Origin of the sequence: Streptomyces sp. Ru62, assembly GCF_002920615.1 — a bacterium.
Classification (GTDB): domain Bacteria; phylum Actinomycetota; class Actinomycetes; order Streptomycetales; family Streptomycetaceae; genus Streptomyces.
The window spans coordinates 1-115,343 of sequence record NZ_PQSU01000016.1; the positions used below are offsets into that span (position 1 = coordinate 1).

Below are 115,343 nucleotides of genomic sequence, written 5' to 3' on the forward strand. Positions count from 1 at the left end.
GCACCCTCTCGACGCGTCCACCCCACCACGCCCCTTCGCCCCCAGCACCCGGCGCCCCCGCATCCCCGCTCAGGCGCCGGACCGCGAAGATCGTCGTGTCGTCCTCCAGGCAGCCACCGCTGTGGCGCAGCACACCGTCGCGGACCCGGCGGACCAGGCGGCGCGGCTCCGTGCGACGGGGGTCCGCGCGGACCGCGCGGGACACCTCGCGGGCCAGCTCGTAGAACTCGCCGGGCTCGTCGCGGGCCTCGGTCACCCCGTCGGTGACCAGCAGCAGCGTCTCGTCGGCGGCCAGCCGCACCCGGTGCACGGGCGGCGGCCCGCCCGCGAGGTCACCGAGGCCGAGCGGCAGCCCGTCGCCACTGGGCAGCTCCCGGACCCCGCGCGGGCCGACGGCGAGCGGGGGTTCGTGGCCGAAGTTCGTGACGTCGATCGCGTCCGTGGTGCCCTCGGGGAAGGCGATGAGCACGGCGGTGGCGAAGCGGTCGCCGTCGTCCCGGCCGAGCGCGGCGGTGTGGGCGCGCTGCCGCCGCATCCGGGTCTCCAGGCGCTCGGCGACGGTCCGGAGGTCCTTCTCGTGGTACCCCGCCTCGCGGAACGTACCGAGCAGCGCCGCCGCGGCCTCCACCGCGCCCAGCCCCTTGCCCTGCACGTCACCGACGAGCACCCGGGTGCCGTGCGGACCGGGCTGGATGTCGTAGAAGTCGCCGCCCACCCGGGCGTCGACGTCGGCGGCCAGATACACGCCCGCGTGCTCCAGCCCGGCCCAGCACGGCGGCAGCGGACGCAGCACGGTGCGCCGGGTGGTCTCGGCGATGTCCCGCATGTGCCCGGCGTGCCGCTCCTGACGCACGCGCACGACCGCGGCCAGGGTGGCCAGGGCGCCGCCGAGGGCGACGAGGAGGAAGTCGCCGAATCCGGCCTGGTACTGGTCGGGCCAGGCGTTGTCCACGAGGACGTACGTCACCACGGACAGCACGCCGTAGGCCGCAGTCGTCCACACCCCGCAGATCGCGGCGGCGATGCCCGGGACCAGCACGATCCAGGTGATGATCCGGAACTTCTCGCCGGTGTTGAAGTCCAGCACGATGACACCGACGAGCAGCAGCAGGGGCGGCAGCCACGCGACGCCCGCCCCGCGGATCCGTAGCAGCGGGCGGCGCCGCCGCCCGTACTCCGTCTCCGTCACGGCGGCCGGCCCTCCATGTCCTTCAGCGAACCACGGGCGAGAACGGCGCGCATCCGGGCACCCGTCTCCCTCCTGGCCGACTTGCCAGGTCGTGCGCCCCGGTGTGCGCTGGACACGGGGGCGAGGAGAGAGAGGAGTGCCCTCATGGCTCAAGCGGCACCCACGCCCGGCGGAATGTCCCGGCCCGGACGCACGCCCGTGGCGGAGCGGCGGTCGTCCGACGTGGTCCGGCGCTCACCCGACGTCTTCGACGCGCGCACCCACGCGATGGGGCGGCTGGCCGTCCCGGTGGTGCTGGGGCTGATCTACGGCTACTGGGTGGCGGCCAACGACCGCGTCGGCGGCCCGATCACCGGCTCGAACCTGCTGCTCGGCTTCCTCAGCGCGCTGGTGTTCGCGGTGCTGTGCGCGGCCCTGCTGATCCTGTCCCCCCGTATGCCGCGGGAGGTGCACGCGCTGCTGTGGACGGCGTTCGTCGGCTGCGCGTTCGGCTTCCTCTACAACCAGCGGGGCAGCTTCATCCCCACCCAGAGCGGCAGCCAGAGCGGCGACGTGCCGCGGGCGGTGCTGATGTCGCTGCTGGTGTCGGCGGCCACCTTCGCCGCGTTCTTCTACCACTACTACACGCGGGAGGACGCGTTCGGACGCCGGATCCGCTGAGGACGCGTTCGGACGCCGGGCCGGGTGCCGGATCCGCCGGCGAGGCCGCGTCCCGGGCGGGTGTGCGTGGGCCCCGGCCGGTCGGCCGGGGCCCACGCACTCCCCTGTCTCCCCAGTGGCCCGCATCAGCCACTTCCTTCTCCCCAGCACCAGGAAACACCCGTTCGGGTGAAGCCTCCACCGGAGAGCGCCCGAACGCAGTCCTCCCGCTCGCGCCCCGGCCCCGCCGGCCCTTGCCTGGAAGCGTGCCCCCACGCATCAGGAGCGCCCTGTCGGCCGTACTGATCACCCTGTCCTGCCTCCTCGTGCCGTTCGGCGCGCTGGCGGCCTGGGCGGCGTACGGGCTCACCGACACGGGCCGGTACGTCACCACGATGGCGCCGCTCGCCGCCGACCCGGCCGTGCGGGAGGCCGTCGTGGACACGGTCGGCGACGGCATCCTGCGCGCGGTGGACGAGCATCTGGACATGCGCCCGGTACGCGGCTCGGTCCGGCCGTTCGTGCACGACGCGGTGCGCTCCTTCACCCAGACCCGCGCCTTCCGGCTGGCCTGGGACACCGGCAACCGGATCACCCACGACGCCGTCCTGCGCGCCCTGCGCGGGGAGGACGAGCGCGCCGTCACCGTCGACCTGGCTCCCGTCACCGCCCAGGTCAAACTCCAGCTCACCCGTGATCACGTGCCGCTCGCCGCGCACATCCCGGTGGAGCACACCGAGGTGCCCGTGCTCCCGGCGGACCGGCTGCCCACGCTGCGGAAGGGGTACCACGTGCTGGAAGTCGCCGGCTTCTGGCTGCCGGTGGCGGCCGTGGTCTTCGCCGTCGGCGGGATCGCGCTCGCCGTCCACCGGCGCCGGGCCGTCACGGCGACCGCCCTGGGCACGGCCCTGGGCGGCGCCCTGCTGGTCATCGCCCTGGACGTCGGCCGTGGCCTGACCCTGGCCGGCCTGCCCGCCGGTGTCCCCCACCCGGCGGCGGGCGCCGTCTACGACGCCCTGACCGGCACCCTGCGCACGACCGCCTGGCTGCTGCTGGGCCTCGGCCTGGCGGTCGCCCTCGCCGTCCGGCTCACCCGCCGCCTCCGACTGCCCCGCCGCACGCCACGCCGGCAAGCACCCCCGGCACCCGCCCCACCGCCCCGGGCCCGGACCTGACCCCACCCGGCACCCACCCCGGTCCCACGCGCCACCACGTCAAACCCCCGCCGGCCCCCGGCCCCCCTCACCATCCGGCTCACCACCCCACGCCACGCCGGCAAGCACCCCCGGCACCCGCCCCAACCGCTCCCCCCTCCCCCCACACACCGAGCCCCACCCGCCGACCGCCCGTCGCCCACGCCCGCCCGACACCCCGCGCACGACCCCAGACCACTGCCGGCCCCCGGCCCACAACTGACCGGCCCCCGCGCACAGCCGTCAAACCCCTGCCGGCCCCGTCCCACTCTCACACCCCGGCCGCCCCGCCCCGCGCGACCTCGGCGAGCGTCTCCAGTGCCCGTCCCAACCGCCCCTCCGACACCGACCCGAGTCCGAGCCTGACCGCGTCCGGTGTCCGGTTGGGGTCGACGCTGAAGGCCGTGCCCGGGGTGACGGCGATGCCGTGTGACCGTGCCGCCGCCGTGAAGGTGTCCGCCCGCCAGGGCGCGGGCAGCTCCCACCAGGCGAAGTAGGCGGCCGGGTCGGACCGTACGGTGAACCCGGCCAGTCTCTCGGCGACCAGCCGCTGCCGGCGCCGCGCGTCCTGCCGTTTGGCGGCCACCAGCCGGTCCACGGTGCCGTCCCCGAGCCAGCGCACGGCCGCCTCCAGCGCGAAGGAGCCCGCGCTCCACCCGCCGGAGCGGACGGCCCGCGCCACCGCCTCCACGCGGTCCTCCGGTACGACGGCGTAGCCGACGGTGAGTCCGGGAGCGACCCGCTTGGACAGGCTGTCGACGAGGTGAACCAGACCGGGCGCGAGCGCGGCGAGCGGGGGCGTGCCGCCGGTGTCCAGGAAGGCCCAGATCCGGTCCTCCACCACCGGCGTCCCCAGCCTGTGGACACAGTCGGCCAGCTCCCGCAGCCGCCCGGCGCCGATCGTGCGCGAGGTCGGGTTGTGCAGGGCCGGCTGGAGGTAGAGCGCGGACAGCGGCGCGCCGCGGTGGGCGGCGGCCACCGCCTCCGGCAGCGGCCCCTCCGCGTCCGCGGCGAGCGGCACGAGGACCAGCCCGAGGCGCGCCGCGATCTCCTTGACCAGCGGATACGTCAATGGTTCCACCCCGACCCGGCCGCCGGGCCGGACCAGCGCGGCGAGGGTGGCGGCGATGGCCTGGCGGGCGTTGCCGGTGAACAGGATCCGCTCCGGCCCGGCCCGCAGCCCGCTCCCGGCGAGCAGGGCGGCGACCGCCTCCCGGGCCGCCGGGGTGCCCGCCGCCGGGGCCGGCCGCAGCGCCAGGCCGAGCGCGTCCGGCCGCAGCAGCGAGGTCAGGGCCGGCGCCAGCAGCTCGGCCTGGCCGGGCACGGAGGGGTAGTTCAGCTCCAGGTTGACCAGCGGGGCGCCGGCCGCCTCGGTCAGGGCGATCCCGGGCTGCCCGCCCGGCGCGGTCGCCCGCACGAACGTGCCGCGGCCGACCTCGCCCACCACCAGTCCCCGGCGCACGAGTTCGGCGTACACCCGACCGGCCGTCGACGGCGCGATGCCCCGGCGGCGCGCGAACACCCGCTGAGGCGGCAGCCGTTGGCCGGGCCGCAGCCGTCCGGCGGTGATGTCGGCGGCGATCCGGTCGGCGATGCGCCGGTAGTCGTCCACAACTCCCCCTGTCCCCGCACCCGTTGGATTGCACCGAGGGCAAAGATCTTATTGCACCGAGTGACGACGGCACCCTAGGGTCGTTGCCATGCCCTCCTTCCTCGCATTCGAGGACAAAGACCCCGGAACCTCCTCCCGGGTCCCCCTCGTCCTCGTCCACGGCCACCCCTTCGACCGCACGATGTGGCGGCCGCAGCTCACCGAGTTCGCCGCGACCCGCCGGGTCATCGCCCCCGACCTGCGCGGCTACGGCGCCTCCCCCGTCACCCCCGGCAAGGTCCCGCTCGCCCGTCACGCCCAGGACATCGCGGACCTCCTGGACCACCTGGGCGTGGACACCTTCGTCCTCGCCGGCCTGTCCATGGGCGGCCAGATCGCCATGGAGTGCGCCGCCCGCTTCGGCGACCGGATCCGGGGCCTCGTCCTCGCCGACACCTTCCCCGAGGCCGAGACTCCCGAGGGCCGACGGGGCCGCGAGGCCATGGCCGGCCGGCTGCTCGCCGAGGGCATGCGCGGCTACGCCGACGAGGTGCTGGAGAAGATGGTCGCCCCCTACGCCGACCCCGAGGTCAAGACCCATGTGCACCGCATGATGACGGCCACCTCCCCGGAGGGTGCCGCCGCCGCGCTGCGCGGCCGGGCCGAACGCCCCGACTACCGCGCCCTGCTGACGACGCTGCCCGTACCCGCCCTCGTCCTCGTCGGCGCCGACGACACCTACACCCCGGTCGCCGGCGCCGAGGCGATGCACGCGTCCCTCCCCGACTCCGTCCTGCACGTCATCGAGGGCGCCGCCCACCTGCCCAACCTGGAACGCCCCGAGGAGTTCAACCGCGCGCTGGCGGAATTCCTGGCGCGGCTGGACGGCTGAAACGTAGGCTCGCTCGCGTGACCCAGCGCTCCGGCCGCGGGCCCGGCGCCTGGTGCGCCGGGCTGCTGCTCGCCGGGGTGAGCGTGGTCGTCGGCTGCCGGGTCGCCGACACCGACGGCATCACCCCCGTACCGCAACTGCTCGCCTTCCTGCCCTGGCTGCTCGCCCCCACCGGCTTCGCGCTGCTGTGCGCGCTGGCCGCCCGTTGGTGGCCGGGCCTGGTCTGGGGGGTCGCCGTCCTCGGCCTGCTCGCCTGGTACCTGGAGCCGTACGGCAAGACCGCCGAGCCAAGCGGGCCACCCCTCGCCCGGCTCCGCGTGCTCACCGCGAACGTCGAGTCCGGCCGCGGCACGCCCGCGCTGGTCGCGGTCCTGCGCGACCGGCGGCCGGACGTGGTCTTCGTCCAGGAGTGCGAGTCCGGCTGCCGGGCCGCCCTGGAAGGGGACTTCGCGAGCGTCTACCCGCACCGCCGGGCCGTCGAGGAGGACGGCTCCAAGGGCTCCCTCATCCTGAGCCGCTTCCCGCTCGGCCCCGCCGCGGGCGTCCGCGGCACGCTGGGCATGCCCGGCGCCGTGGCCGACGTACGCGGACACGCCGTACGCCTCCAGCTCGCCCACACCGTGCCGCCGCTGCCGGACCGGGTGGGCCCGTGGCGCCGCGAACTGGCCCGGCTCCGCGCCTTCGCCGCCGCCCACGACGACGGCCCCCTGATCCTCGCCGGGGACTTCAACGCCTCCCAGGACCACGCGGCCTTCCGGCGCGTCCTCGACACCGGCCTCAGCGACGCCGCCCGCCTCACCGGGCACGACCGCGCCCCGAGCTGGCCCGCCCGCACCGCCTCCGTCATCGGCGTCCAGATCGACCACGTGCTGGTGTCCCGGGACTTCACCGCGAGCGGCGCCCTCTTCCTGCGCGTGTCCGGCACCGACCACCGCGCCCTCGTCGTGGACCTCACCCTGCACGGGCGGGACCGAACAGTGCGCTGGCAGGCCCGAACCCTGCACGGGCGGGCCTGACCCGAATGGATCAACCCGGTGATAATGGGCGCATGTCCCGAGAGTTCCCCATCAGCCTCACCCCTCCCGACTGGCTGGTGCGGAACCTCAAACCCCAGCAGGCCCCCGTCAACGGGGCCGCCGTGGCCCGCGCCGCCCTCGCCATGGCCCTCCCGCTGGCGCTCGGCCTCGCCGCCGGCCGCCCGGCGTACGGCGCCCTCGCCTCCATGGGCGCCCTGTCCGGCGTCATCGGCGACACCGCCGACGCCTACCGCATGCGCGTCCTCAACATCGCCGTACCGCAGCTCTTCGGCGCGGTCGGCGTGACCCTGGGCACCCTGGTGTACGGGCACGGCTGGTACGCGGTGGCCGCGGTCACCGGCGTCGCCCTGGTCTCCGGCATGATCTCCACGATCGGCGCGGTCGCCTCGGTCTCCGGCCTGCTCCTGCTGCTGAACTGCGTGGTGGGCGCGGGGCTCCCGCTTCCCTCCCCCTGGTGGCTCGCCCCGACCCTGCTGACCGGCGGCGGCCTCCTCGTCCTCGGCCTCGGGCTGCTGGCCTGGCCACTGCGCGCGGGCGTGCCCGAACGCGCCGCGGTCGCCGCCACCTACCGCACGGTCGCCACCCTCCTCACCACCGCGGGCACCGACCGCACCGAGGAGTACGAGGAGGCCCGCCGCACCGTCACCCACTCCCTCAACGAGTCGTACGACCTGATCCTGGCCCGGCGCGCCCGCCACCACGGCCGCAGCCCGGACCTCACCCGCCTCCTCGCCCAGCTCAACGCGATCACCCCGGTGATCGAGGCGGCCCCCGCGGCCCACCTGGCGGCCCGCCCGCTCCCCCCGGAGATCCCGGAAGCCTTCCACCACCTGGCCGATGCCGTCGCCACCGGGGCGAGCACCCTCCCGCCCCTGAACCTCCCCGTCCCCACCACGGAAACCGCCCGGGCGGTGGACCACGCCCTGCGCCATGCCGCCGAGGTCGTCACCGCCCCCGACGTGGACCCCCGGGGCATCGACGACCGCCTCGGCCGGCCGGCCGCCCTCGGCGTCCGCACCGCCCGCGCGGCCCGCAACGTCGTCCTGTCCGCCAACTCCTGGCGCTACGGCGTACGGCTCGCCGTCTGCATCGGCATCGCGCAGGCCCTGGTCTCGCTGATCCCCGTCCCGCGCTCCAACTGGGTCGCCCTGACCATCACCTTCGTCCTCAAGCCCGACTTCGGCTCGGTCTTCTCCCGCGCCCTGCTGCGCGCCCTCGGCACGGTGGCCGGTCTGCTGATCGCGGCGGTGGTGCTGGCCGAGGTCCCGCTCGGCTGGTGGGACGTCCCCGTCCTCTTCCTCCTGGCCCCCCTGATCCCGGCCCTCACCCCCCGGGGCTACGGCTACCAGACCGCCGCCATCACCCCGGTGATCCTCATCCTGTCCGACGTCCTCAACCACCAGGGCACGGCGCTCCTGCTGCCCCGGCTGGCCGACTCCCTCCTGGGCTGCGCCGTCGCCCTGACCGCCGGTTACCTCCTGTGGCCCGAGAGCTGGCACACCCGGGTCGGCGACCGCCTCGCCGACGCGGTGGCCGACACGGCGGCGTACGTCGAGGCCGCCTTCGGCCCGCATGCCGACCCGCCCGCCCGGGCCCGCATGCGCCGCCGCCTCTACCGCGACCTGTCCGTCATCCGGACGGAATTCCAGCGGGCCCTGACCGAACCACCGCCGACCGGCCGACGCGCCGCCGCGTGGTGGCCGCTGGTCGTCGCCGTGGAACGGATCGTGGACGCCACGACGGCCGCCCGCGTCCGCGTCCGCCACGGGGCGGCGGCGCCCTCCTCGGCCGAGGTCGCCCAGGTCACCCTGCAACTGCGGGAACTGTCGGAGGGCGTACGGAACGCGGAGACCCTCATCGCCGTCCGCACCGACCTGACCGGCCCGGCGGGCAGCGTGCTGGAACCCCTGCGCCAGGAGGTCGCCGCGGCCCGCTCGATCGCGTCCCCGCGCTGAGCGCCCCCGTAATCCGGGGCCGCTAACCTTACGTGTCCGTCCTGGCCAGGGATTGACGGCTACACCTCACGAAGGGTTGCGCACATGGGCATTCTCACTCTCCTGCGGAACGCATTCGGCCGCTCACGCAAAGCACGAGCCACCGAGCCGGAGGGTGCGACCGAGACCCCCGCGCACACCCCCTCGGTCCCGGAACCCCGCCGCACTCCCGCCGAGGAACACGAACCGGCGGCAGCGGCTGAGCAACACGAACTGGTGCCGGCCGCCGAGGAACACGACCTGGTGGCAGCGGCCTTCGACAAGGTGAAAACCACCCCGGCCCAGCCGACGGACAACCCCGAGGAACCGACTCAGCCCACGGCCGCGGAGAAGCCCGAGGAACCGACTCCGGCCGGCACGGAGGAGCCGGCCCCGCCGAAGGCCGAGGAGGAGAAGGCCGAGGTGGAAAAGGCGGAAGAGCCCGCCTCCGCCCGGACCGAGGACGAGGTTGAGGAGAAGGTCGCACCGTCGGCCCTGACGGAGGCCGAGCCGAAGGCCGAGGAGACGACCGAGGAGACGACCGAGGCCGAGTCCGAGCCGGAGACCACCGAGGAGCCCGAGCCCCAGCCGGAGCCGGAAGCGGAACAGACGACCGGCTCCGCTGCCGAGGCAGAAGCGGAAGCGGAGGTTGCGGCTCAGGCGGAGGCGGACGTGGAAGCGGAGGCCCACGAAGCCGCCGCGGCGCCCACCGCCCCGCAGGCCGCCGACGGCGAGGACGCCCCACAGGGGCCACCCGCAGCCGACGACGAAATCCGCACGGGTGGTACGGGTGGGAACACGGACGCCGAAGGCGAAGCCGAGGCGGACACGGCCCCGGCGCCACAGGCAACCCGCGAAGCCGACGCGGACACGCCCCCGGCACCGCAGGCAACCCGCGAAGCCGACGCGGACACGCCCCCGGCACCGCAGGCAACCCGCGAAGCCGACGCGGACACGCCCCCGGCACCGCAGGCAACCCGCGAAGCCGAGGCGAACACGCCCCCGGCACCGCAGGCAACCCGCGAAGCCGAGGCGGACACGGCCCCGGCGCCACAGGCAACCCGCGAAGCCGACGCGGGTGACCAGGCCAAGCCCGCCAACACCCTCGCCAGGATCAAGTCCCGCACCCCCTCCCTCACCACCGCCTACAAGGCCGCCACCACCACCCTCAAGAAGACCGGCCTCACCGGCACCCGCGCCAAGGTCTACCTCGTCCTCGACCGCTCCGCGAGCATGCGGCCGTACTACAAGGACGGCTCCGCCCAGGCCCTCGCCGACCAGACCCTCGCCCTCGCCGCCCACCTCGACCCCGAGGCCACGGTCCACGTCGTCTTCTTCTCCACGGAGGTCGACGGCACCACCGACCTCACCCTCACCCCGGACCACGAGACGAAGATCGACGACGTCCACGCCGGCCTCGGCCGCATGGGCCGTACCAGCTACCACGCCGCCGTACAGGCCGTCGTGGCGCACTACGAGAAGAACGCCACCCCCGGCACCCCCGCCCTGGTCGTGTTCCAGACCGACGGCGCCCCGGACGCCAAGACCCCCGCCACCCAGTCCCTCACCGAGACGGCGACCAGCCACCCCGCCGTCTTCTTCTCCTTCGTCGCCTTCGGTGACCACGACAACAAGGCCTTCGACTACCTCCGCAAGCTGAAGACCGGCAACACGTCCTTCTTCCACGCGGGGCCGGCCCCGCGCGAGCTCACCGACACGGAGCTCTACGAGGGCGTACTGGCCACCTGGCGTCCGTGATCCCACCCGGGGGGTGGACACCCGTCCACCCCCCGAAACGCATGTGAGTCGATCTTCGGCGGGCCAGTAGGATTTCGACTTATGGCGGCCACTGGATCCGAGAAGCAGGGTGGCAAGGCGTACTACGTCTCCACCCCCATCTACTACGTCAACGACGCTCCTCACCTGGGCCACGCCTACACGACCGTCGCAGGCGACGTGCTCACCCGCTGGCACCGTCAGCGCGGCGAGAAGGTGTGGTACCTCACCGGCACGGACGAGCACGGTCAGAAGATCATGCGCACGGCCGAGGCGAACGGGGTCACGCCCCAGCAGTGGGCGGACAAGCTCGTCACCGAGGCCTGGAAGCCTCTCTGGGAGCACCTGGAGATCGCGAACGACGACTTCATCCGCACCACGCAGAAGCGGCACACCGACCGCGTCCAGGAATTCGTCCAGGACCTGTACGACAAGGGCGAGATCTACAAGGGCGGCTACGAGGGCCCGTACTGCGTCGGCTGCGAGGAGTACAAGCTCCCCGGTGAACTGCTCGACGGCGAGGGCGAGTACGCGGGCCAGAAGCTGTGCCCGATCCACAAGAAGCCGGTGGAGATCCTCAGCGAGGAGAACTACTTCTTCAAGCTGAGCGAGTACACCGACAGGCTCCTCGCCCACTACGAGGCCAACCCGGACTTCATCCAGCCCGAGTCCGCGCGCAACGAGGTCGTGAACTTCGTGCGCCAGGGCCTTCAGGACCTCTCCATCTCCCGCTCGACCTTCGACTGGGGCATCCCGATCCCCTGGGACGACAAGCACGTGATCTACGTGTGGGTCGACGCGCTGCTGAACTACGCCACGGCGGTCGGCTACAACGAGAACCAGGAGAAGTTCGAGGCCACCTTCCCCGCCGACGTCCACCTGGTCGGCAAGGACATCCTCCGCTTCCACGCGGTGATCTGGCCCGCCATGCTGATGGCCCAGGGTCTCCCGCTCCCCGGCAAGATCGCGGCCAACGGCTGGCTGATGGTCGGCGGCGAGAAGATGTCGAAGTCGAACCTGACCGGCATCAAGCCGCAGGACCTCACCTCGCACTTCGGCGTGGACGCCTACCGCTGGTACTTCCTGCGGGCCATCGCCTTCGGCCAGGACGGCTCCTTCTCCTGGGAGGACTTCTCCGCCCGGTACACCTCCGAGCTGGCCAACGACTTCGGCAACCTCGCCTCCCGCGTGGCCGCCATGGTCGGCAAGTACTTCGGTGGCACGCTGCCGGAGTCGGCCGCCGACGGGGAGGCGGAGAAGGCGGTCCACGACGGTCTGGCCAAGGCCGTGGCCGAGGCGGACCGCCGCATCGGCGAGCAGCTGGACTTCCAGGGCGGCATCCTGGCCGTCTTCGACTTCGTCAAGCAGGTCAACGGCTACATCACGGAGCAGGAGCCGTGGAAGGTGGCCAAGGACGAGTCCGAGGAGGGCAGGGCCCGCCTCGCGACGATCCTCTACACGGCCGCGGAAGCCCTCCGTGCCGTGGCCGTGCTGCTGAACCCGGTCATGCCGGAGACCTCCCAGAAGCTCTGGGACTCCCTCGGCGCGGAGGCCGGCCTCGGCGCCCTGGCCGAGCAGCGGGTCCAGGAGGCGGGCGAGTGGGGCAAGCTGCCGGCGGGCTCCACGATCACCAAGGGCGCGGTCCTCTTCCCGCGTCTGGAGGAGAAGCCGGCCGTCTGACCCGTGACGTGAGCGGCAAGGGCCCGGGGAGCGTGCGCTCCCCAGGCCCTTCCGTCGTGAACCGAGAGGTCAGTTCCCGGACGCGTACGTCACGAAGTCCCCCCATGCCTCCCGGACCTTGTTGACGTCCTCCTTCATCGCCGAGAGCAGCCCACCCGCCCCCAACACCTCGTCCGCCCTGTCCAGGTACTCCGGCCGGGGAATCCGCTTCCCGGCCTCGATCTTGTAGACGAGGTCCTCGCCGTATCCCACGGCCTTCCCGAAGTCTCCGGCCCGCATCCCCACCGCCACGCCCCACTCGTCGTCCGGGTCCACCTCCCACCCCGACTCGTCAGCCTCGGTCCTCAGCTGCCGGAGCTCGCCGTCCACCGCCATGCGCGCGCCCCTCCGTCGTGCCGCCTCGTGCCAGCCACGCCCTACCCGTACGCGACGCTAGAACAAGCCCGGACACCACCGGACCACGACAGGACGGTCACCGGGACCTGACCGCCCGCGCCCCGGTCCGACCTGCGCTCCCTATGCACTACCCACTGGGGAGAAAGGACCCCGCCAAGCCCCACCCCTCCCTCCCGCCGGGCAAACTCACTCCCGCGAGTGAATATGCCAAGTGGGCTGGATTCGCGACCGGTTGGCTGCCCTGGGCTCGGCGCCAGCAGCACACAGGCATCCCCAGACATGGGACGGCCCTCGCCGGGACTGGCATTCCCAGTGCGAGGGCCTGACCACCGAGGAAGTAAGGCCCTTCCCGATGGACACCGAAAACCCTAGCGCGCCGAAGCCCGTTCAGTCCCGTATCCGGGGCAAGAACCACCCCGAAGGGCACCGGCCCGCCGGCGTCACGCACGACCACGTCCGCCACACCGAGAACTTCACGGTGATCGGCAACGACCTGGCCCAGCACCCCGAGCTGTCCCTGCTCGCCATCGGACTGGCCTGCTACATCCAGTCGGTCCGGCCGGGCACCGCCGTGGACATCAAGACCCTCGCCGCCCGCTTCCCCGAGGGCCCGACCCGTATCGCCACCGCCCTGCGGGAGCTGGAAGCGCACGGCTACCTGCGCCGCACCCGCGAGCGCACGCCCACCGGCCGGATCGTCACCCGCACGGTCTCCTGCAACCGGCCCGGCCACCACGCCGCCCGGGAGACGACCGCCCGCAGGTCGGCCACCCCGCGCACGTCCCCCGACGAGCCCGCGCCACGTAAACGCCGCCTGCCCGCGGTGCCCCAGCCGTCGTTCCCCGCCGCCGTCCTGCTCCGGACAGCCCTCGACGTCCTCGCCGGCCTGCGCCGCCACGACCCCCGCCTGCTGCTGTCCGTCACCGACGCCGAGCACCTCGCCCCCGGCGTGGCGGCCTGGCTGGAACGCGACCTCACCCCCGCCGCCGTACGGCACGCCCTGACCGCGAACCTGCCGGACGAGCCCCTGATCCGCCCGGCCGCCCTCCTGGCCCACCGCCTGGCCGCCCAGCTGCCGCCCCTGCCGCCGCTCCGGCCAGCGACTGCACCAGCCCCGCAGCCCCGGCATCCCCTCCAGACCTGCGACGGCTGTGACCGCGCCTTCCGGGCGCCTGAACCGGGCCGGTGCCGCGACTGCCGGTCCGATCCGCCTCCCGGAGGCCGCCTAGCATGAGAGCGACGATCCTTGCCCCTGGGCACAGACGACGAGGAGCGAGCGCCATGACCATCGCCCCGGACAACGCGCGGCAGGGCGCCTCCCACCTGTACCGGGCCATGCGCGACTTCGTGGAGTCCACCGACGGCACCCTCCCCGGCAAGTTCGAGATCACCAAAGAAGGAATCGTCCTCGACCTGATGTCGCCTGTGCGGCCGCACGAGCTCACCGCGCTCCGTCTCCGGAAACGCCTGGAGAAGGTCATGCCCGAGGAGATCGTGGCCCACACGGGCGAGCCCGACGTCGAGATGGAGCCGGAAGGCATCATGCGCCGCCCGGACATCATGGTGATCGCCGAGGCGGACATGGAGGGAGAGGGGGCCTTCGACCCCCGTACCGTCATCGCCGCCGTCGAGATCGTCTCGCGGTCCAACCCGGACAACGACTGGGTCACCAAGTTGCGCGACTACCCCCTGATCGGCATCCCGGTCTACGCGATCTTCGACCCTCGCACCGGAACCGGCGCCGTCCTCACCGACATCCACGCCACCCCCGACGGCCCCCGCTACGCCACCCGCAAGGACTTCGTCTACGGCGAGGACGTCACCATCGGCGACTGGACCATCTCCACCGAGGGCCTGCCCCGCTACGAGGCAGGAGGCGACGGGCAGCGGTAGGGCGGTAGGACCGACTCGGAGACGGCCCGCCGCCCCGTCCTGTCCGGGAAACAGTTGCCACTCGTCGCGCATGAGCGGCCGGAAGCCGGAAAGATCTTCGTGTGGACATCCCCGAACCCCATCACCGGCTTCTCGCGGACGTCGTCGCCGTGGGCGGCCCGTACGGTCTGGTCCTGGCCGGCGGCTACGCCCTCCAGGCGCACGGACTGCTCCGCCGCCCGCACGCCAACCTGGACTTCGCCACCGAGAGCGCCGAGGCCGTGGAGCACATCGCCGGTGCCGTAGCCGCGGCCCTGGAGGCGCGGGGGCGGCGGGTGCGGGCCGGCGCGATCACCGCGCGCACCGCACAGCTGACGGTCACGGACCCGCCGACCGGCGAGCCGTGCGCGCTCGCGCTGCACAAGGAGGCGTTCTGGCAGCCGCCGGAACTGACCGGGTACGGCCCGGCGCTCTCCCTGGCGGACGCCGTCGGCACGAAGATCCGTGCCCTGTACGACCGGGGCGCCGCCGTCGATCTCATCGACGCGCAGGCCGCGGCGGCCCGGTTCTCCCTGCCCGCCCTGGAGGAACTGGGCCGCCGGCACGCCCATGACCCGTTCGACCTGCCGACCCTCCAGTCCCGGCTGACGGGCACGGACTTCTACTCCGACCGGGACTTCCTCCGCCACGGCCTGGACGACGCCGCCGTCGCCGCCCTGCGCGCCTGGGCCCAGCACTGGTCCGACGACATCGCCGAGCGGCTGCTGGAGGAGGGCGCGTCCCCGGACACCGAGACCGACGAACAGGGCGAGTGAGCCGGGGCAGGGACGCAACCGGTCACCGGGCCCGGAGACGGCCGTGCGCGCCGATCCGTCCGGAGCGGGTCAGGACGGATCGGTGCGCACGGCCGGACGTGTGTCCGGTCGCCTACTTGGGCTGCGGCTTGCGGATGGTCAGGTGCAGCTCGCGCAGGCGGGACTCGTCCAGCTCGGTCGGGGCGCCCATCATCAGGTCCTGGGCGTTGCCGTTGAGCGGGAAGGCGATCGTCTCGCGGATGTTGGGCTCGTCCGCGAGGAGCATGACGATCCGGTCCACACCCGGGGCGATACCACCGTGCGGCGGGGCGCCGAAGCGGAACGCGCGCAGCATGCCCGCGAACTTCTCCTCGACGGTCTCCCGGTCGTAGCCGGCGATCTCGAATGCCTTGAGCATGATCTCCGGGTCATGGTTCCGGATCGCGCCGGAGGACAACTCGACGCCGTTGCAGACGATGTCGTACTGCCAGCCCAGGACGTCCAGCGGGTCCTGCGTCTGGAGGGCCTCCAGGCCGCCCTGCGGCATCGAGAAGGGGTTGTGGGAGAAGTCGATCCCGCCGGTCTCCTCGTCCTTCTCGTACATCGGGAAGTCGACGATCCAGCAGAAGCGGAACACGCCCTCCTCGAAGTGGCCCGCACGCTTGGCCGCCTCCACACGGACCGCGCCCATGATCTTCGAGACCTCGTCGTACTCACCGGCGCCGAAGAAGACGGCGTGGCCGGGGGCCAGGGAGAGGCGCTTGGTCAGCTCGGCGACGTTCGCCTCGGTGAGGAACTTCGCGATCGGGCCGGAGAGCGAGCCGTCCTCGGCCACGCGCACCCAGGCCAGGCCCTTGGCGCCCTGCTCGACGGCGTACTCACCGAGCTGGTCGAAGAACTTGCGGGGCTGTGCGGAGACGTCCGGCACCGGCAGCGCGCGCACGTGCTTGCCCGCGAAGGCCTTGAACTCCGAGCCCTCGAAGACGTCGGTGATGTCCACCAGCTCCAGCTTGGCGCGCAGGTCCGGCTTGTCCGAGCCGTACTTCAGCATCGCCTCGCGGAACGGGATGCGCGGGAACGGAGAGGTGACGTGACGGCCGCCCCCGAACTCCTCGAACAGCTCCGTCATGAGCTTCTCGATCGGCTGGAAGACGTCCTCCTGCTCGACGAAGCTCATCTCCACGTCGAGCTGGTAGAACTCGCCGGGCGAGCGGTCGGCGCGGGCATCCTCGTCGCGGAAGCAGGGCGCGATCTGGAAGTAGCGGTCGAAGCCGGAGATCATCAGCAGCTGCTTGAACTGCTGCGGGGCCTGCGGCAGCGCGTAGAACTTGCCCGGGTGCACACGGGAGGGGACCACGTAGTCGCGGGCGCCCTCGGGGGAGGTGGCGGACAGGATCGGCGTCGCCATCTCGTTGAAGCCCATCGCCGCCATCTTCTGGCGGATCGCGGAGATCACGGCCGTACGCAGCATGATGTTGCGGTGCATGCGCTCGCGGCGCAGGTCCAGGAAGCGGTACTCCAGGCGCCGCTCCTCGTTGACCCCGTCCTCGGTGTTGATGGTGAAGGGCAGGGGCTGCGCCGCGCCGAGCAGCTCGACCTCGGTGACCTCGACCTCGATCTCACCGGTGGGCAGGTCGGGGTTCACGTTCTCGGTTCCACGTGAAACAACGCGGCCGTCGACACGGACCGAGGACTCCTTGGAGATCGTGTCCAGGGCCTCGTACGCCGGGGTGCCCGGGCGCGCGACGAGCTGCGTGATGCCGTAGTGGTCACGGAGATCGATGAAGAGGATGCCGCCCAGGTCGCGCCGATTGTGCAGCCAGCCACTCAGCCGGACGTCGGTGCCGACGTCAGAGGCGCGGAGCTGGCCGCAGGTGTGGGACCTGTACCGATGCATCGTCGTTCATCCAGTCTTTGCGGATCGGGTGTCGCCAGGCGGGTACGGCCTAGGCCATCCCAAGGGTACCGGGCACCCCAAGATCGGCTCCCCACCATTACCGTCCGTACCGCTCGCCCGCCTACGGTGGCAGGCTTCGCTCACCTCTCCATAAAGTGGGGCAATGCGTACAGGTGAGCCGTTGCCGTCCGTGGAGGACGTCCTCGCCGCCCTCGCGACCGGGCTCTGGCACTGGGACACGGACACCGGGCTGGTCACCGTGGACGCGGAGGCGGCGCGGCTGCTCGGCCTGCCGGCGGAGCCGGCCACCCTGACGGAGGCGCAGACCCGGGCCCGATTCCATCCCGTCGACTGGAACGAGATCACCGGTGTGGTGCGGCTGGCCGTCGCGGAGGGCACCCTCGCCGAGGTGCGCATCCGGATCATGGACGGGGACGGCAACATCGTGCGGGTCGTCCGCAGCCGGTCGAAGCCGTCCTTCGACCCCGAGCGGCACACGTACGAGCTGATCGGCACCCTCCAGGAGGTGACCGAGCCGACCCCGGGCACGGCGGCCGGCCGCAGCGCGGTCACCGGGGACTGGCGGCGCTCCCGGGAGGCGTTCCTGCTCGACGCGGGCCGGGCGCTCGCCGAGGCCCGGTCCACGGCGGAGGTGCTGCGGGTCGCGGGCGCCCTGTCGATGCCGGGATTCTCGCCGGACGGGCTCGTGGTGTTCGGCGTCGAGGGCGACCGGCTGACGATCACCGGGCAGCACGGGCACACCCCCGCCGACATGGGCCCCTTCTCGAACATGCCGCTGGCCACCGACTATCCGGCGGCCGAGGTCGTGCGCACGGGCCGCGCGGTGTACCTGTCCTCGCCCGAGGCCTACCGGGACCGCTACCCGGCGACCTGGCCGCTCGCCCGGCACCTCGGGCGCCGCTCCTGGGCGTTCCTGCCGCTGACGGCGGGCGGGCGCACGATGGGCGCCTGGATGGCCGCCTTCACCTACCCGGTGGCGTTCACCCCGGACGAGCGCGCGGTCCTGACGACGGTCGCCCGGATGCTCGCCCAGGCGCTGTCCCGGGCCGGTGCCGCCGAGTCCGCGCGGGAGCTGACGGAGGGCCTCCAGCGCTCCATGCTGCCCTCGCTCGGCCCCGAGATCCCCGGGATGCGGGTGGCCGCCAGGTACATCCCGACCGGCGGCGGACTCCAGGTCGGCGGCGACTGGTACGACATGATCCCGCTGCCCTCCGGCCGCTTCGCCCTGGTCATCGGGGACGTCCAGGGCCATGACGTGCGCGCGGCCGGCCTGATGGGCCAGCTGCGGATCGCGCTGCGCGCCTACGCCTCCGAGGGGCACCGTCCGGACGCGGTCCTCTCCCGCGCCTCACGCTTCCTGCACGGCCTCACCGATGAGGCCGGGGAGGACGCGCTGGCCGACCTCCGCTTCGCGACCTGCCTGTACGTGGAGGCCGACCCGCCGACCGGCCGGCTGGAGATCGCCCGCGCCGGGCACCCGGACCCGGTGATCCGGATGGCGGACGGCACGGTGATGACGCGGCCGACGGCGGGCGGGCTGCCGCTGGGCCTCGACCCGGACGCCGACTACCCGACCACCCGGTTCACGCTGGAACCCGGCGAGACGCTGATGCTGTGCACCGACGGCCTGATCGAGACCGGCGGGCACGACATGGAGAGCGGCTGGCGCCGGCTGCGGGCGATCCTGGAGGACCACCAGGGCGACCTGGAGTCCCTGGCCGACGCGCTGGTGCAGGGCGTGCACGGGCCGTCCTCGCATCACACCACCGGTCCGCTGGCCGACCGCCGCGAGGACGACATCGCGCTGCTGCTGCTGGGCCGGCCGGGAGAGGGCCGCGGGCGCGGCGACACCGTCGCGGTACGGCCGGTGGTGCGGCGCACGCTGCTGTCGGTGGCGCAGGACGAGCCGGAGCGGATCGCCGAGGCCCGCCAGCACCTGCGCGGGCTGCTGCACGACTGGGCGTCGGCCGAGCAGGTGGACTCGGCGGTGCTGCTGGTCTCGGAGATGGTCACCAACGTGCTGGTGCACACGGACGCCGACGCGCTGCTGCTCGCCGAGGTCATGGGCGAGGGCCCCGGGCGGCGGCTGCGGGTGGAGGTCTTTGACACCGGTGACGACCTCCCGCACAAGCGCCGCCCCGGCGAACTGGCCTCCTCAGGGCGGGGCCTGATGCTGATCGAACTCCTCGCGGACGGCTGGGGGGTGGACCCACGGGGCGAGGGCAAGAGCATCTGGTTCGAGCTCTACGAACCGGGGGGCTCGGGGGCCGGCGCGTCGGAGGAGGTGGCCTGACGCCCCCGCAGCTCCTGGACGGCCCCGAAGGCCGCAGCGGTCAGCGGGACGGCGAGGAGCATGCCGAGGATGCCCGCGACGGAGGCGCCCGCGGTGATCGTCAGCATCACCACGGCCGGGTGCATCTGCACGGTCCGGCTCTGGATCACCGGTTGCAGCACGTGTCCCTCCAGCACCTGCACCGCGAGCACCACCCCGAGCACCCACAGCGCGATGACGAAGCCCCGGTCGGCGAGGGCGACCAGCACGGCCACCGCGCCGGAGAGGAAGGCGCCGAGGTAGGGGATGTAGGCGCCGACGAAGACGAGCGCGCCGAGCCCGATCGCACCGGGCACCCGGAGGATCAGCAGGCCGACGGTGATGCACAGGGCGTCGATGAGCGCGATGAAGGTCGTGCCGCGCATGAACCCCTCCACCGCGGCGAAGGACCGCCGGGCGATGGCCTCCAGGAGCTCGGCACTGCCGCCGGGCGCGAGCGAGCGCAGGCCGGCCACGGCGCGGTGGGAGTCGCGCAGGAAGAAGAAGACGAGCAGCAGGGCGAGCACGGCCATGGCGATGGACTCGGCGACGACGCTGACGCCGCTGATGACGTTGGACGCGGCGGTGCTGCCGAACTTGCCCAGCCATTCCCGGGCGTTGGCGGCGAGGTCGTCCAGACTCGTCCCCGCGGCACCGAAGTGCCGTGCGACCCCCTTGGCCGCGGTCCGCAGCGAGGCGAGAATCTCCGCGCCGGTGTCGACGAGCGCGGCGACCACGATGTACACGGCGCCGCCGACGACGGCCACCACGGCGACACAGGTGAGCCCGGCCGCCACCGACGCCTGCACCCCCGCCCGCACCAGCTGCCGGTACAACGGCCCGAGCAGCGCGGTCCCGAGCAGGGCGAGCAGCACCGGCGTGACGGCCGTACGGAACTCCGCGCACAGCCGCACCCCGACCCACCCGACCCCGGCGGCGAGCAGCAGCACGACACACCAGGCGGCGAACCGGCGGACGGCGACAGGGAGGAACTGCACGCGTCCAGCGGATCACGCGGCGCCGCTACTGTCCTGCGAGCGGGTCCGGGCGGGTGAGAAAACGCCGACCCCGGCCGACGTACGGCCGGGGTCGTGAGGGGGAGTCGGCGGCGCCCGGCGGGTCGTCCGCGGGCCGGCGCCGTCACCGGGGAGCGGTCAGATGCCGCCCTCGGACATCCCGTGGACCGCCGGGACGCTGCCGAGCCGGCCCTTCTGGAAGTCCTCGAAGGCCTGCATCAGTTCTTCCTTGGTGTTCATGACGAACGGGCCGTAGTGGGCCATCGGCTCCCGGATGGGCTGTCCGCCGAGGAGGACGACCTCCAGGTCCGGGGTGTGCGAGTCCTGCTTCTCGTCCGCGCGGACGGTGAGCGAGGAGCCGGCGCCGAAGACGGCCGTCTGGCCCAGGTGGATCGGGCGGCGCTCCGCACCGACGCTGCCGCGGCCCGCGAGGACGTACGCCAGACCGTTGAAGTCCTCCCGCCACGGCAGGGTGATCTCCGCGCCGGGGGCGAGGGTGGCGTGGATCATCGTGATCGGGGTGTGGGTGATGCCGGGGCCCTGGTGGCCGTCCAGCTCGCCGGCGATGACACGCAGCAGCGCACCGCCGTCGGGGGTGGTGAGGAGCTGGACGTTGCCGCCGCGGATGTCCTGGTAGCGCGGGGCCATCATCTTGTCCTTGGCCGGGAGGTTCACCCACAGCTGGAGCCCGTGGAAGAGGCCGCCGGACACGACGAGGGACTCCGGCGGGGCCTCGATGTGCAGCAGGCCCGAGCCGGCGGTCATCCACTGGGTGTCGCCGTTGGTGATGGTGCCGCCGCCACCGTTGCTGTCCTGGTGGTCGAAGACGCCGTCGATGATGTAGGTGACGGTCTCGAAGCCGCGGTGCGGGTGCCAGGGGGTGCCCTTGGGCTCGCCCGGCGCGTACTCCACCTCGCCCATCTGGTCCATCATGATGAACGGGTCGAGGTGGCGGTAGTTGATCCCCGCGAACGCCCGGCGCACCGGGAAGCCCTCGCCCTCGTAACCGCTCGGAGCGGTCGTGACGGTGAGCACACGGCGTGCCACGGCGTCGGCGGGAGCGGTCACACGGGGCAGCGTCAACGGGTTCTCGACGGTCACTGCAGGCATGGTGGGTACCTCCTTGGTACGCCCACTTTAGTTGAGCGTTGAACTTCTTGCCACCCAGAACAGAGAAAGCCCGGAGGGCATTCCCTCCGGGCTCCCGGTGCGCGGGTGCGCGGATCGACCGCCGCTCGCGCGGCAACGGCGCCTAGCCGTACATGCGGCGCATCGCGAAGTCGACCATCTGCTCGACCGCCTTCGCGTCGAAGACCATCCGGTGCTCGCCCTCCATGTCGAGGACGAAGCCGTAGCCGGTCGGCAGCAGGTCGATCACCTCGGCGCCGGTGATGACGAAGTACTTGGACTCCTTGCCGGCGTACCGGCGCAGCTCCTTCAGCGAGGTGAACATCGGGATCACCGGCTGCTGGGTGTTGTGCAGCGCCAGGAAACCCGGCGTGTCACCGCGCGGGCAGTACACCTTCGACGTGGCGAAGATCTGCTGGAAGTCCTCGGCGGACATCTGGCCGGTCGTGAAGGCGCGCACCGCGTCCGCGAGCGAGGGCGGCGACGGCTCGGGGTACAGCGGCGGCTGCTGCCCGTATCCGCCGACACCACCCGGCATCTGCTGCTGCGACGAGGCGTACTGCTGCTGGGCAGCGCCCCCGTCCATGGGCTGGCCGTATCCGTACATGGGGAGAAGCGTACCGAGCCGCCCCGCCCCCCGAACGGCCTACGGAGCCGAAACCTCACGGGTCAGCCGGGAGGTCCAGGGACACCAGTGGAGCCCGGGCAGGAAGGCGCCGCCCGCCTCGTCCAGATGGTCCTCCACGTAGGGGAGGGTGGCGTCGCAGACCTCGATGGCGACGTCGAAGAAGTCGACGGTGCCCGGGTCGTAGTGGAACGACCACCTCGGGTTGTACGGCGCCTGGCGCTTGACGATCCGTCCGATGACGTGGGGGCGTTCGTCCGTCACACCGCTGAGCAGGTCCCGGGCGTGCCGGATCCTGGCCGGGTCGTCGATCCGGACGATCGCCCGCTCGTGGGTGATGTCGGTGAACTCGAAATAGGCCGGGTCCGCGGCCTGAGAGGGGTGGGCGAGCCCGACGGTGAGCATCGCCGCCGCCACCGGCCCGCCGAGCCTGGTCAGGAGTCGTCGCATGAGTGCCTCCGCGCACGAGAAGCGATCGGTCAGTCACTCAATGTAGCGATCCGGTTACGCGACGCACCCTGAACGGAGGCATGGATTCACCCTGTCGGCCGAGGCGCGCAGGGTCACCCGCGGCGCACTTGAGACGCGTCACAGATGACCGGTTCGGGGTTGCTTCTTATTACCGACGGGTAGCATCATCGGAGCTACTTGTTGGTACGTGAACTAGGTGCGAGGAGCAAGTGCCTCGCCGATCCCTCAACGGAGCCGTCGCCATGGGGCACTACAAGTCGAATCTCCGCGACATCGAGTTCAACCTCTTCGAAGTACTGGGGCGCGACAAGGTGTACGGCACCGGCCCGTTCGAGGAGATGGACGTCGAGACCGCCAAGAGCGTCCTGGAGGAGCTGACCCGCCTCTCCGAGAACGAGCTGGCCGAGTCCTTCGCCGACGCCGACCGCAACCCGCCCGTCTTCGACCCGGAGACCAACACCGCGCCCGTCCCGGCGTCCTTCAAGAAGAGCTACCAGGCCTTCATGGACTCCGAGTACTGGCGGCTCGGCCTGCCCGAGGAGATCGGCGGCACCACCTCGCCGCGCTCCCTGATCTGGGCCTACGCCGAGCTGATCCTGGGCGCCAACCCGGCCGTGTGGATGTACTCCTCCGGCCCCGCGTTCGCCGGCATCCTCTTCGAGGAGGGCAACGAGGTCCAGAAGCACATCGCCAAGATCGCCGTCGAGAAGCAGTGGGGCTCGACGATGGTCCTCACCGAGCCGGACGCCGGCTCGGACGTGGGCGCCGGCCGCACCAAGGCCGTGCAGCAGGAGGACGGCTCCTGGCACATCGAGGGCGTGAAGCGCTTCATCACCTCCGGTGAGCACGACATGTCGGAGAACATCCTCCACTACGTGCTCGCGCGTCCCGAGGGCGCCGGCCCCGGCACCAAGGGCCTGTCCCTCTTCCTCGTCCCGAAGTACCTCTTCGACTTCGAGACCGGCGAGCTGGGCGAGCGCAACGGCGTCTACGCCACCAACGTCGAGCACAAGATGGGCCTGAAGGCCTCCAACACGTGCGAGATGACCTTCGGCGACAAGCACCCCGCCAAGGGCTGGCTGATCGGCGACAAGCACGACGGCATCCGCCAGATGTTCCGCATCATCGAGTTCGCCCGCATGATGGTCGGCACGAAGGCGATCTCCACGCTCTCCACCGGCTACCTGAACGCGCTGGAGTACGCCAAGGAGCGCGTCCAGGGCCCGGACCTGGCCAACTTCATGGACAAGACCGCGCCCAAGGTCACCATCACCCACCACCCCGACGTGCGCCGCTCGCTGATGACGCAGAAGGCGTACGCGGAGGGCATGCGCGCCCTGGTGATGTACACCGCCTCGGTCCAGGACGCCATCCAGATCAAGGAGGCGAACGGCGAGGACGCCTCCACCGAGCACGCCCTGAACGACCTGCTCCTGCCGATCGTCAAGGGCTACGGCTCCGAGAAGGCCTACGAGCTGCTCGCCCAGTCGCTGCAGACCTTCGGCGGCTCCGGCTTCCTCCAGGAGTACCCGATCGAGCAGTACATCCGGGACTCCAAGATCGACACCCTGTACGAGGGCACCACGGCGATCCAGGGCCAGGACTTCTTCTTCCGGAAGATCGTCCGCAACCAGGGCGCCGCGCTGAACTCCCTCGCCGAGGACATCAAGAAGTTCCTGGCGCTCGGCACCGGCGGCGAGGAGCTGTCCGGCGCCCGTGAGCACCTGGCCAAGGCGGCCGTGGAGCTGGAGGCGATCGTCGGCCTGATGCTGACCGACCTCGCCGCCACCGAGCAGGACACCAAGAACATCTACAAGGTCGGCCTGAACACCACCCGCCTGCTCATGGCCTCCGGTGACGTCGTCGTCGGCTACCTGCTGCTGAAGGGCGCCGCGATCGCCGCCGAGAAGCTGGCCACGGCCTCGGCGAAGGACAAGGCGTTCTACACGGGCAAGATCGCCGCGGCGAAGTTCTTCGCGGCGAACGTCCTGCCGGGCGTCACCCTCGCCCGCAAGGTCGCCGCGGGCGTCGAGCTGGACCTGATGGAGCTGGACGAAGCGGCGTTCTGACCGGCCCGTCCGGACGTTCCGGACGACCCCGTCGATTCCTCGCACGGGCCCGCTCCTTACCGGGAGCGGGCCCGTGCACGTCGTTAAGGTGAATCCATGAGCGCACCATCCCGCCCGTCACCCGCCGCCGCCCCTCCAGGGAGCGCTTCGCGCGCTCCTCTCACCTTCGACCGCGGCCACACCGACGACCTGATGTCCTTCCTGGCGGCGAGCCCGACGCCGTACCACGCCGTGGCGAACACCGCCGAACGGCTGGAGAAGGCGGGTTTCCGGCAGGTCGCGGAGACGGACGCCTGGGACGGGACGTACGGCGGCAAGTACGTGCTGCGCGGCGGCGCGATCGTGGCCTGGTACGTGCCCGAGGGCGCCGAGCCGCACACCCCCTTCCACATCGTCGGCGCGCACACCGACTCCCCGAACCTCAGGGTCAAGCCGCGCCCGGACAGCGGGGCGCACGGCTGGCGCCAGGTCGCCGTCGAGATCTACGGCGGCCCGCTGCTGAACTCCTGGCTGGACCGGGACCTCGGTCTGGCCGGCCGGCTGAGCCTGCGCGACGGCTCCTCGGTCCTGGTCGACGTGGACCGGCCGCTGCTGCGGGTGCCGCAGCTCGCCATCCACCTGGACCGCTCGGTCAGCTCGGAGGGGCTCAAGCTCGACAAGCAACGGCACCTCCAGCCGGTGTGGGGCCTCGGCAACGAGGTGCTGGACGGCGAACTCATCGCCTTCCTGGAGCAGGAGGCCGGGCTGACGGCGGGCTCGGTGACCGGCTGGGACCTGATGACGTATCCGGTGGAGCCGCCCGCCTACCTCGGCCGGGACCGCGAGCTGGTCGCCGGCCCGCGGATGGACAACCTGCTGTCCGTGCACGCCGGTGTCGCCGCCCTCGTCGCCGCGGCGACCTCCGGCGCCGCGCTCACCCGCATCCCGGTACTGGCCGCCTTCGACCACGAGGAGAACGGCTCCCAGTCGGACACCGGCGCGGACGGCCCGCTGCTCGGCACCGTCCTGGAGCGCTCCGTCCTCGCGCGCGGCGGGTCGTTCGAGGACCGGGCCCGCGCCTTCGCCGGAACGGTCTGTCTGTCCTCCGACACGGGCCACGCCGTGCACCCCAACTACGCCGAGCGGCACGACCCGACGCACCACCCGCGGGTCAACGGCGGCCCGATCCTGAAGGTCAACGTCAACAACCGCTACGCCACGGACGGTTCGGGCCGCGCGGTGTTCGCCGCGGCCTGCGAGAAGGCGAACGTCCCCTTCCAGAGCTTCGTCTCCAACAACTCCATGCCGTGCGGCACCACCATCGGCCCGATCACCGCGGCCCGGCACGGCATCCGCACGGTCGACATCGGCGTGGCGATCCTCTCCATGCACAGCGTCCGTGAACTGTGCGGCGCCGACGACCCGTTCCTGCTGGCGAACGCGCTGACCGCCTTCCTGGAGGGCTAGTCGGGGCCTCGCCGGGTACCCGGAGGGCACCGGAGATTCCGGAACCGGAAGGGGAGGCGAGGTCTCATGGGTCTCGGCGGATGCATCATCCTCATCGCCGTGGGGGCCATTCTGACGTTCGCGACCGACTGGCACATGCAGGGCGTCAACCTCACCGTCGTCGGCCTGATCCTGATGGCCGTGGGCCTGATCGGCGTGGCGACGTTCAGCGGAATAGCCCGCCGCCGCCGCGTGGTGGTCCCGCCGACGACCCCGGTGGTGGAGGAAGAACCCCGCCACCACCGCGTCGACGGCTACTCCGACGGCTACGGCGTCTGACGGCTGAACCCACCTGCGCCTGAAGGTGGGTTCAGCCGTTTCCCGGCAAGGTGCCCGCCGGCCGCGCCGCTCAGCCCCGCCCGGGGACGGTGTCGTCCATCCCGGCCAGCACCAGCGGCAGGCGGTCCGCCCCGCTCTCCGTGAGGCGGACCGGGACGCCCCAGTCCTGCTGGTGGACGTGGCAGGCCGGGTATGCGTTGGCCGGGTCGTCGTCGCAGGACGCCGCCATCGCGGAGACGTGCAGGACGCCCTCCGTGACGGCCGGGTTCAGTTCCAGTTCACGGGACAGGTCGGTGTCCGCTCCCTCGCCCTTGAGCAGCAGCTCGGGCGGGGTGGCGGAGACCAGCAGCCGGGTCGAGGGGCCGTAGCGCGTGTCGAGCTTCTGGCCGGCCGGGGCCTGGAAGATCACGTCCAGGCGCAGCCCGCCGGGGACGACCTCGGTCGCGGCACGCTGGGTGCGGTGGGCGACCGACTCCACCCGCACCGCCTCCTCCGGCAGCCGCAGCCGGGTCAGCCGGTGCCGGGCCGACTCCACGACCACGATGTCCTCACCGACCAGGACGGCGTCGCTGGGCTCGCGCAGGTCGGTGGCGAGCGTGGTGACCTCGCCGGTCGCCGGGTCGTAGCGGCGCAGGGCGTGGTTGTAGGTGTCGGCGACGGCGACCGAGCCGTCCGGCAGGGCGGTGACGCCCAGCGGGTGCTGGAGCAGGGCCTGGCCGGCGTCGCCGTCCCGGTGGCCGAAGTCGAACAGACCGGTGCCGACGGCGGTGTGCACCTGCCCGTCGAGGGCGACCCAGCGCAGCGCGCTCGTCTCGGAGTCGGCGAGCCAGAGCCGGTCGGCGGTGGCCGCGAGACCGGAGGGCTGCGCGAACCAGGCCTCGGCCGCGGGCCCGTCCACCAGGCCCTCGTTGGTGGTGCCGGCCGCCACGGCGACCGTGCCGTCGGCCGGGTCGTACGTCCACAGCTGGTGGACGCCCGCCATCGCGATCCACACCCTGCCGCCGAAGACCGCCACGTCCCACGGAGAGGAGAGGTCCACCTCGCGGGCCGGGCCGGAGGTCGCCGAGCCCTGCCACCACTGCTTGCCGGTGCCCGCCAGGGTGGTCACCTCGCCCGTGGCCGGGTCCAGGCGGCGCAGGGCGTGGTTGACGGTGTCGGCAACCACCACCGAGCCGTCGTCGAGGAGGGCGAGGCCCTGCGGCTCGTTGAAGGACGCCTCCCCCGGACCGCCGTCGGCGAATCCGCGCGTACCGGAGCCGATGCGCCGTACGACGGTCTCGGCGTCCTCGGCCAGCTCCACCAGCTGGTGCCGGGTGGTGTCGCTGACCAGGAAGGTGCCGGACGGCAGCAGCAGCGCCTTGCCCGGGAAGCGCAGCACCGTCGGCTCCGGTTCCGGTGCGACGTACGGCCCGTCACCGCGGCGCAGGGTGCCCTTGGCCCCGTGCTCCGCCTCCAGCTCGGTCACCAGCCGCTCGATGGCGTGCACATGCCCCTCGCCCGCGTGCTGCGCGACGACGTACCCCTCGGGGTCGATCACCACGAGCGTCGGCCAGGCGCGCACCGCGTACTGCTTCCAGGTGGCCAGCTCGGGGTCGTCCAGGACCGGGTGGGCCACGCCGTAGCGCTCCACGGCGTCCACGACCGCCTGGTGCTCCGCCTCGTGCACGAACTTCGGCGAGTGCACCCCGATCACCACGAGGGTGTCCCGGTGCTTCTCCTCCAGCTCGCGCAGCTCGTCCAGGACGTGCAGGCAGTTGATGCAGCAGAAGGTCCAGAAGTCCAGGACGACTATGCGTCCGCGCAGGTCGGCGAGGGTGTACTGCTGGTCTCCCGTGTTCAGCCAGCCGCCCTTGCCGATCAGCTCGGGGGCGCGGACTCGGGCGCGTCGGGGTGCGGAGTCGGTCATGGCTCCAAGGGTGCCACCTGACGCCGGCAGCCGTTCCGGCGCCTGTGGACAACCCGGTCCCGGTGGACAACGCGGGCCGCGGTGCGGCTCGCCCCTGACCGGCGCGGCCGTCAGTCCTGGTGGACCACGTTCCGGCCGGTGCCGCCGGAGAGCGTGTCCCGGCCCGGGCCGCCGGAGAGCCGGTCGTTCCCGCTGTTGCCGTACAGCTTGTCGTTGCCGCTGTTGCCGTACAGGACGTCGTCGCCCTTGCCGCCGTACAGGGTGTCGTCGCCGGTACCGCCGGTGATCGTGTCGTTGCCGTCGTCACCGGCCAGGTACTGCGCACCGGCGCCGCCGTGCAGCGTGTCGTCGCCCTTGCCGCCCTGCACGATGTTGTCGCCGCCGCTCGCGTCGGCCGTGTCGTTCCCGTCGCCGCCCCAGGCCAGGCCCTCCTTGCCGACCGTGAGCCGGTCATTGCCCGCGTCGCCCGAGACGTAGGCGCCGTCGAGGCGGCCGGAGCCGGTCGCCTTGTCGTTGCCGGAGCCCAGGGAGATCTGGGCGTAGTAGTAGATCTGGTCGGTGGCGTTCTTGTACGCGAGGGTGTCGTCGCGGTCGCCGAGGTTCACGATCAGGGCGGCGTACGGGTCCCGGCCGTCGAGGCTGGTGACCGTGCAGGAGACCTTCGTGCGGTCCGCGCCGTCCGGGTGGGCGCAGCCGTGGCCGGGCTTGATCGTGACGGTGTCGTCGATCACGTAGGTGATGCCGGTGCGGTCGGCGGTGAGCGACGCGGTGACGGTGGCCTTGTTGATCTGGCCGGGGGCGGCCTTGTAGGTGAGCTGCCAGTCGTACTGGTTGACCTCGGCGGTGGCGGGCGAGGTGGCCGCCACCGCGGTGCCGGACAGGGCGAACGGCACGGCCAGGGCGGCGGCCGTGCCGACGGCCAGGGCGAGCGCGCGGACGGGTCGGCGGTGGGTGCGAGCGGACATGGTGAGCCTCCGAGAGGAACGGGCGGGCTGTTCGGCCGGCTTCCGCCGGCTCCCGCACCGTTCGACCCGGGGGTGGTCCTACTGGTTGGGCAACACCGTTGGAACGACCGGAAGTTCATCCACGGAACACCTGGTGTCCCGGTGGTTTCCGGCGTCCCGTCAGGAGAGCGCGTGACCCGTGGTCGCGTCCACATGGCCGGGAACGTCCTCGTGCCGGTCGCCGACGGTCAGTGTCCCGGTGGGCTCGAAGAGCAGGATCTCGGTGGGCACGGGCGCGTACGGCTTGTGTTCGGTGCCGCGCGGGACGGTGAACACCGACCCCTTGGGCAGGACCACCGTGCGTTCGCCGGCCGGCTCGCGCAGGCCGATGTGCAGTTCGCCGGAGAGGACCAGGAAGAACTCGTCGGTGTGTTCGTGCGCGTGCCAGAGGTGTTCGCCCTCCACCTTCGCCACGCGGACGTCGTAGTCGTTGACGGCGGTGACGATGCGGGGACTCCACTGCTCGGAGAAGGAGGCGAGGGCCGCGTCCAGGGAGATCGGTTCCATGCGCTCATCGTGGGGGGTGACGGAGCGCCGCACGAGTGCTAGGAATCGCATATGCCGCAAGGATCCTCTCACCGTGTCGTGCTGGTGGTCGACGAGAACTCCAACCCCTTCGAGATGAGCTGTGCCATCGAGGTCTTCGGGCTGCCACGGCCCGAGCTGGGGCGGGACCTGTACGACTTCCGGCTGTGCGCGGCCGAGCCGCACACCCGGATGCGGGACGGTTTCTTCACGCTCGGTGGTGTCGCCGGTCTGGAGGCCGCCGAGGAGGCCGACACGCTGATCGTGCCGAACCGCCCGGACACCGAGGTCCCGCGCGCCAAGCGCGTCCTGGACGTCGTACGCCGGGCACACGCGCGTGGCGCGCGCCTCGTCGGCTTCTGCTCGGGCGCGTTCACGATCGCGGAGGCCGGGCTGCTGGACGGGCGCCGTGCGGCCTGTCACTGGATGTGGGCAAAGGCCTTCCGGTCCCGCTTCCCCGAGGTCCGACTGGAACCGGACGTGCTCTTCGTGGACGACGGCGACATCCTCACCGCCTCCGGCAGTGCCTCCGCGCTCGACCTCGGCCTGCACCTGGTCCGCCGGGACCACGGCGCGGAGATCGCCAACCACGTCTCCCGGCGGCTCGTCTTCGCCGCGCACCGGGACGGCGGGCAGCGGCAGTTCGTGGAGCGGCCGGTGCCCGACGTGCCCGACGAGTCCCTCGGCCCGCTGCTGGCGTGGGCGCAGGAACGGCTGGGCGAGCCGTTGACGGTCGCCGACCTGGCGTCCCGCGCGGCGGTCAGCCCCGCCACGCTGCACCGGCGCTTCCGCAGCCAGCTGGGCACGACCCCGCTGGCCTGGCTCACCGCGGAGCGGGTGGCCCTGGCGTGCCGGCTGATCGAACGGGGTGAGGAGCGGCTGGACGTCGTGGCGGCGCGCAGCGGCCTGGGGACGGCGGCCAATCTGCGGGCGCGGCTGCGGCGGGAGACGGGGCTGAGCCCCTCGGAGTACCGCAGGCGGTTCGGTGCGGTGCCCGCAGTGGGTACGGCCGGTGGGACGCACCGGTCACAGGACCGGGTCAGGGCGGCGGGGACGGGTCCGGTTCCGCGGTCGCCCGCGATCTGACCTGCTCGCCCCAGGCGTCCGACAGCGCCTTCGGGACCTTCGCCGTCAGGCCCCCCTCCTCGGTGAAGGCGAGCCCCCGGACGTACGCGCTGCTGCCGCAGCCGTCGGTCCAGTGGGTGAGCCGTGCGTCGACGGAGGTGTCGATGACCGGCCGTTGCTCACCCTCGCGGGTGACCCGGAAGCGGATCGGGCCGGAGGCGGGGCCGACGTCACGCGGCAGCGGGAGGCTCACGTCCGTGATCCGCTCCCGGCGCAGTGTGCCCTCCGCGCACTCGCCCCGCGCGCACAGCTCGTAGGAGCCGCCGGTGAGATCACCGTATCCCCGGTGGTCGAACAGCACGCCGACGCCGGAGACGACGTCATAGCCGGCGCACGGCTCCCCGTACGAACACCCGGAGCCGGCCGCGAGCAGGGCGGCCCCGACGGTCAGCAGACCTGCCCGCCTGATCGGTCTCACCACTTCTGGTCCCCTCCGCGGCCCTTCGGGCCGACCTGACGAACCGGCACAGCCTGTGACGATCGGCACGCGCCGGGGAAGCATGACCCGTATGAGATTCCTCGTGCGCGACCGGATCCTCGGCATCGGTGACGACTGGTGGATCGAGGACGAACAGGGCCGGAAGGTGTTCCTCGTCGACGGCAAGGCGATGCGCCTGCGGGACACCTTCGAGCTGAAGGACACCGAGGGCCGGGTCCTGATCGACATCCACCAGAAGATGTTCGCCCTGCGCGACACCATGCTGATCGAACGCGACGGCGAGCCCCTGGCCAGGATCCGGCGCAAGCGGCTGTCCCTGCTGCGCAACCACTACCGGGTCTCCCTGGTGGACGGCACCGAACTCGACGTCAGCGGAAAGATCCTGGACCGCGAGTTCGCCGTCGAGTACGACGGCGAACTCCTCGCCGTCATCTCCCGCCGCTGGCTGAGCATCCGCGACACGTACGGCGTGGACGTCGTACGGGAGGACGCCGACCCGGCGCTGCTGATCGCGGTGGCGGTGTGCGTGATCCACCTCGCCGAGAAGGAGGGGGAGGAGGACTGACGGGGCTAGCTCGGGCGCCGGGGCGGTTCCAGACCCAGCACCCGGTCCTTGAGCGCCGGGAACTGTTCGCGGGTCGCGGCGACCTTCGCCGGGTCCAGGTCGACCGTGAGGACCTCTTCTCCGGGGCCGGCCTCGGCGAGCACCTCACCCCACGGATCCACCACGATCGAGTGACCCGCCTGCGGAACTCCGGCGTGGGTCCCGGCCGTTCCACAGGCGAGCACGAACGCCTGGTTCTCCACCGCCCGCGCCTTGGCCAGCAGCGTCCAGTGCGCGCGTCGCCGCTCGGGCCAGCCCGCCGGGATCACCAGCGTCTCGGCACCGGCGTCGACCAGACCGCGGAAGAGTTCGGGGAAACGGAGGTCGTAGCAGGTGGCCAGGCCGAGCGTCGTCTCCGGCAGCCGGGCCGTCACCAGGTCCCGGCCCGCGCCCATCAGCACCGCCTCGCCCTTGTCGAAGCCGAAGCGGTGGATCTTGCGGTAGGCCGCGACCAGGTCACCGGAGGGGGAGAAGAGGAGAGACGTGTTGTAGAGGGTCCCGTCAGGGTCCCGCTCGGGAAGGGAGCCGGCGTGCAGCCACACACCCGCGTCGCTCGCCGCCTTGGCCATCGCTTCGTACGTCGGCCCTTCGAGCGGCTCGGCCGCACGGCCGAACTCCTCGAAGGCGAAGGCGCCGGTGGTCCACAGTTCGGGCAGGACGACGAGGTCGGCGCCGCTCTGCTCCCGCACCAGCGCGGCCACGCGCCGGCGCCGGGAGTCGACCGGTTCGCCCTCGTCCACGGAGATCTGGATCAGCGAGGCGCGCACACTACCACCGTCCTGGCATTCGAGTCGTCCACACGGGCCTACGATCGTCACACGAAAGCACTGCCGGGGTGCCTTTCAGCAGCGTAACTTAGCCTCTCAAGACACCCGCCGAAGTGCAGCCGCCGCCCGCTGGCCATGCCGCCACAACCTGCCCGTGTACCGACCGCCGAGGGGTCCTGTTCCGTGAGTCTGCATCCCACCCTCCAGCCCTACGCCGACGCCTGGACCCACTCCATCGAAGCGATATCCGAGATGGTGCAGTCGCTCGTCGAGGGCGAGTGGAACCGGCGGACACCCTGCCCCGGCTGGTCGGTGCGGGACATCGTGTCCCATGTGATCGGCCTGGACTGCGAGATGCTCGGCGACCCGCGCCCCATCCACTCCCTGCCGCGCGACCTGTTCCACGTCACCACCGAGCACCAGCGCTACATGGAGATGCAGGTCGACGTCCGCCGCCACCACACGGCACCGGAGATGACGGCCGAGCTGGAGTACACGGTCATCCGCCGCAACCGCCAGCTGCGGAACGAGGCCCGGGACCCCGGTACCAAGGTGCGCGGGCCGCTGGGCACTGAGATCACCCTGGAACAGGCCTACCGCGCCCGGGCGTTCGACGTGTGGGTGCACGAGCAGGACCTGCGCGCGGCCCTCGGCCGCCCCGGCAACCTGGACTCGCCGGGCGCCCACGTCACCCGGGACGTCCTGCTGGAGGCGCTGCCCAAGGTCGTGGCGCACGACGCGAAAGCCCCGCGCAGCTCGGCGATCGTGTTCGACGTGCACGGCCCGGTCGAGTTCCTGCGCACGGTCCGCGTCGACATCCAGGGCCGCGGCACCGTGGAGACCGCCCCCGCCCTCGGCCCCGCGGCCACCCTCAGCCTCGACTGGGAGACCTATGTCCGCCTGGCCTGCGGCCGGGTGAGCCCCGAGGCGGTGGCGGACCGGGTCAAGACGGAGGGCGACCAGGACCTGGCGGCGGCCATCCTGCGCCACTTCGCGGTGACGCCGTGACGGCACCCGGCGGACCTCCCGGCCCACCGCAGGCGGGTGGGCACGCGGGAGGACACTCGGCTCACGCCGCGGGCACGTGCACCGTCTCCACCCGGCTGGCGACCAGCCGCTCCCGCTCCCGCCTGGCCGCCCGCCCCCGCAGCCGCAGGATCTGACCGATCCCGAGGGCCTGGAGCACGAACACGGCGCTGAACGCCACGGTGTAGTCGTCCCCGGTCGCGTCCAGCAGCACGCCGATCGCGAAGAGCGTCGTCATGGAGGCGATGAAGCCACCCATGTTGGTGATGCCGGACGCCGTGCCCTGTCGCTCGGGCGGGTTGGCCGGCCGGGCGAAGTCGAAGCCGAGCATCGAAGCCGGTCCGCACGCGCCGAGCACCGCGCACAGCACCAGCAGGAGCCACATCGGCGCGTGCTCCCCGGGGTAGGCCAGGGTCGCCGCCCACAGCAGCGCGGTGGCGGCCACCGTGCCCAGCGCCAGCGGCAGCCGCGCCGCGTGGTGCCGGGCGACGATCTGGCCGTAGACCAGGCCGATCACCATGTTGGACAGCACGACGAGAGTGAGCAGTTCGCCGGCCGTGGCACGGCTGAGGCCCTGCGCCTCGACCAGGAACGGCAGGCCCCACAGCAGCAGGAACACCATCGCCGGGAACTGGGTGGTGAAGTGCACCCACAGGCCCAGGCGGGTGCCGGGCTCCCGCCAGGACGCGGCGATCTGCCGACGGACGTAGGCCGCGCCCCGGTGCGCGGACGGCTCCGGCTCCTGCCCCTCGGGGTGGTCCTTCAGGAACAGCAGGGTGAGCACGAGGACGACCGCGCCCGCCAGCGCGCTGCCCGCGAACGCCGGGGTCCAGCCGATGCCGTGCAGCAGCCGGGACAGGACCAGGGTGGAGACCAGGTTGCCCGCCATGCCGACCAGGCCCGCGAGCTGTGCCACCAGCGGCCCGCGCCGGGCCGGGAACCAGCGGGTGCCGAGCCGCAGCACGCTGATGAAGGTCATCGCGTCGCCGCAGCCCAGCAGTGCCCGGGAGGCGAGCGCGGTGCCGTACGAGGGGGAGAAGGCGAAGCCCAGCTGTCCGGCGGTGAAGAGCACCGCACCGATGCTCAGCACCTTCTTGGTGCCGAGGTGGTCCACGAGCAGGCCGACGGGTATCTGCATGCCCGCGTAGACCAGCAGCTGGAGGATGGAGAACGTGGAGAGCGCGGAGGCGCCCACGTGGAAGCGGTCGGCCGCGTCTAGGCCGGCCACCCCCAGCGACGTACGGAAGATGACGGCGACGAAGTAGACGGCCACGCCTATGGACCACACGGCGACGGCCCGGCGCCCGCCCGGCGGATCGCCCGGAAGGGTGGCGCTGCGGCCCGGGAGGCTCATCGGACCTCACCCCGTGCCAGGTGCGAGAACCAGCCCACGTGCCGGTGCACGATTCCGACGGCCGCCTCCGCGTCGCCGGCGCGCAGCGCGTCCAGGATCTCCTCGTGCTCGGCGAGCGTCTTGGCGATCCGGTCGGGGTGGGAGTGCATGACGGCGACGCCCATCCGCAGCTGCCGGTCGCGCAACTGGTCGTAGAGCCGGGCGAGGATCTCGTTGCCCCCGCTGCGCACGATCTCGGCGTGGAAGCAGCGGTCGGTGACCGCGGCGGCGGCCAGGTCACCGGCGGCGGCCTGCGCCTTCTGCTGCTCCAGCAGCTCGGCCAGCCGCTCCAGCAGGCCCGGCGGCGCGGGTACGGCCTTGCGGGCCGCGTGCTCCTCGACCAGCAGCCGGGTCTCCACCACGTCGGCGATCTCCTGCGCGGAGACCGGCAGGACCAGGGCGCCCTTCTTCGGGTAGAGCCGGATGAGGCCCTCGACCTCCAGCCGCAGCAGCGCCTCCCGGACGGGCGTGCGCGAGACCCCGACGGCCTCGGCCAGCTCCCCCTCGGTGAGCAGGGTGCCGCCCTCGTAGCGGCGGTCGAGCACACCCTGCTTGACGTGGGTGTACACGCGGTCGGCGGCGGGTGGCTGCTTGAGGGACTGCGGGGCGGACTGCTCGACGGCCGTGTTCATGCCCACAGCATAGATACAACACGTACGCAAGGGCGGGACCGTCCATCATGCGGACGTGACGAACGCCTCTCGCAGCGCCCGCACAACCTTCTGTGCTACTTACGTGTCACACCTATGCGGCCCCCTCCCGCTTGCCACCTCAACTCGGCCGCAATCCAGGGGCATTCAAGACATTCGAGGTACATCACTTTGATTACCGGCATCAAGGGCATCCGCCTCCGCAGAGCAACTGCCGTCGCCGTCACGTCCGGCGCGCTGCTCGCGACCGGTGCCCTCACCGCAGCGCCCGCGCAGGCCGTCACCACGCCGTCGATCGTGGCCAAGGGCGGGTTCGTGATGAACAACGCGAACAGCTCGACGCTGTACGGAAAGGCGGCGGACACCAGGCGCTCCACCGGCTCCACCACCAAGATCATGACCGCCAAGGTCGTGCTCGCGCAGTCGAACCTGAACCTCGACGCCAAGGTCACGATCCAGAAGGCGTACAGCGACTACGTCGTCAAGAACAACGCCTCCCAGGCCCACCTGATCGTCGGCGACAAGGTGACGGTCCGCCAGCTCCTGTACGGCCTGATGCTGCCGTCCGGCTGCGACGCCGCCTACGCGCTCGCCGACAAGTTCGGCTCCGGCTCCACGCGGGCCGCGCGGGTGAAGTCCTTCATCGGCAAGATGAACACCGCCGCCAAGAACCTGGGTCTGAAGAACACCCACTTCGACTCGTTCGACGGCATCGGCAACGGCTCCAACTACTCGACGCCGCGCGACCTGACGAAGATCGCCAGCAGCGCGATGAAGAACTCCACGTTCCGCACGATCGTCAAGACGAAGTCGTACACCGCGAAGACGATCACCAAGACGGGCAGCACCCGCACGATGAACCCGTGGAAGAACACCAACGGGCTCCTCAGCAGCTACAGCGGCACCATCGGCGTGAAGACCGGTTCCGGCCCGGAGGCCAAGTACTGCCTGGTCTTCGCCGCGACCCGGAACGGCAAGACCGTCATCGGCACCGTCCTCGCCTCCTCCTCCATCACCCAGCGCGAGGCGGACGCGAAGAAGCTCCTGAACTACGGCTTCGCCAGGCTCGGCTGACGCACCGACGACAAGGGCCCGCCGCACCCCGTGCGGCGGGCCCTTCGCCGTGCGCCGGCGAGTTGTCGGGCGGTCAGGCCCAGGTGATCAGCCGCTTCGGCTGCTCCAGGATCGCCGCGACGTCCGCGAGCACCTTCGAGCCCAGCTCGCCGTCCACCAGGCGGTGGTCGAAGCTCAGGGCCAGGGTGGTGACCTGACGCGGCTTCACCTTGCCCTTGTGGACCCATGGCTGGAGCTTGATCGCACCGACCGCGAGGATCGCCGACTCGCCCGGGTTGAGGATCGGGGTGCCCGTGTCGACGCCGAAGACGCCGACGTTGGTGATGGTCACCGTGCCGCCCTGCATCGCCGCGGGGGAGGTCTTGCCCTCGCGGGCGGTGGACACCAGCTCGCCCAGCGCCTGGGCCAGCTGCGGGAGCGTCTTGTCCTGGGCGTCCTTGATGTTCGGGACGATCAGGCCGCGCGGGGTGGCCGCGGCGATGCCCAGGTTGACGTAGTGCTTGCGCACGATCTCCTGGTTCGCCTCGTCCCAGGACGCGTTGATGTCCGGGTTGCGCTTGATGGCGACCAGCAGGGCCTTGGCGATCAGCAGCAGCGGGTTGACCCGCAGGCCCTGCATCTCCTTGTCCTGCTTCAGCTCCTCGACCAGCTTCATCGTGCGGGTCACGTCCACCGTCACGAACTCGGTGACGTGCGGCGCGGTGAACGCCGAGCCCACCATCGCCTGCGCGGTGGCCTTGCGGACGCCCTTGACCGGGATGCGGGTCTCCCGCGCGGTGTCGTACGACGCCACGGGCGCCGGGGCCGCGGGAGCGGCGGGCGCCGCCGTGACCGGGGCGGCCGGCTCGGCCGTGCGGGGCGCGGCCGCCGCGTGGACGTCCTCACGCGTGATGATGCCGTCCGGGCCGGACGGGGTGATCGCGGCCAGGTCGACGCCCAGGTCCTTGGCCAGCTTGCGCACCGGGGGCTTGGCCAGCGGGCGGGACTTCTCGGCGATCGCCCCGCCGTGGCCGTTCAGCTCCGCCTGGACCGCCTGTGCCGGCGCCGGGACGGTGACCTCGGGGCCCTTGCGCGGGCGGCGCCGGGTGGAGGAGGTCGCCACGCCGTACCCGACGAGGACCGGCTGGCGGCCCTCCGGCTTGGGCTCGGGCTCCTTGGCCGGCGCCTCCGGCTGCCCGGCGGGGGCCTCCGGCGCGGCGGCACCGGCCAGGGCCACCGCGATGATGGGCGTGCCCACGTCCACCGTGGTGCCCTCGGGGAAGTGCAGTTCGCGGACCACGCCGTCGTAGGGGATGGGCAGTTCGACGGCCGCCTTCGCCGTCTCCACCTCGCAGACCACCTGACCGTCCGTCACCGTGTCGCCCGGCTGGACGTACCACTTGAGGATCTCGGCCTCGGTGAGTCCCTCGCCCACGTCGGGCATCTTGAACTCGCGTACGGACGCTTCCGTCATCGTCGTCACGACCCTCTCCTCAGTACGCCAGCGAGCGGTCGACGGCGTCGAGCACACGGTCCAGGTCCGGCAGGTACTCCTCTTCCAGGCGCGCCGGCGGATACGGGGCGTGGTAGCCGCCGACCCTGAGGACCGGTGCCTCCAGGTGGTAGAAGCAGCGCTCGGTGATCCGGGCGGCGATCTCCGCGCCGGAGCCGAAGAAGACCGGTGCCTCGTGCACCACGACCAGGCGGCGGGTCTTCTCCACCGAGGCCTGGACGGAGTCGAAGTCGAGGGGGCTGACCGAGCGCAGGTCCAGGACCTCCAGGGACTTGCCCTCCTCGGCCGCCGCGTCCGCCGCCTCCTGGCACAGCTTCACCATGGGGCCGTAGGCCGCCAGGGTCAGGTCGGTGCCCTCGCGGACCACGCGCGCCTTGTGCAGCGGGGCGGGGATCGCCTCGAAGTCGACCTCGGCCTTGTCCCAGTAGCGCCGCTTGGGCTCGAAGTAGATCACCGGGTCGTCACTCTGGATGGCCTGCTGCATCATCCAGTACGCGTCCGACGCGTTGGACGGGGAGACCACCTTCAGGCCGGCCACGTGCGCGAACAGTGCTTCCGGGGACTCCGAGTGGTGCTCGACCGCGCCGATGCCGCCGCCGTAGGGGATGCGGACCACGACCGGCAGCTTGACCTTGCCCAGCGAGCGGGCGTGCATCTTGGCCAGCTGGGTGACGATCTGGTCGTAGGCCGGGAAGACGAAGCCGTCGAACTGGATCTCCACCACCGGGCGGTAGCCACGCAGGGCCAGGCCGATCGCGGTGCCGACGATGCCGGACTCGGCGAGGGGGGTGTCGATGACCCGGCTCTCGCCGAAGTCCTTCTGCAGTCCGTCCGTCACCCGGAAGACGCCGCCGAGCTTGCCGACGTCCTCACCCATGATCAGCACCTTGGGGTCGGCGTCCAGGGCACGGCGCAGCGACTCGTTGATGGCCTTGGCCATCGCCATCTTCTCGGCCATGTCAGTGACCCCCTTCATCGGCGAACGACGCCTGGTAGGCGGCGAACTGGGCGCGCTCCTCGTCGACGAGCGCGTGCCCGTCCGCGTACGCGTTCTCGAAGATGGCGAAACGGTCCGGGTCGGGCATCGCGCGGACCGCTTCGCGCACTCGTCTGCCCAACGCCTCGGACTCGGTCTCGAGTTCCGCGAAAAATCCCTCGTCCACGTGGTTCGAGGCCTCCAGATACCGGCGGAGCCGCAGGATCGGGTCCTTCGCCTCCCAGGCCAGCCGCTCCTCGTCGCCCCGGTAGCGGGTGGGGTCGTCGGAGGTGGTGTGGGCGCCCATGCGGTAGGTGAACGCCTCCACCAGGGTGGGGCCCTCGCCGTTGCGGGCGCGCTCCAGCGCCCACTTGGTGACGGCGAGGCAGGCCAGGACGTCGTTGCCGTCGACGCGGACGCCCGGGAAGCCGTAGCCCTGCGCCCGCTGGTAGAGCGGGACGCGGGTCTGCTTCTCGGTGGGTTCGGAGATCGCCCACTGGTTGTTCTGGCAGAAGAACACCACGGGGGCGTTGTAGACCGCGGAGAAGGTGAACGACTCGGCGACGTCGCCCTGGCTGGAGGCGCCGTCACCGAAGTAGGCGATGACCGCCGAGTCCGCGCCGTCCTTGGCCACGCCCATCGCGTAGCCGGTGGCGTGCAGCGTCTGGGAGCCGATGACGATCGTGTACAGGTGGAAGTTGTTGCTGTTCGGGTCCCAGCCGCCGTTGTTCACGCCGCGGAACATGCCGAGCAGGTTGGTCGGGTCGACGCCGCGGCACCAGGCGACGCCGTGCTCCCGGTAGGTCGGGAAGACGTAGTCGTCCTCGCGGGTGGCCCGGCCGGAGCCGATCTGGGCGGCCTCCTGGCCCAGCAGGGAGGCCCACAGGCCCAGTTCGCCCTGGCGCTGCAGGGCGGTGGCCTCGGCGTCGAAGCGGCGGGTGAGCACCATGTCGCGGTACAGGCCGCGCAGCTCTTCGGGGGTGATGCCGGCGACGTAGGCGTCGTACTCGGCGTTCTTGACCCGCTTGCCCTCCGGCGTCAGGAGCTGCACGAGCTCCGGCTCGGTGCTCTTCCTGGCGGTGCTGCGGGTGGTGCGCTTGGTGCCGGTGGCTCCGGTCGCGGCGCCGGTGGTGCCGGTCTTGCCGCCGGTGGTGCCGGCCTTGCCTGCGGCGGTGCGTCGCGGCTTGCGCGCGGCACTGCTCTCCACGGTCACGTGTGCTCCTCCGTCGTTCCGGCCCCCGGGGTTGCCGGTAGGCCAGTGCGGCTCACCTGTTTCGACCACCGGGCACGGGGTGGGTGCCACTCGGCCGGGAACAGGCGTGACAGGTGCCCCGGCGAGCGCCCTGCAACCATCACGTTACCCAGTGCCCCACATTTCTGTGAAACCCCGTTTGACCTGCGATTTTGCTTGGATTTCCAAGTAAATCGAGGTGATGTGGAAGCGCGCTGGTCACAGCCTTGCGGCAGTCCGGAGCACCCGCACGTTATCCCGCGCACCCAGGTCACGGGAAGAGTTTCATGTGAGACCGGCCTCGCACACGAAGAAGGAAAAGTCGCGGTATTTCTACTGCATTCGGATGAGGCCGTGGGGCGCGTACGGACGAGGACCTCGCCGTGGCTCGCGCCGAGCGAGAAAAGCCCATCTCGTGACCGAAAGCGACCATCGACGACTGGCTGTGACAAGCCCCAGCTCACACGGGCTGCGCGTGCCCTAGCATCTGGCGCGTGCCGCGCTCATGTGTACCACCCCCCGTGCCCCACGCACTCCCCCTGGGCGCCCTGCTCCGCCTGTACGCCGCGGGGACCGCCCTCACCTGTGAGCCGGTCGACCAGGGCCTGCTCAACCGCGGCTACCGGCTGTGCACCACGAGCGGCCGTTACTTCCTCAAGCACCACTTCGACCCGGACACCGCCGACCCGGCCGCCATCGAACGCCGGCACCTGGCCACCCAGCGCCTCGCCGACCTCGGCGTCCCGGTCGCCGTACCGCTCGCGCACCGCGAGGGCCGCACGGTCGCCGTCGTCGGCGGCCACGCCTACGCCCTGCACCCCTGGATCGACGGCAGGCACCGGCACGGCGGCCAGCTCACCCGCGGCCAGAGTGCGCGCCTGGGGGCGCTCCTGGGCGCCGTGCACGCCTGCCTGGAGCGTGTGATGCCCCCCAAGGGGCGCACGCGCCCGGCGACGAGCCCCCACCCGGTGGAGAGCGCGGACCCGGCCGACACCTTCGCCCTCATCGACGACCTGCTCGCCCATGTGCGCCGGCACCGCCCCGCCGACGCCTTCGACGAACTCGCCCGGCACCGGCTGCTGGAGCGCCGCGCCCTCCTGGAACAGCACGCGGACCGGCGCCCGCCGCGCGGCGGTTCGGTGGGCTGGGTGCACGGCGACTTCCACCCGTTCAACCTGCTCTACAAGGACGACGCCCCGGCCGCCATCGTGGACTGGGACCGGCTCGGTGTGCAGCCGCGCGCGGAGGAGGCCGTACGCGCCGCCGTGATCTTCTTCGTGGCGCCCGGCGGGACCCTGGACCTGCCGAAAGTGCGTGCCTACGCGCGCGCGTACCGGCGCGCGGCCGGCGCCACGCCCTCGGAGCTGTCCGCGGCCGTGCACCGCGTGTGGTGGGAGCGGCTGAACGACTTCTGGATGCTGCGCTGGCACTACGAGCGCGGCGACACGCGCGCGGACACCCAGTTCCCGGCCGCGTCGGCCCTCGCGGTGTGGTGGACCCGCGAGTACGACGCGGTGTGCGACGCGTTCGTGCAGTAGGCGCCGGGCATCAGGTCCCCTGCGGGCGGGGCGCCCCGCGCGAGCCGTACGCCCCGCGCGGGCAATGAGACGCGTGCGGGCGGGGCGCGTTCGTGCGGCGGGCCGGCGGCGTCACCTCAGGGGGACGCCGTCCCGGCCGCCGTGGGTGTCCTTCAACCGGTGGTGGTGCCGGTGCTGCCGTCCGTCGCGGTGCCCGCGTCCGTGCCACCGGCGTCACCGGTGCCCGCGTCCGTGCCACCGGCGTCACCCGTGCCCGCGTCCGTGCCACCGGCGTCGCCGGTGCCCGCGTCCGTGCCGCCGTTCGTCGGGTTCGTGGGCTGCGACTGCGAGGTCTGCGGATGCGACGGCTCGGTGCTCGGGGTGGAACTGGCCGTCCTCGACGGGGTGTACGACGGGGTGGTCGCCGGCGGCCAGCCGGAGCCCGTGCCCGTGTCCGAGCCGCTGTTCGTCTCGGGGTCCGAGGGCTGGTCGGTGTTGTCGTCGGACGGGGTCGGGGTGGGCGATTCGTGCTCCGTGCTCTTGGAGTGCGTCTTGGTCGGCTGGACGTCGGTGTCGTTGCCGCCGCTGCCGCCGCCCGCGCCCTTCACCGCCAGCGCCACGCCCGCCGCGATCGCGATGACCGCGAACACGGCGAGGAGCCACAGCTTGCCGCGTCCGCCGCCCTTGTTGCCGTGTCCCTCGAAACCGCCGTCGTCGCCGCTGCCGTAGCCCGCGGGCAGGATCGGCTGCGGGATCTGCGTGGTGCCCGAGGCGTCCGCCGGGTGGGGCATGACGGTCGTCCCGGCGAAGCCTGCCGCCGGGGTCTGCCGGCCGTCGTGCGTCTCCACCGGGCCGGTGTTCCAGGTGCCGGTGTGCCCGCCCTGGTCGTAGAGCATCTGCAGGCTGTACTGGACGAGCCCGCGCATCTCCTCCGCCGTCTGGAACCGGTCGTCGGGCTCCTTGGCGAGCGAGCGCATGACCAGGCCGTCCAGCTCCGGCGGGCAGGTCCCGACGGAGACCTGCGACGGCGGCACCGGCATGTCCTGGACGTGCTGGTAGACCACCGACAGCGGGGTCTCGCCCGTGAACGGGGGCCGCAGCGCGAGGAGTTCGTACAGCAGGCAGCCGGTGGCGTACAGGTCGGAGCGGTGGTCGACGGCCTTGCCGAGCGCCTGCTCCGGGGAGAGGTACTGCGGGGTGCCCATGACCATGCCGGTCTGCGTCATCGTCGTCGACGCGCCGTGCAGGGCGCGGGCGATGCCGAAGTCCATCACCTTGACGGCACCGCTGTCGGTGATGATGACGTTCGCCGGCTTGATGTCTCGGTGGACGATGCCGTGCTGGTGCGAGTAGGCGAGCGCCTCCAGCACCCCGGAGACGATGATCAGGGCCTGCTCGGGGCCCGGCGCCTCGGCGTTCATCAGCAGGTCGCGGATGGTGCGGCCCTCGACCAGCTCCATCACGATGTACGGCACGGACTGGCCGCCCACCATGTCCTCGCCGGAGTCGTACACGGCGACGATCGCGTGGTGGTTGAGACCGGCGACCGACTGTGCCTCGCGGGTGAAGCGGGCCTTGGAGACCGGGTCCTCGGCCAGGTCCGCGCGGAGCAGCTTGACCGCGACCGTCCGGCCCAGGCGGACGTCCTCGGCGGCGAACACCTCGGCCATGCCGCCCCGGCCCAGCCGGTGCGTGAGCCGGTACCGGCCGTCGCCGACGAGCCCGCCGTTGCCCCACAGCTCCGGCGCGTCCGACATGCCGCCGCCAGTCGCCTCGGGGTCGGACGGGCCCTGAGAGCGCTGCGTCTGTGCCATCAGTCCTCGCCGTCGTTTCTGCCCGCGGTGCGCGCGGTGTTGTTACGGTCTCCGTCCGCCACGCTACAGCCTCCGCGGGGGCCACCGGTTCGGAACGGCAACCGGGACCGACCCGAGACGGACCGGTCATGAAACCTCTAGCACGCGCTGTCGTGCAAATTCTGTGCGCCGGCCGTACGCCCGCTGTAACGCTTGCGCGACGCTTCTTGCGCGTACGGTCACGGAACGGGCACCGAGCTTGACGTGTCCGGGCCCTCGGGCAGACTTGGCCGGGAATGACACATTCGATCAAGGCCTGTCCGCCGGCTGACGGCGCCGCACGGCCGGTGGGGGACGCGGAGAGATGAGCCAGGACGGCGCACACGGCCGGTACGCGGGGCAGGCGCTGGCCGGGGGCCGCTACCAGCTGCGCGACTTGCTGGGCGAGGGCGGCATGGCCTCCGTGCACCTCGCGTACGACGCCGTGCTGGACCGCCAGGTCGCCATCAAGACGCTCCACACCGAACTCGGCCGGGAACAGGCCTTCCGTGAGCGCTTCCGCCGCGAGGCGCAGGCCGTGGCCAAGCTCACGCACACCAACATCGTCTCCGTCTTCGACACGGGCGAGGACGAGTTGAACGGCATGGCGACGCCGTACATCGTCATGGAGTACGTCGAGGGCCGGCCGCTGGGCTCCGTGCTGGAGGAGGACATCCGGCAGTACGGCGCGATGCCCGCGGACAAGGCCCTGAAGGTCACCGCCGATGTGCTCGCGGCCCTGGAGATCAGCCACGAGAAGGGGCTGGTCCACCGCGACATCAAACCGGGCAACGTGATGGTGACCAAGCGTGGCGTGGTCAAGGTCATGGACTTCGGCATCGCCCGCGCCATGCAGTCCGGCGTCACCTCGATGACCCAGACCGGCATGGTCGTCGGCACCCCGCAGTACCTCTCGCCGGAACAGGCCCTCGGCCGCGGCGTGGACGCCCGCTCCGACCTGTACTCGGTCGGCATCATGCTGTTCCAGCTGGTCACCGGGCGGCTGCCGTTCGACGCGGACTCCCCGCTGGCCATCGCGTACGCGCATGTGCAGGAGGAGCCGGTGGCGCCCTCCTCGGTCAACCGCGCGCTGCCGCCCGCCGTGGACGCGCTGGTCGCCCGCGCGCTGCGGAAGAACCCGAACGAGCGCTTCCCGACCGCCGAGTCCATGCGCGACGAGTGCCTGCGGATCGCGGCCTCCCTCCAGGCGGCCCCGCCGAGCATCGTGCCGGGCGCCGGTCCGACGCAGAGCGGCTCGGGCGTCGGCTCCGCGGTGTTCCCGCCGGTCGACCGGACGGCCCCGGCCCCGCACGGGCAGGTACAGACGCCGTACCAGCCGGCCCCCGCACCGGTTGCGAACCCGTACGGCCAGCCGACGCCCGCCCCGGGTTACGGCTACCCGCAGCAGGGCGGTTACCAGACGCACCCCGTGGGCTACGGCCCGCAGGGCGCCGCCCCGACCCCGCCGCCGTACACGATGGCGCCGCAGCAGGCGGGCCGGCCCGGCGGCGGCCGGAACCGGCGGCCGGTGGTCGTCGGTTCGGTCGCGGTGGCGGCCGTCGTGGCCGTCGGGCTGATCGTCGCGCTCACGCTGAGGCACACCGGCGACGACACCAGGGGCGGCAGCGGCGGATCGAGCGCCTCCGCGTCCGCGTCCCACCGGGCGGGCTACCGCCCCCCGGACACCACCCGGCGGATCGACACGACCAAGTGCACCGATCCGCAGGAGTCCTACAGCGATCCGGACAAGATCGAGCTGCCCGACTTCCGGTACAAGGACATCGGCTCCGTGAAGGAGTGCCTCCAGGCCGCGGGCTGGAAGTGGGACATCAAGCACGAGGACGACAACACCTGGGGGGAGGGGACCGTCCTCAACCAGTTCCCCGAACAGGGCACCGACGTCGACCAGGACGACGTGGGCACCATCGAGCTGAGGGTGTCGACGGGCAACCCACCGCAGTGAACCGCCCCCGGCGGTCCGGGGTACGGGTCGGGCCCGGCGGTCGTCCGCCGGGCCCTCGGTGTGTCCGGCCGAGTCGGGGGGCTTACAGGTAGGGCCCGCCCGAGCGGCCGCCGGTGTGCTGGTCGTCGCCGCCCTCGTGGCCGGTCATGCCGGGCGGGAGCGCGCGGCGCATCTGCTCCAACTGGGCGCGGGCGGCCATCTGCTGGGCGAACAGCGTCGTCTGGATCCCGTGGAAGAGGCCCTCCAGCCAGCCCACCAGCTGTGCCTGCGCGATCCGCAGTTCCGCGTCACTCGGGGTGACGTCGTCGGTGAACGGCAGGGAGAGCCGTTCCAGTTCCTCGACCAGTTCGGGGGCCAGGCCGTCCTCCAGCTCCTTCACCGAGCTGGCGTGGATCTCCTTGAGTCGCACCCGGCTGGCCTCGTCGAGGGGAGCCGCCCGCACCTCCTCCAGGAGCTGCTTGATCATGCTGCCGATCCGCATGACCTTGGCCGGCTGTTCCACCTGCTCCGTCACCGGGGTCTCGCGGGAGTCATCGTGCCCGTCGCCACCGCCGAGCGCCATCCCGTCCTGACCCACGACAAGGATCTGGGGGTTCCCCGGCGACCGTTCGTTCCTCGGCATCTCCATGCCGCCATTCTCTCGCACGCCACCACCTCATCACCGTGGTGCCCCCTTGTGGGGCTGATCCACCGTTTAGACCCGACGGCCCAATCCGGAATGCCTTCTTTGCCATGGAATGTGAGGCTGGTTCCCGTCGGTTTTCCATCGGTCACGGCACCTGGGCCCCGGGAGGTCACCGACGTGACTGCACGCCCACGACTCACGCTGCGCTGTCTCCGGCTGCTGGTCGTCGTCGCGGCGACGGCGCTGCCGGCGCACGGCACCGCCGTCGCGTACGGCGCCACGGCCGTCCTCGCCGCGGAACCGGACACCGCCCGCCCGTCCGCCACCGGACACCGGGAGCAGGCTGGAACGCGGCAGGGAACCAGAGAGGGCGCGGCCCAGGAGCACGCGCCTGCGCTGACGGCCGTCCCGGCACACGCGCCCCCCGAGGACACGGCTCCGGAGCACGCCGCCCCGGACCGCGGACGCCCGGACCAGGGTCCCCCCGACGAGGCGTCCGCGGAGGAAGCGTCCTCGGACGAGACGTCCCCGGAGGAGACCTCCGACGAGGCGTCCCCGGACGAGACCTCCTCGCAGGAGGCGTTTCCCGCCCGTCCGATGCCGTCCGACTCCGCCTCGGCGTCGGTCCGCCCCTATCGCCCCCTCGCCTCCGTGGAGCCGTCCCGGGCGGGCAGCCGGGCCGGTGAGGGGCGGATGCGGCCGGGGCGGCCGGACGGGCCCGAGATCGAGGACGAGGACGACGACCCCCCTCCCGCCACGCCTGCCGCCCAGCCGGAGGAGCCTGAGGAGCCGGAGACGGCGGAGGTGCCGAGCATCTCCCCGTCGCCCCTGGAGACCGGCCCGGACCCCACCGGTTCCCCGCGGGGGCCCGGCGCCGAGCAGGCGGCCCCACCGGGCGAGGCCCCCACGGAGCCGGTCCTCCGGATCCTCCCGCTCGGCAGCGGTCTGGTCCTCATCGGCCTGGGCCTGGGGCTGGCCCTCCTCGGCCTGAGACTCCGCAAGAGCTGACCGCCAGGGACGGCCGGGGACCTCCCTGGACGGCCCGGAACGGACCGGCACGCCGACCGGAGAAGCGGACCGGAGCGAAGCGGACCCGAACCGGACCGGAGCGGACCCACACCGGACCGGACCGGGCCTCGCGGCACCGCACCGCACCGCCTCCCGCTACGGCGCGACCAGCAGCACCTTGCCGATGTGGCCGCTCGCCTCCACCAGCCGGTGCGCCTCGGCCGCCTCCGGCATCGGCAGCTCGCGGTCCACGACCGGGCGGACGTGCCCGCCGGCGAGCAACGGCCACACGTGCTCGCGTACGGCGGCGACGATGGCGGCCTTCTCCTCCAGCGGGCGGGCGCGCAGCGAGGTCGCGCTGATCGCGGCCCGCTTGCTGAGCAGCGTGCCGATGTTCAGCTCGCCCTTCACACCGCCCTGCATGCCGATGATCGCGAGGCGTCCGTTGACGGCGAGCGCCTGGACATTGCGGTCCAGGTACTTCGCGCCCATGTTGTCGAGGATGACATCGGCGCCCGCACCGTCGGTCGCCTGCTTGATCTCGGCGACGAAGTCCTGCTCGCGGTAGTTGATCAGTACGTCCGCGCCCAGTTCGGCGCACCGGTCGAGCTTCTCCTTCGTGCCGGCGGTCACCGCGACCCTGGCGCCGACGGCCTTGGCGAGCTGGATCGCCATGGTGCCGATGCCGCTGGAACCGCCGTGGACCAGCAGCGTCTCGCCCGGACGCAGATGGGCGACCATGAACACGTTGGACCAGACCGTGCAGACGACCTCGGGCAGTGCTGCGGCGCGCGTGAGGTCCACGCCCTCGGGCACGGGCAGCAGCTGCCCGGCCGGTACGGCGACCTTCTCGGCGTAGCCGCCACCCGCGAGCAGCGCGCACACCCGGTCACCGACAGCCCAGCCGGAGACACCGGCGCCGAGCGCGGCGATCGTGCCGGAGCACTCCAGACCGGGGTAGGGGGAGGCGCCGGGCGGCGGGTTGTAGAAGCCCTGGCGCTGCAGGATGTCGGCACGGTTGACGGCGCTGGCCACCACCTCGACCAGCACCTCGCCCTCGCCGGGCACCGGATCGGGGACCTCGTCCCACACCAGAGCCTCGGGACCACCAGGTTCGGGAATCGTGATCGCATGCATGCCGGTGACGCTACTCCCCCGGCGACCGGTCACCCGGGTGGCAGGGGGCGGGTGTCCGGGGCGACCCGGATTGCGGGGGTGGCGCGGACGATGGTGATGAGCCGGTCCGTCAGCTGGAGGGTGCCGACGGACGGATCGTCGTAGCCGAGCACCCGGTGTCCGCGCAGGACGCTCACCACCAGGTCGTCCGTCTCGCGCGGCGTCTTGCCGACCTCCCCGCGGACCACCGGCCGTTCGACGAGGTCCAGCCCGCTGCCCTGCTGGATGAGGTCCTCCATGACCATGCCGGCCGCGGGGCTGAGCACCGACAGGCCGAGCAGGCGGCCGGCCGCGCCGGAGCTGGTGATGACGGCGTCGGCGCCGGACTGCTTGAGCAGCGGGGCGTTCTCCTCCTCGCGCACCGCGGCGACGATCTTGGCGGTGCGGTTGAGCTGGCGGGCGGTCAGCGTGACGAGGACGGAGGTGTCGTCGCGCTGCGGCGCGACGATGATCTGCCGGGCCTTGTGCACCTCGGCCCGTTTGAGCACGTCACTGCGGGTGGCGTCGCCTATGACGCCCGCGTAGCCCTCGGCGGTGGCCGTGTCGATCACCTTGGAGCTGGGGTCGACCACGACCACCTGCTCCTTCTTCAGCCCGGTCGCGCAGACGGTCTGGATGGCCGACCGGCCCTTCGTGCCGAAGCCGATGACGACGGTGTGGTCGCGCAAGGTGGACCTCCAGCGGTTGAGGCGCCATTCCTCACGGGTGCGTTCGGTGAGGACCTCCAGCGTGGTGCCGACCAGGATGATCAGGAACAGCACGCGCAGGGGCGTGATGACGAGGATGTTGGTGAGCCGGGCGCTGTCGCTGACCGGGGTGATGTCGCCGTATCCGGTGGTGGAGAGGGTGACGGTCGCGTAGTAGAACGCGTCGAGCAGATCGACGGGGCCATCGGAGCTGTCGCGGTAGCCCTCGCGATCGGCGTAGACGACCAGCGCGGTGGCGACCAGCACCACCAGGGCCATGACGAGCCGTTTGACGACCTGGCGGATCGGACGCTCCACCACTTTCCTCGGGAGTTTCACCCGATGGGTCACCAGGTGTTCGCCCGCATGGCGGGCGATGGCGTCATGGCCCGGAAGTTTCACGTGAAACACACCCCGATCCCGGCGCTCGCCCAGGGCAGATCCAGCAGCTCGGCCTCCTCGCCCTGCCGGGCCCCGCCCGGCGGTACGACGGCCAGCGCGTCGGCGGCGGCGACACCCCGGAGCATGGCGGGACCGTTGTAGTGCAACGGCATGGCGTGGTCACCGCGCAGCACCACGGGGATGAGCCGGGTGTCGTGCGGGTGCCCGTGCACCGCCTCCCGGAGCGGCAGTGTGTACGGCTCGGGGGCGGGGTGGGCGGCGAGGGTCCGTAGCAGCGGTTCGGCGAGGGTGAGCAGGCCGGAGACGGCCGCGAGGGGGTTGCCGGGCAGGCCGACGAGGTGCTGGTGGTCCTTGGTGCGGGCCAGCAGCATGGGATGGCCGGGGCGCACCTTGACGCCATCCACGAGGAGTTCGGCGCCGACCCGTTCCAGGACCGGGTGGACGTGGTCGACGGGTCCGGCCGCCGTGCCGCCCGTGGTGACGATCAGGTCGGCGGCGGAGCGGGTGACCGCCTTCTGCAGGGCCTTGGCGTCGTCACCGATCCGGCGCACGGCGATGACGTCGGCGCCGAGCGCGCGCAGCCAGGGCGGCAGCATGGGGCCGAGGGCGTCCCGGATCAGCCCGTCGTGCGGCAGGCCCTCGGTGAGCAACTCGTCACCCAGGACGAGGACTTCGGCGCGGGGGCGGGGGACGACGGTGACCGTGTCGTAGCCGGCCGCCGCGGCGAGGCCCAGGACGGCCGGGGTGACCAGGGTGCCGACGGGCAGCAACTGGTCGCCGCTGCGGCACTCCTGGCCGCGCGGGCGGATGTCCTGACCGTGGAGCATCTCGTGGGTGGTGTGCAGGCGGCCCTGGGCGTCGATCCGGCCGTGCTCGGTGCGCAGGACGGCGGTGGTGTCGGCGGGGATGCGCGCACCGGTGGCGATGCGGACCGCCTCGCCGTCGGTGAGGGGTTCGGGCTGCGTGTGCCCGGCGAGCACGCCCTCCTCGCGCACCTGCCAGGGTCCGGGCCCGGCGACCGCCCAGCCGTCCATCGCCGAGGTGTCGAAGGAGGGCAGGTCGGTGAGCGCGTCGAGGGGCGCGGCCAGGGCCAGCCCGAGGGCGTCGCCGAGCGGCACGGAGACGGGGGCGCGGCGGGCACGGGAGCGCGCGGCACGCGCGGCGGCCTCCCGTGCCTGGGGCCAGGGGGTGGCCCGGTGCCGTTCTGCGGGCCGCGCACCGGGCGACTGGGCGGCCGGGGCGGACGCCTGGCCCGCACCGCCGTCCGTGCTGTCGTCCCGGGGCTCCCTGTGGGCATCCCTCACGAGCGCCAGAGCCTCCTCGACGTCGAGGTCGTCGGTGTCGTCGGCGGACGCCTCGGCCCGGGTGCCGGGCGCGGTCATCCGGCGTCCGGGGCGCTCGGGCCCCCGTTCCTCGCGTCCGCGCTGCTCCCACCGTTCTCTTCCTCCCAGCGCAGCGCCAGCGCGGCGGCCTTGCGCGCGGCCTCGGCGACGGCCTCGGGGCCGCCCTTGCCCTGGGCGGCGGCGTAGCCGACGAGGAAGGTGGTCAGCGGGGCGGCGGGCCGGGCCACGCCGTGCGCGGCGTCCCGGGCCAGATCGAGCAGGACGCCGGTGTCGACGTCCAGTTCGATGCCCAACTCGTCCTTGACTGCGGAGATCCATTCATCCAACACGGACCCATGCTCCCTGATGCGTGCCCTGGCCGTCGCGATGTCGTCCCAGGTGTCGCAGTCGAAGGAGGCGAGCGGGTCCGGGACGCGGGTGAGGCGCAGGGCACCGGTCAGCCGGCGCAGGGGCAGCCCGCCGAGGCCGCCGTGCGTGGCGGCGAGGGCGGTCAGCTCGCGGCGCAGGGCAGGGGTGCGGTAGGCGGCCACGAGCGGCTGGTCACGACCGTCGGCGTCGGTGAGCAGCGCGCCGTCCGCCCCGGTCTCCTGAAGGGCGGTCAACAGCCGCCGGAGCGTGGACCGTTCGAGAAAGGGCAGGTCGGCGGAGAGGACGACGGTGTGCCCGGCGGTGGTGAGCCGCATGCCGGCCTCCAGCGCGGCGACCGGTCCGCCGCCGGGTGGCTCCTCGCGCGCCCAGCGCACCGGGTGTGCGGTGGGCCGGGGCGCGGCCACGACGACGGTCGTACCGGCGTCCGCGCAGGCCGCGAGCACCCGGTCGAGCAGCGCGCGGCCCCCGACCCGGAGCCCTGGCTTGTCGGCCCCGCCGAGCCGCCGGGCGGCACCGCCGGCCAGCACGACGGCGTCGTACGGCGCGGGGGACCCGGGATCGGGGGTCCCGGGCGCGGCGGAAGCGGTGTCGGTCACCCTCCGAGTATGTCCTGCCGGTTCCTCCTTCCGAACCTGTGTCTCAGAGGTGGCTGGGTCTCACAGGGTGCGCAGCAGCACCGCCGGCTGTTCCACGCAGTCCGCCACGTACCGCAGGAAGCCGCCCGCCGTGCCGCCGTCGCACACCCGGTGGTCGAAGGTGAGCGAGAGCTGGACGACCTGGCGGACGGCCAGCTCGCCCTCGTGCACCCATGGCTTGGGGACGATGCGGCCGACGCCGAGCATGGCCGCCTCGGGGTGGTTGATGATCGGGGTGGAGCCGTCGACGCCGAAGACGCCGTAGTTGTTGAGCGTGAAGGTGCCGCCGGTGAGTTCCCCGGGGGTCAGCGTCCCGGTGCGCGCCGCCTCGGTGAGCCGGGCGAACTCCGCGGTCAGGGATTCGGCGTCACGCGCGTGGGCGTCCCGGACGACCGGCACGACCAGGCCGCGTTCCGTCTGCGCGGCGAACCCGAGGTGCACCTGGTCGAGCCGGACCACCTCGCGGGCCTCGGTGTCGACGAAGGAGTTCAGCTCGGGGAACCGGCCGAGGCCGGCCGTGCAGATGCGGGCGAGCAGGGCGAGGAGGGAGATCTTCGGGCCGCCGGCCGCGTTCATCGCGGCGCGGGCACGCATGAGTTCCGTCGCGTCGGCGTCGACCCAGCAGGTCGCGTCCGGGATCTCCCGGCGGCTACGGGAGAGCTTGTCGGCGACGGCGCCGCGCACGCCCTTGAGCGGGATCCGGGTGCCGCCCTGCGCGACGGGCGCCGCGGGGGGCCGTACGACCGGCTCCTCGGCCGTGCGGACCGGTGCCGCCCCTGCCCGCAGCGCGTTCTCGACGTCCGCCCGCAGGATGAGCCCGTCCGGCCCCGACCCGGCCAGCCGCCTCAGGTCGACGCCGTTGTCGCGGGCGAGCTTGCGCACGAGGGGGGAGATCACGGGGACCGGGCCCTCGGTGGGAGCGGCGGTGGGTGTGGTCGGCACAGCGGTGGGCGAGGCGGGTGCCGCCACCGCCGGTGCCACGCGCGCGGGGGCGTGGGCGTCGGCCCGGGCGGTCCCGCGCCGGGCGGCCCGCCCGTTGACCGGGGCTCCGGTCGGCGCCGCCTGACCGTCGCCGTCGGCCCCGCGCCGGACGCTCTGTCCGTCGACCGCGGCCGTGCCCGCCCGCACCCGGCGCCGGCGTGCCGCCGGGGCCTGGGTGCCGTAACCCACCAGCACGTTGCCGGAGCCCTCCGGCTCCGGTGCCCGTTCGCCCACGGCCACCGTCAGGAGCGGGGCGCCGACGGGCAGTTCGGTGCCCTCCTCGCCGAAGCGGGCGGTGACCACGCCGCCGTACGGGCAGGGCACCTCGACCATCGCCTTGGCCGTCTCGACCTCGACCACCGGCTGGTCCACGGCGACCACGTCACCGACCTGCACCAGCCAGCGGACGATCTCCGCCTCGGTGAGCCCTTCACCGAGGTCGGGCAGCTTGAACTCCAGCACCTGAGCCATCAGCCCTCGGCCTCCCACTGCAGCCGGGCCACGGCGTCCAGAATGCGGTCGACGCCGGGCAGGTGGTGCCGCTCCAGCATGGGCGGCGGGTACGGGATGTCGAACCCGGCCACGCGCAGCACCGGCGCCTCCAGGTGGTGGAAGCAGCGTTCGGTGACGCGGGCCGCGATCTCGCCGCCCGGTCCGCCGAACCCGGTGGACTCGTGGACGACGACGGCGCGCCCGGTGCGCCGGACGGACGCGCAGACCGTCTCGTCGTCGAACGGCACCAGGGAGCGCAGATCGACGACCTCCAGGTCCCAGCCCTCGGCCTGGGCGGCCTCGGCGGCCTCCATGCAGACCGGCAGCGAGGGGCCGTAGGTGATGAGCGTGGCGCTGCGGCCGGTCCGGCGGACCACGGCCCGGCCGATGGGCTCGACGTCCGTCGGCTGCTCGGGGTTCCAGCTGTCCTTGGACCAGTACAGCCGCTTGGGCTCCAGGAAGACGACCGGGTCGTCGGAGGCGATGGCCCGGCGCAGCAGCCCGTAGGCGTCGGCGACGGTGGCGGGGGTGACGACGTGGAGCCCGGGCGTCGCCATGTAGTAGGCCTCGGAGGAGTCGCTGTGGTGCTCGACGCCGCCGATGCCGCCGCCGTAGGGGATGCGGACGGTGATCGGCAGGGGCATCCTGCCGCGCGTGCGGTTGCGCATCCGGGAGACATGGCTGACGAGCTGCTCGAACGCCGGGTAGGCGAAGGCGTCGAACTGCATCTCCACCACGGGCCTGAGGCCGTACATGGCCATGCCGACGGCGGTGCCGAGGATGCCGGCCTCGGCGAGGGGGGTGTCGGTGCAGCGGTCCTCGCCGAACTCCTTGGCGAGCCCGTCGGTGACGCGGAAGACCCCGCCGAGGGTGCCGACGTCCTCGCCCATGACGTGCACGGTCGGGTCGGCGGCCATCGCGTCGCGCATCGCGCGCGTGAGGGCCTGTGCCATGGTGGCGGGCTTGACGGCGACGGTGGTCATCGGGCGCCGCCTTCCGGGGCGCCGGGCTCGCCGTGCTGCTCCTGCTCGGCCTCCAGCTCGGCCCGCAGCAGGGCGCGCTGCTCGCGCAGTTGGGAGGTGGTCTCGGCGTAGACGTGGTCGAAGAGGTCCATCGGGTCGAGCTCGGGGTCCTGGTTCATGCGTTCGCGCAGGGAGGCGGCCATCGTCTCGGCGTCCTGGCGGGCCGCCTCGATGCCGGCGTCGTCCAGCAGTCCGCGCGTGGTCAGTTCGCGCTCCAGCAGCTCGATGGGATCGTGGGCGCACCAGGCCGCGACCTCGGCCTCACCCCGGTAGCGGGTGGCGTCGTCGGCGTTGGTGTGGGCGTCGACGCGGTACGTCACCGCCTCCACCAGGGTCGGGCCGCCGCCCGCGCGCGCGTGCCGTACGGCGTCGCTGAGGACCTCGTGCACGGCCGCGGCGTCGTTGCCGTCGACCAGCCGGCCCGGCATGCCGTACCCGACGGCCTTGTGGGCCAGGGAGGGCGCGGCGGTCTGCTTGGCGAGCGGTACGGAGATGGCGAAGCCGTTGTTCTGCACGAGGAAGACGACCGGTGCCTGCCAGACGGCGGCGAAGTTCAGCGCCTCGTGGAAGTCGCCCTCGCTGGTGCCGCCGTCGCCGACCATGGCCAGCGCGACCACGTCGTCACCCTTGAGGCGGGCGGCGTGGGCGAGGCCGACGGCGTGCGGGAGCTGGGTGGCGAGCGGGGTGCTCAGCGGGGCCACCCGGTGGGCGTAGGGGTCGTAGCCGCTGTGCCAGTCGCCGCGCAGCAGGGTGAGCGCCTCGGCGGGTTCCACGCCCCGGGCGACGACGGCGAGCGTGTCGCGGTAGCTGGGGAAGAGCCAGTCGCGCTCGTCCAGGGCCAGGGCGGCGGCGATCTCGCAGGCCTCCTGGCCGGTGCTGGACGGGTAGACGGCGAGCCGGCCCTGCTTGGTGAGGGCGGTGGCCTGTGTGTTGTACCGGCGCCCGCGCACCAGCTCGGTGTACAGCCGGCGCAGCAGTCCGGGGTCGGCCTTGCCGGCCGCCTCGGTGCCGAGGACGCGGTAGGGCTCGGCGTCGGGCAGCAGCGGCGCGGCGTCCATCCGGGGCTGCCAGGCGGGCGGCGGCGATGGCCGGTACGCGCCCCGCTGCTCCAGAACCGTCATGACGGCACCTCCTCGTGGGGGTGGCTACGGGAGGCGCGTCGCCTGTGACTCGCCTCACCAACCGATTGTTCGGTCGTCGGCACATTTTGGCTACAGGTGCCTCCAGGCTGTGGACAAACGGTTCTCCACAGCCTGGAATGACAGCAGGACGTCCATGGCGAGGAAGCGGGGGGACATGGGAGCTGAACAAATGGCCGCCGGGCCGCAGGACGGCGCCGTGCCGCCGCCGCGCCCGCTGGACGCCATCGACCAGGACATCCTGAAGATCCTCCAGGCGGACGGCCGGGCCTCGATACGGTCCGTCGCCGAACGCGTCCACGTCTCGCGCGCCAATGCCTACGCGCGTATCAACCGGCTCGTCGAGGACGGGGTGATCCGGGGCTTCAGCGCGCGCGTGGACCACGAACGGGCGGGACACGGCACATCGGCGTACATCACGCTGAAGATCGTCCAGAACAGCTGGCGCACGGTCCGCGAGCAGCTCAGGCAGCTGCCCGGCGCCTCCCACATCGCTCTGGTGGGCGGCGACTTCGATGTGCTGCTGCTGGTGCACACACCCGACAACCGGGCGCTGCGCGAGCTGGTGCTGACCCGGCTCCAGGCGATCCCCGAGGTGCTCAGCACCCGCACGCTGCTGGTGTTCGAGGAGGAGGACCTGGAGCCGGAGGGCTGAGGTCAGTCCTGGCGCAGCCCCGAGAAGACCAGCCGGACGACGGCGTCGGCCACCTCCTGCCCGCTCGCGCCCCGCGCGTCCGGCCGGTACCACTCCACGATCGAGTTGATCATCCCGAAGACCAGCCGGGTGGCCAGGCGGACCTCCACGTCGCCGCGTACGTCCCCGTCGGCCGCCGCCGCCTTCAGCAGCTCGGCGACCCGGTGGTCGAAGTCGCGGCGCCGCTCCAGCGCCCAGCGCTCGGTCTCGGTGTTGCCGCGCACGCGCAGCAGCAGCGTCACATAGGGCAGCTCGGCTATGAGCACCTCGACCATGCGGCGTACGACGTGCTCCAGCCGTCCGGCCGGACGCCCCGCGCGCGCGTGCTCCTCCTCCAGGATGGCGAACAGGCCGTCCAGGGCGCGGCTGACGGCCCGGCGCAGCAGCTCCTCCTTGCCGCTGACGTGGTGGTATATCGACGACTTGGAGATGCCGGCCGCCTTGGACAGGTGCTCCATGGAGGTGCCGTCGTAGCCGCGCTCGTTGAAGACGCGTACGGCGACGGAGAGCAGCGTCTCGGGCGTGTAGGTGTCGCGCTTGGCCGTGGTCATGAGGTGCCCTCCCGCTTGTCGGTGGCATACGCGTGGCGGTACAGCGCGAGGGAGGGCGCGTAGCGTCCGGAGGGGTCGCGCTCGTGCATCTCGTCCAGGACGTCGAAGGCGAAGTCGCGGCCGAGCCTGCGGTCCCACTCGAAGGGCCCGAGCGGGTAGTTGACGCCGAGGCGCATCGCGGTGTCGATGTCCTCCTCGGTGGCCACGCCCTTGGCGACGGCGTCGTGGGCGAGGTCGATGATCCGGGCGACCGTGCGGGCCACGATCATGCCGGGGACGTCGCCGATGACGCTGACCTCCTTGCCGAGCGCCTGGAACAGGCCGGTGGCCTCGGCGAGGGTCCGCGGCGAGGTGTCCTGGGCGGCGGACAGGGCGATGCGCGTGGCCGTGCGGTAGTCCAGCGCGAGGTCGAAGTAGACGACGTCCCGGAACTCGGCCGAGGTCTGGCCGTCGGCGAGGACGAGCTGGCCGCCGCTGGGCAGCACCAGGCGGGTGCCGTGGTCCTCGTCCTCGTCGCGGACCGGGATGCCCGCCTCGCGGATCATGGTCAGCAGTTCGGCGGCAGGACCGAGACCGCCCTCGGCGATGACGTAGGCGGGCGGCTGTTCCTTGTCGGCGGTGTGCGGCTCGGGCCGCTCGGCGCCGTCGGCGTAGTCGTACCAGCCCCGTCCGCTCTTGCGGCCGAGCCGTCCGGACTCCACCAGGCGGCGCTGGGCGAGCGAGGGCGTGAAGCGCGCGTCCTGGAAGAAGGACTGCCACACCGAGTGGGTGACGGACTCGTTGACGTCCTGGCCGATCAGGTCGGTCAGCTCGAACGCGCCCATCCTGAAGCCGCCGCACTCGCGCAGCACCGCGTCGATGGTGGCGGGGTCGGCGGCCTGTGCCTCGTGGACGGCGAACGCCTCGGCGTAGAACGGCCGGGCGATGCGGTTGACGATGAAGCCGGGGGTGTCCGCGCAGGCCACCGGCGTCTTGCCCCAGGCGCGGGCGGTCTCGTACGCGCGCGTGGCCGACGTGACGTCGGTGGCGAACCCGGAGACCACCTCGACCAGCGGCAGCAGCGGTGCCGGGTTGAAGAAGTGCAGGCCGACGAAGCGGCCGGGGTGGCGCAGGGTGCCGCCGACGGCCGTCACCGACAGCGAGGAGGTGTTGGTGGCGAGCAGGCAGTCCTCGGCGACGATCTCCTCCAGCTCGCCGAAGAGCCGCTGCTTGACGTCCAGCCGCTCCAGGACGGCCTCCACGACCAGCCCGCAGTCGGCCAGTTCCGCGAGGCTGTCCACGGGCTCCAGGCGGGCGCGGGCCGCGTCGCGGCCGGCTTCCGTGAGCCGGTTCTTGGCCACGAGCCGGTCGAGGCGGGCGCCGATCGCCACGGCCGCGTCCCGGGCCCGCCCGGGTGCTGCGTCGTAGAGCCGCACGGGGTGCCCGGCGACCAGCGCGACCTGGGCGATTCCCTGGCCCATGGTGCCGGTTCCGACGACGGCCACGGGGCTGCTGAGGTCGAGTGCTGTCATGTGCGCGATCCTCCCGCACGGGGTTTTCCACAGATGCGGCGGACCCCCTTGTACCGACCGATCGTTCGGTTACTCTAGCTCTGACCGCCCCATCCCGCTGCTCTTTCTGCCAGGTCCGAACTCGACGACGAGTTCTCCAGACGAGGAGTTGGTCCCGCATGGCCGCCGAACTGACCGCGCCGGAGCTGATCGAAAAGCACCGGCCCACGCTCGACCAGGCCCTGGAGGCCATCCGCACCCGCGCGTACTGGTCCCCGCACCCCGAACACCCCAAGGCCTACGGAGAGAACGGCAGCCTGGACGCCGCGGCAGGCAAGGCCGCCTTCGACGCCGTGCTGGGCACCCGCCTCGACCTCGGCCAGCCCGGCACGGACGACTGGGTGGGCGGCGAGGTCTCGCCGTACGGCATCGAGCTGGGCGTGACGTACCCGCACGCGGACGTCGACGTGCTGCTCCCGGCCATGCGGGCCGGGCAGCGGGCCTGGCGGGACGCGGGCCCGGAGGTCCGGGCCGTGGTCTGTCTGGAGATCCTCAAGCGGATCAGCGACCGGACGCACGAGTTCGCGCACGCCGTCATGCACACCAGCGGGCAGGCCTTCATGATGGCGTTCCAGGCGGGCGGCCCGCACGCCCAGGACCGCGGCCTGGAGGCGGTGGCGTACGCGTACGCGGAGCAGGTCCGCACCCCGGAATCGGCGGAGTGGACCAAGCCGCAGGGCAAGCGCGACCCGCTGGCCCTCACCAAGCGGTTCACCGCGGTCCCGCGCGGCATCGGCCTGGTCATCGGCTGCAACACCTTCCCGACCTGGAACGGCTACCCGGGCCTGTTCGCCTCCCTGGCCACCGGCAACGCGGTCCTGGTCAAGCCGCACCCGCGCGCGGTGCTGCCGCTCGCGCTGACCGTGCAGGTCGCCCGGGAGGTGCTGGCCGGGGCGGGCTTCGACCCGAACCTGGTGGCGCTGGCCGCGGAGCGCCCCGGCGAGGGCATCGCGAAGACCCTCGCCACCCGCCCCGAGATCAAGATCATCGACTACACGGGGTCGACGTCCTTCGGCGACTGGCTGGAGGCCAACGCCCGCCAGGCGCAGGTCTACACGGAGAAGGCGGGCGTCAACACGGTGCTCGTGCACTCCACGGACGACTACAAGGGCATGCTGTCCAACCTGGCGTTCTCACTGTCCCTGTACAGCGGCCAGATGTGCACCACCCCGCAGAACCTGCTCATCCCCCGCGACGGCATCACCACCGACCAGGGCCCCAAGTCGTTCGACGAGGTCACCGCCGACCTCGCCCGCGCGGTCGACGGGCTGCTCGGTGACGACGCGCGGGCGAACGCGCTGCTGGGCGCGATCGTCAACCCGGACGTCAAGGCCCGCCTGGAGGCCGCGGCCGGCCTCGGCGAGGTCGCCCTCGCCTCCCGCGAGGTCACCAACCCGGAGTTCCCGGGCGCGGTGGTCCGCACCCCGGTCGTCGTCAAGCTGGACGGCGCCAAGCCGGACGACGAGGCCGCCTACATGAGCGAGTGCTTCGGCCCGGTCTCCTTCGCCGTCGCCGTCGACTCGGTGACGGACGCGGTGGAGCTGCTGCGCCGCACGGTCCGTGAGAAGGGCGCGATGACGGTCGGCGCGTACACCACGGACCCCGGGACCGAGCGCGCCGTCGAGGAGGTCTGCCTGGAGGAGGCGGCCCAGCTCTCCCTCAACCTGACCGGCGGGGTCTACGTCAACCAGACGGCCGCGTTCTCCGACTTCCACGGCTCGGGCGGCAACCCGGCGGCCAACGCGGCCCTCACCGACGGCGCGTTCGTGGCCAACCGCTTCCGGGTGGTGGAGGTCCGCCGGGAGGTCTAGACCCTGGGCGCGGCTCCGGTCGCGCTCCAGTGGTACAGCGTCATCGCCACGCTGGTGGCCAGGTTGTAGCTGGAGACCTGCGGGCGCATCGGGAGGCGCAGCAGGTGGTCGGCCCGGGCGCGGAGTTCCGGCGACAGGCCGGAGCGTTCCGAGCCGAAGGCCAGCACGGCGTCGTCGGGCAGCTCGGTACCGCGGATGTCATCGCCCTCCGGGTCGAGGGCGAACAGCGGCCCGGCGGGCAGCTCGTCGACGCCGAGACGCTCGACGGCGGTCGCGAAGTGCAGGCCCGCGCCGCCGCGCACCACGGTGGGATGCCAGGGGTCGAGCGTGCCCGTGGTGACCACACCGGTCGCCCCGAAACCGGCGGCCAGCCGGATGACGGCACCGGCGTTGCCCAGGTTGCGGGGGTTGTCCAGCACCACGACGGGCGCGGTGCGGGGCGTGCGGGCGAGCGCGCGCAGGTTGGCCTCCCGGGACGGCCGTACCGCGAGGGCGGCCACTCCGGTCGGATGGGGCCGCGGGACGAGGGAGGCGTACGCCGGCTCTGGCACCTCCGCCAGGAGGGCCTCCAGGGTGTCGCGCACGTCCCCGGCCAGCTCCTCAGCGAGGGCGAGCGCGGCCCGCCGGTCGGTGGTGACCGCGACCGGCACCTCGGCCCCGAAGCGCAGCGCGTGCTTCAGGGCGTGAAAACCGTCGAGCAGCACGGCTGTGTCCGCGTGCTCGCGCCAGCGGCTCAGCGGCTCGCTCATGCGGTGAACCCTACGTGGTCCGCCGTGCTCTCCTCGGGTGAGCGCGGCGCGGGGACCGTACCGCCGCCGCGCCGGGCGAACCGGCCCCGTGCGCGTGCCGCCAGGCCGCCCAGCCGGCGCAGGAAGGACGTCGGCAGGAAGACCGAGTCGGCGGCGATCATCGCCAGTGAGAAGAACGGCAGTCCGAGGACGACCGCGATCACCGCGTGCTCGGTCATCATCAGCACCAGCAGGACGTTCTTGACCCGCCGGTTGAACAGGGTGAACGGGAAGGCGACCTGCACCATGACGGTTCCGTAGGCCACGATCATCATGATCGTGCCGCTGGACGACATCAGGTCGGCGAGGCCGGGCCAGGGCGAGAAGTAGTCCAGGTGGAGCGGGTAGTAGACGGCGGTTCCGTCCTGCCAGCGCGATCCCTGCACCTTGTACCAGCCGGCCGTGGCGTAGATCAGACAAGCCTCCGCCATGATCACGACCAGGGCGCCGTTGTGCAGGATGTTGGCGATGACGTCCAGCAGCATCCGGGGCTGCCGCCAGGTCTCCCGGCGTCCGACGGCCCACCACAGGCCGAGTCCCGCCCATGCCGTCCACAGCAGCGCCTCGATCAGCCAGCCGTTGTCGAACCGGCCGGTCACCGTCGCCGTGCCCAGCGCCAGGCCGAGCACCACCCACAGCACCGGTCCCACCCGGTCGGCAGGCACCCGCTCGCCCCGCGCGCGTGCCGCCGCGCCGTGGGCCGCGCGCCGCGCGTCGAGGGACCACACCTGTCCGCAGCGCGTGAACACCAGGTAGATGGCCATCAGGTGCAGGACGTTGTCGCCGCCGTCGCCGATGAACACGCTGCGGTTCTGCAGCGACAGCACGCCCACCATGAACAGCACGGACGCGGTCCGGGTGCGCCAGCCGAGCACCAGGGCCGCGCTGGCGAGGATGGCCAGCGTGTAGCAGCACTCGAACCAGAGCTGTCCGTCGGACCACAGCAGCGCAGTGAAGGCGTGGTTGCCGGCGGTCAGCTGCCGGGCGAGGTTCCAGCCCCACGGTCCGGCGGGGCCGTACAGCTCCTGGCGATGGGGGAACTCGCGCAGCAGGAACAGCAGCCAGGTCCCGGCGAAGCCGATCCGGATCACGGCGCTCTGGTAGGGCCCGAGGGCCGCCTCGGTGACCCGGGCGACACCGCGCGACAGCGTCAGGGAGAGACGGTTCACCGCACACCTCCGGCGGCCTCGTCGGCGGTCACGGACCACCAGGGCAGCAGGCGGTAGACGGGCTTGTCGGAGATCCGCTCACTACTCCATGGCGGCGGCTGCACATTGGTGGTGCTGGAACGGACCTGCACGCGCCGTATCACGCCTTCCCGGCTCGTCGGATCGTCCCGGTACAGCCGCATCACGACGATCCGGCGCAGGTACTGCTCGGACAGGGAGCCGCGCAGGCCGACGGGACGGTTGTCGGCGGCGTGCGTGGCGGTGAAGAAGTCCCAGGCCCGGCGCAGCTCGTTCTGCTGGGTGTGGCTGGGCGCCAGGTTGCCGTCGATGGCGGCGCCGTCCAGGGCGGACAGGTCGGTCCACCCGGTGGTGCGCAGGCCGCCGTCCCGCATCCGCACCTCGGCGCGGACCTGTACGGCGATGTTCTGCTGCAACGGGTTCGGGGCGAACAGCTTCCAGTTCTGCTCGAACTCCGGGTACACCCACTCCTCTATCGCCTTGCCGTGCTGCTTCGTCACGGTGTTGGCGGGCGCGAGGCTGAGGAAGACCATCAGCAGGTGCACACAGGCGGCCACGGCGACGACGGCGAGCGCCAGCGCGGCACCGACCTGGTAGCCGGGGGAGAGCGCGGCTACGCCGGTGCGGGGCCTGGGCGCCTCGGCGGGCGGGGGCGGCTGCGCGGAGTCTTCCGGGAGACGCGTCCCGGCCGGCCCGTCCGGGCCCTGCGGGCCCCGCGAGCCCTCGTCGTACGCGTCCATTCCGTCCCGTCCCCCGTTTCGGCTCATGCGGCTGGTCAGTTCGTTCGGCCCGTGCGGCCCGGTCGTCCGGCCCAGCGGTCGGCTGAGCGGGGCGGCGCGGGAGCGCAACGCCGGTCCCGGGCGTCACATGGTTCACAGCGCCGCTTCTCGGCGCTCGCACGGAACGGTACTCAGCCCCGGGCCCCGGGCGCAGCCCCGGGTACGGGCGACCGTGGTGGTCCTCGCCACGCGGTACGGCTCCTGCCACGGACGGCGGTACGACCTGCCGTGCCTTGTCCGTCCTTGTCCACAGGCTGTGGGCGCAGTTTTCCACAGCGGTTGACACCCACCGCGGCCCGGCACACCATGGACTACGCACGGACCGAACGATCGGTCGGGACACTGGCAGGGATGCAGGACCGGACAGAGTTCAGGCAGTCCGGGACGTGAGGGCCGGACAGTGTTCACCACAGTCCGGGACGTGAGGACCGGACAGAGTTCACCGCAGAGCCCGAGGTCAGGGGGACCGCATGGCGACAGCAGCCGCGCAGCGCACGGCCCGCACCGAGGCGGACGGCACACCGGACACCGCCGACACGGCGGCCTACCAGCGCGCCTTCGACGCGGCCGTGGCCGCCGACGAACGCATCGAACCCCGCGACTGGATGCCCGACGCCTACCGCGCGACCTTGGTCCGGCAGATCGCCCAGCACGCGCACTCCGAGATCATCGGCATGCAGCCGGAGGCCAACTGGATCACCCGCGCGCCCTCCCTGCGCCGCAAGGCGATCCTGATGGCCAAGGTCCAGGACGAGGCCGGCCACGGCCTGTACCTGTACAGCGCGGCCGAAACCCTCGGCACCGGTCGCGACGAGCTGCTCGACAAACTGCACAGCGGCCGCCAGAAGTACTCCTCGATCTTCAACTACCCCACCCTGACCTGGGCCGACGTCGGCGCGATCGGCTGGCTGGTGGACGGCGCCGCGATCACCAACCAGGTCCCCCTGTGCCGCTGCTCCTACGGCCCGTACGCCCGCGCGATGGTGCGGATCTGCAAGGAGGAGTCGTTCCACCAGCGCCAGGGCTACGAACTGCTGCTGGCCCTCAGCAAGGGCACCCCCGAGCAGCACGCCATGGCCCAGGACGCCGTGAATCGCTGGTGGTGGCCGTCACTGATGATGTTCGGCCCGCCCGACGACGAGTCCCAGCACTCCGCGCAGTCGATGGAGTGGAAGATCAAGCGCCACTCCAACGACGAGCTGCGCCAGCGCTTCGTGGACATCTGCGTCCCGCAGGCCGAGTCCCTGGGCCTCACCCTCCCCGACCCGGAGCTGCGGTGGAACGAGGAGCGGGGGCACTACGACTTCGGTCCGATCGACTGGACGGAGTTCTGGGAGGTCCTCAAGGGCAACGGTCCCTGCAACGAACAGCGGATCACCCAGCGCAGGCGCGCCCACGACGAGGGCGCGTGGGTACGGGAAGCGGCCGCGGCCTACGCGGCCAAGCACACCGGCGGCACCGGTGAGACAGGAGTGACGCGGGCATGAGCACCACCGACTGGCCCCTGTGGGAGGTCTTCGTGCGCTCCCGGCGCGGCCTCTCCCACACCCACGCCGGCAGCCTGCACGCGCCCGACGCCGAACTGGCCCTGCGCAACGCCCGCGATCTGTACACCCGGCGCGGCGAGGGCGTCTCCATCTGGGTCGTCCCCGCCGCCGCGATCACCGCGTCGTCGCCGGACGAGAAGGACCCGTTCTTCGAGCCGGCCGCCGACAAGCCCTACCGGCACCCGACCTTCTACGAGATCCCGGAAGGGGTGAAGCACCTGTGACCGCCACCGGCCCCGCGGCCCGCCCCGACACCGGCCCCGCCACCGTCCCGGTGACCGCCGCGCTCGCCCTGGGTGACGACGCCCTGGTGCTCTCCCACCGCCTGGGGGAGTGGGCCGGGCACGCCCCTGTCCTGGAGGAGGAGGTCGCCCTCGCCAACATCGCGCTGGACCTGCTCGGCCAGGCCCGGGTGCTGCTGTCCCTGGCCGGCGACGAGGACGAGCTGGCCTATCTCCGCGAGGAACGCGCCTTCCGTAACCTCCAGTTGGTCGAGCAGCCGAACGGCGACTTCGCGCACACCATCGCCCGCCAGCTGTACTTCTCCACCTACCAGCAGCTCCTCTACAGCGAACTCGCCACCGGCGACGGCCCGTTCGCGCCACTGGCCGCGAAGGCGGTGAAGGAGGTCGCCTACCACCGCGACCACGCCGAGCAGTGGACGCTGCGGCTCGGTGACGGCACCGAGACGAGCCATGAGCGGATGCGGCGGGCCTGCGACGCCCTGTGGCGGTTCACCGGCGAGATGCTCCAGCCGGTGGAGGGCCTGACCGCCGACTGGGCCCGGCTGGAGGAGCGCTGGCTGGAGTCCGTCACCGACGTTCTCTGCCGGGCCGGCCTCCCGGTCCCGGAGGGCCCGCGCACCGGAGCCTGGTCCGCGGGCGCCGGCCGGCAGGGCCTGCACACCGAACCGTTCGGCCGGATGCTCGCCGAGATGCAGCACCTGCACCGCAGCCACCCGGGGGCGTCATGGTGACCGCCACCGCCCTGGAGGAGCGGCTGCTGGAGCTGGCCGGCGCGGTGCCCGACCCCGAACTGCCCGTCCTCACCCTGCGCGAGCTCGGCGTGCTCCGCGCGCTGCGTGTCCACGGCGGCGACAGCGGCGACGCGGTGGAGGTCGACCTGACCCCCACCTACACCGGCTGCCCGGCCATCGAGGCGATGAGCCTCGACATAGAGCGGGTGCTGCGCGCCCACGGCATGCGCGAGGTCACCGTCCGCACGGTGCTCAGCCCCGCCTGGTCCACCGACGACATCACCCCCGAAGGGCGCGAGAAGCTCCGGGAGTTCGGCATCGCACCGCCGCGTGTGCGCCACGGGGACGGCCCGGTGCCGCTGACCCTCGGCCCGACCCGCACGCACGCCCCGCATGCCCCGCACGCCCCGCACGCCGACCGAGACCTGCACGGCACGGACACCGCGACCGAACCGGTCCGCTGCCCGCACTGCGGGTCGGCCGAGACCGAGCTGCTGAGCCGGTTCTCCTCCACCGCCTGCAAGGCACTGCGCCGCTGCCTGGCCTGCCGTGAACCGTTCGACCACTTCAAGGAGTTGTGATGGCCCGCTTCCACCCGCTCCCGGTGGCCGCGGTCGACCGGATCACCGACGACTCCGTCGCCCTGACCTTCTCCGTCCCGCCCGGGCTGCGTGAGGAGTACCGGCACGCGCCCGGCCAGCATCTCGCGCTGCGCCGCCGGGTCGACGGCACGGAGATCCGGCGCACCTACTCGATCTGCTCCCCCGCCCCCGACCCGGACGGCGAAGGCCCGGACAGCCTGCGGGTGGGGGTGCGGCTGGTCGAGGGCGGGGCCTTCTCGGCGTACGCGCTGAAGGAGATCAACGTCGGGGACGAGCTGGAGGTGATGACCCCGGCGGGCCGCTTCACGCTGGAACCGGCGCCGGGACTGTACGCCGCGGTCGTCGGCGGCAGCGGCATCACCCCGGTGCTGTCCATCGTCGCCACGCTGCTGGCGCGCGAGCCGGCCGCCCGGTTCTGTCTGATACGCGGCGACCGCACGGCCGCCTCGACGATGTTCCTGGAGGAGGTCGCCGACCTGAAGGACCGCTACCCGGAGCGGCTCCAGCTGGTGACCGTGCTCTCCCGGGAGGAGCAGCAGGCGGGCCTGCCGTCCGGCCGCCTCGACCGGGAGCGGCTCACCGGGCTGCTGCCCGCGCTGCTGCCGGTCGGTGAGGTGGCGGGCTGGTTCCTGTGCGGGCCGTACGGGCTGGTGCGGGGCGCGGAGCAGGCGCTGCGTGAACTGGGCGTGGCCCGGGACCGGATCCACCAGGAGATCTTCCACGTGGACGCGGGTTCGGCCCCGGCGGCCACGGCTGCGGCGCCCGCGCACAGCACCGTCACCGCACGGCTCGACGGTCGCGGCGGCACCTGGCCGGTGCGGGAGGGCGAGTCGCTGCTGGAGACGGTGCTGCGCAACCGGCCCGACGCGCCCTACGCCTGCAAGGGCGGGGTGTGCGGGACCTGCCGGGCCTTCCTGGTCGCGGGCGAGGTGCGCATGGACCGCAACTTCGCGCTGGAGACCGAGGAGACGGAGGCCGGGTACGTGCTGGCCTGCCAGTCGCATCCGCTGACGGAAAGAGTGGAGCTGGACTTCGACCGCTGACGCGTCCGTTCCCTTCTCCTGGAACCGCTGCACGCTGCACGCTGCACGGCTGCACCACTATCACGCCTGAGGAGAGCCTGGGCGACCTGCGCCACCCGTCCCCTCGGCTGACCGGCGCCCGGGAGGCCGGCGCCCGGAGGCCGGGGGCCGGGAGGCCGGAGGCCAGCGCCCGGGAGGCCGGGGGCCGGGAGCCGTGCACCGGGGCCGGGAAGGGCCCCGGGGCTACAGGACGAAGCCCGGCTTGCCGTCGTCGGTGAGGACCGGGCGGCCGGCGGCCTGCCAGTGCTGCATGCCACCGTCGACGTTCACCGCGTCGACGCCCTGCTGGACCAGGTACATGGTGACCTGGGCGGAGCGGGCGCCCGAGCGGCAGATGACGTGGACGCGTCCGTCCTGCGGGACGGCCTCGGTCAGCTCGCCGTAGCGGGCCACGAACTCGCTGAGGGGAATGTGCAGGGCTCCCCCGGCGTGGCCCGCCTGCCACTCGTCGTCCTCGCGGACGTCCAGCAGGAAGTCGCCGTCCTTGAGGTCCGTGACCTGGACCGTGGGCACACCAGCTCCGAAATTCATGGCTCCGACGCTACCCGAAGCGAGAAGCGGTTCAGTCCTGCCCCAGCAGGGCGGCCAGTTCCGCCTCCCGCTGGGCGATGTCGGAGCGCAGCCGGTCGGCGATCTCGTCGAGCAGCCCGTCGGGGTCGTCCGGTGCCAGGCGGAGCATGCCGGCGATCGCGCCCTCCTCCAGTTCGCGAGCGACGAGGGTGAGCAGCTCCTTGCGCTGGGCGAGCCATTCGAGGCGGGCGTACAGCTCCTCCGCTGGGCTCGGGCGGCGCTCGGGCGGTACCGGTCCGGCGGCCCACTCCTCGGCCAGCTCCCTGAGCAGGTCCTCGTCGCCGCGGGCGTAGGCGGCGTTGACCCGGCTGAGGAACTCCTCGCGCCGCTTCTGCTCCGCTTCCTCCTGGGCCAGGTCGGGGTGGGCCTTGCGGGCCAGCTCGCGGTAGAGCTTGCGGGCCTCCTCGCTGGGCCGCACCCGCTGCGGGGGCCGTACCGGCTGGTCGGTGAGCATGGCGACGGCCTCCGGGAACAGGCCGTCACCGTCCATCCAGCCGTGCAGCAGTTCCTCCACGCCCGGGATCGGCATCACCTGGGCCCGGGCCTCCGCGGCGCGGCGGATGTCCTCGGGGTCGCCGGTACGGGCGGCCCTCGCCTCGGCGATCTCCGCGTCCAGCTCCTCGATACGGCTGTAGAGCGGGCCGAGTCGCTGTTCGTGGAGGCGGGCGAAGTTCTCGACCTCGACGCGGAAGGTCTCCACGGCGATCTCGTACTCGATCAACGCCTGCTCGGCGGCCCGTACGGCCTGTTCGAGCCGTTCCTCGGGGCGGGGGGCCTGGGACTGGCCGGCTTCCGGGGTTGTCACCCGCCCAGCGTAGCCGTTGCCCCGGCCCGGCCCGGGTGCGGTTCCCACGCTCCCCGCACACCACCCCGGGGACCCCGGGAAGCCGTCCCGTCCCCGCCCGGGAACCCACCCACGAGAGCGCCGGAACCGCGCTCTAGACCCCCAGCTCCGCCTCGATCCGCCCCGCCCTGATCCCCGCGACCAACTCGGCGTGGTCCGCCTCCGTGCGGTCGGCGTAGACGACGGCGAAGTCGGCGATCGCCTCGTCCAGCTCCTCGTTCTTGCCGCAGTAGCCGGCGATCAGCCGGGGGTCGGCGCTGTGGGAGTGGGCGCGGGCCAGCAGGGCGCCGGTCATGCGGCCGTAGTCGTCGATCTGGTCGGCGGCGAGGGCGGCCGGGTCGACGCTGCCCTTGCGGTTGCGGAACTGCCGCACCTGGTACGGGCGCCCCTCGACGGTGGTCCAGCCCAGCAGGGTGTCGCTGACGACCTGCATCCGCTTCTGCCCGAGGACCACGCGGCGCCCCTCGTGGGGCACCGTGGGCGCCTCGAAGCCGGCCGTGACCAGGTGCGGGACGAGCGCGGAGGGACGGGCCTCCTTCACCTGGAGGACCAGGGGCTCGCCACGGTGGTCGAGGAGCAGGACGACGTACGACCGGGTGCCGACGCTGCCGGTGCCGACCACCCGGAAGGCGACGTCGTGCACGGCGTGCCGGGCGAGCAGCGGGTGGCGGTCCTCACCGAGGGTGTCGACGTACGACTCCAGGGACGCGGCGACCGCGGCGGCCTCCGCGTCCGGGACGCGGCGCAGCACCGGCGGCGCGGGCACGAACCGGCGTCCGCCGTCCGGCACCGACTCGGTCGACTTCGCGGCGAACCGGCCGCTGGTGTTGGCCCGGGCCTTCTCCGAGACCCGCTGGAGCGTGCCGAGCAGGTCGTGGGCGTCGGTGTGGGAGACCAGTTCCTCGTCCGCGATGGCGTTCCAGGCGTCGAGCACGGGCAGCTTGGCGAGCAGCCGCATGGTGCGGCGGTAGGCGCCGGCCGCGTCCTGGGCCGCGGCGCGGCAGGTGTCCTCGTCGGCGCCCGCCTCGCGGCCGGCGAGCACCAGTGAGGCCGCGAGCCGCTTGAGGTCCCACTCCCAGGTGCCGTGCACGGTCTCGTCGAAGTCGTTGAGGTCGATGACGAGGTCGCCGCGGGCGTCGCCGTACAGCCCGAAGTTCGCCGCGTGCGCGTCACCGCAGATCTGGGTGCCGATCCTCGTGGTGGGGGTGCGCGCGAGGTCGTACGCCATGAGTCCGGCGGAGCCGCGCAGGAAGGCGAAGGGGGTGGCCGCCATCCGGCCCACGCGCAGCGGGGTCAGTTCGGCGATGCGGCCGGCGTTGGACTCCGCCACCGCGCCCACCGCGTCGGGGCGGGCGGCGTCCAGGTCCAGTGTGCGGTGGGCGGAGCGCGGCACGCCCGCCCGGAGCGCCTTGCCCTCCTGCTTCGGCGAGCCCTGCGGCGGCCATGCGGCGAACCCGCGCACCCGGGGCAGACGGTGTGTGCCCCGGTCCGCCGCGTCCGTCACTTCCACATCGGTTCCGGTCACCGCGACCGCCTCCCCCGCACGGCCCGCCCCCCTGCGAACAGGCGACGGTACGAACATCAACTCGGGGAGACGGTACAACCGGTGGCCGAAAAGCGTCAGACCCTGTGGAGGACTCCCCGGGGCCCAGCCCCTGAAGACCCTTCTGCGACCCGCCATCCGAGTGTCAGCGCCTCTTCGGCGCCGAAGCAGGTGAGCAGCCGCCATGCCGACGCCGACCAGGCGAACACCGCGTCCTGCCCGAACTCCCGGCCCAGCGCCCGCGCTTCGTCGTCACTCAGGCCGACGACCGCCACGCTCTCCTCGGTGTGCCGGCCCTCCGGGTCCCCGCCGACAGCGGGCCACCACACAAGCCCCCGCCGGCGCAGCAGGCCGAGCAGTTCCCGATGCGCGCGGTGGTTGTGCTGTGCCGAGGCGCGGGTGCCCCGGGGGTTGTGGGCCGTGACCACGTGGAGGGTCTCCCCGTGCGGGACGGGAAACCGGCCGGCTGCCACTCCGGGCGGTGCCGGGGTGATGCGGACCGGTCCTCCGGGCAACTCCACGTCCACCACGGCCTGCTGGTAGAGACTCCACTGGGGCGTTCGCGTGATCGGGATGCCGGCGGTCATGGGGGTCTCCGTTCGAGAGGGACCCCCTTACCCGCCGGGCAGGGAGATCCGCGCTTACCCCCACGGGACCGTGGGGGCCCGGTCTTCCCTGGAGGGCACCTTGCGCGGTGAGCGAGGTTGCCAGCCGACGCTCGTCCAGGGGCGCGATCGGCTTCGTGACCGAGGCGGATCCTGACACAGGGGCCGGCGGGAAGTCCAGCTCCCGGAAGGCGAGGCCACCTCCCCGCCTGCACCTCCCCGCCCGCACTCCCCGCCTCCTCGCGAAGAACCGGCCACGGACCCGGCGTTCGGATCCGCGGCCGGCCGCTCCCGACGGCCCGTCGCTGCCGTCACATCCGCGTCACATCTGCCGTCACCTGCGCGATCGGATCTGCCGTCACATGACGGCCTTGTACCCCTTCCATCCCGTGGCGATCTTCACGCGGCCCCCGAACGAGCCCTTGCCGTTGCCGTTGTAGCGCCAGACGGTGCCCGCGGTGTCACGGGCCACGAGGTCCGCGCGGCCGTCGCCGGTGAAGTCGCCCGCGCCGACGACCGCGTTGTAGGAGGCGCCCCAGTCCGCGAACACCTTGACGCGGGCCTTGAAGCCGCCCGTGCTCGTGGTGTTGGCGTCGTACCGCCACAGCTCGTTGGACTTGTCCTGGACGAGGAGGTCGCCGCGGCCGTCGCCGTTGAGGTCACCGGCGCCGACGATCTTCTTGTAGCCGGTCCAGTGGGAGGCGATCTTCGTGCGGGCGGAGAGCTTGCCGTTCGCCGCGCCCTTGAAGAGGTAGACGTCCCCGGTCGAGGACTGGCGGCCGATCAGGTCGGGCCGGCCGTCGCCGTTGACGTCGCCGGGTGAGGTCAGGACGTCGTACGCGTTCCAGCCGGAGGTGCCGAGCGAGGTGTACGGCGTGGCGGGCGTCGGGGCCTTGCCGCAGGCCGGGCGGTAGGCCCGCAGGGCGCCGCCGGTGCGGACCAGCACGTCGTTGCAGTGGTCGCCGTTCAGGTCGCCGAACGGCACGATCCGGGCGGTGGTCGGCCAGCCGGAACCGGAGACCGTGCCGCCCAGGGTTCCCGTACCGGTGCCGCGCCGGACGGTGAGGGTACCGGAGGAGCTGAGGGTGAGGACGTCACCGATCCCGTCGTTGCCGGCGTAGTCGCGCGGTGCCGCCGTTCCCGCGGTCACCTTGACGTCACCGGAGAGGGTGAGCGCGGCGCCCTGGCCGTCGGCGGGCCGGGCGGTGAGGGTCCAGGTGTAGGCGCCGTTGATGACGAGGCGGCCCGCGGTGTCCCTGCCGTCCCAGGCGGCCGTCAGCAGGCCCCGGGCCGCGCCGCCGGAGAGCGTACGGACGGTGGCGCCGGACGCCTTCCGGCGGACGGTCACCTTCCAGTCGGCGGCGGGCCTGGACAGCCACCAGGTGCCGGACCAGTTCGCGGAGCCCGCGGTGACCGTGGCGTCGACGGCCGTGAGCGGGGACGCCGGGACGCCGGCCGGTACGACGTGCACGCGCTGGTCCCGGTCGGCGTAGGCGACACCGCCGCCGAAGCGGTCCACGGTCCAACTGGTCCCGGCTCCGGTGTTCTCCGGGCCGAGGTCGGTCCAGTCGGCCAGCTCACGGCTCGGCAGGTCCGTGTGACTGCCGCCGGACGGCAGCCCGTTGTGCAGGTCGAGCAGCCTCAGCCCGCTGTCCGACTGGGTGCCGGGAACCCGCTCGACCAGGTATCCGTCCCCGAGCAGGACCCGGCCGTCCGGGGCGGTGGAGGTGCGCTTGGTCGACCGGTCGTACAGCCCCGCGCCGTGCGGGTCGCCCCAGCTGTCCCGGCAGACCCAGTAGACGAAGCGGCCCACGGCCTGGAGGTCGGAGGGGGTGCAGCCGTTGCGGGTGGTGAAGGACTCGACGGCGGTCCCCGCGGGGAGCCTGGTGGCCGTGACCTTCCCGCCGCTCGCCGCGCCGCTCCACAGGGTGTTCCCCCACACGGCCGCGGCGACCCGGTCGCGCTTGAGCAGGACCTTGCCGGCCCCGGCGGTGGCGAACTCACCGATGTACTGCTTGCCGGAGGAGGCGCCCTCGACGACGGCGTACCGCCCGGAGAGGTCCGTGAGCTCCGGGGAGTCGTCGCCGGTGTCGAGGGTCGGGCCCCAGTCGGCGGCGCCGTTGGTGCGGAGCATGGTCAGGCCGGACTCGGTGGCGTCGCGGCGGCCGTGCCGGCCGGTGCCGTCGGCGAACATCCGGATGCAGCGGGGCGTGGTCTCGTCGCAGAACCCGTCCCAGCCGCTGACCAGGCCGTCCACGGTGGTCCGTGCGGCACTCGGGGTGCCGCTCGTGGTGAGCCAGGTGCTGCGGTAGGCGCCGAGGATCGTGTACGGCTGGTAGAGCGTGCTGTTGTCGGCCGTGGTGAGGATGCCGCTGCCCAGGGAGAGTCCGTGGACCTGCGCGGGCATCGGCTGTACGGCGGTCAGGCGGCTGCGGGTGACCGAGCCGTCGGCGCCCTCGGCGACCCGGTACACGCCCCAGTCGAGGTCACCCTGGTCCACGTACTCCGCGGCGCCCGCCACCAGGACGGAGCCGTCCGGGGCCTGGACGAGTTGGTGGGCGGCCGGGTCCATGACCTTGGTCAGGGCCGTGTCCGAGCCGTCGGACGTGAGGGCGAACAGGGGCTGGCCCCGGTACTTGTCGTCGCCCGGCGACATCGGCTCGACGCCCAGCAGTACCGAGCCGGCGACGCCGTAGGAGGCCTCGTACGTCAGCGAACTCGTCTCCAGGGTGCGGGGCGTCGCGGCCGGGTCGGCCCGGTCGAGCAGGTCCGCCTTGCCGCGTCCGGTGCGCAGCCGCAGCACCGAGCCGGGGCTCAGCCGGAAACCGGTCACCTCCCAGGCCTCCTGCGGATCGGGCCGGTCGGGCAGCGCCGCCGCCGCGCCGGTGGCGAGGTCGACGATGCTCCAGTGCCTGCCGTCCTCCGTCTCGTAGCGCAGGATGACGGACCGTGCGTCGCCGTCCTCCACGCGGATGTCGTGGGCGCCGCCGGGCAGTCCCGTCACCGGCGTCCGGCGGACCTCGCCGTCGGCGGCCCTCAGGAGCTGGTAGGCGTCGGGGTTGCCGGCGAGGTCGCTCGTGCTGGTGAGCACGGTGTCGCCGAACGTGCCCTCGTACGTGTGGCCCTCGGGCACCGGCACCACGACGGTGCCGCCCGCCGTTCCCGCGCCCTTGACGAGCGTGACCTGGGCGTCCTCCTCCGAGTAGAGGGCGACGGTGTCCGATCCGTCGCCGTAGTGGCCGGGTTCGAAGGAGACGTCCCCGCGGTAGGAGCCGTTGTCGATGTCGTACTGGAGCGGGACCGGCATGCGCTGGTCCAGCGCGGTGGTGGCGCCGGTGGCGTAGTCCGTCCACAGGTACCGGTCGTCGCCCTCCTGCACCCACAGGAAGCCGCTGGTCCCGGCGTTGAGGATCCAGGTGAAGCGCGGGACGGCCCGCGCGGCGGCGGGCAGGACGAGTTCTCCCGCGGCGACCGTGGGCGCGGCCGGCACCGCCGTCGCGGGTGTGGCCATCAGGGGCAGGCCGAGGCCGAGCGCCGCCGCGAGGACGGCCGCGGTGCGTCGTGCCGGGCGTGATGCGGGCTGGGGTCTGTGCCGGTGCGTACCGAGCCGGGCCACCGTTCCTCCAGAGAGCAGGGGAGGCATGGGCGGAGGTACGGCAACGCTCTGGCATCCCCTCCGGCCCCCCGGCCGCTCCCCCCACGCGCGCGTGCGGAGAAGGCTAACAGCATGGACATGACGCTCTCGGCGGGTTTCCCGAGGAGGAGCGGCGCCTGACCCCGGGCCCTGCCCGTGACTTAGTTCACAGACGGGCCCCGGCACACCGACGCCGGACTGTGCGATCCCCCACAACTGCGAGTACAACGAGAAACGGGCCCCTGCCGTGACTTCCGTCACCGGCAGAGACCCGTCTCATCGGTTTCTCTGTGCGCGAGGGGGGAGTTGAACCCCCACGCCCTTGCGGGCACTGGAACCTGAATCCAGCGCGTCTGCCTATTCCGCCACCCGCGCATTGGGTGTGCCTTCCGGCTCCGGCCCTTTCGGCCCGGCCCCTTCCGACACCCAGAACATTAGCACGTCGTACGGGGTGGATTCACATCGCTTCCCGCCCGGCCCCCACCCCCGGCGCGCGCGGCACACGCCTCAACGAGGCGCCCACCGAACGCCGCACGTATCAAGGAGGCGCGCTTCTCGTATCAACCTCGTACCGGTCCGGGCCGTCTGCCCGGGAGGCGGACCGGCTCCACAGCCGGGTGCGGGACACTGGACTTCGCCCGCCTCTACGATCCATGGCAGCAGGACACGCACCCGGGAGTTCGAAGGGGAGCCGCTGGGGGAACCGGCTGATTGGCGGGCGCGTAGATACGATCAGTGAGCAGTACCGGCAGTACCCGGCAAGGCAGCCGCCCGACAGCGACCGAGCGGCGGCCGAGGCGGCGGCACAGGACAGGCAAGACGACGGCAGGGACGGAGGAGGTGCCCCATGGGAGTCCTGAAGAAGTTCGAGCAGCGTCTCGAAGGTCTGGTGAACGGCACCTTCGCCAAGGTCTTCAAGTCCGAGGTCCAGCCCGTGGAGATCGCCGGAGCGCTCCAGCGGGAGTGCGACAACAACGCCACCATCTGGAACCGTGACCGGACCGTCGTGCCCAACGACTTCATCGTGGAGCTGAGCGCGCCGGACTACGAGCGCCTCAGCCCCTACTCCGGGCAGCTCGGCGACGAGCTGGCCGGCATGGTGCGCGACTACGCCAAGCAGCAGCGCTACACCTTCATGGGGCCGATCAAGGTCAACCTGGAGAAGGCCGACGACCTGGACACCGGTCTGTACCGGGTGCGCTCGCGCACCCTCGCCTCCTCCAGCAACCAGCAAGGGGCACCGCAGGCTCCCGGCGCACCGGCGGCCGGCCGCCCCGCGGCGGGCGCCCCCGGCGGCTACGGCTACCCGCCGGCCGCCCCGCCCGCCGGCGCGCCCCCGATGCCCTCCGCACCGCCGCCCGGCACCCGCCCCGGCGGGTACGGCTACCCGCAGCCCGCCACGCAGCGGCCGGCCGCGGCCCCGATGAGCGGCGCGCGCACCCGCTACTGGATCGAGATCAACGGCACCCGCCACCAGATCTCCCGCCCGACGCTGGTGCTGGGCCGCAGCACCGACGCCGACGTGCGGATCGACGACCCCGGCGTGTCCCGCCGGCACTGCGAGATCCGGACCGGAACGCCCTCGACGATCCAGGATCTCGGCTCCACCAACGGCATCGTGGTGGACGGGCAGCACACCACCCGCGCTACGCTCCGCGACGGCTCGCGGATCGTCGTGGGCAGCACCACCGTTATCTATAGGCAAGCCGAAGGGTGAAGCGGGGGCAATGTCAGAGCTGACCCTCACGGTCATGCGGCTGGGTTTCCTGGCCGTACTGTGGCTGTTCGTGATCGTGGCCGTGCAGGTCATCCGGAGCGACCTGTTCGGTACGCGCGTCACCCAGCGCGGATCGCGTAGGGAGGCGGCACGGCCGCAGCAGCCGGGCCGGCAGCAGACCCGGCAGCAGGCCACGCCCCCGCCGCAGCGCGCCCAGCAGGGCGGCGGCGGCCGGCGTGGCCGCAACGCCCCCACCAAGCTGGTCGTGACCGAGGGCACACTCACCGGCACCACCGTCGCGCTGCAGGGCCAGACGATCACCCTGGGCCGGGCGCACGACTCCACGATCGTGCTGGACGACGACTACGCCTCCAGCCGCCATGCCAGGATCTACCCGGACCGTGACGGCCAGTGGATCATCGAGGATCTCGGTTCCACCAACGGCACCTACCTGGACCGGTCCCGGCTGACGACCCCCACACCGATCCCGCTGGGCGCGCCGATCCGCATCGGCAAGACCGCAATCGAGCTGCGGAAGTAGTGCTACGTCATGAATGAGCGCGAGCGGAGCGAGCACGCAGCGGCAGGCCGCCACCCGGTCTCCGGCGCGCTCCCGACCGGAGGGTGGGCAGTGTGGCTCGACACGACCGGCTGCATTCGGAGCCGACGGGCGAGGTGCGCATGAGTCTGTCACTGCGCTTCGCCGCCGGATCGCACAAGGGCATGATCCGGGAGGGCAACGAGGACTCCGGTTACGCCGGTCCGCGCCTGCTCGCCATCGCCGACGGCATGGGCGGCCAGGCGGCGGGCGAGGTCGCCTCCTCCGAGGTGATCTCCACCCTGGTCACGCTCGACGACGACGTGCCCGGCTCCGACATCCTCACCTCCCTGGGCGTCGCCGTGCAGCGCGCCAACGACCAGCTGCGCGCCATGGTCGAGGAGGACCCCCAGCTCGAAGGCATGGGGACGACCCTCACCGCGCTGCTGTGGACCGGCCAGCGGCTCGGTCTCGTGCACGTCGGCGACTCGCGCGCGTACCTGCTGCGTGACGGTGTGCTCACCCAGATCACCCAGGACCACACCTGGGTGCAGCGGCTCGTCGACGAGGGCCGGATCACCGAGGAAGAGGCCACCACCCATCCGCAGCGCTCGCTGCTGATGCGCGCCCTCGGCAGCGGCGACCATGTCGAGCCCGACCTGTCGATCCGCGAGGTCCGGGCCGGCGACCGCTATCTGATCTGCTCCGACGGCCTGTCCGGGGTGGTCTCCCACCAGACGATGGAGGAGACCCTCGCCAGCTACCAGGGCCCGCAGGAGACCGTGCAGGAGCTCATCCAGCTCGCGCTGCGCGGCGGCGGCCCCGACAACATCACGGTCATCGTCGCCGACGTGCTCGACCTGGACACCGGTGACACCCTCGCCGGGCAGCTCTCCGACCAGCCCGTCGTGGTCGGCGCCGTCGCCGAGAACCAGCACCACCTGCACGACAACGGCATCATGCAGACCCCGGCGGGCCGCGCCTCCCACCTGGGCCGTCAGGGCCAGGGGCACGGCGGCGGCGAGTTCGGCCCGCCCGGCTCCGGTGACACCACCGGCTACATCCCGGCCGACGGCTTCGGCGACTACGCCGACGACGACTTCACCAAGCCGCGCAAGCGGCGCAGATGGCTGAAGACCTCGCTCTACGGCGTCCTCGCCCTCGCCGTCGTCGGCGGCGGCCTGTACGGCGGCTACCGCTGGACGCAGACCCAGTACTACGTCGGCGCCAAGGACGAGCACGTCGCGCTGTACCGCGGGATCAGCCAGGACCTGGCCTGGGTGTCGCTGTCGAAGGTGGAGAAGGACCACCCCGAGATCGAACTCAAGTACCTGCCGCCGTACCAGCAGAAGCAGGTGAAGGCGACGATCGCGGAGGGTGGCCTGGAGGCGGCCCGGACGAAGGTCCAGGAGCTGGCCGTGCAGGCCTCCGCCTGCCGCAAGCAGGCCGAGCGCCAGACGGCCGAGCGCGCGCGGGACAACGCCAAGGGCGGCCAGGACAAGACCGGCGGCACCGGCACGTCCACCGGCGCCACCACGCAGACCGCCTTCGTCAAGGCCTCCCCGACGCCGAACACGACCCCGAACCCGTCGGCCTCGAAGACGTCCCCGACGTCCCCTTCGAAGTCTCCGTCCACGACCCCGTCCGCGACCCCCAGCCCCGGCCCGACTCTCTCGGAGGACGAGCAGAAGGTCGTCTCGCTGTGCGGTAAGCAGTAGGCAAGCCGTGAGAGGCCCTGTCACACGATGAGCAGTACTACGAACTCGCCGACGCACCACACGTCCACGATCGGCGCGATCGGCGCGCCGAGCCGCCGCAACACCGAGCTGGCCCTGCTGGTCTTCGCCGTCGCCATCCCCGTGTTCGCCTATGCGAACGTGGGCCTGGCCATCGACGGCCAGGTCCCCGCGGGACTGCTGAGCTACGGCCTCGGGCTCGGTCTGCTGGCCGCCGTCGCCCATCTCGTCGTACGGAAGTTCGCCCCGTACGCCGACCCGCTGCTGCTGCCGCTCGCCACCCTGCTCAACGGGCTCGGGCTGGTGTGCATCTGGCGGCTGGACCAGTCCAAGCTGCTCCAGCAGATCCATGTCGCGGGCGGCAAGGCGACCAACCAGCTGATCTACACGGCGATGGGCATCGCGCTGTTCGTGGCGGTGCTGGTCTTCCTCAAGGACCACCGCACGCTCCAGCGCTACACCTACATCTCCATGGTGGCCGCGCTGTTCCTGCTGCTCCTGCCGCTGGTCCCGGGCCTGGGCGCGGACGTGTACGGCGCCAAGATCTGGATCTCGATCGGCAGCTTCACCATCCAGCCCGGTGAGTTCGCCAAGATCGTGCTGGCGGTGTTCTTCGCCGGTTACCTGATGGTCAAGCGCGACGCGCTCGCGCTCGCCAGCCGCCGCTTCATGGGCCTGTACCTGCCGCGCGGCCGCGACCTGGGCCCGATCCTCGTCGTCTGGGCGATCTCGATCCTCATCCTGGTCTTCGAGACCGACCTCGGTACGTCGCTGCTGTTCTTCGGCATGTTCGTGATCATGCTGTACGTCGCCACCGAGCGGACCAGCTGGATCGTCTTCGGTCTGCTGATGTCCGCCGCCGGCGCCATCGGCGTGGCCAGCTTCGAGCCGCACATCAAGGTCCGTGTGCAGGCCTGGCTCGACCCGATGCGCGAGTACACGCTCAGCCGCACCCCCGGTGTCGCCGGTGTCCACTCCGACCAGCTCCAGCAGGCCCTGTGGGCGTTCGGCTCCGGCGGCACCCTCGGCACCGGCTGGGGCCAGGGCCACTCCGAGCTGATCCGGTTCGCCGCCAACTCCGACTTCATCCTCGCCACCTTCGGCGAGGAACTGGGTCTGGCCGGCATCATGGCGATCCTGCTGATCTACGGTCTGATCGTGGAGCGCGGTGTGCGCACCGCCCTCGCCGCCCGCGACCCGTTCGGCAAGCTGCTCGCCATCGGCCTGTCCGGCGCGTTCGCGCTCCAGGTCTTCGTCGTGTCCGGCGGTGTGATGGGCCTCATCCCGCTGACCGGTATGACGATGCCGTTCCTCGCCTACGGTGGTTCGTCGGTCATCGCCAACTGGGCGCTGATCGGCGTGCTGATCCGCATCAGCGACACCGCCCGCCGCCCGGCGCCCGCACCCGCCGCCAACCCCGACGCCGAGATGACCCAGGTGGTCCGCCCGTCATGAACAAACCCCTGCGCCGGATCGCGATCTTCTGCGGCCTCCTCGTCCTCACCCTGCTGCTGCGGGACAACTACCTGCAGTACGTCAGGGCCGACAAGCTCAAGGACGACCCGAACAACCGCCGCGTCACCATCGCCCGCTACGCCACTCCGCGCGGCGACATCATCGTCGACGGCGACCCCATCACCGGGTCCGCGCTGACCAGCAAGACCGGTCTGAACGACCTGAAGTACAAGCGGACGTACAAGAACGGCGCCATGTGGGCGCCGGTCACCGGCTACGCCTCGCAGGCCTTCGGCGCCACCCAGCTGGAGTCCATCGAGGACGGCATCCTCACCGGCGACGACGACCGGCTGTTCTTCCGTAAGACGCTGGACATGATCACCGGCAAGGAGCAGCAGGGCGGCAACGTCGTCACCACGCTCAACGCCGCCGCGCAGAAGGCGGCGTACGACGGTCTGAAGCAGCGCGGCGGCAAGGGCGCGGTCGTCGCCCTGGACCCCTCGACCGGCAAGATACTGGCGCTGGCCTCCTACCCGTCGTACGACCCCTCGTCGTTCGCGGGCAACACCAACGACGACGCCGCGGCCTGGAAGAAGCTCCAGAAGAAGTACAACCCCAACGACCCGATGCTGAACCGGGCGCTGCGCGAGACCTACCCGCCGGGCTCCACCTTCAAGGTGGTCACGGCCGCCGCGGCGCTGGAGAACGGCAAGTACACCTCGGCCGACGAGAAGACCGACTCGCCGCTGCCGTGGACCATGCCGGGCACCACGACCGAGCTGAAGAACGAGGGCAACATCCCGTGCGAGAACGCGACCATGCGGGTCGCGCTCCAGTACTCCTGCAACACCGTCTTCGGCAAGATCGGTTCGGACCTCGGCAACGACAAGATGCTCGCGGAGGCGAAGAAGTTCGGCTTCGACGCCGAGCAGTTCACCCCGGTCCGCTCCAGCGCCTCGGTGTTCTCGGACGACATGAACCAGTCGCAGACCGCGCTGTCCTCCATCGGCCAGTACAACACCGCCGCCACCCCGCTCCAGATGGCCATGGTCGCCTCCGCGGTCGCCAACGACGGCAAGCTGATGAAGCCGTACATGGTCGACTCGCTCCAGTCCTCCAACCTGGACCCGGTCGCCACGACCAAGCCGGAGGAGCTGAGCCGGCCGCTGTCGCCGAAGAACGCGCAGATCCTCCAGGACATGATGCAGACGGTGGTCGAGAAGGGCACCGGTACGCGCGCGAAGATCGACGGTGTGACGGTCGGCGGCAAGACCGGTACCGCCCAGCACGGTGTCGAGAACAGCGAGAACCCGTACGCCTGGTTCATCTCCTACGCCAAGCTCAGCGACGGCAGCTCGCCGGTCGCCGTGGCCGTGGTGATCGAGGACGAGAGCGCCAACCGCGACGACATCTCCGGTGGCGGCCTGGCCGCGCCGATCGCGAAGAACGTCATGGAGGCGGTCATCGACTCCAAGAAGTGACCGTTGCCGGCCACCGGGAGTGAGGCCGCTCACAGCTCCTTCACATCGCCGCACGTTGCGATACCGGTCCTGTATCGGGTTACGGGCTTGGCCAGGTCACACAGAACGAGCCGGGTACGGTAGGCCCGGACGGCAGCCTCCGGCCGCGCACAGGGGTGCGCGGCCGAGACCGACGGAGAGGGCTGGTAGGTAGCTATGGAAGAGCCGCGTCGCCTCGGCGGCCGGTACGAGCTGGGCCAGGTGCTCGGCCGCGGTGGCATGGCGGAGGTCTACCTCGCGCATGACACCCGGCTCGGCCGCACCGTGGCGGTGAAGACGCTGCGCGCGGACCTCGCGCGCGATCCGTCCTTCCAGGCCCGGTTCCGCCGGGAGGCCCAGTCGGCCGCCTCGCTCAACCATCCCGCGATCGTCGCGGTCTACGACACGGGCGAGGACTACATCGACGGGGTCTCCATCCCGTACATCGTGATGGAGTACGTCGACGGTTCCACGCTCCGCGAGCTGCTGCACTCCGGCCGCAAGCTGCTGCCCGAGCGCGCCATGGAGATGACCATCGGCATCCTCCAGGGCCTGGAGTACGCGCACCGCAGCGGCATCGTCCACCGCGACATCAAGCCGGCCAACGTCATGCTGACCCGCAACGGCCAGGTCAAGGTGATGGACTTCGGCATCGCCCGCGCCATGGGCGACGCCGGCATGACCATGACGCAGACCGCGGCGGTCATCGGCACCGCCCAGTACCTCTCGCCGGAGCAGGCGAAGGGCGAGCAGGTCGACGCCCGGTCGGACCTCTACTCGACCGGCTGCCTCCTCTACGAACTGCTGACGGTACGGCCGCCCTTCGTGGGCGACTCCCCGGTGGCCGTGGCCTACCAGCACGTCCGGGAGGAACCGCAGCCCCCGTCGGTCTTCGACCCCGAGATCACGCCCGAGATGGACGCGATCGTCCTCAAGGCGCTGGTCAAGGACCCCAACTACCGCTACCAGTCGGCCGACGAGATGCGCGCCGACATCGAGGCGTGCCTGGACGGCCAGCCGGTCGCGGCCACGGCCGCGATGGGCGCGGTCGGCTACGGCGGCTACCCCGACGACCAGGCGACGACCGCCCTGCGCTCGGAGCCCGGCGCGGCGGCGACCACCATGCTCCCGCCGATGAACCCCGACGACGGCGGCTACGGCTACGACGAGCGCCCGGACCGCCGCCGCCAGCAGAAGAAGTCCAACAGCTCCACGATCCTGCTGGTGGTCGCGGGCCTGCTGGTCCTGGTCGGCGCGATCCTCATCGGCATGTACGCGTTCGGCGGCGACGGCAAGGGCGACGGCAAGGTGCCCGTGCCGTCGTTCGTGGGCCAGCCGGAGAAGACGGCCCGCAAGATGGCCGAGAACGTCGACCTCAAGGTGGCCGTCACCAAGAAGGCCTGCGAGAACCAGGCCACGGGCAACGTGTGCTCCCAGGACCCGCAGCCGGACGAGAAGGTCGAGAAGAACAGCACGGTCAACCTGGTGGTCTCCACGGGCGCGCCCAAGGTCACCGTGCCGGACGTGCGCGGCATCCAGTTCGACCAGGCCGAGGCCCAGCTCAAGGAGAAGGGCTTCCAGGTCGAGAAGAAGACCCAGGTGTCGACCCAGACGCCCGATGTCGTCATCACCCAGGACCCCGAGGGCGGCACCAGCAAGGAGAAGGGCACCACGATCACCCTCACGGTCGCCAAGGCCGAGGAGAAGATCACCGTCCCCGACGTCACCGGCAAGTCCTGCGACGAGGCGAAGGCCGAACTCCAGGCGAAGGGGCTGGCGCCGACCTGCAACGACACCCCGGTCACGGACCCCGCCCAGGACGGCAAGGTCCAGAACACCAACCCGCCGGCGGGCCAGCAGGTCTCCAAGAACACCCCCGTCGCGATCAACGTGGGCAAGGCGCAGGAGCAGCAGAAGACGCAGATCCCGGACGTCCGTGGCCGCACGGTCGCCGTGGCCCGGCAGATGCTGAACGCCGCGGGCTTCACGAACATCCAGTTCGCCCAGGGCAGTGACGGAAGCGACACCGCGTTCGTCATCGCCCAGGACCCGAAGCAGAACGAGAAGGTCGACGACCCGGCCTCCACCACGATCACCCTCACGACCACCGGCCTCAACGGCAACAACAACGGTGGCAACGGCAACAACAACGGCGGCGGCTTCTTCGGCGGCGTAGGCGGCTGACGCACCCCGCACACACGTGGGCCCCTGCCGGGACATCCCGGCAGGGGCCCACGCGCACGCTCAGCGCAGTTCCCTCGGCGGAGTGCGGTCGGCGTCCACCTTCTCCACCCGGACCAGTTCCCCCCACACCACGTACCGGTAGCGGGAGGTGTAGACGGGGGTGCAGGTCGTCAGGGTGATGTAGTGGCCCGGCTTCTTCCTGCCGGACTCCTTCGGGACGGCGGAGAGGACCTTGACGTTGTACTTCGAGGTCTCGGGGAGGACCGAGTAGACCTTGTAGACGTACCAGTCGTCCCGTGTCTCGAAGACGATCGGGTCGCCCTTCCTCAGCTTGTCGATGTTGTGGAACTTCGCGCCGTGCCCGTCCCGGTGGGCGGCGACGGAGAAGTTGCCCGTCTTGCCGGTGGTGGGGAGCGTGGCCTTGACGGGGTCGGTGTAGTAGCCGGCCACACCGTCGTCGAGGACGTCCGTGCCCGTGCCCTTCTCGACCAGCACCTCGCCGTTGCGCATCGCCGGCACGTGCAGGAACCCGATGCCGTCCTTGGTGTCGAGCGCCCCGGGACCGGAGTGCTGCTGCTCGGCCCAGTGCTCGCGCACCTTGTCGGCCTGCCGGTCCGCCTTGCGGTCCGCTATCACGTTCGTCCACCACAGCGAGTAGACGACGAACAGGCCGAGCAGCACGCCCGCCGTGATGAGGAGTTCCCCGAAGACGCTGACCGCCAGCGCGATCCGGCCGGGGCGCCGGCGCCGAGCCGGTTCCGGATCCGGTTCGGACGCGTCCGTGGTCTCTTCGGTCTCGTCGGCGGTCGCTGCCACTGTGTCCTCTGCTCTTGGTCGATGAGCCCTACTCGATGAGCGCGTCCGGCTTGCCCTTGCTGCGCGGCCGTTCCTGGACCATCTTGCCCCAGACGATCAACCGGTACTTGCTGGTGAACTCCGGCGTGCAGGTGGTGAGGGTGATGTAGCGGCCGGGCCGGGTGAAGCCGGAGCCCGGCGGGACCGGGTTCAGCACGCTGGTGTTGGACGGCGGGGTCACCGGGAGCATCGAGGTCACCTTGTACACGAAGTAGGTGTCCTGCGTCTCGACCACGACCGCGTCCCCGGCCTTGAGCCGGTTGATGTACCGGAACGGCTCACCGTGCGTGTTGCGGTGCGCGGCGAGGCCGAAGTTGCCGGTCCTCGCCTCGGGCATCGCCGTCTTCAGCGGGGCCTCGCCGTAGTGCCCGACCATGCCCTTGTCGAGCACCTTCTTGTTGCTGACGCCCTCCGCGATGGGCGCGACCACGTCCAGCTTCGGGATGTGCAGGATGGCGAAGCCCTGCCCCGGCTCGAAGACGCCCGGATTGCGCTTGCCGTTGGCCCAGTCGTCCTGGAGCTGGTGCGTCTCGCTGCCGGCCTGCGCGTGCGCGCGGACGTTGGTCCACCACAGCTGGTAGGTGACGAACAGCAGCATCAGGACGCCGGTGGTGATGAAGACCTCGCCGATCGCCCGGCTCGCGACGGTCGCCGGGCTCGGCTTGCGCAGCCGGGCCTGCCGCCGGGCCTCCACCCGGCTCAGGGGCCGCTGGGGATCCCGCTCCGTGGACGGAGCCGCCGGCCCACGGCCGTCCCTGACCCCGCCGTGCCGTCCTCCACGCCGCTTGGCGGCCTTTCTCCGGGCCGCACGGCCTCCGGGTGTGCCCGGATTGGCCGAAGCGGCGGAGGAGGCTCCAGAGGCCCTTGCGACCGCCCCCGCGACCGCCCCTGCGGCGTCGCTCCGCGCGCCGTACCCCGCCGGCCGCGGAATGCGCAGCGCCATCGTCTCCTCGTCGACGCGCGGCAGGGACGCCATGCGGTCCTCAGCGGCGGACGGCGGCGCCGTGAGGTCCTCCTCGGTCAGCCGGGGCATCGGAGCCGTCGGCGGATCCTGCCGCCGCCCGCCGTACGGCCGCGCGCCACGGGAGGTCTCGTACGGCCGCGCACCGCCGGAGGACGCGTACGGCCTCTCGCCGTCGTACAGGTCCTCGCGCTCGGGGCGCAGCGCGGTCACGCCGTGGCCCTGCCCACCACCGGGGCGAGCCCCGCCGATCTCGCCACGGCACCGTGGTCGCCGCACTCCGCCAGCCAGTTGGCCAGCATCCGGTGTCCGTGCTCGGTCAGCACCGACTCGGGGTGGAACTGCACACCCTCCACCGGGAGTTCGCGGTGGCGCAGGCCCATGATGATGCCGTCGTGCGTGCGGGCGGTCACCTCCAGCTCGGCCGGGACCGTGGCCGGTTCGGCGGCCAGGGAGTGGTAGCGGGTCGCCGTGAAGGGGGAGGGCAGGCCCGCGAAGACGCCCTTGCCCTCGTGCTCGACCAGTGACGTCTTGCCGTGCAGCAGCTCGGGCGCCCGGTCGACCACACCGCCGTACGCCACCTGCATCGACTGCATGCCGAGGCACACGCCGAAGACCGGCACCCCGGTGGCCGCGCAGTGCCGGACCATGTCCACGCACACGCCCGCCTCCTCGGGGGTCCCCGGTCCTGGCGAGAGGAGCACGCCGTCGAAGCCGTCCTGGGCGTGCGAGGTCGACACCTCGTCGTTGCGCAGGACCTCACACTCCGCGCCCAGCTGGTACAGGTACTGGACGAGGTTGAAGACGAAGCTGTCGTAGTTGTCGACGACGAGAATCCGCGTACTCACTGGTTGTCCACCGTCACATCGTTGAAGGGCAGCAGCGGTTCGGCCCACGGGAAGACGTACTGGAACAGGACGTAGACCACGGCCAGGATCAGTACGAGGGAGATCAAGGCCCTCACCCACGCGTTGCCCGGCAGATGCCGCCAGATCCAGCCGTACATGCCGTCCCCTGCCGTCCCTTCCGTATCCGCTACGGCACCAGACCCACGCCGTACGTCACCAGACTAACGGCGCGGAGCCCCCGGTTCGCCTGCCTCCACAGGCTGTGTGTACCCGGACATACGGGCAACAGGGTCGATCACCTCGACATCGGGCGGCACTGTTTCGCAGGGACCTTTGTCGATCCGATACGTGTACGAGGGGTCGGGTCCGCTGACGATCACCCGCACGAGTGACTCCCGGACGGACGTCTACCGCACTGGCTTCGCGTAGTGCAGATCCACGGTGCCGGAGTACCCGGGAAGAGTCACCGTCCCGTCGTCGGTGACCTTCCAGCCGAGGCCGTAGACGTTGACGTAGACCATGTAGGTCTGGATCGCCTTGCTCGCGGCGAGCGCCTGCTTCAGCCGGTCCGGGTCCCCGACGGCGGTGATCTTGTACGGCGGTGAGTAGACGCGGCCCTGGAGGATCAGGGTGTTGCCGACGCAGCGGACCGCGCTGGTGGAGATCAGCCGCTGGTCCATGACCTTGATGCCCCGGGCGCCGCCCTGCCACAGCGCGTTCACCACGGCCTGGAGGTCCTGCTGGTGGATGACCAGGTAGTCGGGCTGCGGCTCGGGGTAGCCGGGGAGCTTGGCGGTGGCGCCCGGCGGGGCGTCGTTCAGGGTGACGGTGACGGCCCGGCCGGTCAGCTTCTGGGTGCCCGCGCTCTTCTCCAGCCGGCCGAGGTTCTCGTCCTCGGCCTTGGTGCTGCCGTCGTCGCTCTCGGCCAGCGACTCCACGCTGTCGCGCAGGGTCGCGTTGGACTCGTCCAGCTCCTTGTTCTTGCGGCTGCGCTGCTGGATCAGGTCGGACAGCTTCAGCAGGGAGCCGTCCTGACGGATGTCGGTGCCCTTGGCGGTGTCGAAGCTGGTGAAGAAGATCAGCCCGGCGAGCGCGAAGACGGCCGCCGTGAGGATCCGCACGGGCCGCACACGCGGTCGGCGGACGGGGCCCGAACCCGTTGATCCCGTCCCGGGGGAGTCGGCAGAATTGCTCAACGTACCCTTATCTCCTTCGGCGCCACGGAAGCACTACGCTAACGGACGCCCGGGGGAGCACACAGAGTCGTCATGTTGGCCCCTTGTACGCTGCCCCGAGCCCGACCCAGTTACCTGCGCGGCCACGCAGCGCATCGACAGGAGAGACCCTCGTGCCGAAGTCACGTATCCGCAAGAAGGCCGACTACACGCCGCCGGCGGCGAAGCAGGCGCAGGCCATCAAGCTCACCAACCGCGCGTGGGTCGCGCCCGTGATGCTGGCCATGTTCCTGATCGGCCTGGCCTGGATCGTCGTCTTCTACGTGACCGACGGCTCGCTGCCGGTCGACAGCCTGGACAACTGGAACATCGTCGTCGGCTTCGGGTTCATCGCCGCCGGATTCGGTGTCTCCACGCAGTGGAAATAGCTCTGCCCAGGGCTATCCGCCGAGTTATCCACAGGCCAGGGGTGCTGTCCACAATCCCCTGGGGAAAAGAAACTACGATCTGTGGATAACTCATCGGGCGTTGACGCCGGTGTGACTGGCCCACCGATCCCCATACATCTGTTCGCCCCCTGTCCGACCTGCGGAAACACATCCGAGCGACAGGGGGCACACCTGTGTCCGCACGGTATGCACAAGATCCGCCACGCCCTGTGGACAACGGTTCGGTATCAGGTGAGCTGAGCGGTCCTGACCAGGGCCAGCGCCACCGACAGCAGCAGGACGACGGCACAGGTGCCGTACTGCACCAGGGTCCGCTTCTCACGCGGGGCGTGGACCATCGCGTACCCGGTGACGACACCGGCGACGAGGCCGCCGATGTGCGCCTGCCAGGCGATGTTCGCCCAGGTGAAGGTGATGATGAGGTTGATCACCAGCAGGGCGATGAGCGGGCGCATGTCGTAGTTCAGCCGACGCATCAGTACGCCCGTCGCGCCGAAGAGGCCGAAGATCGCTCCCGAGGCGCCGAGGGAGGGCTGGTTGGGTGCGGCGATCAGATAGGTCAGGGCGCTGCCGGCGAGACCCGAGACGACATAAAGGGCGAGGTAGCGGGCGCGGCCGAGGGCGGCCTCCAGGGGGCCGCCGATCCACCACAGGCTGAGCATGTTGAAGAGGATGTGGGCGTAGCCGCCGTGCAGGAACATCGCGGTCAGCAGGCGGTAGTACTGGCCCTCGGCAACGCCCTGCACGCCGTCGAGCAGGGGGGCGTAGGCCTGTCCGATCAGCTCGAACCGGTTGGTGAAACGGTCACCGACGGAGACCTGCACCAGGAACACCGCGAGGTTGATCCCGATCAGGATCTTGGTGAGCAGGCGGGGGTCGGCCGTGACCGTGCCCCCGGCGACCGTGCGCGGCCGGGACGCCGCCGGCGCGTGCCCCGTGCCCGAGCCCTCGCGGACGCACTCCGGGCACTGGAAGCCGACCGAGGCGCTGATCATGCACTCCGGGCAGATGGGCCGGTCGCAGCGGGTGCAGCGCACGCCGGTCTCGCGGTCCGGGTGCCGGTAGCACACGGGCACGCTCCGGGCGGCGTCCTGCGCGCTCCCTGCGGCCTGGTCCATCGGATCCCCTTGCTCGTCGTGTCCGTCCTGACGGTACTGTCCTGCTCCGTCCATCCTTACGGACGAGCGGCGCGTTTGGTTCCCCTCAGTCCTCGCGCGTCTCCACCACCACCGTCTCGATGACGACGTCGGCCAGCGGGCGGTCGTTGCGTCCGGTCGGCACGTTCGCGATGGCGTCGACCACCTTCTGGGAGGCCGGGTCGGTGACCTCGCCGAAGATGGTGCGCTTGCCGTTCAACCAGGTGCTCGGGGTGACGGTGATGAAGAACTGCGAGCCGTTCGTCCCCGGGCCGGCGTTGGCCATGGCCATCAGATAGGGCGTGTCGAAGGCCAGGTCCGGACGGCACTCGTCCTCGAAGCCGTAGCCGGGCCCGCCGAGGCCGTTGCCCAGGGGATCACCGCCCTGGATCATGAACCCGCTGATGACGCAGTGGAAGACCGTGCCGTCGTAGAGCGGGTTCCTGGTCTTCTCGCCGGTGCCCGGGTGTGTCCATTCGCGTTCGCCGCGGGCGAGCTCGACGAAGTTTCTGACCGTGACGGGAGCGTGGAGGGGGAAGAGCCGCACCTCGATGTCGCCGAGGGTGGTCTTCAGGGTGGCATACAGCTGCTCGGCCACGATCCGCCTTCCGTCATCGTCCGCCGCGACACCTTCGATCCTTCCACGGTCCCGTCCGCGCGTCGCCGGGCGGCCGTGACTTGTGCCGGGTGGGCGGCGCGCGCCGGTGATTCGTGGCAGTGTCGACCGCAAGCCCCCTGTTGCCCTGGATGAGGCGGGAGGGAGCGATGGGCACCCATATGCGCGCCCGCACATGCCACACCGGCCGCGGGCAGGCATGATCCGTAAAAGGGTGGAAAGTCGAAATACCGTACGCCACCGAGGAGGAGGAACCCGTGACCCGCATCGACAGCGTGCGCGCCGCGACCGGCTCGGCGAAGGACAGCGTGCTGCACGCCGCGGAAGTGGTGGCGCCCTACGCCGACACGGCCAAGGAGCGTGCCGCGTACTACGCGCAGGAGGCACGCGTACGGCTGGCGCCCGTGGTGTCGCAGGCCGCCGAACAGGCCCGCGTGCAGTACGACGCCCGGCTCGCCCCACGCCTGGAGCAGGCCCGCACGCATGTGCCGCCGAAGGTGGACCTGGCCGCGCAGGAAGCCGCCGTCCGCACCCGCAAGGCGGCCCGGCAGGCCGCCGCCTACTCACGTCCCAGGATCGAGCACGCCGTGGCCGCGACCGCTCCGGTCCGCGACGAGGCGGCCGCGCGCGGTGCGGCCGCGCTGGCCGCGCTGCGCGGTCAGGTCTCGGCCCGGGACATCCAGAAGCTGGCCCGGCGGAACGCCCGCCGGTCCCGCGCCGGCCGCACCCTGAAGGCGGTGGCGGTGCTGACCGCTCTGGCGGGCGGTGCCTTCGCGGCCTGGAAGTGGTGGGACAAGCAGGCCAACCCCGACTGGCTGGTCGAGCCACCCGCGGCGACGGAGGTCCCCGACGAGGGGCGCATCACGTCCGTGGACGGCAGCGACGCCCAGAGCCTGGACCCCGAGGTCCAGGCGAAGCAGGCGGAGGACGACGCCGCGGACCGCGACGACGAGGTCTGAGAGCGAGGCATACATCGGCACACACCATCGGACCCTCCGGCCATGAGCGATCGGGCCGGAGGGTCCTTCGTACGCGCGAAATGCCCCCTGATACTGCGTCTCCGCAGATCAGGGGGCATTTCTCGGGGTGGAGCCTAGGGGAGTCGAACCCCTGACATCCGCCATGCAAAGACGGCGCTCTACCAACTGAGCTAAGGCCCCGGGAAGGAGCGACCGGCCGGAGGAATCACGTCCGGCGGGCGCCGCAGACCAGAGTACCGGGTCACCCCCCGTATCCCGCAAAAAGATTGGGGGTCCCCGTGGATGACCACTCTCCGTAAGATGCTCGACGTGGTTCGCGACAGCGAACCGCGGTTTTCAGGGGAAGCGATGGGGAGACGCAATGGACGCCGCACAGCAGGAAGCCACCGCCAGAGCGCGGGAGCTGCAGCGGAACTGGTACGGGGAGCCGTTGGGGGCGCTCTTCCGTAAGCTCATCGACGATCTCGGGCTGAACCAGGCCCGGCTGGCGGCGGTCCTGGGCCTGTCCGCGCCGATGCTCTCGCAGCTGATGAGCGGCCAGCGCGCGAAGATCGGCAATCCGGCGGTGGTCCAGCGGGTGCAGCTGTTGCAGGAACTGGCGTCCCAGGTCGCGGACGGCAGCGTCAGCGCCGCCGAGGCGACCGAGCGGATGGACGAGATCAAGAAGTCGCAGGGGGGCTCCGTGCTCAGCAACACCACGCACACCACGAACAGTTCGGGCGCGCCCACGGTCAAGCGGGTGGTGCGCGAGATCCAGTCGCTGCTCCGCTCGGTGGCCGCCGCGGGTGACATCATCGACGCCGCCAACACCCTCGCCCCGAGCCACCCCGAACTCGCGGAGTTCCTCCGCGTCTACGGCGCCGGCCGCACCTCCGACGCCGTCGCGCACTACCAGTCCCACCAGAACTGACCGCGGGGCCGGTTCGGGACAGGGGGTCCGGGCCGGCCGGACGCGGGGTGCGCAGGGCAGGGGCGTGGGGGGCTTCGTCGGACCAGGGGAGGAGCGGCGGCTGCCATGGGTGAGGTCTTCGCCGGCCGGTACGAGCTGGCCGACCCGATCGGACGCGGTGGTGTGGGCGCCGTGTGGCGTGCCTGGGACCATCGCCGCCGGCGGTACGTGGCCGCCAAGGTCCTCCAGCAGCGCGACGCCCACTCCCTGCTCCGCTTCGTGCGCGAGCAGGCGCTGCGCATCGACCATCCGCACGTCCTCGCCCCGGCGAGCTGGGCCGCCGACGACGACAAGGTGCTGTTCACCATGGACCTGGTCGCGGGCGGCTCCCTGGTCCACCTGGTCGGCGACTACGGCCCCCTCCCGCCGGCGTTCGTGTGCACGCTGCTGGACCAGTTGCTGTCCGGGCTCGCCGCCGTGCACGCCGAGGACGTCGTCCACCGGGACATCAAGCCCGCCAACGTGCTCCTCGAAGCAACCGGCACCGGCCGGCCCCGGCTGCGGCTGTCCGACTTCGGGATCGCCATGCGGCTCGGCGAACCCCGGTTGACGGAGACCAACCTCGTGGTGGGGACGCCCGGTTACCTCGCCCCCGAGCAGATGCTGGGCGCCGAGCCCGACTTCCCGGCCGACCTGTTCGCCGTCGGCCTGGTCGCCCTGTACCTCCTCGAAGGCGCCAGGCCCGATGCCAGGGCGCTGGTGCAGTACTTCCTCGAACACGGAACACCCGGCCCGCCCAAGGGCGTTCCGGAACCGCTCTGGCAGGTCGTCGCCTCCCTGCTCCAGCCCGATCCCGTGGACCGGTTCCGCACCGCCACGGGGGCGCGCAAGGCGCTCGCCGCCGCCGCCGAACTCCTGCCGGAGCCGGGCCCCGACGACGAACTCATCGAGATCTTCGACCAACTCGGCCCGCTCCCGCCCGGGTACGGCCCCGACGGCCCGCTCCGGCAGGCTTCCGGTGTGGCGTCGGACCTGGTTCCGGGCCGGGTGGACGACTCCGGTACGGCGGCAGATCCCGTGGCGAGCAAGGCCGTTGAGCGCGCCGACGGCGGGTCGGCCCGGCCCGTTGCGGCCTCGGCGGTGGAGTCGCGTTCGACACCCACCCCCACCGGTTCCCTCTCGGACACGGGAAGCTTCCGCCTGCCGCCGCCCCGGCAGGTCCCGGTCCACCCGGCCCCGCCCCCCGCCCCCGGGCCGGCCCCGGCTCCAGCTCCGGACCCCCGTATCGACACCGCCACCGCCGCCTACACCACCCGCGACCCACAGGCCCCACCGCTCACACCGGCTCTCCCAAGCCCCACCGGTGACCCACACGCCCCACCGCCCACACCGGCTCCCCGGAGCCCCACCCGCGGCCGCGGGCGCCGGGCCCGGCGTGCGGCCCGGCCTCCCGGCCCCCCGGCCAGGGCCGCGATCCCGCTCCTGCTGCTGGCGCTCGCCTGCTACGCCATCGGCTTCTGGGCGCTGGCCCGGCTGTGAGCCCGCCGGGCCGCCGCCGTCCACCCGCCGAGCACCAGCAGCAGCACGGTTCCCGTGCCGATTCCGCCGACGGCGACCAGCCGCATCACCGGATCGCCGGTCCCGTCCCCGGTGTTCCCGGTCAGCGCTTCCTCCCGGTCCTCGTCGGTGACCGTGAAGACGTCGTCCGGCACGGCCCGGCCGGCGTACGCGGGCCCCGCCTGCGCCCGTCCGACCACCCGGACCCGCAGGGTCACCCCGAACGGGCCCTGCCCGAAGGTGCCGGCCAGCCGCGTGCTGAGGTGCAGGACCAGGTAGTACTCGCCGGCGAAGCGGACGGAGGTCACCCGGGCAGGCACGGCGTACCGGTTGGGGTACTCCACCGGTGGCAGCGGTGCGAGGGCGGCTGACTTCGGGGCGCCGGTGTAGCCGAGGGAGGCGTCGTCGACGTAGCCGCGGACGGGGTTGTGGAGGGAGAGGTTCAAGGCGCCGCCGACGTAGCCGTGACCCGGCGCGCCGTCCAGGTCCGCGGAGGCGTGCAGTCGCCGGCCCCAGTCCAGCGGCACCTTGTAGAACCGGGTCTCGCCGGGGCTGAGACGGGTGCGCCAGATCCCTTGGCCCAGCGGGCGCGCCGTGGCGAAACCGGTGCCGCCGGAGCGGTCCCGGGCGGTGCCGGTGAGGGGCTCCGGCGTGGCGGAGTCCCAGGTCCGCGGCGCGGTGGTGGGCCCCGCCTCGGCGAGGACGGGTTCGGTGGCGGGCGCGATCTCCAGGTCCCACGGCTCGGGCGCGGCCGCCGCGCCGGAGCCCTCGGCGTCGAGGCGTTCCACGAGCAGGTAGTACGTCCCCCCGCCCTGGCACAGCGCCTTGCCGGCCTCGCGCTGGGCCAGGGCCGTGACCGGGCGGGGGCTGAGCCCGGCGCCGATGAGGGCGGAGGCGTAGAAGCAGGAGGCGCCGTTCGCGTCCCGGAGCGAGACGCGGATGCCGTCTGTGGCGGAGACGGTGGCGTCCGCCGGTGGTACGGCGGTGACGGGCACGTACGCCGTGTCCGCGGCGGTCAGGCGGAGGCGGTAGTAGAGCCTGCCGTTGCGGGGCAGCGAGCTGCGGTAGGTGTGGCCGGGGTCGAGCAGGACGGCGTCCGTGGTGCCCTTGGTGCCCGCGACGGTCCGGGCGCCGGGGGTGAAGGTGTACGACCCCGGGCGCGCGTCGGCGGCGGCCGCGGCACCGGCCGGCAGAGCGGGGGCAGGGTCCGGCGCAACGAAGGCCGCGGCGAGTCCCAGCAGCACGATCACGGCACCCCGGGCGACGGCGGCCCTTCGCCGCACCCACGTCCGCGCCGGACCCGCCGCCGGCCACCCGGCCGCTCCCGCCCCGGTCGCCGTACCGCCCCCTCGGCCCCGCACGCGCCACACCCCCCAGTCGTCGGACGGCCGCACCGGACCGGTGGACCGCAGGCCCATCCTGCCCCGGCCGCCGCTGCGCCATCCGGGCAACGCGTACGCCCGTCCGAAACGCCCGGCACCGTCCGGCACCTCCCTCCCCGCCCGTCTACCGCACCCGCCGGGACCCCGCAACACGAGTCAGGGGTCCGCGCGACACGGCCGGAGAACGCGAAACCCCGACCGCGCAGGCGGCCGGGGTCGGTACAGATCGGGTATCGGGACTCACGAACCCGTGGGCACGGAGTCAGTCGCCTCCGTCCACAGATCCTGCTCGGCGCGATCCGCCTGGATCTGGCGGTACACGAGGAGCCCGCCGATGGCGGCCAGTGCGACCAGGAGCAGCTTCTTCACCGCGCGACCTCGTCTTTCCTTGACGTAGGGGACCTCTGGCGCCCGACTATACACACCGACCGATATCGATCGGTGACCTGCGTCGGGGCCCAACTCCCGCCTCGGACAGCGGCAGAGGTTCCTCGCCCCCGTGCACCCGTCCGGGTGGTGTTGATCTGAACATCGACGCGCCACGGGCGTCGGTCCACCACTTCCCGCCCCACATACACATCATGAGGAAAGTACGCAAATCGCCCAACCCGAAAGTGAGGGGCCATGACCGCCCAGAACAAGGTCATGAAGCTGTGGACCGCCATCGTCACCGCCTTCCTCGCGCTGTGCACGGCGCTCGGACTCGTCTCCGCCACCACCACGACCGCCGCCGCGGCCGCACCCCGGACCGAGACCCCGAGCACCGACACCGGCACCGCGCACCGCACCATCCCGACGATCCCGGCGATGCGCCACCGGGCCTGGTCCCATGCCAGGGCCCTGCCCCCCACGATGAAGCAGCGGATCCGGGCCGAGGCCCACGGCAAGACCCCGGGCTGCCGGCACCGCGCCCTCGACGGGACACAGACGGAATCGCAGCCGTGGGTACCGGAGCAGACGGACACCAGGTCCCACGACCGGCACCTCTCGGACTCCCTCGACTGCTGATCCCTCCCCCACCGCTGTACCGCAACGTCTCGACCGCACGGCGACTTGCGTACGCACCAGTCGACACGAACAGACCCCCGGCCGGGTTCGGCCGGGGGTCTCGCGCTTTTCCCCGGTGGGTCATCCTCGTACGGCAACGACCCGCACCCCACGGAAAGGTGGTGAGCGCTGCCGTGAACCGGCGCGTCACCGTAGTCACCGCTGTCCACGGCCCGTCCGCCCGGTTCCTGGCGGACGCGTACACGTCGCTGTGCGCGCAGCGGCTGCCCGCCGGCTGGGAGTGGGAGTGGGTCGTCCAGGAGGACGGCACGACGGACGCGGTCCGCCCCCATGTCCCGGACGACGCCCGTGTGAGCTTCCGCCAGGGCCGGCCGGGCGGGCCCGGAGTCGCCCGGACGATCGCGCTGGCGCGGGCCCGGGGCGCGTACGTCAAGGTGCTGGACGCCGACGACCGGCTCATGCCGGGCGCGCTCGCCCGCGACCTGGCCGTGCTGGAGGCGGACCACACCGTCGGCTGGACGACGTGCCGCGTCCTGGACCTGCTGCCCGACGGCTCCACGGCCGCCTTCCCCGGCGATCCCGACGAGGGCCCCATCGAGCGCGGCACCGTCCTCGACCACTGGAAGCGGAACGACTTCCTGGCCCCGGTCCACCCGGCGAGCCTGTGCGTCCGGCGGGAGCTGCTCACCGCGCTGGGCGGCTGGATGGCGCTTCCGGCCTCGGAGGACACCGGCCTGCTGCTGGCGCTGGACGCGGTGAGCCGCGGCTGGTTCTCGGCGGAGCCCGGTCTGCTGTACCGCAAGTGGGAGGGCCAGGTCACGGGGCAGGCGGCCCATGTCGACCCCGCCGAGCGGGCGGCCCGCATGGCCGTCGCGGAGGCCCGGGCGCGCGCGCTCACCGCCTTCGGCTGGACCTTTCCACCGGCTCCTTCCGCCGCTGGCTGAGGACGGCCGTGCTACTCGTGCTGCTCGGTGAGGACGATCGCCTGCGAGGGGCACTTCTCGGCGGCCTCCAGGACCGTCTCCCGGACCCGCGGGTCCCCGACCGCGTCCGCTCCGCCGGCCCGTACGACGCCGTACCCGTCCTCGAACGCGAACACGGCCGGCGCCCGGTGCGCGCACTCGGCGGAGCCGTAGCACAGGGAACGGTCGACGGAGACCTTCATCTGTCCTCCAGTCCTGGGCGATGGCCTTCAGGCGGTCTTCACGACGTCACTGCCCGGCCGCGCGCCTCTTGAACCGGGCCGCCCGGCCACCGGGGGCGGGTTCCCGCCCGCCCGGCACCGGTCCCTCCCCTCGTGGGGACCGGTGCCGAACGGTGCGGGACTGTCGACCCGCGCCAAGTCGGCGGGGCGGCGCGGGTCGAAGAACGGGAACGGTTCGCGGGGCTGTGCGCGGGTCGGCGCGGCGCGATGCGAGGCGGCCGACTTTGACCGAGAACGTTCGGTGCCATGGGCTGTCTCTCCGAGCGCTGAGCCGGTGGCCTGTCCGGACGGTGTGTGACGGGTCCGCTACCGGGTTCGGATCCTGCCACCTGTCACCGCCGCAGAGGAGGTTCCGGTCTCCGGTCCGGCCCTTAACCGCAGGTCAGGCGTATAAGGTGAGTTTTCCGGTCCGGACGTCACACGCGGAGGAAAGTAAGGGGTGGGACCTTGAGTTCCGACTCAGGGGCACGCACAGCCTTCGCCGAACGCCTCGCGCTGCTGTACAAGGAGGCCGGAAACCCTCCCCTCAAGAGCGTCTCGGAAGCGGTCGTACGGCTCCAGCGGATCGATGAGCGCGGCCGGCCGGTACGGGTGTCCGCGCAGCGGATCAGCGACTGGCGCCGGGCCAGGAACGTACCGGCCCAGTTCGCCGCCCTCGCGGCGGTCCTGCAGATCCTGATCCCGGAGGCACGGCGGCTGCGTCCCGCCCCGGTCTCCGCCGGCCTGTACGACCTCGCCCACTGGCAGCGGCTGTGGGAGCTGGCCGTGGCCGGACCGGCCGGCGACCGGCCCGCGCCGCCCTCGGAGGAGAACCGGCGGCCACCGGCCCAGGCCCCGCCCGTCGCCGGTGGCGTGTGTCCGTACCGGGGGCTGGCGCCGTACCGGCGGGAGGACGCCCGGTGGTTCTTCGGCCGGGAACGGAGCACGAAGGCCCTCGTCGCCCAGCTCCGCGCGGCCGAGCGGTCCGGCGGGCTGGTCATGCTGGTCGGCGCCTCGGGAGCCGGAAAGTCCTCCCTGCTGAACGCCGGCCTGATCCCGGCGATCCGGGACGGGGCCCTGAGCGCGGGGGCGCAGGGCGGGCTCCCCCCGCCTCCGCACCCGGTCGACCGCTACGACCACCCCGGCGACCGTTCCACCGATCACCCCACCGACCACCCCGCCGACGGCTCTTCCGATCACCCCACACCCGACCACCCGGCCGACCCCTTGGACCCCGTCCTCCAGTTCGTCCCCGGTGCCGATCCGCTGGGTGAGCTGGTCCGCCGTGTCCCCGATCTCGCCGCCGTCGCCGCAGAGGCCCGCAGGGCCGAGCGGGAGGCGGCGCGGAACCCGGCGCTGCCGGGCTGCGACGCCCCGCACATCGCCCGGGCCGTGCGCGAGGCGGTCGCCGCCTGGGCGGACCGCGCCACGGGCCCCGACGACCGGCCGGTCGTCATCGTGGACCAGTTCGAGGAGGCGTTCACCCTCTGCGCCGACGAAGCCGACCGGCGCGTCTTCATCCACTTCCTGCACGCCGCCTGCACCCCGCCCGCCGGCGCCGCCGGACCCGCGCCCGTCCGGGTCGTCCTCGGTATCCGCGCCGACTTCTACGAGCAGTGCCTCGGCTACCCGGAACTGTCCGACGCGCTCCAGCACCGGCACATGGTGCTCGGCCCGCTGACCAGCACCGAACTGCGCGAGGCGGTGACCGGTCCGGCCAAGGCGGTGGGGCTGGAGCTGGAGCCGGGCCTCGCCGAGCTGATCGTGCGCGAGGTGAGCGCCGACGGCCCGCGCGGCGCGCACGACGCGGGCGTGCTCCCGCTGCTCTCCCACGCCCTGCTGGCCACCTGGCAGCGCCGGAAGGCCGGCCGGCTGACCCTGGCCGGGTACCGCGCGGCGGGCGGCATCCAGGGCGCGGTCGCGGCGACCGCCGAGCGCGCCTGGTCCGGGCTGGACCCGGCGGCCCGTGCCGCCGCCCGGCTCCTCCTGCTGCGGCTGGTCCGGCTGGGCGAGGACACCCAGGCCACACGCCGGCGCGGCACCCGGCGGCAGCTGGCGGAGGAGTCGTCGGACCCCGGCAAGACGGAGGAGTCGCTGGAGGCCCTGGTGCGGGCCCGGCTGGTGACGCTGGACGCGGACACCGTGGAGATCACCCACGAGGCGCTGCTGCACGCCTGGCCCCGGCTGCGGCACTGGATCGACGAGGGCCGGGGCGACCATCTGCTGCGCCAGCGGCTGGAGGAGGACGGCCGGGCCTGGGAGGACTCGGGCCGGGACAGCTCGCTGCTGTACCGGGGGTCGCGACTGGAGCAGGCCCGCGCCTGGGCCCGGTCGGCCGGGGACACGTACCTGACCCGGAGCGCGGTGGAGTTCCTGGCCGCCTCGGTGCGGCTGCGCAAGCGCTCGGTGTGGCTGAGCCGGGCCGCGGTGGCGGCGCTGGTGGCGCTGGCCGTGCTGGCGGCCGGTACGGCGGTGATCGCCTGGAAGCAGCGGGACGACGCCGTGTTCGAGCAGGTGCTCGCCGAGGCCGACCGTGTCCAGCACACCGATCCGTCCCTGGCCGCCCAGCTCGACCTGGTCGCGCACCAGCTCCGCCCCGGCGACGAGGGCACGTACAGCCGCCTGATCTCCATCGTGAACGCGCCGCTGGCCACCCCGCTGTCCGGCCACGCCGGCGCCGTCTACCTCACCTCCTTCAGCCCGGACGGCAACACGCTGGCGACGGCCGGCTACGACCGCACGGTCCGGCTGTGGGACGTGACCGACCCGAACCACCCGGCCCCGCTCGGCAGGCCCCTCACCGGCCACACCAGCTGGGTCAGCAGTGCCGTCCTCAGCCCGGACGGCCGCACCCTGGCCAGCGCCGGCGACGACGGCACGGTCCGGCTGTGGGACGTGACCGACCCCGCGCACGCCCGCCCCCTGGGCAGGCCGCTCACCGGCCACCAGGGCACGATCTACCTGGTCGCCTTCAGTCCCGACGGGCGCACCGTGGCCACGGCCGGCGAGGACCGTACCGTGCGGCTGTGGGACGTCACCGACCCGCGCCGGCCCGGCACCCTCGCGACCCTGCGCGGGCACAGCGCCGCGGTGCGCTGTGTGGCGTTCGGCCCGGACGGGCGGACGCTCGCGACGGGCGGCGACGACGACACGATCCGGCTGTGGGACGTCTCCGCGCCGCGCCGGCCCGAGCCGGTCAGGACGCTGCGGGGGCACACGGACCTCGTGCACTCGGTGGCCTTCAGCCCCGACGGGCGCACCCTGGCCAGCGGCAGCGCGGACGACACCATCCGGCTGTGGGACGTGACCGACCCCGCCCGCGCCGCGGCGGTCGGCTCGCCGCTGACCGGTCACACCGGCCCGGTCTGGTCGGTGGCGTTCAGCCCGGACGGCGGCCGGCTCGCCGCCGCGAGCGCGGACAGCACGGCGAGCCTGTGGAACGTCAGCGACCCGGGCTCCCCGTCCCAGGTCGGCGAGCCCCTGGCGGGCAGCAGCGGGGAGATGTACGCCCTGGGGTTCCGCCCGGACGGCCGTACCCTCGCCACCGGCAGCGGGGACGGCAAGGTGCGCCTGTGGTCGGTCCCGACCTCGGACATGATCGGCCGGAGCGGAGCGTTCCGCCCGGACGGCCGGGTGCTGGCCACGGCCGCCCGGGACGGCAGGCTGCGGCTGTGGAACGTGACGCGGCCCGGCCGGCCGGTGCTGCTCGGCGAGCCGTTCATGCGGGCCGACGGCGACCAGCGCTCCCTGGTGTTCTCCCCCGACGGCCGCACGCTCGCCGTCCTCACCGGCGTCCGGACGGTCCACCTGTGGGACGTCACCGACCCCGCCCACCCGGTCACCGCCGGACCGCCGCTGCGCCTGCGCACCCGCTTCATGGGCCCCGACGCGCTCGCCTACAGCCCGGACGGCCACACCCTGGCCACCGCCTACGACGACCGCACCGTCCAGCTGTGGGACGTGACCGACCCGGGCCGCCCGGCCCCGCTCGGCAGGCCCCTCACCGGCCACCGGGGCTACATCAACAGCCTCGCCTTCAGCCCGGACGGCCACACCCTGGCCAGCGGCAGCGCGGACAGCACGATCCGGCTGTGGGACGTGACCGACCGGGCGCACACCCGCCCGCTGGGCAAGCCCCTCACCGAGCACTCGGGGCCGGTCAACACGCTCGCCTTCGGCCCGCACGGCCACACCCTGGCCAGCGGCAGCGACGACGACGCGGTCCGCCTGTGGAACACCACCGACCCCGCGCACGCCGAACCCCTGGGCAAGCCGCTCACCGGCCACACCGAGGCGGTCACGTCCCTGACGTTCAGCTCCGGCGGCGACACCCTGGCCAGCGGCGGCAGCGACAACACGGTCCGCCTGTGGAACGTCGCCGACCCCGCCTCGGCGACCCCCATCGGCCAGTCGATGAGCCCCAACGCCAAGACGGGCAACTTCCTCATCTTCAGCCCGGTCAGCCACGTCCTCGGCGTCTCCAGCGGCACCGACACGGTCCGCCTGTGGAGCCTGGACGCCGACACGGCGATCCGGCACATCTGCTCGGTCACCCGGGGCGTCCTGACCCCCCGGCGCTGGCACGAGTACCTGCCGCGCCTGGGCTACGACCCCCCGTGCGGTCGATGATCGGCCAACCTGCGTAATTCCCCGCGGACTTGGCCCCACACAACCGACAACCTTGTTACCCTTGGCCATAGCCCGATCGCTGGTGCATCCCCCGTCGCCAGCGGTCGGGCCTTTTGGCACCCGTCCTACTCCTCCGGTTCCCACGCGCGGAGCAGGTCGAACAGACCCGCGTCTCCCTCGATCCGCAGGGAGTCCGCCGGGATGCGGTCGTACACGAAGAGAACCAGCTCACTGGCCGTGCCGCGAACGGAGACGCCGGCCGCGTGCGGGCCCTCACCGGCCGCGGCGACAGGCGGCGTGCCGGGCGCGGGGATACGGGTGGAGCGTGCGCCGTCGTCGTCGACCGTGAGGCGCCAGGAGCGGCCCTCGGTGGCGTCGAAGTCGAAGGCGGTGGGCTTGTGCGGCCAGGCACTCGTCGTTGCGACGCAGGTGAACAGGAACTCCTCGACACCGTCGAGTGCCACCTCGTCCGGCAGCGGCTCCGGGGCACCCACAGTGACCTGGGCGTCGTAGGTGTGCACCGCCATCTGCTGGAGCTGGTGCCGGGCGACGGCGCCACAGGTCTGCGGCGACTGCGACGCACCCCACCACGTCCAGCAACCGCGATCCGGGCCGGCCTCCCGCAACGCGTCCAGCAGCTGCTCCGTGGACTCCGCCAACCAGGCCGACAGGGCCTCGCGCTCCCGAGGCGCAGCCGGGGCGCCCTCCGCTGCGGACTTGGCCGGAGCAGGCCCCGCGGCGACGGTGGCGGCCCAGTCGCGGCGCCCCTCGCCGATGTGCTGCGCCAGATCGAACAGCGTCCACTCCGGGCAGGTCGGCACCTGCACGTCGAGGCTGGGCGCGGAGGCTACCGCGGCGCGGAAGGCGGTCGACCGTTCGTCGATCAGTCGCAACAGAACGGGGAACGCAAGTGTCGTCGTCACATGGACTCCCTATCACCGCGTTCCGGCCACCGGACAGTGATTTTCACAGCCGCCGCGGCGAACGCGCGGCACGGGCCGGACGCCCACTCGGCTGATGTCAGCCATGCATGCCAAAGACCCCCAGCCGGTATCGACTGGGGGTCTTCGTGCTGGTGGGGCTAACAGGATTTGAACCTGTGGCCTCATCCTTATCAGGGATGCGCTCTAACCAACTGAGCTATAGCCCCGCCGCGCTCTGCGGTGTGTGTCCCGCGCGCTGACTCCTGAAGATTAGCGCACGACCGCGCCAGTCCCAAAATCGGTTGTCGGGGAACCGTCAGAACGCCGCTGGTCCGGAGGTCACTCGTCCTCGGCCAGCGTCAGTTCGATGCCGCCCACGAACCCCGCGGAGAGGTTGTAGATGAACGCGCCGAGTGTCGCGAGCGCCGTGGCCAGGACCACGTCGATGACCGCGATGATCGCCGCGAACGTCAGGACGTGGGGGAGGGACAGGAACGCCTGGAGGTCGAAACCGTTCGCCTCGTTGGAGCCGGTCGCCTCCGAGATCGTCCCGCCGACCGTCGAGAACACGCCCATCGCGTCCATGACCATCCACAGCACCGCCGAGGCGACGACCGTGCAGATGCCGAGCGCGATGGAGAGCAGGAAGCTGACCTTCATCACCGACCACGGGTCGGCCTTGGCCACCCGCAGCCGCGCCTTGCGGGTCCGCGGCGCCGTCCGCACGCCCGTACGCGGCTTGCGCGTGGCACCGGCGGGCGCCTGCGCCGGATAGGCCTGCGGCGGGTGGTAGGGCCCGTCGGCCTGCTCCGGGCGCCGCTCCCCGGGAAGCGGCGACGCCGGCCGTGCCTCACCGGACGCGGCCGGGCCTCGGGTGTCCGTCACAGTTCCCCCCTGGGATCCAGACGTACGGGAAGAGTCCGTCTCGGACACCTTCACCGGCTTCAGGTTCGTCGTCTGCGGGTCGTGCGCGCCACCGGCGGGGGCACTCCCCGCCGGCAGCCCGTTCGCGGCGGAGCCACGGCCGCCGCCGTCCGTTTCCGTACCCGTGGAGGTACCGGCCGATCCGGCGCCCGTGGCTCCGCTCACGCTGACTCACTCCTCGTGCTACTCGGCCGAGGGTGCCTCACCCTCGTCCGTGCCGGTGGTCGCGGCACCCTCGGCGGTCTCGTCCACGGCCACGTCGCCGTCGACTTCCTCCGCCTCGCGCCCCGCTTCGGCGTTACGTGCGATGCCGACGACGGCATCGCGCTTGCCCAGATTGATCAGTTGGACGCCCATGGTGTCACGGCCCGTCTCCCTGACCTCGCTGACTCGCGTGCGAATCACACCGCCGGAGAGGGTGATCGCGAGGATTTCGTCGTTCTCCTCGACGATCAGCGCGCCGACGAGCGAACCACGGTCCTCCACGATCTTGGCGGCCTTGATGCCGAGGCCACCGCGGCCCTGGACGCGGTACTCGTCGACGGCGGTCCGCTTCGCGTACCCACCGTCGGTGGCAGTGAACACGAACGTACCGGGTCGCACCACATTCATCGAGAGAAGCTCGTCGCCCTCCCGGAAACTCATCCCCTTGACGCCGGAGGTGGCGCGGCCCATCGGACGCAGGGACTCGTCCGAGGCGGTGAACCGGATCGACTGCGCCTTCCTGCTGATCAGCAGCAGATCGTCGTCCGCCGAGACCAGCTCGGCGCCGATCAGCTCGTCGTCCGAACCGTCCTCGCGTTCCCGCAGGTTGATGGCGATGACACCGCCGGAGCGGGGCGAATCGTAATCCTTCAGTGGCGTCTTCTTGACCAAGCCCGACTTGGTGGCCAGCACCAGGTACGGCGCCGCCTCGTAGTCGCGGATCGCCAGGATCTCGGCGATCGCCTCGTCCGGCTGGAAGGCGAGCAGGTTCGCCACGTGCTGGCCGCGCGCGTCCCGGCCGGCCTCGGGCAGCTCGTACGCCTTCGCCCGGTACACCCGGCCCTTGTTGGTGAAGAACAGCAGCCAGTGGTGCGTGGTGGAGACGAAGAAGTGGTCGACGATGTCGTCTTCCTTCAGCTTCGTGCCGCGCACGCCCTTGCCGCCGCGCTTCTGCGCCCGGTAGTCGTCCGTCTTCGTCCGCTTGACGTAGCCGCCGCGCGTGACGGTGACGACGATGTCCTCCTCGGCGATCAGGTCCTCGATGGACATGTCGCCCTCGTACGGGATCAGCTTGGTCTGCCGGTCGTCGCCGTACTTCTCGACGATCGCGGCCAGCTCCTCGCTGACGATCCCGCGCTGGCGGACCGGCGAGGCGAGGATCTCGTTGTACTCGTTGATCTTCGCCTGGAGTTCGTCGTGCTCCTGGACGATCTTCTGCCGCTCCAGGGCCGCCAGGCGCCGCAGCTGCATCTCAAGGATCGCGTTGGCCTGGATCTCGTCGATCTCCAGCAGGTCCATCAGGCCCGTGCGCGCGACGTCGACGGTCTCACTGCGCCGGATCAGCGCGATGACCTCGTCGATGGCGTCCAGGGCCTTCAGCAGACCGCGCAGGATGTGGGCGCGCTCCTCGGCCTTGCGCAGCCGGAACCGCGTCCGGCGGACGATGACCTCGATCTGGTGCGTCACCCAGTGGCGGATGAACGCGTCCAGGGAGAGGGTGCGCGGCACGCCGTCGACCAGCGCCAGCATGTTGGCGCCGAAGTTGGTCTGCAGGTCCGTGTGCTTGTACAGGTTGTTCAGCACGACCTTGGCGACCGCGTCCCGCTTCAGGACGATCACCAGGCGCTGGCCCGTACGGGACGACGTCTCGTCGCGGACGTCCGCGATGCCGCCGATCTTGCCGTCCTTCACCAGGTCGGCGATCTTCTGCGCCAGGTTGTCCGGGTTCACCTGGTACGGCAGCTCGGTCACCACCAGGCACTGGCGGCCCTGGATCTCCTCGACCTCGACCACCGCGCGCATCGTGATGGAGCCGCGCCCGGTCCGGTACGCCTCCTCGATGCCCTTGCGGCCCACCACCAGGGCGCCGGTCGGGAAGTCGGGGCCCTTGATGCGCTCCATGAGCGCGTCCAGCAGCTCCTCGTGCGAGACCTCGGGGTTCTCCAGGTACCACTGGGCGCCGGCCGCGACCTCGCGCAGGTTGTGCGGCGGGATGTTGGTCGCCATGCCGACCGCGATACCGGCCGAGCCGTTGATCAGCAGGTTCGGGAAGCGGGCCGGCAGGACGGTCGGCTCCTGGGAGCGGCCGTCGTAGTTGTCCGTGAAGTCGACGGTCTCCTCGTCGATGTCCCGGACCATCTCCATCGACAGCGGCGCCATCTTGCACTCGGTGTAGCGCATCGCCGCCGCCGGGTCGTTGCCCGGGGAGCCGAAGTTGCCGTTGGAGTCCACCAGCGGCATCCGCATCGACCACGGCTGGGCGAGGCGCACCAGGGCGTCGTAGATGGAGGAGTCGCCGTGCGGGTGGTAGTTGCCCATGACGTCGCCGACGACACGGGCGCACTTGTAGAAGCCGCGCTCGGGGCGGTAGCCGCCGTCGTACATCGCGTACAGCACACGGCGGTGGACGGGCTTGAGACCGTCCCGGACGTCGGGCAGCGCACGGGACACGATGACGGACATCGCGTAGTCCAGGTACGAGCGCTGCATCTCCGTCTCAAGCCCGACGGGCTCGACACGCATCGCGAGTTCGCCGCCCTCTTCGGGGGTGACGGGGGTGTTCTCGTCGGCCATTGCTGGTGAGGATCCTTCCTGGTGCGGTCAGCTGAGACCGACTCAGATGTCGAGGAAGCGGACGTCCTTGGCGTTGCGCTGGATGAACTGGCGACGGGCCTCGACGTCCTCGCCCATGAGGACCGAGAACAGGTCGTCGGCCTGGGCGGCGTCGTCCAGGGTGACCTGGCCGAGGACCCGGTGCTCCTGGTCCATCGTGGTCACGCGCAGCTCCTCGGCGTTCATCTCGCCGAGACCCTTGAAGCGCTGGATCGAGTCCTCGCGGACGCGCTTGCCGCGCTGGCGGCCCATCTCGATCAGCGCGTCGCGCTCGCGGTCCGAGTAGGCGTACTCCACGTCGTCACGGCCCCACTTGATCTTGTACAGCGGGGGACGGGACAGGTACACGTGCCCGGCCTCGACCAGCGGCCGCATGAAGCGGAACAGGAAGGTCAGCAGCAGGGTGCTGATGTGCTGGCCGTCGACGTCGGCGTCCGCCATCAGGATGATCTTGTGGTAGCGGAGCTTCTCGATGTCGAAGTCCTCGTGCACACCCGTGCCGAAGGCCGAGATCAGCGCCTGGATCTCCTGGTTCTGCAGGATCTTGTCGATCCGGGCCTTCTCCACGTTCAGGATCTTGCCGCGGATCGGGAGGATCGCCTGGTACTGCGGGTTCCGGCCGGACTTGGCCGAGCCGCCGGCGGAGTCACCCTCGACGATGAAGATCTCGCACTTGGCCGGGTCGTTGGACTGGCAGTCGGCCAGCTTGCCGGGCAGCGACGCCGACTCCAGCAGACCCTTGCGGCGGGTCAGGTCACGGGCCTTGCGGGCCGCCACGCGCGCGGTGGCCGCCTGGATGCCCTTGCGGATGATGTCCGCTGCCTCGACCGGGTTGCGGTCCAGCCAGTCGTTGAGGTGCTCGTAGACCGCCTTCTGCACGAAGGTCTTGGCCTCCGTGTTGCCCAGCTTGGTCTTCGTCTGACCCTCGAACTGAGGCTCGCTCAGCTTGACCGAGATGATCGCCGTCAGACCCTCACGGATGTCGTCACCGGTGAGGTTGTCGTCCTTCTCGCGCAGCAGCTTCTTGTCGCGCGCGTACTTGTTGATGAGGCTGGTGAGGGCCGCGCGGAAGCCCTCTTCGTGCGTGCCGCCCTCGTGGGTGTGGATGATGTTCGCGAAGGAGTACACGCCCTCGGTGTAGCCGCTGTTCCACTGCATGGCGACCTCAAGGGACAGGCTCTTGTCCTTGTCCTCGGCCTCCAGCGAGACGACCGTGGGGTGCACCGCCTCTCCCTTGCGGGAGTTGAGGTACTTCACGAAGTCGACGATGCCGCCCTCGTAGTGGTACGTGACGGTCTTGACCTCGGCCTTCTCGTCCGCACCCGCCTCGTCCGCGCCGCTCGTGGCCTTCGCGGACTCGCGCTCGTCGGTGAGCCGGATCGTCAGGCCCTTGTTGAGGAACGCCATCTCCTGGAAACGCCGGGAGAGCGTCTCGAAGGAGTACTCGGTGGTCTCGAAGATCTCCGGGTCGGCCCAGAAGGTGACCGACGTACCCGTCTCCTCCGTCGCCTCGTGCTTGGCCAGCGGCGCCGTCGGGACGCCCATCTTGTAGTCCTGCGTCCAGCGGTGGCCGTCGGTCCTCACCTCGACGGCGACCTTGGTGGACAGCGCGTTCACGACGGACACACCGACACCGTGCAGACCGCCGGAGACGGCGTACCCGCCGCCGCCGAACTTGCCGCCCGCGTGCAGCACGGTCAGCACGACCTCGACGGCGGGCTTGCCCTCGGAGGGCACGATGCCCACCGGGATGCCGCGGCCGTTGTCGACGACGCGCACGCCGCCGTCGGCCAGGATCGTCACGTCGATGGTGTCGGCGTAGCCCGCCAGCGCCTCGTCGACCGAGTTGTCGACGACCTCGTACACCAGGTGGTGCAGACCGCGCTCGCCCGTGGAGCCGATGTACATGCCGGGCCGCTTGCGGACCGCGTCCAGCCCTTCGAGCACGGTGATGGCGCTGGCGTCGTAGGACGCGGAGGCCGCGGCGGACTCCGTGGCCTCGGCGTTCACGCCGGCGTCGGTGGACGGGATGTTCTCGTTGGGGTTGCCGGAATCGGCCACGAAGCGCCCTTTCTGGCACAGCACGAGCCGGGCTCGTCGGCAGGTTGCCGGAGCGGCTGCGGCATGTTGCGTTGGTAAGCCTTGATCAGCGTTGCTCAGCTTTTCCCGGGCGGTCCCCACGTTGGGGCGGGATTGTCTCCCAGTCTACCGGTAGCACTGACATCGATGGGGGTTTGCGGGCACCTGAGCTCCCATGTGCCGCCCTCAACCGGTCTGTGCCGGGTACCGATATACGGAAGGGGGCTCCAAGGGGCTCACAGCGGCACTCAGCGCTTCGAGCCGTCAACCGGTGGCTACTGGCGGGTCAGATGGCGGTCCGAGGCCGGTCCCCGGGGGTTCCGGGGCGCTCCACGGCGGTGATCCACACCTGTGGACGGGGGTACGACGGCACGCCGGGCCGGGCGCCCGACGTGAGGTACATCACCCGTAGGTATCACCGGGTCCGGTACTCCCCGGAGCCCGCAGCGGGCCGTAGCGTCGGGCCGGGCCGCCCGGGTTGAGCACCTTGATCATCCGTACGCTGCCGTGTCCGAGGTCCTCGTTGATCCGCGCCACCAGGGTCGGGGCGAGCACCCGGAGCTGGGTCGCCCAGGCCGTCGAGTCGCACTGGACGGTCAGCACCCGCTCGTCCTCGTCGTACCGCTGCGGCACACAGTGCTTGGCCAGGTCCTCGCCGACGATCTGCGGCCAGCGGCCCACCACCCCGCCCACGGCGGCCGGCTTCTCCCAGCCGCGCTCGGTGATCAGCCGGTTGATCGCCGCGCCCAGCGCCATGGGGTCGCGTCCGTCGGCGCGCGCGCCGGAGCGCAGACCGCCACCGCGCCGCGCCTGCTTCTTCTGCCGCGCCGCGTCCCCCCGCGCGCGTGCCTGCTCCTTCGCCGCGCGCAACGCCACGCGCGCGAGGTCGACACCGGACGGCTCGTCGCCGCCCCGGGCGCTCGTCCTCCGCGGGCCGGGGGTGTCCGGGACCGGCTCCTGGGTGCTCATACGCGCTCCACCGTCCCACCGGCCACCGCGTACCGCGCGCCGGCCAGCACATCGGGTACGTCGTCGTCCACGGCGGCGGTGACCAGCACCTGCTCGCCGGGCGCGACCAGCTCCGCCAGCCGCTCCCGGCGGCGGGCGTCCAGCTCGGCGAAGACGTCGTCCAGGATGAGCACCGGCTCGTTGCCCTCGGCGCGCAGCAGGTCGTAGGAGGCCAGCCGCAGCGCGAGCGCGTAGGACCAGGACTCGCCGTGCGAGGCGTAGCCCTTGGCGGGCAGCTGACCGAGTCTGAGGAGCAGGTCGTCGCGGTGGGGTCCCACCAGGGTGACGCCCCGTTCGATCTCCTGCTTGCGCGCCTCCGACAGGGCCGCCATCAGCTGGGCGTACAGGTCCTCGCGCGTGTGCGCCTCGCCGGGCGCCGACGGCTTGTACTCCAGCGCGACCGGACCGCCGCCGGGAGCGAGCTGTTCGTACGCCTTGTCGGCGAGCGGCCGCAGCGCGGCGATGAGGTCCATCCGCTGGGCGAGCAACTCGGCACCCGCGCGCGCCAGATGCTGGTCCCACACGTCGAGCGTGGACAGGTCCGCCCCCGGGCCCGCATCCGCTCCCCCGGGAGGTGCCCCCCTCCGCCCCCCGTGCCGACGGGCCAGCGCGGCCGTCTTCAGCAGGGTGTTGCGCTGCTTGAGCACCCGCTCGTAGTCGGAGCGCACGCCCGCCATCCGCGGGGACCGCGCGGTGATCAGCTCGTCCAGGAACCGCCGCCGCTCTCCCGGGTCGCCCTTGACGAGCGCGAGGTCCTCGGGCGCGAACAGCACGGTCCGGACGATCCCCAGCACATCCCGCGGCCTGACCTGGGAGGACCGGTTGATGCGGGCGCGGTTGGCCTTGCCCGGGTTCAGCTCCAGCTCGATGAGCTGCTGACGGTCGCCCTGCCGGACCTGCGCCCGCACGACCGCCCGCTCGGCGCCCATGCGGACCAGGGGGGCGTCGGAGGCCACCCGGTGGCTGCCGAGGGTCGCCAGGTATCCGACCGCCTCCACGAGGTTGGTCTTGCCCTGCCCGTTGGGGCCGACGAAGGCGGTGACGCCCGGGTCGAGCGGGACCTCGGCCCGGGCGTACGAGCGGAAGTCGGCGAGCGACAGATGCGTGACGTGCATGGCGGTACCGCCGACCTCCCTCGGGCTTGTGGATCGCGGAGCGACCCTGTGGACTACTTCTTCTCCACCGCGTGACCACCGAACTGGTTGCGCAGCGCGGCGATCATCTTCATCTGCGGCGAGTCCTCCTGGCGGGAGGCGAACCGCGCGAACAGCGACGCGGTGATCGCCGGCAGCGGCACCGCGTTGTCGATCGCGGCCTCCACAGTCCAGCGTCCCTCACCCGAGTCCTGTGCATAACCGCGCAGACCGTCCAGGTGCTCGTCCTCGTCGAGGGCGTTCACCGCGAGGTCCAGCAGCCAGGAGCGGATGACCGTGCCCTCCTGCCAGGAGCGGAAGACCTCACGGACGTCCGTGACGGAGTCGACCTTCTCCAGCAGCTCCCAGCCCTCGGCGTAGGCCTGCATCATGGCGTACTCGATGCCGTTGTGGACCATCTTCGCGAAGTGGCCCGCGCCGACCTTGCCCGCGTGCACCGAACCGAAGTCGCCCTCCGGCTTCAGCGCGTCGAAGACCGGCTGCACCTTGGCGACGTTCTCGGCGTCGCCGCCGTACATCAGCGCGTACCCGTTCTCCAGGCCCCAGACGCCCCCGGAGACACCGCAGTCGACGAAGCCTATGCCCTTGGCGGCCAGCTCCTCGGCGTGCCTCTCGTCGTCCGTCCAGCGCGAGTTGCCGCCGTCCACGACCACGTCGCCGGGCTCCAGCAGCTCGGCGAGCTGATCGATGGTCGACTGGGTGGGCTCGCCGGCCGGGACCATCACCCAGACCACGCGCGGGCCCTTGAGCTTGCCCACGAGCTCTTCCAGGCTGTGGACGTCCGCGAGGTCCGCGTTGCGGTCGTATCCGATGACGGTGTGGCCCGCGCGGCGGATCCGCTCGCGCATGTTGCCGCCCATCTTGCCGAGGCCGACGAGACCGAGCTCCATCAGTTGTGTTCCTTAGGTCGCTGTGTGGCGTGAGAGGCACCGGAAGTGCCGAGCCGAGCCTAAACCCGGACGCTCATGCACAGCTGTGGGCATAGCCGCTCACCTGCGGGAACGGTCTCGTCCATCGATTCGTGCCGCCGTAGCCGCGCGGCCGGCGGCCACCCGGCCGGCCGGCCGCAGTGCCGGGCACCCCTGCGGCGTCCCAGCACTGTGCACAGCTGTGGACGACGATCAGCCGCTGAGCCTCACCGGCATGATCAGGTACTTGTAGGCCTCGTCGGCCTCCGCGTCCACCGCCGCCTTGCCGCTGAGCAGCGCCGGCTTCGTGGACGTGGTGAACGACAGCTGCGCCACCGGCGAGTCGATCGCGCTCAGACCGTCCAGCAGGAACGTCGGGTTGAAGGCGATGGAGATGTCATCGCCGTCCAGCTGGGCGTCGACCCTTTCCACAGCCTGTGCGTCGTCGCTCGACCCGGCCTCCAGGATCAGCACACCCTGCTCGAAGCTCAGCCGCACCGGGGTGTTCCGCTCGGCGACCAGCGCCACGCGCTTGACGGCCTCCACGAAGGGCGCCGTCTCGATCACGGCGATGGAGTTGAACTCGGTCGGGAACAGCGTTCGGTACTTCGGCAGGTCGCCTTCGAGCAGACGCGTGGTCGTACGCCGCCCGGCGCCCTCGAAACCGATCAGGCCCTCACCGGCACCGGAGCCGGACAGCGCCAGTGTGACGCTGTCACCGGCACCCAGCGACTTCGCGGTGTCCAGCAGCGTCTTCGCCGGGACCAGGGCGACCGCGGACGCGTCGGGGTTCTCCGGCTTCCACAGGAACTCGCGGACCGCGAAGCGGTAGCGGTCGGTGGAGGCCAGGGTGACCGTGTCGCCCTCGATCTCGATGCGCACACCGGTGAGCACCGGCAGCGTGTCGTCCCGGCCGGCCGCGATGGCCACCTGGGAGACGGCGGCGGCGAAGACCTCACCGGGGACGGTGCCGGTCGCGTTCGGCATCTGCGGCAGCGACGGGTACTCCTCCACAGGCAGGGTGTGGAGGGTGAACCGGGAGGAGCCGCACATCACGGTGACCCGTACACCGTCTGTGGAAATCTCCACCGGCCGGTTGGGGAGGGCGCGGGAGATGTCGGCGAGCAGCCGGCCGGAGACGAGGACGGTGCCCTCCTCCTCGACCTCCGCCTCGACGTTCACCCGCGCGGAGACCTCGTAGTCGAAGCTGGACAGGCTGAGCTGGCCGTCCTCGGCCTTCAGCAGCAGGCCGGCGAGGACAGGCGCCGGCGGACGGGCCGGGAGGCTGCGTGCGGCCCACGCCACTGCCTCCGCGAGTACGTCGCGTTCCACCCGGATCTTCACCGTAAGCCGCCTCCTGATGCTGCCGTTGCTGCTGAGTCCTCCGACTCGGTGTCACCGCCCTCTGCGACGGGAAGGACACCGGAACCAGTCTGACGCACGGCACTGACAGTAGGTGCCCGTTGGGGTCAAGTCGGACCGGGGGGCAGCCGGACGCGAGACGCCGAGTTGTGCACAGGCCCCGCTTCGAAACGGTTGCCGAGCTCTCTCTAGTCGGGAGTAGTAGTAGGGCCTGTGGATACCGTGGATAACCACGTTTGCCCAGCTCAGCGCAGAGATTTTATCCACCGGCCCTGTGGGTGGAGGCAGTGGACAACCGGGGCTGTCTGTGGAGAACGGAAAGTTCTGCACACACCGCCCACAGGCTGAGGGCAGTTCTCCCCAGCTGTGTCCCCAGGATTACCCAGGTTTCCCACACCCCAATCCGGCAGTTTCCTGTGACGGCTTTCACTCGACGCGGTGAGCGGGTGCGCCGGGTTGCCGAACAGTGGACAGCGCTGTGGAGAAGCTGGGGATCGCTGGGGACAACCGCCCCCAGCCTGTGGGCCGCCGGTGGACAACTCCGTGCACAGGCTGTGGATCTCCGCGTTGTCCACAGTCTGTGGAGATCGTTCGTCCACGATTCCACAGGCCCCTGAGCTGGGCAGAAGCCAGGAGCGAGGCCCTCCTGTGGACGCAGTTCGGGACAACTCCACAGTCCCCAGGATGTGGACGGAAGAAAGTCAGCGAATCTGTGGAGAGTGGCCGTAACCAGTCAGGTAATCGAACACCGGATGGCGAGCGGCCGTACCCGCATGACCACGGCAGACCGCACGGTCGGTGGTGCGACAGGCTCGCGATCGGTGCCACGCAGGCCCACGGCAGGCCCGCGGTCGGCGTCACGGCAGGCGCATGGTGCTGTGGCAGGCGCACGGTCGGTGCCGCGGCACGGCTGCGGTCGGAGCCACCGCAGCCGTGCCGTCGGCGGCGGACGGGTGATCCTTCCCCCTCCCCCGCTCTCCGTCCGTGCTCCGGGCAAGGGATGGCCGAACGGCCGCCGGGGACGCGAAGAGGCGCCCCCGGGAACTCGTCCCGAAGGCGCCTCGGTGCCGCCGTACGACCGGCGCCGGCCGCGGGTCAGCCGTTCTTGATCCGGTTGGTCAGTTCCGTCACCTGGTTGTAGATCGACCGCCGCTCGGCCATCAGCGCCCGGATCTTGCGATCGGCGTGCATGACGGTCGTGTGGTCCCGCCCACCGAACTGCGCCCCGATCTTCGGCAGCGACAGATCCGTCAGCTCCCGGCACAGGTACATCGCGATCTGCCGCGCCGTGACCAGCTGACGGCCGCGCGAGCTGCCGCACAGGTCCTCGACCGTGAGCCCGAAGTAGTCCGCCGTCGCCGCCATGATGGCCGTCGCGGTGATCTCCGGCGTCGAGTCCTCGCCGCCGGGGATCAGGTCCTTCAGGACGATCTCCGTCAGGCCCAGGTCCACCGGCTGCCGGTTGAGCGAGGCGAACGCCGTCACCCGGATCAGCGCGCCCTCCAGCTCACGGATGTTCCGTGAGATCCGGGAGGCGATGAACTCCAGCACCTCCGGCGGGGCGTTGAGCTGCTCCTGCACCGCCTTCTTCCGGAGGATCGCGATGCGCGTCTCCAGCTCGGGCGGCTGGACGTCGGTGATGAGGCCCCACTCGAAGCGGTTCCGCAGCCGGTCCTCCAGCGTGACCAGCTGCTTGGGCGGCCGGTCGCTGGAGAGCACGATCTGCTTGTTGGCGTTGTGGAGGGTGTTGAAGGTGTGGAAGAACTCCTCCTGGGTCGACTCCTTGTCCGCGAGGAACTGGATGTCGTCGACGAGCAGGATGTCCATCTCCCGGTACCGCTTGCGGAAGCTGTCGCCCTTGCCGTCGCGGATGGAGTTGATGAACTCGTTGGTGAACTCCTCCGAGCTGACGTACCGCACGCGCGTGCCCGGGTAGAGGCTGCGCGCGTAGTGCCCGATGGCGTGCAGCAGGTGCGTCTTGCCGAGCCCCGACTCCCCGTAGATGAACAGGGGGTTGTAGGCCTTCGCCGGCGCCTCGGCGACCGCGACCGCCGCCGCGTGCGCGAACCGGTTCGAGGCGCCGATGACGAACGTGTCGAACAGGTACTTCGGGTTCAGCCGCGCGGTCGGCTCACCGGGGCCGCTCGCCGGCGCGGGCTGCGCGGCCAGCGGCCCGGGGGCGCCCGTCGAGGGCACGTCCGGACGGCCCGGACCACCGCGGTGCACCGGCGGCTCCGGCAGTTCACGGCGGACCGGTTCGCGCTGGTCGTACTCGGCCCGGGACGGGTCGTAGTCCGTGCGCGGGGAGTCGTAGTCCGGGCGGGACGGTTCGTAGTCCGCGCGCGGGCTGTCGTAGTCGCCGCGCTGCTGCTCGTACGGCGACCGGTCCATGCCCTGCGGGCGGTAGTCCTGCGCCGGGGAGCCGTACGCGTCCGGACCGGAGCCGTAGCCGTCCTGGGACGACGGCGAGGCGTACGGATCCCGCTCCGGGAAGCCGAGCCGGGGCTGCTGCCAGCCGTACTCGTCCTGACCGGGGCGCGGCCAGGCGCCGGGCTCGGGACGCTGGTACTCCGACGGGTAGGCCGGGCGGGCGGTGGGGAGCTGGTCCGGGCGGGCGGGCGGAAGCTGCTCGGCGCGCGGGTCACTGCCCGGGCGGTCGCCGCGGTGGCGGCCGTAGCCCTCGTAGGGCCCCGCGGGAAGTTCCGGTTCCTCGTAGCGCGGCTTCGGCGTCTGCGGCGCGGGAGGTGCCGCGGGCGCCGGCGGCTCGCCCGCCGAGTCGTCCACGGTGATCGCGATCCGGATGGGACGGCCGCACTCGCGGCTCAGCGTCTCGCTGACGATGGGTGCCAGGCGGCCTTCCAGGACGCCCTTC

General features: G+C 72.0%; 96 protein-coding genes, 3 tRNA genes, 2 pseudogenes and 1 riboswitch (1 of these 102 running past the window's edge). Of the genes and pseudogenes, 41 read left to right on the top strand and 60 right to left on the bottom strand.

From position 1 onward, the window contains the following. Nucleotides 1–1,189 (bottom strand): PP2C family protein-serine/threonine phosphatase (locus tag C3492_RS22105; protein ID WP_258055820.1); only part of this gene is annotated, 1,189 nt, incomplete at its 3' end. Between the two features lie 144 nt (nt 1,190–1,333). On the opposite strand from C3492_RS22105, the gene C3492_RS22110 reads away from it, so the two are divergent. Together C3492_RS22110 and C3492_RS22115 are read left to right on the top strand one after the other, a co-directional pair. After that, a complete protein-coding gene (locus C3492_RS22110) occupies nt 1,334–1,849 on the top strand; it encodes a hypothetical protein (RefSeq protein ID WP_181140491.1) in 516 nt (171 codons plus the stop codon). A gap of 245 nt (nt 1,850–2,094) precedes the next feature. After that, complete coding sequence (locus tag C3492_RS22115) at nt 2,095–3,003, top strand: hypothetical protein (protein ID WP_103813504.1); 909 nt, start codon at nt 2,095–2,097, stop codon at nt 3,001–3,003. Nucleotides 3,004–3,292: 289 nt separating this feature from the next. On the opposite strand, the gene C3492_RS22120 is transcribed toward C3492_RS22115, so the two are convergent. Beyond that, on the bottom strand, nt 3,293–4,633 hold the full coding sequence (locus tag C3492_RS22120; protein WP_103813505.1) for a PLP-dependent aminotransferase family protein: 1,341 nt from the start codon (nt 4,631–4,633) through the stop codon (nt 3,293–3,295). A gap of 88 nt (nt 4,634–4,721) precedes the next feature. Between C3492_RS22120 and C3492_RS22125 the strand changes: the two genes are divergently transcribed. The 5 genes from C3492_RS22125 to metG all read left to right on the top strand — a co-directional run bounded on the left by C3492_RS22125 (nt 4,722) and on the right by metG (nt 11,970). Beyond that, complete coding sequence (locus C3492_RS22125; protein ID WP_103813506.1) at nt 4,722–5,504, top strand: alpha/beta fold hydrolase; 783 nt, start codon at nt 4,722–4,724, stop codon at nt 5,502–5,504. Nucleotides 5,505–5,521: 17 nt separating this feature from the next. Next, nucleotides 5,522–6,520 carry an endonuclease/exonuclease/phosphatase family protein gene (locus C3492_RS22130; protein ID WP_103813507.1) on the top strand — a complete coding sequence of 333 codons (999 nt, stop codon included), beginning with the start codon at nt 5,522–5,524 and terminating at the stop codon, nt 6,518–6,520. A gap of 32 nt (nt 6,521–6,552) precedes the next feature. Next, nucleotides 6,553–8,496 (top strand): FUSC family protein, encoded by a 1,944-nt coding sequence (locus C3492_RS22135; RefSeq protein ID WP_103813508.1) that lies wholly within the window; start codon nt 6,553–6,555, stop codon nt 8,494–8,496. Between the two features lie 84 nt (nt 8,497–8,580). Beyond that, nucleotides 8,581–10,272 carry a VWA domain-containing protein gene (locus tag C3492_RS22140; RefSeq protein ID WP_181140492.1) on the top strand — a complete coding sequence of 564 codons (1,692 nt, stop codon included), beginning with the start codon at nt 8,581–8,583 and terminating at the stop codon, nt 10,270–10,272. An 81-nt stretch (nt 10,273–10,353) separates the two neighbouring features. Then, a complete protein-coding gene (metG, locus tag C3492_RS22145; RefSeq protein ID WP_103813509.1) occupies nt 10,354–11,970 on the top strand; it encodes a methionine--tRNA ligase in 1,617 nt (538 codons plus the stop codon). 111 nt (nt 11,971–12,081) lie between these two features. Here metG and C3492_RS22150 read toward each other — a convergent pair. Next, a pseudogene (locus C3492_RS22150) lies at nt 12,082–12,345 on the bottom strand (helix-turn-helix domain-containing protein); the annotation flags it as partial. A 373-nt stretch (nt 12,346–12,718) separates the two neighbouring features. Between C3492_RS22150 and C3492_RS22160 the strand changes: the two are divergent. The 3 genes from C3492_RS22160 (at nt 12,719) to C3492_RS22170 (ending at nt 15,053) form a co-directional block, all read left to right on the top strand. Then, nucleotides 12,719–13,600, top strand: coding sequence for a helix-turn-helix domain-containing protein (locus C3492_RS22160; protein WP_103813510.1), 882 nt, complete (start codon nt 12,719–12,721; stop codon nt 13,598–13,600). A 47-nt stretch (nt 13,601–13,647) separates the two neighbouring features. Continuing rightward, nucleotides 13,648–14,259, top strand: coding sequence for a Uma2 family endonuclease (locus C3492_RS22165; RefSeq protein ID WP_103813511.1), 612 nt, complete (start codon nt 13,648–13,650; stop codon nt 14,257–14,259). A gap of 101 nt (nt 14,260–14,360) precedes the next feature. Next, on the top strand, nt 14,361–15,053 hold the full coding sequence (locus tag C3492_RS22170) for a hypothetical protein (RefSeq protein WP_103813512.1): 693 nt from the start codon (nt 14,361–14,363) through the stop codon (nt 15,051–15,053). Between the two features lie 112 nt (nt 15,054–15,165). Here the strand turns inward: C3492_RS22170 and aspS are convergent, their stop codons facing one another. Beyond that, complete coding sequence (gene aspS, locus C3492_RS22175) at nt 15,166–16,929, bottom strand: aspartate--tRNA ligase (RefSeq protein WP_103813513.1); 1,764 nt, start codon at nt 16,927–16,929, stop codon at nt 15,166–15,168. Nucleotides 16,930–17,092: 163 nt separating this feature from the next. Between aspS and C3492_RS22180 the strand changes: the two genes are divergently transcribed. Next, on the top strand, nt 17,093–19,243 hold the full coding sequence (locus C3492_RS22180) for a SpoIIE family protein phosphatase (protein WP_103813514.1): 2,151 nt from the start codon (nt 17,093–17,095) through the stop codon (nt 19,241–19,243). Here C3492_RS22180 and C3492_RS22185 read toward each other — a convergent pair. From C3492_RS22185 to C3492_RS22200, 4 genes are all read right to left on the bottom strand, one after another. After that, complete coding sequence (locus tag C3492_RS22185) at nt 19,195–20,259, bottom strand: AI-2E family transporter (protein ID WP_103813515.1); 1,065 nt, start codon at nt 20,257–20,259, stop codon at nt 19,195–19,197. The genes C3492_RS22180 and C3492_RS22185 overlap by 49 nt on opposite strands. 156 nt (nt 20,260–20,415) lie before the next feature. Then, a complete protein-coding gene (locus C3492_RS22190; protein ID WP_103813516.1) occupies nt 20,416–21,387 on the bottom strand; it encodes a pirin family protein in 972 nt (323 codons plus the stop codon). A 142-nt stretch (nt 21,388–21,529) separates the two neighbouring features. Beyond that, nucleotides 21,530–22,012 (bottom strand): SseB family protein, encoded by a 483-nt coding sequence (locus C3492_RS22195; RefSeq protein WP_103813517.1) that lies wholly within the window; start codon nt 22,010–22,012, stop codon nt 21,530–21,532. Between the two features lie 39 nt (nt 22,013–22,051). Then, nucleotides 22,052–22,480 (bottom strand): calmodulin-binding protein, encoded by a 429-nt coding sequence (locus C3492_RS22200; RefSeq protein ID WP_103813518.1) that lies wholly within the window; start codon nt 22,478–22,480, stop codon nt 22,052–22,054. Nucleotides 22,481–22,743: 263 nt separating this feature from the next. Here C3492_RS22200 and C3492_RS22205 point away from each other — a divergent pair, with 263 nt between their 5' ends. The 3 genes from C3492_RS22205 (at nt 22,744) to C3492_RS22215 (ending at nt 26,334) form a co-directional block, all read left to right on the top strand. Beyond that, the gene (locus C3492_RS22205; RefSeq protein WP_103813519.1) at nt 22,744–24,570 is read left to right on the top strand and encodes an acyl-CoA dehydrogenase; all 1,827 of its coding nucleotides are present in this window, start codon (nt 22,744–22,746) and stop codon (nt 24,568–24,570) included. A gap of 96 nt (nt 24,571–24,666) precedes the next feature. Beyond that, a complete protein-coding gene (locus C3492_RS22210) occupies nt 24,667–26,016 on the top strand; it encodes a M18 family aminopeptidase (RefSeq protein ID WP_181140493.1) in 1,350 nt (449 codons plus the stop codon). Between the two features lie 66 nt (nt 26,017–26,082). Next, nucleotides 26,083–26,334, top strand: a complete 252-nt coding sequence (locus C3492_RS22215; protein WP_014673852.1) for a DUF6458 family protein — start codon at nt 26,083–26,085, stop codon at nt 26,332–26,334. Between the two features lie 70 nt (nt 26,335–26,404). On the opposite strand, the gene C3492_RS22220 is transcribed toward C3492_RS22215, so the two are convergent. The 3 genes from C3492_RS22220 to C3492_RS22230 all read right to left on the bottom strand — a co-directional run bounded on the left by C3492_RS22220 (nt 26,405) and on the right by C3492_RS22230 (nt 29,751). Beyond that, nucleotides 26,405–28,240 (bottom strand): thioredoxin-like domain-containing protein, encoded by a 1,836-nt coding sequence (locus tag C3492_RS22220; protein ID WP_103813520.1) that lies wholly within the window; start codon nt 28,238–28,240, stop codon nt 26,405–26,407. A gap of 110 nt (nt 28,241–28,350) precedes the next feature. Beyond that, nucleotides 28,351–29,205: a calcium-binding protein gene (locus tag C3492_RS22225; protein WP_103813521.1), complete on the bottom strand. Its 855-nt coding sequence runs from the start codon at nt 29,203–29,205 to the stop codon at nt 28,351–28,353. A gap of 159 nt (nt 29,206–29,364) precedes the next feature. Beyond that, nucleotides 29,365–29,751 carry a cupin domain-containing protein gene (locus C3492_RS22230; protein WP_103813522.1) on the bottom strand — a complete coding sequence of 129 codons (387 nt, stop codon included), beginning with the start codon at nt 29,749–29,751 and terminating at the stop codon, nt 29,365–29,367. A 51-nt stretch (nt 29,752–29,802) separates the two neighbouring features. Here C3492_RS22230 and C3492_RS22235 point away from each other — a divergent pair, with 51 nt between their 5' ends. Further along, entirely contained in the window at nt 29,803–30,855 is a 1,053-nt protein-coding gene (locus tag C3492_RS22235) for a GlxA family transcriptional regulator (RefSeq protein ID WP_258055821.1), read from the top strand. Here the strand turns inward: C3492_RS22235 and C3492_RS22240 are convergent. Next, nucleotides 30,809–31,312 carry a hypothetical protein gene (locus C3492_RS22240; RefSeq protein ID WP_258055822.1) on the bottom strand — a complete coding sequence of 168 codons (504 nt, stop codon included), beginning with the start codon at nt 31,310–31,312 and terminating at the stop codon, nt 30,809–30,811. The two genes, C3492_RS22235 and C3492_RS22240, sit on opposite strands and share 47 nt — an antisense overlap. Nucleotides 31,313–31,403: 91 nt before the next feature. Here C3492_RS22240 and C3492_RS22245 point away from each other — a divergent pair, with 91 nt between their 5' ends. After that, complete coding sequence (locus C3492_RS22245) at nt 31,404–31,898, top strand: LURP-one-related/scramblase family protein (protein WP_103813524.1); 495 nt, start codon at nt 31,404–31,406, stop codon at nt 31,896–31,898. A 5-nt stretch (nt 31,899–31,903) separates the two neighbouring features. On the opposite strand, the gene C3492_RS22250 is transcribed toward C3492_RS22245, so the two are convergent. Continuing rightward, the gene (locus C3492_RS22250) at nt 31,904–32,704 is read right to left on the bottom strand and encodes a carbon-nitrogen family hydrolase (protein WP_103813525.1); all 801 of its coding nucleotides are present in this window, start codon (nt 32,702–32,704) and stop codon (nt 31,904–31,906) included. Nucleotides 32,705–32,887: 183 nt separating this feature from the next. Between C3492_RS22250 and C3492_RS22255 the strand changes: the two genes are divergently transcribed. After that, complete coding sequence (locus C3492_RS22255; protein WP_103813526.1) at nt 32,888–33,712, top strand: maleylpyruvate isomerase family mycothiol-dependent enzyme; 825 nt, start codon at nt 32,888–32,890, stop codon at nt 33,710–33,712. 61 nt (nt 33,713–33,773) lie between these two features. On the opposite strand, the gene C3492_RS22260 is transcribed toward C3492_RS22255, so the two are convergent. Both C3492_RS22260 and C3492_RS22265 read right to left on the bottom strand, forming a co-directional pair. Continuing rightward, entirely contained in the window at nt 33,774–35,084 is a 1,311-nt protein-coding gene (locus C3492_RS22260; RefSeq protein ID WP_103813527.1) for a nitrate/nitrite transporter, read from the bottom strand. Next, nucleotides 35,081–35,755 carry a GntR family transcriptional regulator gene (locus C3492_RS22265; RefSeq protein ID WP_103813660.1) on the bottom strand — a complete coding sequence of 225 codons (675 nt, stop codon included), beginning with the start codon at nt 35,753–35,755 and terminating at the stop codon, nt 35,081–35,083. Before C3492_RS22265 ends, C3492_RS22260 begins: the two co-directional genes overlap by 4 nt. A 189-nt stretch (nt 35,756–35,944) precedes the next feature. Here C3492_RS22265 and C3492_RS22270 point away from each other — a divergent pair, with 189 nt between their 5' ends. Further along, nucleotides 35,945–36,847, top strand: coding sequence for a D-alanyl-D-alanine carboxypeptidase family protein (locus C3492_RS22270; RefSeq protein WP_103813528.1), 903 nt, complete (start codon nt 35,945–35,947; stop codon nt 36,845–36,847). Nucleotides 36,848–36,920: 73 nt separating this feature from the next. Here the strand turns inward: C3492_RS22270 and C3492_RS22275 are convergent, their stop codons facing one another. The 3 genes from C3492_RS22275 to pdhA (C3492_RS22285) are packed head-to-tail and all read right to left on the bottom strand — an operon-like array spanning nt 36,921 to nt 40,528. Then, the gene (locus C3492_RS22275) at nt 36,921–38,309 is read right to left on the bottom strand and encodes a dihydrolipoamide acetyltransferase family protein (RefSeq protein WP_103813529.1); all 1,389 of its coding nucleotides are present in this window, start codon (nt 38,307–38,309) and stop codon (nt 36,921–36,923) included. A 10-nt stretch (nt 38,310–38,319) separates the two neighbouring features. Further along, entirely contained in the window at nt 38,320–39,297 is a 978-nt protein-coding gene (locus C3492_RS22280; protein WP_103813530.1) for an alpha-ketoacid dehydrogenase subunit beta, read from the bottom strand. A 1-nt stretch (nt 39,298) separates the two neighbouring features. Next, nucleotides 39,299–40,528, bottom strand: a complete 1,230-nt coding sequence (pdhA, locus tag C3492_RS22285) for a pyruvate dehydrogenase (acetyl-transferring) E1 component subunit alpha (protein ID WP_103813531.1) — start codon at nt 40,526–40,528, stop codon at nt 39,299–39,301. A gap of 539 nt (nt 40,529–41,067) precedes the next feature. Between pdhA (C3492_RS22285) and C3492_RS22290 the strand changes: the two genes are divergently transcribed. Continuing rightward, nucleotides 41,068–42,084: a phosphotransferase gene (locus C3492_RS22290; protein ID WP_181140495.1), complete on the top strand. Its 1,017-nt coding sequence runs from the start codon at nt 41,068–41,070 to the stop codon at nt 42,082–42,084. A 152-nt stretch (nt 42,085–42,236) separates the two neighbouring features. Here C3492_RS22290 and C3492_RS22295 read toward each other — a convergent pair whose 3' ends face one another. Beyond that, nucleotides 42,237–43,877 (bottom strand): protein kinase, encoded by a 1,641-nt coding sequence (locus tag C3492_RS22295; RefSeq protein ID WP_181140496.1) that lies wholly within the window; start codon nt 43,875–43,877, stop codon nt 42,237–42,239. 343 nt (nt 43,878–44,220) lie between these two features. On the opposite strand from C3492_RS22295, the gene C3492_RS22300 reads away from it, so the two are divergent. After that, a complete protein-coding gene (locus C3492_RS22300; protein ID WP_103813532.1) occupies nt 44,221–45,858 on the top strand; it encodes a protein kinase in 1,638 nt (545 codons plus the stop codon). Nucleotides 45,859–45,940: 82 nt separating this feature from the next. Here C3492_RS22300 and C3492_RS22305 read toward each other — a convergent pair whose 3' ends face one another. Next, complete coding sequence (locus tag C3492_RS22305) at nt 45,941–46,486, bottom strand: bacterial proteasome activator family protein (protein WP_103813533.1); 546 nt, start codon at nt 46,484–46,486, stop codon at nt 45,941–45,943. A gap of 174 nt (nt 46,487–46,660) precedes the next feature. On the opposite strand from C3492_RS22305, the gene C3492_RS22310 reads away from it, so the two are divergent. Then, nucleotides 46,661–47,491 (top strand): hypothetical protein, encoded by an 831-nt coding sequence (locus C3492_RS22310; RefSeq protein WP_103813534.1) that lies wholly within the window; start codon nt 46,661–46,663, stop codon nt 47,489–47,491. Nucleotides 47,492–47,647: 156 nt separating this feature from the next. Here C3492_RS22310 and C3492_RS22315 read toward each other — a convergent pair whose 3' ends face one another. Genes C3492_RS22315 through pdhA (C3492_RS22345) form a run of 7 tightly spaced genes read right to left on the bottom strand, consistent with a single transcriptional unit; the run spans nt 47,648 to nt 55,718 of the window. Continuing rightward, a complete protein-coding gene (locus C3492_RS22315; protein ID WP_103813535.1) occupies nt 47,648–48,628 on the bottom strand; it encodes an NAD(P)H-quinone oxidoreductase in 981 nt (326 codons plus the stop codon). Nucleotides 48,629–48,657: 29 nt separating this feature from the next. After that, a complete protein-coding gene (locus tag C3492_RS22320; protein WP_258055823.1) occupies nt 48,658–49,755 on the bottom strand; it encodes a TrkA family potassium uptake protein in 1,098 nt (365 codons plus the stop codon). Continuing rightward, a complete protein-coding gene (locus C3492_RS22325; RefSeq protein ID WP_103813537.1) occupies nt 49,752–51,137 on the bottom strand; it encodes a molybdopterin molybdotransferase MoeA in 1,386 nt (461 codons plus the stop codon). The genes C3492_RS22320 and C3492_RS22325 overlap by 4 nt, the downstream gene beginning before the upstream one ends. Next, nucleotides 51,134–52,063: an NTP transferase domain-containing protein gene (locus tag C3492_RS22330; RefSeq protein WP_103813538.1), complete on the bottom strand. Its 930-nt coding sequence runs from the start codon at nt 52,061–52,063 to the stop codon at nt 51,134–51,136. The genes C3492_RS22325 and C3492_RS22330 overlap by 4 nt, the downstream gene beginning before the upstream one ends. Before the next feature lie 60 nt (nt 52,064–52,123). After that, entirely contained in the window at nt 52,124–53,554 is a 1,431-nt protein-coding gene (locus C3492_RS22335) for a dihydrolipoamide acetyltransferase family protein (RefSeq protein WP_103813539.1), read from the bottom strand. Further along, complete coding sequence (locus C3492_RS22340; protein WP_103813540.1) at nt 53,554–54,558, bottom strand: alpha-ketoacid dehydrogenase subunit beta; 1,005 nt, start codon at nt 54,556–54,558, stop codon at nt 53,554–53,556. Before C3492_RS22340 ends, C3492_RS22335 begins: the two co-directional genes overlap by 1 nt. Beyond that, complete coding sequence (gene pdhA, locus C3492_RS22345; RefSeq protein WP_103813541.1) at nt 54,555–55,718, bottom strand: pyruvate dehydrogenase (acetyl-transferring) E1 component subunit alpha; 1,164 nt, start codon at nt 55,716–55,718, stop codon at nt 54,555–54,557. The genes C3492_RS22340 and pdhA (C3492_RS22345) overlap by 4 nt, the downstream gene beginning before the upstream one ends. Before the next feature lie 175 nt (nt 55,719–55,893). Between pdhA (C3492_RS22345) and C3492_RS22350 the strand changes: the two genes are divergently transcribed. Beyond that, nucleotides 55,894–56,391, top strand: coding sequence for an Lrp/AsnC family transcriptional regulator (locus C3492_RS22350; protein ID WP_374938359.1), 498 nt, complete (start codon nt 55,894–55,896; stop codon nt 56,389–56,391). Nucleotides 56,392–56,393: 2 nt separating this feature from the next. On the opposite strand, the gene C3492_RS22355 is transcribed toward C3492_RS22350, so the two are convergent. Beyond that, nucleotides 56,394–56,981 carry a TetR/AcrR family transcriptional regulator gene (locus C3492_RS22355; RefSeq protein ID WP_014673823.1) on the bottom strand — a complete coding sequence of 196 codons (588 nt, stop codon included), beginning with the start codon at nt 56,979–56,981 and terminating at the stop codon, nt 56,394–56,396. After that, nucleotides 56,978–58,492: a 3-hydroxyacyl-CoA dehydrogenase gene (locus tag C3492_RS22360; RefSeq protein ID WP_103813543.1), complete on the bottom strand. Its 1,515-nt coding sequence runs from the start codon at nt 58,490–58,492 to the stop codon at nt 56,978–56,980. Before C3492_RS22360 ends, C3492_RS22355 begins: the two co-directional genes overlap by 4 nt. A 158-nt stretch (nt 58,493–58,650) precedes the next feature. Here C3492_RS22360 and paaN point away from each other — a divergent pair, with 158 nt between their 5' ends. Then, nucleotides 58,651–60,342: a phenylacetic acid degradation protein PaaN gene (gene paaN, locus C3492_RS22365; RefSeq protein ID WP_103813544.1), complete on the top strand. Its 1,692-nt coding sequence runs from the start codon at nt 58,651–58,653 to the stop codon at nt 60,340–60,342. Here paaN and C3492_RS22370 read toward each other — a convergent pair. The 3 genes from C3492_RS22370 to C3492_RS22380 are packed head-to-tail and all read right to left on the bottom strand — an operon-like array spanning nt 60,339 to nt 63,057. Next, nucleotides 60,339–61,091: an RNA methyltransferase gene (locus C3492_RS22370; protein WP_103813545.1), complete on the bottom strand. Its 753-nt coding sequence runs from the start codon at nt 61,089–61,091 to the stop codon at nt 60,339–60,341. The two genes, paaN and C3492_RS22370, sit on opposite strands and share 4 nt — an antisense overlap. After that, nucleotides 61,088–62,299, bottom strand: a complete 1,212-nt coding sequence (locus C3492_RS22375; RefSeq protein ID WP_103813546.1) for an HTTM domain-containing protein — start codon at nt 62,297–62,299, stop codon at nt 61,088–61,090. The genes C3492_RS22370 and C3492_RS22375 overlap by 4 nt, the downstream gene beginning before the upstream one ends. Further along, nucleotides 62,296–63,057: a DUF5819 family protein gene (locus tag C3492_RS22380; RefSeq protein ID WP_103813547.1), complete on the bottom strand. Its 762-nt coding sequence runs from the start codon at nt 63,055–63,057 to the stop codon at nt 62,296–62,298. The genes C3492_RS22375 and C3492_RS22380 overlap by 4 nt, the downstream gene beginning before the upstream one ends. A 509-nt stretch (nt 63,058–63,566) precedes the next feature. Here C3492_RS22380 and paaA point away from each other — a divergent pair. Genes paaA through C3492_RS22405 form a run of 5 tightly spaced genes read left to right on the top strand, consistent with a single transcriptional unit; the run spans nt 63,567 to nt 67,264 of the window. Next, nucleotides 63,567–64,583: a 1,2-phenylacetyl-CoA epoxidase subunit PaaA gene (paaA, locus tag C3492_RS22385; protein ID WP_103813548.1), complete on the top strand. Its 1,017-nt coding sequence runs from the start codon at nt 63,567–63,569 to the stop codon at nt 64,581–64,583. Then, entirely contained in the window at nt 64,580–64,867 is a 288-nt protein-coding gene (paaB, locus tag C3492_RS22390) for a 1,2-phenylacetyl-CoA epoxidase subunit PaaB (protein WP_014673816.1), read from the top strand. Before paaA ends, paaB begins: the two co-directional genes overlap by 4 nt. After that, a complete protein-coding gene (paaC, locus tag C3492_RS22395; RefSeq protein WP_103813549.1) occupies nt 64,864–65,619 on the top strand; it encodes a 1,2-phenylacetyl-CoA epoxidase subunit PaaC in 756 nt (251 codons plus the stop codon). The genes paaB and paaC overlap by 4 nt, the downstream gene beginning before the upstream one ends. After that, entirely contained in the window at nt 65,613–66,200 is a 588-nt protein-coding gene (paaD, locus tag C3492_RS22400; protein WP_103813550.1) for a 1,2-phenylacetyl-CoA epoxidase subunit PaaD, read from the top strand. Before paaC ends, paaD begins: the two co-directional genes overlap by 7 nt. Next, nucleotides 66,200–67,264: a 2Fe-2S iron-sulfur cluster-binding protein gene (locus tag C3492_RS22405; RefSeq protein WP_103813551.1), complete on the top strand. Its 1,065-nt coding sequence runs from the start codon at nt 66,200–66,202 to the stop codon at nt 67,262–67,264. The genes paaD and C3492_RS22405 overlap by 1 nt, the downstream gene beginning before the upstream one ends. A 222-nt stretch (nt 67,265–67,486) precedes the next feature. Here C3492_RS22405 and C3492_RS22410 read toward each other — a convergent pair whose 3' ends face one another. From C3492_RS22410 to C3492_RS22435, 6 genes are all read right to left on the bottom strand, one after another. Continuing rightward, nucleotides 67,487–67,816 carry a rhodanese-like domain-containing protein gene (locus C3492_RS22410; RefSeq protein ID WP_103813552.1) on the bottom strand — a complete coding sequence of 110 codons (330 nt, stop codon included), beginning with the start codon at nt 67,814–67,816 and terminating at the stop codon, nt 67,487–67,489. 49 nt (nt 67,817–67,865) lie between these two features. Next, nucleotides 67,866–68,678: a hypothetical protein gene (locus tag C3492_RS22415; protein ID WP_103813663.1), complete on the bottom strand. Its 813-nt coding sequence runs from the start codon at nt 68,676–68,678 to the stop codon at nt 67,866–67,868. Nucleotides 68,679–68,811: 133 nt separating this feature from the next. Next, entirely contained in the window at nt 68,812–70,299 is a 1,488-nt protein-coding gene (locus C3492_RS22420) for a DUF2252 domain-containing protein (protein WP_374938360.1), read from the bottom strand. A 38-nt stretch (nt 70,300–70,337) separates the two neighbouring features. Then, complete coding sequence (locus tag C3492_RS22425) at nt 70,338–70,847, bottom strand: DUF3293 domain-containing protein (RefSeq protein WP_103813554.1); 510 nt, start codon at nt 70,845–70,847, stop codon at nt 70,338–70,340. 45 nt (nt 70,848–70,892) lie between these two features. Beyond that, nucleotides 70,893–71,008: riboswitch (SAM riboswitch) on the bottom strand. A gap of 215 nt (nt 71,009–71,223) precedes the next feature. Then, nucleotides 71,224–74,508, bottom strand: coding sequence for an FG-GAP-like repeat-containing protein (locus tag C3492_RS22430; protein WP_107500674.1), 3,285 nt, complete (start codon nt 74,506–74,508; stop codon nt 71,224–71,226). Between the two features lie 282 nt (nt 74,509–74,790). Then, nucleotides 74,791–74,874 (bottom strand) — tRNA-Leu (locus C3492_RS22435). 472 nt (nt 74,875–75,346) lie between these two features. Between C3492_RS22435 and C3492_RS22440 the strand changes: the two genes are divergently transcribed. The 6 genes from C3492_RS22440 (at nt 75,347) to pknB (ending at nt 83,628) form a co-directional block, all read left to right on the top strand. After that, entirely contained in the window at nt 75,347–76,216 is an 870-nt protein-coding gene (locus C3492_RS22440; RefSeq protein WP_103813555.1) for a DUF3662 and FHA domain-containing protein, read from the top strand. 10 nt (nt 76,217–76,226) lie between these two features. Next, on the top strand, nt 76,227–76,757 hold the full coding sequence (locus C3492_RS22445) for an FHA domain-containing protein (RefSeq protein WP_103813556.1): 531 nt from the start codon (nt 76,227–76,229) through the stop codon (nt 76,755–76,757). Between the two features lie 140 nt (nt 76,758–76,897). Then, nucleotides 76,898–78,472, top strand: coding sequence for a Stp1/IreP family PP2C-type Ser/Thr phosphatase (locus C3492_RS22450; protein WP_181140498.1), 1,575 nt, complete (start codon nt 76,898–76,900; stop codon nt 78,470–78,472). A gap of 27 nt (nt 78,473–78,499) precedes the next feature. Further along, entirely contained in the window at nt 78,500–79,945 is a 1,446-nt protein-coding gene (locus tag C3492_RS22455; RefSeq protein ID WP_103813557.1) for an FtsW/RodA/SpoVE family cell cycle protein, read from the top strand. Further along, on the top strand, nt 79,942–81,426 hold the full coding sequence (locus C3492_RS22460) for a penicillin-binding protein 2 (protein ID WP_103813558.1): 1,485 nt from the start codon (nt 79,942–79,944) through the stop codon (nt 81,424–81,426). Before C3492_RS22455 ends, C3492_RS22460 begins: the two co-directional genes overlap by 4 nt. Before the next feature lie 195 nt (nt 81,427–81,621). Next, nucleotides 81,622–83,628: a Stk1 family PASTA domain-containing Ser/Thr kinase gene (gene pknB / locus C3492_RS22470; protein WP_103813559.1), complete on the top strand. Its 2,007-nt coding sequence runs from the start codon at nt 81,622–81,624 to the stop codon at nt 83,626–83,628. Nucleotides 83,629–83,688: 60 nt separating this feature from the next. Here pknB and C3492_RS22475 read toward each other — a convergent pair whose 3' ends face one another. The 6 genes and pseudogenes from C3492_RS22475 to C3492_RS22500 all read right to left on the bottom strand — a co-directional run bounded on the left by C3492_RS22475 (nt 83,689) and on the right by C3492_RS22500 (nt 87,488). Further along, nucleotides 83,689–84,444, bottom strand: a complete 756-nt coding sequence (locus C3492_RS22475) for a class E sortase (RefSeq protein WP_103813560.1) — start codon at nt 84,442–84,444, stop codon at nt 83,689–83,691. 28 nt (nt 84,445–84,472) lie between these two features. Beyond that, the gene (locus C3492_RS44700) at nt 84,473–85,657 is read right to left on the bottom strand and encodes a class E sortase (RefSeq protein ID WP_181140499.1); all 1,185 of its coding nucleotides are present in this window, start codon (nt 85,655–85,657) and stop codon (nt 84,473–84,475) included. Further along, a complete protein-coding gene (locus C3492_RS22485; RefSeq protein ID WP_103813561.1) occupies nt 85,654–86,292 on the bottom strand; it encodes an aminodeoxychorismate/anthranilate synthase component II in 639 nt (212 codons plus the stop codon). Before C3492_RS22485 ends, C3492_RS44700 begins: the two co-directional genes overlap by 4 nt. Then, nucleotides 86,289–86,450: a hypothetical protein gene (locus C3492_RS22490; protein ID WP_103813562.1), complete on the bottom strand. Its 162-nt coding sequence runs from the start codon at nt 86,448–86,450 to the stop codon at nt 86,289–86,291. The genes C3492_RS22485 and C3492_RS22490 overlap by 4 nt, the downstream gene beginning before the upstream one ends. Before the next feature lie 63 nt (nt 86,451–86,513). Then, a pseudogene (locus tag C3492_RS45930) lies at nt 86,514–86,645 on the bottom strand (class E sortase); the annotation flags it as partial. 54 nt (nt 86,646–86,699) lie between these two features. After that, nucleotides 86,700–87,488, bottom strand: a complete 789-nt coding sequence (locus C3492_RS22500; protein WP_103813563.1) for a DUF881 domain-containing protein — start codon at nt 87,486–87,488, stop codon at nt 86,700–86,702. Nucleotides 87,489–87,640: 152 nt separating this feature from the next. Here C3492_RS22500 and crgA point away from each other — a divergent pair, with 152 nt between their 5' ends. Next, nucleotides 87,641–87,895, top strand: coding sequence for a cell division protein CrgA (gene crgA / locus C3492_RS22505; protein WP_014673794.1), 255 nt, complete (start codon nt 87,641–87,643; stop codon nt 87,893–87,895). A gap of 248 nt (nt 87,896–88,143) precedes the next feature. On the opposite strand, the gene C3492_RS22510 is transcribed toward crgA, so the two are convergent. Beyond that, nucleotides 88,144–89,034, bottom strand: a complete 891-nt coding sequence (locus tag C3492_RS22510) for a rhomboid family intramembrane serine protease (RefSeq protein ID WP_103813564.1) — start codon at nt 89,032–89,034, stop codon at nt 88,144–88,146. Nucleotides 89,035–89,119: 85 nt separating this feature from the next. Next, nucleotides 89,120–89,650 (bottom strand): peptidylprolyl isomerase, encoded by a 531-nt coding sequence (locus C3492_RS22515; RefSeq protein ID WP_103813565.1) that lies wholly within the window; start codon nt 89,648–89,650, stop codon nt 89,120–89,122. 275 nt (nt 89,651–89,925) lie between these two features. On the opposite strand from C3492_RS22515, the gene C3492_RS22520 reads away from it, so the two are divergent. Beyond that, complete coding sequence (locus C3492_RS22520; protein ID WP_103813566.1) at nt 89,926–90,627, top strand: DUF5324 family protein; 702 nt, start codon at nt 89,926–89,928, stop codon at nt 90,625–90,627. Nucleotides 90,628–90,755: 128 nt separating this feature from the next. Here C3492_RS22520 and C3492_RS22525 read toward each other — a convergent pair. Further along, nucleotides 90,756–90,828 (bottom strand) — tRNA-Ala (locus C3492_RS22525). Between the two features lie 181 nt (nt 90,829–91,009). On the opposite strand from C3492_RS22525, the gene C3492_RS22530 reads away from it, so the two are divergent. Then, a complete protein-coding gene (locus tag C3492_RS22530) occupies nt 91,010–91,558 on the top strand; it encodes a DNA-binding protein (RefSeq protein WP_103813567.1) in 549 nt (182 codons plus the stop codon). Nucleotides 91,559–91,663: 105 nt separating this feature from the next. Then, complete coding sequence (locus tag C3492_RS22535; protein WP_103813568.1) at nt 91,664–93,076, top strand: serine/threonine-protein kinase; 1,413 nt, start codon at nt 91,664–91,666, stop codon at nt 93,074–93,076. On the opposite strand, the gene C3492_RS22540 is transcribed toward C3492_RS22535, so the two are convergent. Beyond that, nucleotides 93,040–94,377 (bottom strand): hypothetical protein, encoded by a 1,338-nt coding sequence (locus tag C3492_RS22540; RefSeq protein WP_103813667.1) that lies wholly within the window; start codon nt 94,375–94,377, stop codon nt 93,040–93,042. The two genes, C3492_RS22535 and C3492_RS22540, sit on opposite strands and share 37 nt — an antisense overlap. A gap of 339 nt (nt 94,378–94,716) precedes the next feature. After that, nucleotides 94,717–94,845, bottom strand: a complete 129-nt coding sequence (locus tag C3492_RS45145; RefSeq protein WP_003999697.1) for a DLW-39 family protein — start codon at nt 94,843–94,845, stop codon at nt 94,717–94,719. A 255-nt stretch (nt 94,846–95,100) separates the two neighbouring features. Here C3492_RS45145 and C3492_RS22550 point away from each other — a divergent pair, with 255 nt between their 5' ends. After that, nucleotides 95,101–95,484, top strand: a complete 384-nt coding sequence (locus tag C3492_RS22550) for a DUF6344 domain-containing protein (RefSeq protein ID WP_103813569.1) — start codon at nt 95,101–95,103, stop codon at nt 95,482–95,484. A 161-nt stretch (nt 95,485–95,645) separates the two neighbouring features. Beyond that, on the top strand, nt 95,646–96,428 hold the full coding sequence (locus tag C3492_RS22555; RefSeq protein ID WP_258055825.1) for a glycosyltransferase: 783 nt from the start codon (nt 95,646–95,648) through the stop codon (nt 96,426–96,428). An 11-nt stretch (nt 96,429–96,439) separates the two neighbouring features. Here C3492_RS22555 and C3492_RS22560 read toward each other — a convergent pair whose 3' ends face one another. Further along, nucleotides 96,440–96,649 carry a ferredoxin gene (locus C3492_RS22560; protein ID WP_103813571.1) on the bottom strand — a complete coding sequence of 70 codons (210 nt, stop codon included), beginning with the start codon at nt 96,647–96,649 and terminating at the stop codon, nt 96,440–96,442. Nucleotides 96,650–97,135: 486 nt separating this feature from the next. Between C3492_RS22560 and C3492_RS22565 the strand changes: the two genes are divergently transcribed. Then, a complete protein-coding gene (locus C3492_RS22565) occupies nt 97,136–101,296 on the top strand; it encodes a WD40 repeat domain-containing protein (RefSeq protein ID WP_103813572.1) in 4,161 nt (1,386 codons plus the stop codon). A 125-nt stretch (nt 101,297–101,421) separates the two neighbouring features. Here C3492_RS22565 and C3492_RS22570 read toward each other — a convergent pair whose 3' ends face one another. The 10 genes from C3492_RS22570 to dnaA all read right to left on the bottom strand — a co-directional run. Continuing rightward, nucleotides 101,422–102,219, bottom strand: a complete 798-nt coding sequence (locus C3492_RS22570) for a maleylpyruvate isomerase N-terminal domain-containing protein (protein WP_103813573.1) — start codon at nt 102,217–102,219, stop codon at nt 101,422–101,424. A gap of 150 nt (nt 102,220–102,369) precedes the next feature. After that, nucleotides 102,370–102,446, bottom strand: a tRNA-Ile gene (locus C3492_RS22575). Nucleotides 102,447–102,558: 112 nt separating this feature from the next. Further along, nucleotides 102,559–103,308, bottom strand: a complete 750-nt coding sequence (locus C3492_RS22580) for a DUF3566 domain-containing protein (protein ID WP_181140500.1) — start codon at nt 103,306–103,308, stop codon at nt 102,559–102,561. Between the two features lie 18 nt (nt 103,309–103,326). Continuing rightward, the gene (gyrA, locus tag C3492_RS22585) at nt 103,327–105,921 is read right to left on the bottom strand and encodes a DNA gyrase subunit A (RefSeq protein ID WP_103813574.1); all 2,595 of its coding nucleotides are present in this window, start codon (nt 105,919–105,921) and stop codon (nt 103,327–103,329) included. A 42-nt stretch (nt 105,922–105,963) separates the two neighbouring features. Then, the gene (gene gyrB, locus C3492_RS22590) at nt 105,964–108,045 is read right to left on the bottom strand and encodes a DNA topoisomerase (ATP-hydrolyzing) subunit B (RefSeq protein WP_103813575.1); all 2,082 of its coding nucleotides are present in this window, start codon (nt 108,043–108,045) and stop codon (nt 105,964–105,966) included. Between the two features lie 396 nt (nt 108,046–108,441). After that, complete coding sequence (locus tag C3492_RS22595; RefSeq protein WP_103813576.1) at nt 108,442–109,008, bottom strand: DUF721 domain-containing protein; 567 nt, start codon at nt 109,006–109,008, stop codon at nt 108,442–108,444. After that, nucleotides 109,005–110,162, bottom strand: a complete 1,158-nt coding sequence (gene recF / locus C3492_RS22600; protein ID WP_103813577.1) for a DNA replication/repair protein RecF — start codon at nt 110,160–110,162, stop codon at nt 109,005–109,007. Before recF ends, C3492_RS22595 begins: the two co-directional genes overlap by 4 nt. Nucleotides 110,163–110,215: 53 nt before the next feature. Continuing rightward, nucleotides 110,216–111,091, bottom strand: coding sequence for a phosphogluconate dehydrogenase (NAD(+)-dependent, decarboxylating) (gene gnd, locus C3492_RS22605; protein ID WP_014673776.1), 876 nt, complete (start codon nt 111,089–111,091; stop codon nt 110,216–110,218). Between the two features lie 231 nt (nt 111,092–111,322). Then, a complete protein-coding gene (dnaN, locus tag C3492_RS22610) occupies nt 111,323–112,453 on the bottom strand; it encodes a DNA polymerase III subunit beta (RefSeq protein ID WP_103813578.1) in 1,131 nt (376 codons plus the stop codon). Nucleotides 112,454–113,566: 1,113 nt separating this feature from the next. Next, nucleotides 113,567–115,343: the 3' portion of a chromosomal replication initiator protein DnaA gene (gene dnaA, locus C3492_RS22620; protein WP_103813579.1), read on the bottom strand. 173 nt of this gene lie beyond the right edge of the window; only the last 1,777 of its 1,950 coding nucleotides appear in the window; its start codon lies off the right edge, out of view — the gene reads right to left on this strand; its stop codon occupies nt 113,567–113,569.

Bases quoted from the DNA above. Each gene is read 5' to 3' on its own strand.
- gyrA (WP_103813574.1), bottom strand. From the start codon at position 105,921: ATGGCCGACGAGAACACCCCCGTCACCCCCGAAGAGGGCGGCGAACTC.
- pknB (WP_103813559.1), top strand. From the start codon at position 81,622: ATGGAAGAGCCGCGTCGCCTCGGCGGCCGGTACGAGCTGGGCCAGGTG.
- C3492_RS22190 (WP_103813516.1), bottom strand. From the start codon at position 21,387: ATGCCTGCAGTGACCGTCGAGAACCCGTTGACGCTGCCCCGTGTGACC.
- C3492_RS22160 (WP_103813510.1), top strand. From the start codon at position 12,719: ATGGACACCGAAAACCCTAGCGCGCCGAAGCCCGTTCAGTCCCGTATC.
- C3492_RS22440 (WP_103813555.1), top strand. From the start codon at position 75,347: ATGGGAGTCCTGAAGAAGTTCGAGCAGCGTCTCGAAGGTCTGGTGAAC.
- aspS (WP_103813513.1), bottom strand. From the start codon at position 16,929: ATGCATCGGTACAGGTCCCACACCTGCGGCCAGCTCCGCGCCTCTGAC.
- C3492_RS22360 (WP_103813543.1), bottom strand. From the start codon at position 58,492: ATGACAGCACTCGACCTCAGCAGCCCCGTGGCCGTCGTCGGAACCGGC.
- paaD (WP_103813550.1), top strand. From the start codon at position 65,613: ATGGTGACCGCCACCGCCCTGGAGGAGCGGCTGCTGGAGCTGGCCGGC.
- C3492_RS22205 (WP_103813519.1), top strand. From the start codon at position 22,744: ATGGGGCACTACAAGTCGAATCTCCGCGACATCGAGTTCAACCTCTTC.
- C3492_RS22245 (WP_103813524.1), top strand. From the start codon at position 31,404: ATGAGATTCCTCGTGCGCGACCGGATCCTCGGCATCGGTGACGACTGG.
- C3492_RS22220 (WP_103813520.1), bottom strand. From the start codon at position 28,240: ATGACCGACTCCGCACCCCGACGCGCCCGAGTCCGCGCCCCCGAGCTG.
- C3492_RS22195 (WP_103813517.1), bottom strand. From the start codon at position 22,012: ATGTACGGATACGGCCAGCCCATGGACGGGGGCGCTGCCCAGCAGCAG.
- C3492_RS22230 (WP_103813522.1), bottom strand. From the start codon at position 29,751: ATGGAACCGATCTCCCTGGACGCGGCCCTCGCCTCCTTCTCCGAGCAG.
- C3492_RS22530 (WP_103813567.1), top strand. From the start codon at position 91,010: ATGGACGCCGCACAGCAGGAAGCCACCGCCAGAGCGCGGGAGCTGCAG.
- C3492_RS22355 (WP_014673823.1), bottom strand. From the start codon at position 56,981: ATGACCACGGCCAAGCGCGACACCTACACGCCCGAGACGCTGCTCTCC.
- C3492_RS22405 (WP_103813551.1), top strand. From the start codon at position 66,200: ATGGCCCGCTTCCACCCGCTCCCGGTGGCCGCGGTCGACCGGATCACC.
- C3492_RS22550 (WP_103813569.1), top strand. From the start codon at position 95,101: ATGACCGCCCAGAACAAGGTCATGAAGCTGTGGACCGCCATCGTCACC.
- C3492_RS22430 (WP_107500674.1), bottom strand. From the start codon at position 74,508: ATGCCTCCCCTGCTCTCTGGAGGAACGGTGGCCCGGCTCGGTACGCAC.
- paaB (WP_014673816.1), top strand. From the start codon at position 64,580: ATGAGCACCACCGACTGGCCCCTGTGGGAGGTCTTCGTGCGCTCCCGG.
- C3492_RS22210 (WP_181140493.1), top strand. From the start codon at position 24,667: ATGAGCGCACCATCCCGCCCGTCACCCGCCGCCGCCCCTCCAGGGAGC.
- C3492_RS22135 (WP_103813508.1), top strand. From the start codon at position 6,553: ATGTCCCGAGAGTTCCCCATCAGCCTCACCCCTCCCGACTGGCTGGTG.
- C3492_RS22350 (WP_374938359.1), top strand. From the start codon at position 55,894: ATGGGAGCTGAACAAATGGCCGCCGGGCCGCAGGACGGCGCCGTGCCG.
- C3492_RS22325 (WP_103813537.1), bottom strand. From the start codon at position 51,137: ATGACCGCGCCCGGCACCCGGGCCGAGGCGTCCGCCGACGACACCGAC.
- C3492_RS22370 (WP_103813545.1), bottom strand. From the start codon at position 61,091: ATGAGCGAGCCGCTGAGCCGCTGGCGCGAGCACGCGGACACAGCCGTG.
- C3492_RS22340 (WP_103813540.1), bottom strand. From the start codon at position 54,558: ATGACCACCGTCGCCGTCAAGCCCGCCACCATGGCACAGGCCCTCACG.
- C3492_RS22510 (WP_103813564.1), bottom strand. From the start codon at position 89,034: ATGGACCAGGCCGCAGGGAGCGCGCAGGACGCCGCCCGGAGCGTGCCC.
- C3492_RS22200 (WP_103813518.1), bottom strand. From the start codon at position 22,480: ATGCGACGACTCCTGACCAGGCTCGGCGGGCCGGTGGCGGCGGCGATG.
- C3492_RS22280 (WP_103813530.1), bottom strand. From the start codon at position 39,297: ATGGCCGAGAAGATGGCGATGGCCAAGGCCATCAACGAGTCGCTGCGC.
- C3492_RS22295 (WP_181140496.1), bottom strand. From the start codon at position 43,877: ATGGCACAGACGCAGCGCTCTCAGGGCCCGTCCGACCCCGAGGCGACT.
- C3492_RS22425 (WP_103813554.1), bottom strand. From the start codon at position 70,847: ATGACCGCCGGCATCCCGATCACGCGAACGCCCCAGTGGAGTCTCTAC.
- C3492_RS22335 (WP_103813539.1), bottom strand. From the start codon at position 53,554: ATGGCTCAGGTGCTGGAGTTCAAGCTGCCCGACCTCGGTGAAGGGCTC.
- C3492_RS22235 (WP_258055821.1), top strand. From the start codon at position 29,803: ATGCCGCAAGGATCCTCTCACCGTGTCGTGCTGGTGGTCGACGAGAAC.
- recF (WP_103813577.1), bottom strand. From the start codon at position 110,162: ATGCACGTCACGCATCTGTCGCTCGCCGACTTCCGCTCGTACGCCCGG.
- gnd (WP_014673776.1), bottom strand. From the start codon at position 111,091: ATGGAGCTCGGTCTCGTCGGCCTCGGCAAGATGGGCGGCAACATGCGC.
- C3492_RS22180 (WP_103813514.1), top strand. From the start codon at position 17,093: ATGCGTACAGGTGAGCCGTTGCCGTCCGTGGAGGACGTCCTCGCCGCC.
- C3492_RS22315 (WP_103813535.1), bottom strand. From the start codon at position 48,628: ATGCATGCGATCACGATTCCCGAACCTGGTGGTCCCGAGGCTCTGGTG.
- paaA (WP_103813548.1), top strand. From the start codon at position 63,567: ATGGCGACAGCAGCCGCGCAGCGCACGGCCCGCACCGAGGCGGACGGC.
- C3492_RS22595 (WP_103813576.1), bottom strand. From the start codon at position 109,008: ATGAGCACCCAGGAGCCGGTCCCGGACACCCCCGGCCCGCGGAGGACG.
- C3492_RS22445 (WP_103813556.1), top strand. From the start codon at position 76,227: ATGTCAGAGCTGACCCTCACGGTCATGCGGCTGGGTTTCCTGGCCGTA.
- paaN (WP_103813544.1), top strand. From the start codon at position 58,651: ATGGCCGCCGAACTGACCGCGCCGGAGCTGATCGAAAAGCACCGGCCC.
- C3492_RS22125 (WP_103813506.1), top strand. From the start codon at position 4,722: ATGCCCTCCTTCCTCGCATTCGAGGACAAAGACCCCGGAACCTCCTCC.
- C3492_RS22110 (WP_181140491.1), top strand. From the start codon at position 1,334: ATGGCTCAAGCGGCACCCACGCCCGGCGGAATGTCCCGGCCCGGACGC.
- C3492_RS22265 (WP_103813660.1), bottom strand. From the start codon at position 35,755: ATGAACACGGCCGTCGAGCAGTCCGCCCCGCAGTCCCTCAAGCAGCCA.
- pdhA (WP_103813541.1), bottom strand. From the start codon at position 55,718: ATGACGGTTCTGGAGCAGCGGGGCGCGTACCGGCCATCGCCGCCGCCC.
- C3492_RS22140 (WP_181140492.1), top strand. From the start codon at position 8,581: ATGGGCATTCTCACTCTCCTGCGGAACGCATTCGGCCGCTCACGCAAA.
- C3492_RS22535 (WP_103813568.1), top strand. From the start codon at position 91,664: ATGGGTGAGGTCTTCGCCGGCCGGTACGAGCTGGCCGACCCGATCGGA.
- C3492_RS22305 (WP_103813533.1), bottom strand. From the start codon at position 46,486: ATGGAGATGCCGAGGAACGAACGGTCGCCGGGGAACCCCCAGATCCTT.
- C3492_RS22490 (WP_103813562.1), bottom strand. From the start codon at position 86,450: ATGTACGGCTGGATCTGGCGGCATCTGCCGGGCAACGCGTGGGTGAGG.
- C3492_RS22165 (WP_103813511.1), top strand. From the start codon at position 13,648: ATGACCATCGCCCCGGACAACGCGCGGCAGGGCGCCTCCCACCTGTAC.
- C3492_RS22560 (WP_103813571.1), bottom strand. From the start codon at position 96,649: ATGAAGGTCTCCGTCGACCGTTCCCTGTGCTACGGCTCCGCCGAGTGC.
- C3492_RS22300 (WP_103813532.1), top strand. From the start codon at position 44,221: ATGAGCCAGGACGGCGCACACGGCCGGTACGCGGGGCAGGCGCTGGCC.
- C3492_RS22455 (WP_103813557.1), top strand. From the start codon at position 78,500: ATGAGCAGTACTACGAACTCGCCGACGCACCACACGTCCACGATCGGC.
- C3492_RS22215 (WP_014673852.1), top strand. From the start codon at position 26,083: ATGGGTCTCGGCGGATGCATCATCCTCATCGCCGTGGGGGCCATTCTG.
- metG (WP_103813509.1), top strand. From the start codon at position 10,354: ATGGCGGCCACTGGATCCGAGAAGCAGGGTGGCAAGGCGTACTACGTC.
- C3492_RS22260 (WP_103813527.1), bottom strand. From the start codon at position 35,084: ATGAGCCTCCCGGGCCGCAGCGCCACCCTTCCGGGCGATCCGCCGGGC.
- C3492_RS22225 (WP_103813521.1), bottom strand. From the start codon at position 29,205: ATGTCCGCTCGCACCCACCGCCGACCCGTCCGCGCGCTCGCCCTGGCC.
- C3492_RS22460 (WP_103813558.1), top strand. From the start codon at position 79,942: ATGAACAAACCCCTGCGCCGGATCGCGATCTTCTGCGGCCTCCTCGTC.
- C3492_RS22380 (WP_103813547.1), bottom strand. From the start codon at position 63,057: ATGGACGCGTACGACGAGGGCTCGCGGGGCCCGCAGGGCCCGGACGGG.
- C3492_RS22420 (WP_374938360.1), bottom strand. From the start codon at position 70,299: ATGTTCGTACCGTCGCCTGTTCGCAGGGGGGCGGGCCGTGCGGGGGAG.
- C3492_RS22450 (WP_181140498.1), top strand. From the start codon at position 76,898: ATGAGTCTGTCACTGCGCTTCGCCGCCGGATCGCACAAGGGCATGATC.